Genomic DNA, 115,343 nt, shown 5'->3' on the forward strand with positions numbered 1-115,343 from the left:
TCCAGTTGGGCCGTCCAGCCATCGCCCATCTGGGTGCGGAAGGTCTCCAGGTCGGCCTGGTACAGCGCCTCGTAGTCAAGGTCTTCGAGCAACTGGGGCGCGGGCAATTTCGACAGGTCGACCTGGCTCATACGCTCACCTCCACCAGAGCCTCATCGCCCAGGTAGCGGCCGCTGAGGGCAAGGTTGACCTGGCCGTCGAGCACCGACAGCACCCTCACCCGCTCAAGCTGCAGGCGCGGTTCCCAACGCCCCAGGGCGCGGGCGACTTCGGCCTGTACGGCGCTCTTCCAGCCTTCGTTGACGGGCAGATCGACGTAGCGACGTAACTGGCTGCCGTACTCGGGGCGCATGCGCCGGCTGCCGAGCGGGGTGGAAAGGATGTCCTCGATGGACTGGCGAAGGTGGGCGATGCCGGCCAAGGGTTGGCCGGTGCGGCGGTCCATGCCGATCATGGTGCGCCTCCTGTCGAGGGGAGCGAGATCCGTGGGTGGGATCGCATAAGAGTCTCCTGGTAGCAAAGAGCCCAAGACGGCAACACCTGCGTGGGGCGCCTGTTTGCGGGTAAACCCGCGAAGCCGGCGCCAAGGAGCAGAAAAAATCCGCTTTCCAGCCCCAGCGTTACCGATGCGGTGGGCCTTGATCAGTGCTTGTGGTTGGCGGTGTTGCCAGCGGTGTCGATGATCCGGCCGCCGCCGTTGATGTCGCCGCTGACAGTCAGCGGCCCGTTGATGGCGACCTGGCCGGTCAAGGTGATGGCCGTGGCGTCGAGTTCGATGGCACCTTCACTGATGTGCAGGGTGCTGGCACCGACCTTGATGCTGGCGTTGCCGGCAGGCAGGTGAATGTCGTAGCGCTTGGCCTGCCAGTCGTAGGCCAGCGAGCCGCCATCCTCGAACCGCCACACCTCCACATGGTCGCGGTTGTCCGGCGCACTGCCGGCATTGCCGTACAGGCCTGGCACGAAAGTGCCCTGGGCCGGCTCGCCACTGGGGCTGACCAGCACGCCCTGCTCGCCCAGGCTCGGGGCCCGCCAGTGACGCGCCTGGCCCGCGGCCAGGGCATGCCAGCGCAGCCAGGCGCTGGTCCAGGTGCCATCGGATACCCGCACACGAGCGGCGGCCAGGTCTACCGCCACCACGCGGCAAGGGATGACCAGGCTCGCCAGCATTCGGTCATGCATCGCGCTGGCGTAGCTCATGCAAGGTCCTCCGGGGCGATGTAGTCCGCTTCGTTGCCAGGTCCGGTATCGGGATCGGTACCGAACAGCAGAGAGCCCGGCGGCTCGTCGGGCCAGTGCCACTGGGGCTCGCCCAGCAGCACCGGCTGCTCCCAGCGGACGATCCAGTGCCCGCCCTCGAACTGCGCCAGCACGTTGCGGCTCGCCTCGACGAAGTCCAGGCCCCACATTTGTTGGCGCAGCAGGTCCATCATTTGCGCGGCCAGCAGGCTCCCTTGCAGGCGCGCGTCGGGGTTGCCGAGGTCGGGGATGATGTCCGCCTCGAAGGTGGTGACCAGCACCGAGCGCCCATCCCGGGGCGCGGCGTCCGCGGTCATGCGCACGATGCCGTGGCGTAGCGACGGCAAGACGCTGCTGCTGCCGACATCCGAAGCGATGTCGACTGACGCAAGTTCAGGAATCGCCTCACGAATCATTGCCGTCAGTGCCGCATGTAAAGTGGCCAGCTCGCTCATTTCAACGCCTCCTATCGCTCGTCAGCCTGGGAAACATCACGCAACCCCAGGCGTTTGGCCGCCCAGCGCTCGTAGAGCCCGATGGCCACGTCGGCACCTGCCATGGCGGTCATGCAACCAAAGGCGCTGGCGCTCCAGATCGACATGCCGCTGGCGTACAGCAGCATCACTGTCGAGACCCCGCAGACCATGCAGGCCCCGGATCGCAACGCCAGCCGGCGCACCAGCGACCATCCACGCGCGCCTGCCTTGTCGGCACGCCACATCTCGCCGCTCAGACCGCCCAGCAATGCCAGGACGATCACCAGCCAGAGCGGTATCTCCAGCAACGTTTGCTGCTCGTTCGTCATTGTCCTGTCTCCTGTATGAATGCCCGCCAGTGCCACTGGCGGGTCGGTTGTGTATGAACTCGGCATTCCAAAAAGCCCGGGCTGCCAGGCTTTTCAGTAATGCGTTGTCGAACCGCCGGCCACGACTGGTGACGCCTGGCGGCTGCGCTTCAAATTGGTGTCTCCGACCGCGGCCACCTGCCCGCCGGAAAACTGATCGTGGTGCTTTACGCTGCACACCCGGGCCAGTTGCCAACCCTCTGAACAGTCGAGGCCTGTTCATCGCTGCCTGTGTAACAACCGGTGTCGACCGGCTTGAGACACAGATTATGCATTGATGCATATGCAGTCAATGCGTTTATTCATATTTCTAGCGAAGAAATTTTGCGCAAATGCATGAGAGCTATGCGCGACGTGGCTTGTAGGGATTTTCTGCAGACGAAAAAAAACCCGCCGAAGCGGGTTTTCTTGAAAAGGGAATGGCCTTAGCGCGCGTACATGCCCCACCAGAACACATGGCCCAGCAGGCTGATCTGCTCTTCCTGCATCTGCTGGAAGCTGTAGTCCTCGTCAGGGTGTTCATCGCGGTTGAAGCTGCGCAGACGAATGCCGGTGGGCAGGCGGTAGACCTGTTTCACGCGCAGCTGGCCGTTGTGGTTGATGGCGTAGAGGTCGCCATCGATGATGTCGCCGATCGCGCATTTACCGGTGTTGACCCCGACCGTCGCACCATCGCGCAGCACCGGCAGCATGCTGTTGCCGCGCACCGTCACGCACTTGGCCTGGTCGAACTGCACGCCGTTGTGGCGCAGGCTGCGCTTGCCGAAGCGCAGGCGGGCCTTTTCGCTTTCTTCGATGACGAATCTTCCTGATCCTGCTGCCAATTCGACCTCTCGAAGAAAAGGAACGGAAACCTCGTCATCCTCGACAGGGGTTTCGTCGTCCCATAGGCTGATATCGCTCAGGTCCGCATGGCCATGGGCCGGCTGCGCCGCCTCGCGGGACTCGCCCAGCTCGACGCGACCGCGCAGTTGGTCGGTGCTGACGCCGAAGTACTCGGCGATCTTCGACACGTGCTTGTCGGACGGGTCGATGATCTTCTCGCTGAGGATGCGCGACAACGTGGATTGAGGAACGCCCGTGCGCCGGTGCAGCTCCGTCGGGGACAGGCCATGGCGGTCGAGCAGTGCTTTGAGTACGGAAGCTACGTTGCGTTTTTGCATACCGTGCATGATGGATGTGCTGCAGCGCAAATGCAATCCATGCATGCGCTTTCTGTCACCCATCACCCTCCAACGGTAATTCCCTGTACTCTCATGGGCCCTACACCGTGGGAAGACTCCCCACGATAGCGAGGTCAAAACAACAATGATCGGCTTTACCTTCCGCCAGCTCGAGTACTTCGTGGCCACCGCCGAACAGGGCAGCGTCAGTGCCGCGGCGCGGGCCAAGCACATCTCCCAACCCTCGGTGTCGCTGGCGATCTCGCAGCTTGAGGCCATTCTGGGTGAGAAACTGTTCCTGCGTCAGGCCAGCCGTGGCCTGGAACTGAGCCCGGCGGGACGGCAGTTGCTGGAGCAGGCGCGCGAGATCCTGGCCATGGCGGCCGGCATTCGCAGCGCGGGGGATGAGCCGGAAGTGCTGCGGGGCAACCTGAGCCTGATCTGCTTTCAGGACCTGGGCCCGTGGTATGCACCGCGCCTGCTCAGTGGATTTCGTGAGCGTCACCCGGAAGTCGCCATCACCTTGTTCGAGACGGACCTTGCCGGAGTCAACCGAAGGTTGAACGAGGGCAAGGCAGAATTGGCGCTGACCTATGACGTGGGCCTGGACCCGCAGATCGAGCGGCGGGTACTGGCGCAGGTGGCGCCTTATGCCCTGCTGCCGGCGGACCATCCCTTGGCCCGTCAGGAGCAGGTGTCACTGGCCGACCTGGCCGAAGAGTGTTTGATTCTCGAAGACATCACCCGAACCCGCGAGTACTTCCTCTCGCTGTTCTGGGCCCACGACCTGCAACCACGTTCCCAGCAACTGACCCAGACCTTCGAGATGCAGCGCGGGCTGGTCGCCCATGGCTACGGCGTGGCGCTGTCCTGCACTCGCCCGGCGGGTGATCAGAGCTACGACGGCCGGCCCTTGGCGTGCCGGCCATTACGTGAGGCGGTCAGCCCGCAGTCGGTGGTGCTGGCACAGTCCAGCGCCATGCGTCCCTCCCCTGCGGCCCAGGCATTCCTGCGCTGGGCCAGCGAGCTGTTTTCCGTCTAGCTCAGGCGTTGACCGGCGCCTGGCGTGGCTGGCGCGCCACCCACAGCCAGTAGCCGACCGACAGTAGCGCCAACCAGCCAAGGCCGACGTACATCGCGGTGCGAGTATCGGGGAACCAGCCCAGCACTCCGAAGATGAACAGCATGAACACGATGGCCAGGGCCGGACCGACGGGCCACAGCGGCACCGGGAAGTCCAGCGCGGCGACTTCCTCGCGGCTCATGCCACGGCGCATGGCCACCTGGGACAGCAGGATCATCAGCCACACCCAGACAATCGAGAAGGTCACCACGGCGGCGAGAATCAGGAACAGGTTCTCCGGCGCCAGGTAGTTCAGGACCACACCCAGCAACAGCGCGACGCCCATCACCAGCACCGTCATCCATGGCACGCCGAAACGCGACAGCCGGGAGAAGCCGACCGGCGCCTGGCCGTTCTGGGCCATGCCATACATCATGCGCCCGGCGCTGAAGATGTCGCTGTTGATGGCCGATATTGCCGCCGAAATCACGACAATGTTGAGCAGGGTTGCCGCCGAACTGATGCCCAGGCCACTGAAGATCTGCACGAACGGACTGCCTTGGCTGCCGATGTTGGTCCAGGGGTAGATGGCCATCAGCACCACCAGGGTGAGCACGTAAAACAGCAGGATACGCAGCGGCACCGAGTTGATCGCCTTGGGCAGCACGCGCTTGGGATCCTTGGCTTCGCCGGCAGTGATACCGATCATTTCGACGCCACCGAAGGCGAACATCACCACGGTGAAGGAAGCGATCATCCCGCCGATGCCGTTGGGGAAGAACCCACCATGGCTCCACAGGTTGGACAACCCCGTCACCGTCTCGGCCCCATTACCCAGCTGGATGCCGAACAGCAGCACCGCGCCCCCGGCCGCGATCATCGCCACGATGGCGGTGACCTTGAGCAACGAGAGCCAGAACTCCATCTCGCCGAACACCTTCACGCTGCACAGGTTCAACGCACCGATGAAGCAGACGATGCCCAATACCCAGATCCAACGCGGTGTATCGGGGAACCACAAGCCCATGTACACCCCGAACGCCGTGACGTCCGCCAGGCATACCACCAACATGGAAAACGCATAGCTCCAGCCGGTCAGAAAGCCCAGGTAACGCCCCAGGTATTGACTGGTGTACTGCCCGAAGGAGCCGGACACCGGATTGCGTACCGCCATTTCACCGAGGGCGCGCATCATCATGTAGATCGCCGCGCCACCGATCAGGTAGGCCAGCAGCACCGACGGCCCGGCCAGCTTGATCGCCGACGCCGAGCCGTAGAACAGCCCGGTGCCGATCGCCGACCCCAATGCCATGAAGCGGATATGCCGGGTACTTAGGCCCCGTCGCAGGTTGTTGTGATCGTTCATCCCAGGGACTCCTCATTGTTCTTGTTCTTGGCCGGCAGTCACGCTGCCGTTGAAGGGTTCTCGCAAGGCCCGGAAACCGCAGGGCGCAGGGCTATTAACCGGCCAATCGCAGGGCAAGACAACAAGGTGGGGCATACAGAATAGCTATAGTGACGAATAGGAATTCTGTGATTTACCTCGCCCTCGCTGGCCCCCGATGCTGGTGCCACTACAACAACAACGAGAGGGCTGCTCCGATGAATCCCCATATCGAAGAATTCCAGCGAGACGGCGCGGTGATCCTGCGCGGCGTGTTCAAGGACTGGATCGAACGTCTGCGCGAAGGCTTCGAGCAGAACCTGGCCGAACCCAGTACCTTTGCCATCGAGAACGTTGGCTCCGGCGAGGGCGGACGGTTCTTCGAGGACTACTGCAACTGGCAGCGCATCCCCGCGTTCACCGACTTCGTGCTGAACTCGCCCGCCGCAGGGCTTGCCGGCGAGCTGATGGGCTCGCAGCAGGTGCAGGTGTTCCACGACCACATCCTGGTGAAGGAGCCCGGCACCGCCAAGCCCACCCCCTGGCACCAGGACCTGCCTTACTACTGCGTCCAGGGCCTGCAGACCGCCAGCTACTGGATCCCCCTGGACCCGGTCACTCGCCACAACACCTTGAGCGTGGTGCTCGGCTCGCACCTCTGGCCCAAGCCTGTGCGTCCCAAGCGCTGGGCCAGCAACCAGGACTTCTATGGCGCTACCGACGCCGACGGCCAGAACCTGTTCATGGACATGCCGGACGTGGAGAACGGCGAGTACCAGATCCTCTCCCCGGAAATGGAACCTGGCGATGCCATCGTCTTCGATTTCCGCACCGTGCATGGCGCCGCCGGCAACACCGGTACGAACCGACGCCGCGCCTTTTCCACGCGCTTCCTGGGAGACGACGTACGCTATGTGCAGCGCCCGGGGCGCACCTCGCCGCCCTTCCCGGGTATCAACCTGAGCGATGGCGAGCGCATGCGCGAGGACTGGTTCCCGGTGGTCTGGCAGCGCCGTTGATCCACTCCAGACATGGCCACGCCCCGCCCCTTGATGCGCGGGGCGTGGCCGTTTCCATCAAGGTCGAAGGGCCAAGGCGGCCTGTGCCCGGCTGGCAAGAACCTGTAGACTTGGGCGTTTCGCATTTTGTCTGAGACAGCTTCAAGGCCTTGAATGTCTGACCTTTCCGCACACACCCCAATGATGCAGCAGTACTGGAAGCTGAAAAACCAGCACCCAGACCAGCTGATGTTCTACCGCATGGGCGATTTCTACGAGATCTTCTACGAAGATGCGAAGAAAGCCGCCAAACTGCTGGATATCACCCTGACCGCTCGTGGCCAGTCCGCCGGCCAGTCGATCCCCATGTGCGGGATCCCCTTCCACTCGCTGGAGGGCTACCTGGCCAAGCTGGTCAAGCTGGGCGAGTCGGTGGTGATCTGCGAGCAGATCGGCGACCCGGCCACCAGCAAGGGCCCGGTGGAACGCCAAGTAGTGCGGATCATCACCCCCGGCACAGTCAGCGATGAAGCGCTGCTCGACGAGCGTCGCGACAACCTCATCGCCGCGCTGCTCGGTGACGAGCGTCTGTTTGGCCTGGCCGTGCTGGACATCACCAGCGGCAACTTCACCGTGCAGGAGATCAAAGGCTGGGAAAACCTCTTGGCCGAACTCGAACGCATCAACCCGGTCGAGCTGTTGATCCCCGACGACTGGCCCCAGGGCCTGCCGGCCGAGAAACGCCCAGGCTGCCGCCGCCGCGCGCCCTGGGACTTCGACCGTGACTCGGCGCGCAAGAGCCTGTGCCAGCAGTTCGCGACCCAGGACCTCAAGGGCTTTGGCTGCGACAAGCTGACCCTGGCCATCGGCGCCGCCGGCTGCCTGCTGACCTACGCCAAGGAAACCCAGCGCACCACCCTGCCTCACCTGCGCAGCCTGCGCCATGAGCGCATGGATGACACCGTGATCCTCGATGGCGCCAGCCGGCGCAACCTGGAGCTGGACATCAACCTGGCCGGTGGTCGCGACAACACCCTGCAATCGGTCATCGACCGTTGCCAGACCGCCATGGCCAGCCGCCTGCTGACCCGCTGGCTGAACCGCCCGCTGCGCGACCTCAAGGTACTCAAGGCCCGCCAGGACTCGATCCGCTGCCTGCTGGACAGCTACCGCTTCGAGAAGCTGCAACCGCAACTCAAGGAAATCGGCGACATCGAGCGGATCCTCGCGCGTATTGGCCTGCGCAACGCCCGCCCGCGAGACCTCGCGCGCCTGCGCGATGCCCTTGGCGCCCTGCCCGAGCTGCAGAACGCCATGGCCGAGCTCGAAGCGCCGCACTTGGCACGCCTGGCCGCCATCACCGGCACCTACCCGGAGCTGGCCAGCCTGCTGGAGCGTGCGATCCTCGACAACCCGCCAGCGGTCATCCGCGACGGCGGTGTGCTCAAGACCGGCTATGACGCTGAGCTGGACGAGCTGCTGGCCATGAGCGAGAACGCCGGCCAGTTCCTCATCGATCTGGAAGCCCGCGAAAAAGCCCGCACAGGCCTGGCCAACCTCAAGGTCGGCTACAACCGCGTGCACGGTTATTTCATCGAGTTGCCGACCAAGCAAGCCGAGCAAGCGCCAGCCGACTACATCCGGCGCCAGACCCTCAAGGGCGCCGAGCGCTTCATCACCCCCGAGCTCAAGGCTTTCGAGGACAAGGCGCTGTCGGCCAAGAGCCGCGCCCTGGCTCGGGAAAAGATGCTCTATGACGCCTTGCTCGAAACCCTGATCGGTCATCTGGCACCACTGCAGGACAGCGCCGCGGCCCTGGCCGAACTGGACGTGCTCAGCAACCTGGCTGAACGCGCCCTGAACCTGGACCTGAACTGCCCAAGCTTTGTCGACGAGCCTTGCCTGCGCATCGATCAAGGTCGCCACCCCGTCGTCGAGCAGGTACTGACCACGCCGTTCGTGGCCAACGACCTGGCGCTGGACAACAGCACGCGCATGCTGATCATCACCGGCCCGAACATGGGTGGTAAATCCACCTATATGCGCCAAACCGCCTTGATCGTACTGATGGCGCACATCGGCAGCTTCGTGCCGGCGGCGCGTTGTGAACTGTCGCTGGTGGACCGCATCTTCACCCGTATCGGCTCCAGCGACGATTTGGCCGGTGGCCGCTCGACCTTCATGGTCGAGATGAGCGAAACCGCGAACATCCTGCACAACGCCACCGACCGCAGCCTGGTGCTGATGGACGAGGTAGGCCGTGGCACCAGCACCTTCGACGGCCTGTCCCTGGCCTGGGCGGCGGCCGAACGCCTGGCCCAGTTGCGCGCCTACACCCTGTTCGCCACGCACTACTTCGAGCTGACCGTACTGCCGGAGAGCGAGCCGCTGGTGGCCAACGTGCACCTGAACGCCACCGAGCACAACGAGCGGATCGTCTTCCTGCACCACGTCCTGCCGGGCCCTGCCAGTCAGAGCTATGGCCTGGCCGTAGCGCAATTGGCCGGCGTGCCCTCGCCGGTGATCCAGCGAGCCCGCGAACACCTGGGCCGCCTGGAAACCACCAGCCTGCCCCATGAACAGCCAATCCAGGCTGCCAAGGGCGAGCCGCAGGTGCCGCACCAGAGCGATCTGTTCGCCAGCCTGCCACATCCGGCCATCGAGAAGCTGGGCAAGCTGGACCTGGACAACATGACGCCGCGCCAAGCTATCGAAACGCTATATCAACTGAAAAACCTGTTATAACGGCGTCCATTACAAACTGGTAGAATCCGCCGCGGTTTGCTGGTGCTGCAGGTTATTAGCCTGGCCTGCAGCCAACGCCTGTAAACCGCGCGGCCCTGATGAGGAAGGGCCGCCGCCGTCGCCTGAGGAGAAAATTAGAAATGACCTTCGTCGTCACCGACAACTGCATCAAATGCAAGTACACCGACTGCGTGGAAGTCTGTCCGGTGGACTGCTTCTACGAAGGCCCGAACTTCCTGGTCATCCACCCGGACGAGTGCATCGACTGCGCCCTGTGCGAACCGGAATGCCCAGCCCAAGCCATTTTCTCGGAAGACGAAGTGCCTGCCGGCATGGAGAACTTCATCGAGCTCAACGCCGAACTGGCGGAGATCTGGCCGAACATCACCGAGCGTAAGGATGCCCTGCCTGACGCTGAAGAGTGGGATGGCAAGCCTGGCAAGATTGCAGATCTGGAACGCTGATAGCGTCTGGATACGAAAAGGCCCCAATTCAGACTGTGTGAAAACCTAGCAATCTGTCCGGCCCTTTAAGAGAATGCTCCGTATCGAAAGATACGGAGCATTTTTCGTTATGGCCTACATACGAGGAGAGTCCCGCAGCCAGACCAGCCTGTTCCCGGTCTGCTGGAGGAATTGATCCCTGAAGATCACCTCGTACGGGTCATCGACCTGTATATCGCCAAACTCGATCTGGGTCAGCTGGGCTTTGAGAAAGCTCAGCCCTAGGCCACTGGGCGCCCTGCATACGACCCCGCCGATCAGCTCAAACTCTACCTTTATGGCTATTTCCAGCGCATTCGCTCGTCCCGGCGTCTGGAAGCCGAGTGCCAGCGCAACATCGAAGTGATGTGGTTGATCAACCGACTCAGATCCGACTTCATTTGAATTTGAATCAACTCAAGCGTCAGGAGGAGAAGCTGAATAAGCGGATCGTCCAATACTTGGCTGACCTGGATGCCGCTGATAAGACTCAGGGCGAGCAGGTGGTGAGCCCTTTTCAGCACAAAAACAAACGTCCCGAATAAGTCGGGGCGTTTGGTCTAGGGCCTGTCAGTGTGTTTTCACACAGTCTGAATTGAGGCCTTTTTCATTTGTGTGTATTCACTCGAAAGTACCCCCGCTTTTGTAGGGGCTGGCGAACTGGCGATGGGGCTGCAACGCAGCCTCAAGGGCCGAGATGACTTCATTCGAAGCCAAGCGGGGAATCGATCGGTTCGTGGGCGCTTCCACAAACCCGAGGGGCAGCCCCTGCCACTAAATTCAAGGCAAAAAAAGGGGCGGTTTGACCCGCCCACATTTTTTCCGTAGTCCCTGCTTGTCCTAAACATCATCCTGATGAATCGCATCTTGCGATGTCCTTGACCTTCATCCTTGAAGGCTGTGTCAGTCCGTAGACACAGTTCGAATACTAGCCATTCCTGCCTAGCGAGCAAGGGCTAAACCTCTCAAAATGCTACAGTTGACACATCTTTTAATATCAAAAAATTCTTTATATTTCAGTCGCTTACATAAATAGATAGCTTAGAAACGACAATGATTTACTGATCCTTGCGGGGAAGTCTTACACCATGAGTAAGCGATCTCTTACACGCGAAGCAACGTAGGTAGCAAAGTAAACAATCCTCTCAGATACAAAAACGCCCCGAGATCTTCGGGGCGTTGGGTGTTGCACTCGCGCTTACTGGAACAGCGACTCGCTTGAGAGGCCATTCTTTTCAAGGATCTCGCGCAGACGCTTGAGCCCCTCGACCTGGATCTGCCGCACTCGCTCCCGGGTCAAACCGATTTCCAGCCCTACATCCTCAAGGGTACTGCTCTCGTGCCCACGCAGGCCGAATCGACGCACCACAACCTCGCGCTGCTTGTCGGTCAGCTCGCCCAGCCATTGGTCGATGCTCTGGGAGAGGTCATCATCTTGCAGCAGCTCGCACGGATCGGTGGGACGATCATCCGTCAGGGTGTCGAGCAGGGTCTTATCGGAGTCCGGGCCGAGCGAAACGTCCACCGAAGAGACACGCTCGTTGAGCCCAAGCATGCGCTTGACCTCGGCTACTGGTTTTTCCAGCAGCCCGGCGATTTCCTCCGGGGACGGCTCGTGGTCGAGCTTCTGGGTCAGCTCCCGCGCGGCGCGCAGGTAGACGTTGAGTTCTTTGACCACGTGGATGGGCAGGCGGATAGTGCGGGTCTGGTTCATGATCGCCCGTTCGATGGTCTGGCGAATCCACCAGGTCGCATAGGTCGAGAATCGGAAACCACGCTCCGGGTCGAACTTCTCCACCGCGCGGATCAGGCCGAGGTTGCCCTCTTCGATCAGGTCGAGCAGCGACAGGCCACGATTGACGTAGCGGCGCGCAATCTTGACCACCAGGCGCAGGTTGCTTTCGATCATGCGCTTACGGCCAGCCGGGTCGCCTTTTTGCGACAGGCGTGCGTAGTGCACTTCCTCTTCGGGGGAAAGCAGTGGCGAGAAGCCGATTTCGTTGAGATACAGCTGGGTGGCGTCGAGCGCCCGGCTGTAATCGATGTACTTGTGCTGTTTGAGCGATGAGCCTTGTTTGGCCTTGGTCCGAACCGAAGGTACAGCAGGTTCGTCTGACACCACATCCGTTTCCAAAACGATGCCCGTCTCCATCAAAAGGAGGTCATCGTCGATGTCAAACTCCGGCACTTCTTTGCTGAGAGCCATTGTTATAGTCCTTTGCTGAGTTCGAACTCAGACTCGAGCGGCACCTGTTTCCCTGGCAGCGCTGGAGCCTGTCCCCTCTACGTCAGCAGGAACAGGCCGGGTGCAAAGATCAACGACGTGGCAAGAACTGGAGCGGATCGACGGGTTTACCCTGGCGGCGAATCTCGAAATGCAGCTTCACCCGATCAGTGCCCGTGGACCCCATTTCAGCGATCGTCTGCCCTGCCTTGACCTGCTGCCCCTCCCGAACCAAAAGCCTGCGGTTATGACCGTAGGCACTGACGTAGGTATCGTTGTGCTTGATGATGATCAGCTCGCCGTAGCCCCTCAAGCCACTTCCGGCGTACACCACTGAACCACCAGACGCAGCAAAAACAGGCTGTCCCAAATCACCGGCGATATCAATGCCTTTATTCAAACTACCGTTTGAAGCGAATTTTCCAATCAGCACGCCGTTGGCAGGCCAGGTCCAGCCCCCCACGGAACGCTCGGCGGCGGGCACCTGTGTGACCACTGGGGCGGTGGTCGTCGCAGGTGCTGTGACCGGTTTGCTGCTGTTGCTGGCAGGCGGCGTGGAAGTGCTTCCCACTGGGCGGCGGATGACCGTGGTCTTGCTCGAAGAGGATGGGCTGGACACCACCGTGGTGCTGCCACCGCTGCCGCTGCTGAAGCGGATCGGCTGGCCGGGGCGAATGGTGTAGGGGGCCGGGATGCCGTTGCGTGCGGCCAGCTCCTTGTAGTCCCAACCGTAGCGGAAGGCGATGGAGTACAGGGTGTCGCCAGGCTTGACCACATACTGGCCGGAGGTGACGGTCGGGCGCTTGGGTACCGTGTTGTTGCGATCCACCACGCGGGCGCCACTCGAACCGGTGCTGGAGCAGCCCGCCAGCGATGTCGCCATGGCCAGCGCAATCACCAGAAGCTTGAAAACCGACCGATCCTTGCGTTGCCGCATGATTGTGTGACCCACCCGCGCTCCCCTCATGGTGCCGAAAAACGATATGACGATACGAAATGCAATATTGTTGCAATTATAAACGAGACAGACCGGCTTGGGTGGCTGGCTCAGGCGCCGCGAAAAGCGCGACGAAACCCCGCACGATAGACAGGTTCGCGGCACAAGAATTCGTCGACGACGCAAATATTCAGCGCACCCTCACGCCACCGGGCCATTGAGCAGTGGCACGAAACGCACGGCGCCCAGTACGCGGCGGGAGAACCCATGCTCCTCGCGCACGATCAACATCAACTGCTGGGACTCCCCGGCAGCGCCCACCGGGATCACCATGCGCCCGCCAGGTGCCAGTTGGTCCAGCAAGGCCTGGGGAACTTCCGGTGCCACGGCGGTCACGATGATGCCGTTGTAGGGCGCCAGCGCCGGCCATCCCTCGCAGCCATCGCCCCAGCGAAACACCACGTTGCGCAGGTTGAGTTCGACCAGACGCTCCTTGGCCCGATCCTGCAGGACCTTGATCCGCTCCACCGAAAACACCCGTTCCACCAACTGCGCCAGGATGGCGGTCTGGTAGCCCGAACCCGTACCGATCTCCAGGACCTTGTCCAACGCCCCGGCCTCCAGCAACAGCTCGCTCATGTGCGCCACCATGAAAGGCTGCGAGATGGTCTGGTTGTGCCCGATCGGCAGCGCGGTGTCCTCATAGGCTCGATGCGCCAGTGCCTCATCGACGAACAGATGACGCGGGGTACGACGGATGACATCGAGCACCTGGGTGTTCGAGACGCCTTCCTCGTACAAACGCTGGATCAATCGCTCCCGGGTACGCTGGGAGGTCATGCCGATGCCTCGGCGCAGCAGATCGTCCTGTTCGCGCATCAGAGCAATCCCTCCAGCCAGCCGTCGAGACGCTCGAAGGCTTCATTGAAGGTGCGGTCCAGTTGCAGCGGGGTGATCGACACATACCCCTGCATCACCGCGTGGAAGTCGGTCCCCGGCCCACCGTCCTCGGCGTCACCGGCCACGGCGATCCAGTAGCCTTCCTTGCCGCGCGGGTTGACCACCTTGGTCGGCGCCGCCGCCCGTGCCCGATGGCCGAGACGGGTGAGCTGGATCCCACGAATGTGTTCCAGGGGCAGGTTGGGGATGTTCACATTGAGCACGGTGCGAGGAGGCAGCTCCAGGCGCGACTGCGCCTCCACCAGACGGCGAGCGATATAAGCCGCGGTCGGCAGGTTGTCCGGCAGGCGCGACAACAGCGAGAACGCCAGCGACGTACCGCCCAGGAAGCGCCCCTCCAGTGCCGCGGCGACCGTGCCGGAATAGAGCACGTCGTCCCCCAGGTTGGCCCCCAGGTTGATACCGGACACGACCATCTCGGGCGTCTCGGGCAGCAACCCATTGAGCCCCAGGTGCACGCAGTCGGTCGGCGTGCCGTTGAGGCTGATGAAACCGTTGGCCAGGGTCTGCGGATGCAGCGGCCGGTCCAGCGTCAGCGAACTGCTCGCACCGCTCTTGTCTTGATCCGGGGCAATCACCACGCACTCGGCATAGTCCACCAGCGCAGCATGCAGCGCGGCAAGGCCAGGTGCGGTTACACCGTCATCATTCGAAATCAGAATACGCATGGGCTGTCCGTCTGCCCTGCCGGCACCAGATCGACGAGCTCGCGCACCACCACGGTGGCGAAGCATCCGGCCGGAAGGACGAATTCCAGTTGCAGGATATCAGGCTCGGGATAATGCCACGTCAGCCCGCCAATAGGGAGCCGCAGGATGCGTCGTTCGTGACTCATGCCTGCCTGTGCCAACCACTGGCACAGCGCCAGATGCTGATCGCCGATGGCTGTTTCCAGCATAGAGGTCTCGCCGCTGGCCGGTGAGGCACCTTCGCCCCAGAGCGGCCCGGTGGGGTGCAGGTCGAGGATCGCCAATCGTGGATCGGCACATTCCTGCTCGCCCGCCGCAAAGAAACTGCGGCTGTCGGTGAAGGCCAGCAAGTCGCCGACCTGCGCGGTGTTCCAGCTGCCATCGGCGACGCGCGCGCCCAGCACCTGGTTGAATACGTAGCTGCGCGCGGCGGACAACAGCCGCGAGCGGACATTGCGCTGCTCCGGCAGTGCCTTGCGCTCGGCCCATTGACGGGCGTCATGCACGTTGCCGCCGTCATGGCCAAAACGCTGGCTGCCGAAATAGTTGGGCACCCCGTGCTGCTTGAGGTGCTCCAGCCGCGCGTCGAGCGCCTGGTGATCGGCCGCAAGGGCCGTGAGGCGCAAGGTGAAGCCATTGGCCGAATGGGCGCCACGCTGAAGCTTGCGCTGATGACGTACCTGCTTGAGCACACGCAGGCTGGCATCCTCGGCACGGGACAGGTCCGGGTCGGCCTTGCCCGGCAGGTGCAGGCTGAACCACTGGCGGGTCAAGGCCTGTCGGTCCTTGAGCCCGGCGTAGCTGATCGACCGCACCGGCACGCCGGCGGCGCGTGCCAGTCGGCGGGCGGCTTCTTCGGTGTTCAGGTCACGTTTTTCGACCCACAGCCAGAGGTGCTCGCCCTGACCGGAGAGGGGAATATCCAGTACTTCATCGACCTGGAAGTCTTCGGCCACCGCCTTGAGCACGGCGTGCCCCAGCGACTCACCCGAGGCACGCGGGCCCAGTAGATCCAGTTCCGTCATGCGGGCAGCAACAGGGCCACCGCATGCACGGCGATGCCCTCCTCACGGCCGGTGAAGCCCAGCTTCTCGGTGGTGGTGGCCTTGACGTTGACCTGATCGAGTTCGACCTGCAGGTCTTCGGCGATCAACTGGCGCATGGTCTGAATATGCGGTGCCATCTTGGGTGCCTGGGCAACGATGGTGGTGTCGACGTTGCCGACCTTCCAGCCCTTGGCCCGGACGATGCCGACCACGTGGCGCAGCAGCACGCGGCTGTCAGCCCCTTTGAACTGAGGGTCGGTATCGGGAAAATGCTTGCCGATGTCGCCCAACGCCGCAGCGCCAAGCAAGGCATCGCTCAGCGCGTGCAGCAGCACATCGCCGTCGGAGTGGGCCAGCAGGCCGTATTTGTGGGGGATACGCACCCCACCCAGGGTAATGAAATCACCGTCGCAGAAACGGTGCACATCGTAGCCGTGGCCAATACGCATAAGAAAAAGCCCTGAATGAGTCAGGGCTGGATTCTACCTGCTTTGCTGGATATTGGGGCTGCTTTGCAACCCCTTTCCCACAGTGCCCTAAGCCGCGAAAGGGCCGCAAAGCGGCCCCCTGGTTCAGACCCTGCCCAACGCCACCGCGTGATGACGCAGGTGTTCATCGATGAAGCTGGCGATGAAGTAGTAGCTGTGGTCATAGCCTGGCTGCAGACGCAGGGTCAGCTCATGCCCACCCTTGCGCGCAGCCTGCTCCAGCGCCTGCGGCTTGAGCTGCTTCTCGAGAAAGTCATCCCGGTCACCCTGGTCGACCAGCAGCGGCGGGCATTGCCCGGCGCCCGTCTCGGCCAGCAGCACGCTGGCATCCCATTCGCGCCAGCGCGCCCGGTCGTCCCCCAGGTAACGGGAGAAGGCTTTCTCGCCCCACGGGCAATCCATCGGATTGCTGATTGGCGAAAAGGCCGACACCGAGCGGTAGCGCCCGGGATTGCGCAAGGCGCAAACCAGGGCCCCGTGCCCGCCCATGGAGTGACCGCTGATGCTGCGCAGGTCGGAAGCCGGGAAATGCGCCTCGACCAAGGCGGGCAACTCCTGCACCACATAGTCGTGCATGCGGTAGTGCTGAGCCCAGGGCTGCTGGGTGGCGTTGAGGTAGAAGCCTGCGCCCAGGCCAAAGTCCCAGGCGCCATCCGGGTCACCCGGCACCTGCTCGCCCCGCGGGCTGGTGTCGGGCGCGACGATGATCAGGCCAAGCTCTGCGGCCAGGCGCTGGGCGCCGGCCTTCTGCATGAAGTTCTCGTCCGTGCAGGTCAGACCGCTGAGCCAGTACAGCACCGGCAGCTTCTCGCCCTGCTCGGCCTGCGGCGGCAGGTACACGGCGAACACCATGTCGCAGCCCAGCACCTTGGAGTGGTGCCGGTAGCGCTTGTGCCAGCCGCCGAAACTCTTCTGGCAGGAGATGTTTTCCAGGCTCATGGCAGACCTCAGAAGTGGATGACACTACGGATGCTCTTGCCTTCATGCATCAGGTCAAAGGCTTTGTTGATGTCCTCCAGGCCCATGGTGTGGGTGATGAAGGTATCCAGCGGGATCTCGCCTTTCTGCGACATTTCCACGTAGCTTGGCAGCTCGCTGCGACCACGCACGCCGCCGAATGCCGAACCACGCCAGACGCGGCCGGTCACCAACTGGAACGGACGGGTGGAAATTTCCTGGCCGGCACCGGCTACGCCGATGATCACCGACTCGCCCCAGCCCTTGTGGCAGCACTCCAGCGCGGCACGCATCAGTTGCACATTGCCGATACATTCGAAGGAGAAGTCCACACCACCGTCGGTGAGATCGACGATCACTTCCTGGATTGGGCGGTCGTAGTCTTTTGGGTTGACACAGTCGGTGGCGCCCAGTTGACGAGCGATCTCGAACTTGGCCGGGTTGATGTCGATGGCGATGATGCGCGAGGCCTTGGCCTTCACCGCACCGATCACTGCCGACAGGCCGATGCCGCCCAGGCCGAAGATGGCCACGGTGTCGCCAGCCTTGACCTTGGCGGTGTTGAGCACGGCGCCGATACCGGTGGTGACGCCGCAACCGAGCAGGCAGACCTTCTCCAGCGGCGCTTCCTTGGCGATCTTGGCCACGGAGATTTCCGGCAACACGGTGTACTCGGAGAAGGTCGAGGTGCCCATGTAGTGGAAGAGTTGCTGGCCTTTATAGGAGAAACGGGTGGTGCCGTCAGGCATCAGGCCCTTGCCTTGGGTGGCGCGAATAGCCTGGCACAGGTTGGTCTTGCCCGAGCGGCAGAACTTGCACTGCCCGCATTCGGGGGTGTACAGCGGGATCACATGGTCACCGACGGCGACCGACGTGACGCCCTCGCCCACGGCTTCGACGATCGCACCGCCCTCATGACCGAGAATCGACGGGAAGATGCCTTCCGGGTCAGCGCCCGACAGGGTGTAGGCATCGGTGTGGCAGACACCGCTGGCCACCACACGCAGGAGCACTTCACCGGCCTTGGGCATGGCCACGTCGACTTCGACGATTTCCAGGGGTTTCTTGGCCTCGAAGGCAACAGCGGCGCGGGACTTGATCATCAACGGGACTCCAGACAAGGGATGGTTGCTGGGTGCCAGTGTAATTCAGGCGCTTTTGATGAATAATCCGGCTGAAGTAAAAACATTATTGCCATACAGGGATAATCAATGAGCAGTCGCTGGGAAGGCATCGACGAATTCGTCGCGGTGGCCGAATCAGGTCAGTTCACCGCCGCCGCCGAACGTCTGGGTGTTTCCTCGTCCCACATCAGCCGGCAGATCGCCCGCCTGGAAGAGCGCCTGCAAACGCGGCTTCTGTACCGCAGTACCCGGCGGGTGACCCTGAGCGAGGCAGGCCAGACCTTCCTGCAACACTGTCAGCGCTTGCAGGACGGCCGCGAGGAAGCCCTGCGTGCCATGGGCGATCTGGCCAGCGAACCCAAAGGCCTGCTGCGCATGACCTGTGCGGTGGCGTATGGCGAACGCTTCATCGTGCCCCTGGTGACGCGCTTTATGGCCCTGTATCCGCAATTGCGTGTCGAGGTGGAACTGAGCAACCGAACGCTGGACCTGGTGCATGAAGGAATGGACCTGGCGATACGCCTCGGGCGCTTGCAGGACTCACGCCTGGTGGCCACCCGCCTCGCCCCACGGCGCATGTACCTGTGCGCCTCCCCTGCCTACCTTGAGCGCTATGGACGGCCCCACAGTCTGTCGGAACTGGCGCGGCACAACTGCCTGATTGGCAGCTCAGACCTTTGGGTGTTGCAACAGGATGGACGGGAGTTGAGCCAGCGGGTGCAAGGCAATTGGCGCTGCAACAGCGGGCAGGCGGTGCTGGACGCGGCGTTGCTGGGCATGGGGTTATGCCAGTTGCCGGATTACTACGTGCTCGAGCACCTCAACAGCGGTGCACTGGTATCATTGCTCGAAGCGCATCAGCCACCGAACACGGCGGTGTGGGCGCTGCACCCTCAGCAACGGCACTTGTCACCGAAAGTACGGCGACTGGTGGATTATTTGAAGGAAGGGCTGGCGGGGCTGCCCGAGTATCGGCAAGGCTGAGGAGTTCCGGCGACCTCTTCGCGGGCAAACCCGCGCAGGGATTGCGCAAGGCTTGAGCGCGGCGTTGTGAGAGCAGGTTTACCCGCGAAGAGACCGACGCAGGCGTCAGGCCTTCAGCGCCGCGTCGTCCAACGCTGGCGCAACCATTCCAAGTCTTCCGGGCGGGTGACCTTGATGTTGTCGCTGCGTCCTTCGATCAAGCGCGGTGCCTGGCCGGACCATTCGATGGCCGAGGCCTCGTCCGTGACCACCACATCGGAGACCAGGCATTCGGCCAGGGCTCGGTGCAAGGCGCCCAGACGGAACATCTGCGGTGTGTAGGCCTGCCAGATGGTGCTGCGATCCACCGTGGCACCGACCCGCCCGTTGGCATCGGCGCGCTTGAGCGTGTCACGCGCGGGCACTGCCAACAAACCACCAACGGGGTCATCGGCCAGCTCCGAGAGCAGTCGGTCCAGATCGCTGCGCGCCAGATTCGGTCGCGCCGCGTCGTGCACCAGCACCCAGTCGTTGTCAGCCGCACCTTGGGCATGCAGCAGCAGCAATGCATTGAGCACCGAGTCTGCCCGCTCGCGACCACCGGCCGCCCGCTGGATACGCGGGTCGGTGGCACAGCGCAGGCCAGGCCAATAGGGGTCATCGAGGGCAATGCTGACCACCACGCCCTTGAGCGCGGGGTGGTCGAGAAAACAGTCGAGGCTATGCTCGAGAAGGGTCTGCCCGCCCAGTTGCAAGTACTGCTTGGGACGATCGGCAGCCATGCGGGCACCAATGCCCGCGGCGGGAATCACGGCCCAGAAAGCCGGTAGCGTTTGCGTCATTTCTGCGGCAACTGGTAGAGGGTTTCGCCCTCCTTGACCATCCCCAGCTCGTGACGAGCCCGCTCTTCCACGGTCTCCATACCTTTTTTCAACTCCAGAACTTCAGCATACAGCACGCGATTACGCTCGAGCAGCCGCTCGTTTTCCGCATGCTGTTCGGCGATCTGCTGCTTGAGCTCGGCCACTTGCGCCAGGCTGCCGTTACCCACCCAAAGGCGGTACTGCAGGCCGCCGAGCAGCAGGAGCAGGACGAGAAACAACCAATAGGGACTGCGCATCAAGATATCCAGAGGTAAAAGGCCGCCGCAGCGAGCTTCCGATAGCACGAAGCCTGGCCGAGGCCAGGCTTCGTCGACAGAAACCCGTAAGAGGCGTCTGACGGTTCAGTGCGAACGTTCAGACGGCCTCGGCTGCTGCCTTTTTACCATCTCTTGCTCAGCCGCGAAACTCGGCACGACCGCGGTACACGGCTTTGGCACCCAGTTGCTCTTCGATACGCAGCAGTTGGTTGTACTTCGAGACGCGGTCGGAACGGCACAGCGAACCCGTCTTGATCTGACCAGCAGCGGTACCTACGGCCAGGTCGGCGATGGTGGAGTCCTCGGTTTCACCCGAACGGTGAGAGATCACCGCGGTGTAGCCGGCGGCCTTGGCCATCTGGATGGCTTCCAGGGTTTCGGTCAGCGAGCCGATCTGGTTGAACTTGATCAGGATCGAGTTACCGATGCCCTTCTCGATGCCTTCCTTGAGGATCTTGGTGTTGGTCACGAACAGGTCGTCGCCGACCAGCTGTACCTTGGCACCGATCTTGTCGGTGAGGATCTTCCAGCCAGCCCAGTCGGACTCGTCCAGGCCGTCTTCGATCGAGATGATCGGGAAGCGCTCGGTCAGCCCCTTGAGGTAGTCGGCAAAGCCTTCGGCGTCGAACGACTTGCCTTCGCCGGACAGGTTGTACTTGCCGTCTTCATAGAACTCGGAAGCCGCGCAGTCCAGGGCCAGGGTCACGTCGGTGCCCAGCTTGTAGCCGGCCTTCTCGACAGCCTCGGCGATGGCGCCCAGGGCGTCTTCGTTGGAGGCCAGGTTAGGCGCAAAGCCACCTTCGTCACCCACGGCGGTGTTCAGGCCACGGGCCTTGAGCACGGCTTTGAGGTGATGGAAGATTTCGGTACCCATGCGCAGGGCATCGGAGAAGGTCTTGGCGCCGACCGGCTGAACCATGAACTCCTGGATGTCGACGTTGTTGTCGGCGTGCTCGCCGCCGTTGATGATGTTCATCATCGGAACCGGCATGGAGTACTGGCCTGGGGTGCCATTGAGGTTGGCGATGTGCGCGTACAGCGGCAGGTCTTGGTCCTGGGCAGCGGCCTTGGCGGCAGCCAGGGAGACGGCCAGGATGGCGTTGGCGCCCAGCTTGGCCTTGTTCTCGGTACCGTCCAGTTCGATCATGGCGCGGTCCAGGGCCTTCTGGTCGGCCGGGTCCTTGCCCAGCAGCAGGTCGCGGATCGGGCCGTTGATGTTGGCGACAGCCTTCAGCACGCCCTTGCCCAGGTAACGGCTCTTGTCGCCATCACGCAGCTCCAGCGCTTCACGCGAGCCGGTGGAAGCACCGGACGGCGCGCAGGCGCTGCCGATGATGCCGTTGTCGAGCAGAACATCGGCTTCCACGGTGGGGTTGCCACGCGAATCGAGAACTTCACGACCTTTGATGTCGACGATTTTTGCCATTGTTGTAAGCACTCCAGAATTGACGAAAACAACGCAGCTAAGGAAATCCGGGCGTTCGCCAGGCAGTTCGAGAACGGGCAGGCCTGGCGAAGGCGGCCCCTGACCGTTCGGTCAGGGGTGAGGGCGGTACTTTACCGGAGAAATGAGCTTTACGCGGTCTCTACCGTCGGAAAACTTTTCACCAGATCGTCCAGTTGCTTGAGCTGGGCCAGGAACGGCTCCAGCTTGTCCAGACGCAGGGCGCAAGGACCATCGCACTTGGCGTTGTCCGGGTCCGGGTGGGCTTCCAGGAACAACCCGGCCAGGCCTTGGCTCATGCCGGCCTTGGCCAGGTCGGTGACCTGGGCACGGCGACCGCCGGCGGAGTCGGAACGACCGCCTGGCATCTGCAGGGCATGGGTCACATCGAAGAACACCGGGTACTCGAACTGCTTCATGATGCCGAAGCCAAGCATGTCCACGACGAGGTTGTTGTAGCCGAAGCTCGAACCACGCTCGCAGAGGATCAACTGGTCGTTACCGGCTTCCTCGCACTTGGTCAGGATGTGCTTCATTTCCTGGGGCGCGAGGAACTGGGCCTTCTTGATGTTGATCACAGCGCCGGTCTTGGCCATCGCCACGACCAGGTCGGTCTGACGCGACAGGAAGGCCGGCAGTTGGATGATGTCGCACACCTTGGCGACGGGCTCGGCCTGGTAGGGCTCGTGCACGTCGGTGATCACCGGCACCTTGAAGGTCTGCTTGATCTCTTCAAAGATCTTGAGCCCTTCTTCCATGCCTGGACCACGGTAGGAGTTGATCGACGAGCGGTTTGCCTTGTCGAAGCTGGCCTTGAACACGTACGGGATACCGAGCTTCTCGGTGACCCGCACGTACTCTTCGCAGACCTTCAGGGCCAGGTCACGGGACTCCAGGACGTTCATGCCGCCGAACAGGACGAACGGCTTGTCGTTGGCGATCTCGATGCTACCGACGCGAATGATCTTCTGGGTCATGGATCAGGCCTTGTTCTTCTGGGCCAGGGCCGCCTTGACGAAACCACTGAACAGCGGGTGGCCGTCACGCGGGGTCGAGGTGAACTCAGGGTGGAACTGGCAGGCGACGAACCATGGGTGGTCCTTGGACTCGACCACTTCGACCAGCGCACCGTCTTCGGAGCGACCGGAAACCACCAGGCCGGCCTCGACCAACTGTGGCAGCAGGTTGTTGTTCACTTCGTAGCGGTGACGGTGGCGCTCGGTGATCACGTCCTTGCCGTAGCAGTCGTGGACCTTGGAGCCGGCCGCCAGCTGGCAGTCCTGGGCGCCCAGACGCATGGTGCCGCCCAGGTCGGAAGCCTCGGAACGGGTCTCGACCGCACCAGTGGCGTCGGCCCACTCGGTGATCAGGCCCACGACCGGATGGCCGCTGCTGCGATCGAACTCGGTGGAGTTGGCGTCTTTCCAGCCCATCACGTTACGTGCGAACTCGATGACCGCGACCTGCATGCCCAGGCAGATGCCCAGGTAAGGCACCTTGTTTTCGCGAGCGTACTGGACAGCGGTGATCTTGCCTTCCACGCCGCGCAGGCCGAACCCACCCGGCACGAGGATGGCATCGGCGCCTTCGAGCAGGCTGGTGCCTTGGTTCTCGATGTCCTCGGAGTCGATGTAGCGCAGGTTGACCTTGGTGCGATTCTTGATGCCGGCGTGGCTCATTGCCTCGATCAGCGACTTGTACGCATCCAGCAGTTCCATGTACTTGCCGACCATGGCGATGGTGACTTCGTGCTCAGGGTGGAGCTTGGCGTCGACCACCTGGTCCCACTCGGACAGGTCAGCGCTGTTGCACTGCAGGCCGAAGCGCTCGACGACGAAGTCGTCCAGGCCCTGGGCGTGCAATACACCTGGGATCTTGTAGATGGTGTCGACGTCCTGCAGGGAAATCACCGCACGCTCTTCGACGTTGGTGAACAGGGCGATCTTACGGCGCGACGACGCATCTACCGGGTGGTCGGAACGGCAGATCAGCACATCTGGCTGCAGGCCGATGGAGCGCAGTTCCTTGACCGAGTGCTGGGTCGGCTTGGTCTTGGTCTCGCCGGCAGTGGCGATGTACGGGACCAGGGTCAGGTGCATCAGCATGGCGCGCTTGGAGCCCACTTCGACGCGCAGTTGGCGGATCGCCTCGAGGAACGGCTGCGACTCGATGTCACCGACGGTACCGCCGATCTCGACCAGGGCCACGTCGGCATCGCCAGCGCCCTTGATGATGCGACGCTTGATCTCGTCGGTGATGTGCGGGATGACCTGGATGGTTGCGCCCAGGTAGTCACCACGGCGCTCCTTGCGCAGCACGTGCTCGTAGATGCGGCCGGTGGTGAAGTTGTTGTTCTGGGTCATGGTCGTGCGGATGAACCGCTCGTAGTGCCCCAGATCGAGGTCGGTCTCGGCGCCATCGTGAGTGACGAACACTTCACCATGCTGGAACGGGCTCATGGTGCCGGGGTCGACGTTGATGTACGGATCCAGCTTGAGCATGGTGACCTTGAGCCCCCGCGCCTCCAGGATGGCCGCCAAGGAAGCCGAGGCAATGCCTTTCCCCAATGAAGAAACAACACCGCCCGTGACGAATATGTAGCGCGTCATGAAAAACCCTAGAAGTCTGCGTTAAAGCGGTCAGCGCCGCCGGAGAAAGCGAAGGAAGGCCGAAGCCCCCGATCACCTGCGTCAATCACAGTGCATCTCGAACAACTGCCGCGTCTGTACAAACCAGGGGTATCCCCGGCATGGAGCTCGCTCGTCATTTTAAGAATCAGCCCAGCAAAAAACTGCTTGGTAATCGGCAACTGCTGTGTTTTCGAGGAACCCACAGAAGCTGTATCAAGAAGGGAGGGTAGTCTACCCGAATGTACCCTTCAGCTCAAACCTTGCACGCTCGTCGGCGCCCGCCAGTGCAACTGGATACCGCCCTGCCCTGCCAGGGGCAGGTTGGCCACCGCCAGCAGGCGCTCGCCCTGGCACAGCAACGGCAGACGCGAGCGTACAAAATGCGGGACCTGCAGCTCGTTGAGCAGGCGCTTGAGGTCACGACGGCCTCGTCCTGGCACCTCGAGCACCTCGCCGCCCACGCGGTAGCGCACCTGCACCTCACCTGGCGGACAATCCCCCTGCAAGGACACGCAACCATTGCCCGGCAGCGTCAAAGGCTCCTCTGGGTCCGCCCAGTTCAGCCCCCCTTCGACCGGCGTCAGCCATGGACCAGTCAACCACCAGATGCGCCCATGGCTGCGCTGCAGCATGCCATCGCCCAGTTGCCACACAGGCTGGGCATCGATGGCTGCGTCACGCAGGCTGTCCCAGCCAGCCCAGTGACGGGCATCGGGTAACCGGGTCCGACTGCTCAACCAATACTGCAGGGCATTTCGCTGACGCGCTGGCGACAACGCCTCAAGCGCGGCCAGGTCGAGAGAGTCCAGCCCGAGCCAGGCAAACGGCGCCCCTTGGGCTGCACCCGCCAAGTCATCTGCCGCCAGCTCATCCAGCAGGCCCAGCGCCTCACTCAGATGCCCGGCACTGCGCGCCAGGTTGCCCACAGCCTGGGGCCAACGCTGATTCAGCACTGGAAACACCTCGCCACGCAGGTAGTTTCGGGCATAGGTGGTATCGGCGTTGGACGGATCCTCGATCCAGCGAAGCCCATGGGCACTGGCCTGCGCGAGCAACTGCGCCCGACCGACCGTCAGCAAAGGCCGAGCCAGCCACCCTTGCCCCAAGGGCCGCATCCTCGGCATGGCCGCCAACCCACGCAAGCCGGCGCCGCGCAACAGGCGAAAGAGCAATGTTTCGGCCTGGTCCTCCCGGTGTTGCCCCGTGAACAGCACCTCCCCGGCCCCGAGTATCTGCGTGAACGCCGCGTAGCGGGCATCGCGGGCCGACTGTTCCAAGCTTGCACCAGGCGCGACCTGAACATGGATGACCTGGAGTTCAAGACCCAGCCCATCGCAGATCGACTGGCAATGTTGCGGCCAATCATCCGCAGCCGCTTGCAGGCCATGGTGAATGTGCACGGCGCGCAATGGCGGGGTCTCATGACGACGAGCGTAATCGGCCAGCAGGTGCAGGAGGACGGTGGAGTCGAGGCCGCCGGAGAAAGCGACGTGCCAGGCGGGGGCATTGAGCCAGGGGGAAAGCTGGGGGGTGAGGTTGATCATCAGGACCTCACATGACGGAGGATCATCGGGGGCGCTTTGCACCCCATTCGCGGGCAAACCCGCTCCCACAACGACAGCATTGCTCTCGATGGCAGCGCTGTACCTGTGGGAGCGGCCCCGGATGAATCAGACGCCGTAGCTCATCAGGCGGTCGTAACGACGGGCCAGCAGCGCATCGCTGTCGAACTTGCCCAGCATCTCCAGCTGCTCGACCAAATCGGCGCGAATGCTTTCGGACATCTTTGCAGGGTCACGGTGGGCGCCGCCCAGAGGCTCGCCGATGACTTTATCGACGATGTTCAGGCTCTTCAGGCGCTCAGCGGTGATGCCCATGGCCTCGGCAGCATCGGCAGCCTTGTCGGCGGTTTTCCAGAGGATCGAGGCGCAGCCTTCCGGCGAGATCACCGAGTAGGTGGAATACTGCAGCATGTTCAGTTGGTCGCACACACCGATGGCCAGCGCACCACCGGAACCACCCTCACCGATGACCGTGGCGATGATCGGGGTTTTCAGGCGTGCCATCACACGCAGGTTCCAGGCGATGGCCTCGCTCTGGTTGCGCTCTTCGGCGTCGATCCCAGGGTAGGCACCCGGGGTGTCGATGAAGGTCAGGATCGGCATCTTGAAGCGCTCGGCCATTTCCATCAGGCGGCAGGCCTTGCGGTAGCCTTCCGGACGCGGCATGCCGAAGTTGCGACGGACTTTCTCGCGCACTTCACGGCCTTTCTGGTGACCGATGACCATCACAGGCTTGCCGTCCAGACGCGCGGTACCGCCGACGATCGCGGCGTCGTCAGCGAAGTGACGGTCACCGTGCAACTCTTCGAACTCGGTGAAGATGTGGTCGATGTAGTCCAGGGTATAGGGACGACGAGGATGACGGGCAAGGCGGGCGATCTGCCAGCTGGTCAGGTTGCCGAAGATGCTTTCGGTCAGGGTATTGCTCTTGTCTTGCAGACGGGCAATTTCATCGCTGATGTTCAGCGAATTGTCGTTGCCCACCAGGCGCAGCCCTTCGATCTTGGCTTGCAGGTCGGCAATCGGCTGTTCGAAATCGAGGAAATTCGGGTTCATAGGCATCCGTCTTGGGTCTACGGCCAGGCGGCCGGCCGGTTGATCCGTTTGGCGCCCTACCTTAAGGGATCAGGCGCATTCAGGTCGAGATTAAAATTCGTCGGTTCAGCGGTATTGCAGGAAGACGTTCTCACGTCCGAACTGGTCACGCAGCGCTTGAATCAGGCCATCGGCAGGGTCGATCGACCACTCGTCGCCAAATTGCAGCATCGCCCGCGCATCGCTGCCGGTGTACTCCAGGGTGATCGGGCAGCCGCCGCGGTGACGGGTGATCAGCTCGCCCAACCACGCCAGTCGGTCGCCCTTGAGGGCCTCATGGGCCACCTTCAGGCGCAGGCTTTCGGCCAGCTTGGTGCGGGCGTCCTCCATGGTCATCACCTGCTTGACCCGCAGGCGCAGGCCACCGGAGAAGTCGTCATTGCTGACCTCCCCTTCCACCACCACCATCGCGTCGGTCTGCAGCAGGGCCTGTGCTGCCATGAACGCATCGGCGAACAGTGAGGCCTCGATACGCCCAGAGCGGTCGTCGAGGGTGACGAAGCCCATCTTGTCCCCCTTCTTGTTCTTCATCACCCGCAGCGCAATGATCATACCGGCCACGGTCTGGGTGTCGCGGGACGGTTTGAGGTCGATGATGCGCTGGCGCGCGAAGCGGCGGATCTCGGTTTCGTATTCGTCGATCGGGTGACCGGTCAGGTACAAGCCCAGGGTGTCCTTCTCGCCCCGCAGACGCTCCTTGAGGGTCAACTCGCGTACTTTGCGGTGATTGGCGTAGACATCGGAATCCTCTTCCACGAACAGGCCCCCGAACAGGTCCACGTGGCCGCTGTCGGCGGTACGGGCGATCTGCTCGGCCGCCTTGATCGCCTCTTCCAGGGCCGAGAGCAGCACTGCCCGGTTGCGGTCGATGTTGGCCTGGTAAGCCTTGATCTCGTCGTGGAAGTACGGCCCTAGACGGTCCAGCGCGCCACTGCGAATCAGGGCATCGAGCGTTCGCTTGTTGATGCGCTTGAGGTCGACACGCTCGCAGAAGTCGAACAGGTCCTTGAACGGCCCGCCCTCGGCACGCGCCTCGACGATGGCCTCCACCGGCCCTTCGCCGACGCCCTTGATCGCCCCCAGGCCGTAGACGATACGACCGTCGTTGTTGACCGTGAACTTGAAGTCCGAGAAGTTCACATCCGGCGCATCGAGGCGCAGCTTCATGCTGCGCACTTCCTCGACCAGCACCACCACCTTGTCGGTGTTGTGCATATCCGCCGACAGCACCGCGGCCATGAACGGCGCCGGGTGGTGGGTCTTGAGCCAGGCCGTCTGGTAGCTCACCAGACCATAGGCGGCGGAGTGGGATTTGTTGAAACCGTAACCTGCGAACTTTTCCACCAGGTCGAAGATGTTACCGGCCAGGTCCGCATCGATGCCGTTGTTGGCGCAGCCTTCGATGAAACCGCCGCGCTGCTTGGCCATTTCTTCGGGTTTCTTCTTACCCATGGCGCGACGCAGCATGTCGGCGCCACCGAGGGTATAGCCGGCCATGACCTGAGCGATCTGCATCACCTGTTCCTGGTACAGGATGATGCCGTAGGTCGGTGCCAGCACCGGCTTCAAGCCGTCGTACTGGTAGTCCGGGTGCGGATAGGCCAGCTCGGCGCGGCCGTGCTTGCGGTTGATGAAGTCATCCACCATGCCCGATTGCAGCGGACCTGGACGGAACAGCGCCACCAGTGCGATGAGGTCTTCCAGGCAGTCGGGCTTGAGCTTCTTGATCAGCTCCTTCATGCCACGCGATTCGAGCTGGAACACCGCCGTGGTCTCGGCCTTCTGCAGCAGCTCGTAGGTCTTGCGGTCATCCAGCGGGATGAAGTCGATATTGACGTCAGGCAGGTTCTTCTTGGCCTGTTCGCGGTTGATGATTTCCATCGCCCACTTGATGATCGTCAATGTACGCAGACCGAGGAAGTCGAACTTCACCAGGCCCGCAGCCTCGACGTCGTCCTTGTCGAACTGGGTCACCAGGCCGCCGCCCTCTTCGTCACAGGCGATCGGCGAGAAGTCGGTGAGCTTGGTCGGCGCGATCACCACGCCACCGGCGTGCTTGCCAGTACCCCGGGTGACGCCTTCGAGCTTCAGGGCCATGTCCCAGATCTCGCGGGCATCCTCGTCGCCCTTGAGGAAGTCGCGCAGAATCTCCTCCTGCTCGTAGGCCTTCTCCAGCGTCATGCCCACTTCGAACGGGATCATCTTCGACAGACGGTCGGCCAGGCCATAGGACTTGCCCTGGACCCGTGCCACATCCCGCACCACCGCCTTGGCCGCCATGGTGCCGAATGTGATGATCTGACTCACCGCATTGCGCCCATAGGCCTCAGCCACGTAGTCGATCACCCGGTCGCGGCCATCCATGCAGAAGTCGACGTCGAAGTCGGGCATGGAAATACGTTCAGGGTTGAGGAAGCGCTCGAAGAGCAGATCATAGGCCAACGGATCGAGGTCGGTGATCTTCAACACATAGGCGACCAGCGAGCCCGCACCCGACCCCCGGCCTGGCCCCACTGGCACGCCGTTGTTCTTGGCCCACTTGATGAAGTCCATAACGATCAGGAAGTAACCGGGGAAGCCCATCTGGATGATGATATCCAGTTCGAACTTCAGGCGGTCCAGGTAGACCTGGCGCTTCTCTTCATAGTTGGGCGTGGTCTCTTTGGGCCAGAGCACCGCCAGGCGCTCTTCCAGGCCTTCGTGGGAGACATGGCGCAGGTAGTCGTCGATGCCCATGCCGTTGGGCGTCGGGAAATCGGGGAGGAAGTACTTGCCCAACTGCACGGTGATGTTGCAGCGCTTGGCGATTTCCACGGTGTTGGCGATGGCGTCCGGCAGGTCGCTGAACAGCTCGGCCATTTCCTCGGCGGACTTGAGGTACTGCTGATCGCTGTAGGACCGTGGCCGGCGGGGATCGTCGAGGGTCCAGCCTTCGCCGATGCAAACCCGGGTCTCGTGGGCATCGAAGTCGGACTGCTTGATGAAGCGCACATCGTTGGTCGCCACCAGTGGCGCGCCGAACTGGTCGGCCAGGGCCACGGCGGCGTGCACGTATTCTTCGTCTCCGGCGCGATTGGTACGTTGCACCTCGACATAGAAGCGGTCAGGGAACATGCCCATCCAATCGCTGAGCAACGCCTGGGCCTCATCCTGGCGCCCGGCCATCAGCGCCATGCCGATATCGCCCTCCTTGCCCGCCGACAGGGCGATCAAACCCTCACTCGCCGGGGCGATCCACTCACGCTGAATGATGACCAGGCCATTGCGCTGACCATCGGTCCAGCCGCGAGAGATCAATTCTGTAAGGTTGCGATAACCCTTGGGATTCATGGCCAGGAAGCAGATACGCGAGAGCGGCGCTTCGGGGTCGCTGCCAGCCAGCCACAGGTCGGCACCGCAGATCGGCTTGATGCCGGCCCCCATGGCGGTCTTGTAGAACTTCACCAGCGAGCACATGTTGCTCTGGTCGGTAATCGCCACCGCCGGCATGTTCATTCCAGCCAGCGCCTTGGCCAGCGGCTTGATCCGCACCAAGCCGTCGACCAGCGAGAATTCGGAGTGCAGGCGAAGGTGAATGAAGGAAACCGACATGGAAAATCCTATAGCAGTGCCAGACAACAAGAGCGGGATTGTAGCGTAAAAGCCATGAAAGTTTTGGGGCCGCTTTGCGCCCCTTCGCGGGTAAAAGCCCCTCTCACAACCGTCACAACCCGCGAACGCGATGCAACACCTGTGGGAGCGGGTTTACCCGCGAAAGGCCACGAAGCGGCCCCAATGGATCAGATCAAAGAGTCGGTAATGCCCTCGCGGGCCTCCCACGCTGCGCGCACCGGCGCAAAGGAACGCCGATGAATCGGTGTCGGCCCTAGACGCGCCAACGCCTCAAGGTGAACAGGCGTTGGATACCCCTTGTGTCCCCCGATCCCATAGCCGGGATAGATCAGCTCGAATGCGCTCATCTCCCGATCACGGGTGACCTTGGCCAGGATCGAGGCAGCCGCGATGGCCGGTACCTTGGCATCCCCTTGAACAACCGGCGCCGCTGGCACCGCCAGCTTGGGGCAGCGGTTGCCGTCGATCAGCGCGAGCTTGGGCGTGATGCTCAACCCTTCCACTGCACGCTGCATGGCCAGCATGGTGGCCTGAAGTATATTCAGCCGGTCGATTTCCTCGACCTCGGCCCGCGCAATGCAGAAGCTCAAGGCTTTTTCGCAGATCTCGTCGAACAGCGCTTCACGCTTGGCTTCGGTGAGCTTCTTCGAGTCATTGAGCCCCAGGATCGGCCGCTGTGGATCGAGGATCACCGCGGCAGTGACCACAGCCCCGCACAGCGGGCCACGGCCGACTTCATCGACGCCGGCGACCAGTTCCTCGACCAGGTTGAAATCCAGCCCCATTTGCATCCTATCGGTCTCTCAGCAAGGCCAGCACCGCCTCGGCCGCCTGGTTGGAGGCGTCACGGCGCAGGGTGCGGTGAATCTGATCGAAGCTTTCGGTCTGCTGTGTGCCATTGCCGATCAGCGGCGCCACGGTCTGGGCCAAGGCTTCGCTGGTGGCGGCATCCTGCAGCAACTCCGGCACCAGCAGGCGCTGGGCCAGCAGGTTGGGCAGCGACACGTAGGGGCTCTTCACCATGCGCTTGAGAATCCAGTAGGTCAGCGGCGCCAGGCGATAGGCGACCACCATGGGCCGCTTGTACAGCAGCGCCTCCAGGGTCGCGGTGCCCGAAGCGATGAGCACGGCGTCACAGGCCGCCAGGGCCTGGTGCGAGCGACCATCGAGCAGGGTTACCGGCAGATCGCGCCCTTGCAGCATCTGTTCGAGCTGAGCACGTCGCGCCGGGTTGGCGCAGGGCGAGACAAAACGCACGCCCGGCACGAGTTCACGCAGCCGCTGGGCTGTATCGAGAAACAACTCGCCCAGACGGCCGACTTCGCCACCGCGACTGCCCGGCATCAACGCCACCAACGGCCCATCGCCAGCACCTATCGCCTCACGGGCCGCCTGGCGGTCGGCCTCGAGGGGGATCGTGTCAGCCAGCGGATGACCGACGAAGCGCACCGGAACGCCCTGCTCTTCATAGAACTTCGCTTCGAAGGGGAACAGGGTGAGCATCAGGTCGCAGCCTTCGCGAATCTTGAGCACGCGCTTCTGCCGCCAGGCCCATACCGAAGGGCTCACGTAATGCACGGTCTTGATCCCGGCCTGACGCAGCTTCAGTTCGATATTGAGGGTGAAATCCGGCGCATCGATGCCGATGAATACGTCGGGCTTTTCGGCGATCAGGGTGCTGATCAGCTCCTTTCGGCGCTTGAGCAACTCGCGCAGGCGCCCGAGCACTTCGACCAAGCCCATGACCGCCAGGCGCTCCATGGGGAAGTAGGACACCAGGCCCTCGGCTTCCATCAAGGGACCGCCGACACCGATGAAACGCACATCAGGATGGCGCGCCTTGAGGGCACGCATCAGACCGGAGCCAAGAATATCGCCACTGGCCTCACCCGCGACCAGCGCCACGCAAAGCTGGGCCATGTCAGCGGGTGATGCCGCGGGCGGAACTGAGAATCGACTGACGGAACAGCTCGACCTCGGGGAACTGGGAAGAAAGCTCGCCCAGCTCGTTGATCGCATCCTCCACGGTCAGGCCGTGGCGATAGACGATCTTGTAGGCACGGCGCAGGGCATGGATGACCTCGTCGCTGAAGCCCCGACGACGCATGCCCTCGAAGTTCATGCTGCGGGCCTCGGCAGGGCTGCCGAACACCGTGACGAACGCTGGCACGTCCTTGCCAATGGCTGTTCCCATACCGGAGAAGGCGTGGGCGCCGATGTGGCAATACTGGTGCACCAGGGTATAACCGGACAGGATCGCCCAGTCTCCCACGTGCACATGGCCGGCCAGCGCGGTGTTGTTGACCAGGATGCAGTGGTTACCGATGACGCTGTCATGCCCGATATGGGCATAGGCCATGATCAGGTTGTGGTCGCCCAGCGTGGTTTCCGAGCGATCCTGGATGGTGCCACGGTGAATGGTCACGCCTTCGCGGATCACATTGTGATCTCCGATCACCAGACGCGTGGGCTCACCCTTGTACTTGAGGTCAGGGGTGTCCTCGCCGATGGAGGAGAACTGGAAGATACGATTGTGCTTGCCGATGCGAGTCGGCCCTTTGAGCACCACATGAGGGCCAATGACGGTGCCCTCACCAATCTCCACGCCTGGGCCTACGATCGACCAGGGGCCTACCTCGACACCGTCGGCAATCTTGGCCGACGGATCGATGATCGCCCGAGGATCAATCGAACTCATAGGGAGCGTTCCGCGCAAGTGATCTCTGCCGAGCAGACCGGCTTGCCGTCGACCAGGGCGCGGCACTCGAACTTCCAGATCATGCTCTTGCGGCTGAGGAACTTGGCTTCCAGCACCAGCTGGTCACCAGGCAGCACCGGCTGGCGGAAGCGCAGCTTGTCGGAGCCGACGAAATAGTAAAGGGTGCCGTCCGCCGGTTTGGCATCGAGCATCTTGAATCCGAGAATCCCGGCCGCCTGGGCCATCGCCTCGATGATCAGCACGCCCGGCATGATTGGATGCGCCGGGAAGTGGCCATTGAAGAACGGCTCGTTGATGCTGACATTCTTGTAGGCACGAATGCTCTGGGCCTCGAAATCCAGATCCGTCACCCGGTCCACCAGCAGGAACGGGTAACGGTGAGGCAGGTATTCGCGAATCTCGTTGATGTCCATCATTTCGGGGGGAAGCCTGTAATAAGAATAGGGAGCGCAGGTGCTGACCATACGCTCCTTTTGCAATCCAAAGAGGAGCCAGCTAGCGTCTGTTCACTCTTGCTCAGGGAATGGTATCAGCCTTCTGATGCCGGCTGGCCACCTGAGGTCACGGTATCGACACGTTTTTCCACCTGCTGGAGACGCTTGGACATTTCATCCAGCTGGCGGATACGCGCGGCGCTCTTGCGCCATTCGGCCAAAGGTTGCATGGCCGTGCCGGAAGAATAGCCGCCCGGTTCAGTGATCGAACGGGTGACCATGGTCATACCGGAAACGAATACGTTGTCGCAAACATCGATGTGACCCACCATGCCGACGCCACCGGCGATCATGCAATGCTTGCCGATGCGCGTGCTGCCGGAAATCCCGACACAGGCCGCCATCGCCGTGTGGTCACCAACCTGCACGTTGTGGGCGATCTGGATCTGGTTGTCGAGCTTGACGCCATTGCCGATTCGGGTGTCCGACAGGGCCCCACGGTCAACGGCGGTATTCACGCCGATCTCAACGTCGTCACCCAGGGTAACGCCGCCGATCTGGGCGATCTTCTGCCACACGCCCTTCTCGTTGGCAAAGCCAAAGCCTTCTCCACCGATCACGGCACCGGACTGGATCACCACGCGCTTACCGATGGTCACGTCGTGATACAGCGTGACACGCGGTGCGAGCCAGCCGCCCTCACCGATCACACAACGTGCGCCAATGAAACAGTGGGCACCGATCGTCACGTTCGCGCCGATCCGCGCGCCGCTTTCGATCACCGCAAACGGGCCGACACTGGCGCTGGCATCGACCTGCGCGTCCTCATGCACCACGGCGCTGGGATGGATTCCCGCCACAGCCTTGGGCTTTGGATCGAACAGGTGCGAAATCCGGGCGTACGCAAGGTAGGGGTCCGCCACGATCAGTGCGTTTCCGGCGAAGCCTTCGGCGTCCTCGGCCTTGAGCAGCACCGCGCCTGCCTGGGAATCGTCCAGGTATTTGCGATACTGCTTGTTGGCAAGGAAGCTCAACTGCCCGGCGGTGGCCTCCTGCAAGGTGGCCAACCCGGTGATCTGTAGGGTCTCGGGGCCTTTGAGTTGCGCCCCGAGGGCCTCGGCCAGCTGGCCGAGCGTCATGGTCACGGTCATATCAACGGGCTTGATTCATGCGCTCGATGACTTGGCGGGTGATGTCGTATTGCGGCTTGACATCGATTACCGCGCCGCGCTCGAGCACCAGGTCGTAGCCGCCTTTCTTGATCACTTCCTCAACAGCGCCGTCCAGTTTGGGCTTGAGCTGCTTGAGCATGTCACGGTCAGCTACGGCCTTGGCCTCGTTCAGCTCCTTGGACTGGAACTGGAAGTCGCGGGCCTTTTGCTTGAACTCGAGTTCCAGACGCTCGCGCTCCTGCTGTTGCATCTTGTCGCCGCCCTTGATCAGACGGTCCTGGATGCCTTTGGCGCTGCTTTCCAGGTTCTTGAGCTTGGTCAGCTGCGGACCGAACTTCTTCTCGGCATCGACGGCGTACTTCTTGGCTGCGTCGGATTCGAGCAGTGCCATCTGATAGTTCAGCACGGCGACCTTCATTTCGGCGAAAGCCGGGGTGGCGACCAGCGCCGCGGCCATCACGGCCAGTTGGGTCAACTTACGCACGATGCACTCCTGGATAAACCGTTGTCGTTAAGCAAGGGCCGACCTTAGAAGGTCTGGCCCAGAGAGAATTGGAACACTTGGGTATCGGCGTCGTTCGGCTTCTTCACCGGCATCGCCAAGCTGAAGCTCAGCGGCCCCAGCGCAGTGATCCAGGTGACACCCAAGCCGACAGAGCTTGCCATGCCCGAGAAGCCGACCTTTTCGCAATCAGGCTTGTTGCCGCAATTGGTGTCGAACACGTTACCCACATCCCAGAACACGGAAGTGCGCAGGGAGCGCTGGTCCTTGACGAACGGCAGCGGGAACAGCAACTCGGCACCGCCCTGGACGAGGACGTTACCACCGAACGGCAGCGGGTCCTGATCCGGGTCCTTGATGGTGCCCGGCTTGGTGCCCTGGCTCGGCGTACTGCGTGGCCCCAGGCTGCTGTCCTTGAAGCCACGTACCGAGTTGAAACCACCCGCGAAGTAGTTCTCGTAGAACGGCAGGCCGTCGGTGGAACCGAAACCATCACCATAGCCCAATTCGGTGTGCAGGCGCAGGGTGTAGTCGTTGGTGATTGGCTTGAACAGCTGGCCGCGGTAGTCGATCTTGAAGAACGAAAGGTCGCTGCCCGGGGTGGTCACTTCGGCGCTCAGGCTCTGAGAGTGGCCACGGGTCGCCAGAACACCTTTGTTGAGGGTCGATTCCGACCAACCGGCCGAGGCCTTGAAGTTCAGGAAGCTGTCGCCGCCTTCCTTGTCGAGGAAGTCGAAGATCTCATCGACGGTGTACTTGCCGGTCTTGATCTTGTCCTGCTGTACGTTCAGGCCGAAGGTCAGGCGCGAGGTTTCGCTGATCGGGTAACCCACGCTGACACCAGCGCCCAGGCTGTCCACCGCATAGCTGGCCACGTCGACGTCGAGATCGTTATAGTCGGTGCTGCGATAGAAGGCGTTGTAGCCCAGGCTGACGCCATCGGCGGTCCAGTAGGGATCCACGAAGCCAAAGTTGTAGCGCGTCTGGTATTCCGAACGGGTCAGACCGACGGACACCTTGTTACCGGTACCCAGGAAGTTGCTCTGGCTGATCGAACCCCCCAGGATCAGACCCGCGCTCTGGGCGAAACCGACGCTGGCGGTGATCGAACCGGAAGCCTGCTCCTCGACGCTGTAGTTGACGTCAACCTGGTCGTCGGTGCCCGGCACCGGTGGGGTTTCGACGTTGACTTCCTTGAAGAAGCCCAGGCGCTCCAGACGGGTCTTGGACTGGTCGATCAGGTAGGTCGAAGCCCAGCCGCCTTCCATCTGGCGCATTTCGCGGCGCAACACTTCGTCTTCGGTCTTGGTGTTGCCGCGGTAGTTGATACGGTTGACGTAGGCACGCTTGCCCGGATCGACCACGAACATGATATCGACGGTGTGGTCTTCGTCGTGGGGCTGCGGTACGCCGTTGACGTTGGCGAAGGTATAGCCTTCGTTGCCCAGGCGACGGGTGATCAGGTCGGAGGTGGTGGTCATCACCTTGCGCGAGAACACCTGGCCTGGCTGCACCAGCAACAGCGACTTGACCTGGTCTTCCGGCACTTTGAGATCACCGGAGAGCTTCACGTCGCGGACGGTGTACTTCTCGCCTTCATTGATGTTGACGGTGATATAGACGTGCTTCTTGTCCGGGGTGATGGACACCTGAGTGGAGGCGATGTCCATGTTGATGTAGCCGCGGTCCAGGTAGTAGGAGCGCAGGCGCTCCAGGTCACCGGAGAGCTTCTCGCGGGCGTACTTGTCGTCGTTCTTGAAGAAGGACAGCCAGTTGGTGGTCTTGAGCTCGAACAGCTGGCCCAGCTCCTCGTCATCGAAGACGTTGTTGCCAACGATGTTGATGTGCTGGATAGCAGCGACGGTGCCTTCGTTGATCTTGATCTTCAGGCCGACACGGTTGCGTGGCTGCGGCACCACTTCAGCATCGACTTCGGCCGAGTAGCGGCCCTGGGCAACGTACTGGCGTTGCAGTTCGTTACGCACGCCTTCGAGGGTCGCGCGCTGGAAGATTTCACCTTCGGCCAGGCCAGACTGTTTCAGGCCCTTCATCAGGTCTTCGGTGCTGATCGCCTTGTTGCCTTCGATCTCGATGCTCGAAACCGATGGGCGCTCGACCACATTGATGATCAGGACATTGCCGTCGCGGCTCAGCTGGATGTCCTGGAAGAAGCCGGTCTTGAACAGAGAGCGCGTGGACTCGACCAGGCGGCGATCATCGGCCTGATCACCCACGTTCAAGGGCAAGGCACCGAACACGCTGCCCGCGGAGACCCGCTGCAGACCGTTGACGCGAATATCGGAGATGGTGAAGGACTCGGCGTGAACTTCAGCGATCATCAGTGCGGAGAGGACCGCAGTTAGCAGCAGACGTTTCATGAAGTCCTTTTATTCCAACTGGCAATAAACAACCCGCCGCGATAAGACGGCAGGTTCGTTCGCAATTGAGCGAAGCTTTTTATAGTCGACCCAGATCGTTGATCAGGGCGAGCAACATCACCCCAATGACCAAACTGATACCGATCTGGACCCCCCAACCTTGCACCCGATCCGAGAGCGGACGACCGCGCGCCAGCTCGATCAGGTAAAACAGCAAATGCCCCCCATCCAGTACTGGAATGGGCAGCAGGTTAAGAACCCCCAGGCTTATGCTCAGGTAGGCCAGGAAATTCAGGAAATCCCCCATGCCCGACTGGGCTGAAGCGCCCGCCACTTTAGCAATGGTTATCGGTCCGCTCAAGTTTTTTACCGAGAGCTCCCCGAACAGCATTTTCTTCAGCGATTCAAGGGTCAGGACGCTCATGTTCCAGGTCCGGGAAAGGCTCTCGCCCACCGCATCCAGCGGCCCGTAGCTGATTTCGCGAAGCATGTCGGCAGGCCATTCGACCGCCTTGACGCCAGCCCCCAGATACCCCCCGGACGCCTGCCCTTCCCCGCGACGGGCGAGGGTTACCGGGACATCCAGCTGCGCACCATCACGCTCGACGTGCAGCCGCACCTTGGCCTCGGGGCGCGCGCGAACGCTGTCCACGACTTGCTGCCAGTCCTTGAGGGCGACACCGTCAAGAGCGAGCAGTGTGTCGCCGGTCTTGAGCCCTGCAGCAGCCGCCGGCCCCTTGGGATCGATCTCGGCAAGCACCGGGGTTATGGCTGGACGCCAGGGGCGCAACCCCAGCGACTGGATCGGATCCGGCTCGTCGACACCTTTGAGCCAATGATCAAGGTTGATTTCATGCTGACGCTCGACGGTAGCGCCCTCATCACGCACACCGACCCGCAAGGTGCCGCTCTCGCCGAGACGGCGTACCAATTGCAAATTGACTGCCGACCAGCCGTTGGTCGGTTTGCCATCGATCGATACCACTTCCTGCCCTGCGACCAGACCGGCGGAGGCCGCCAGGCTTCCCGACTCGACCGCACCGATGACCGGACGAACCTGCTGGGATCCGAGCAAAGCCACGACCCAGAAGAAGAGGATCGCCAAGAGGAAGTTGGCAACGGGGCCCGCAGCGACGATAGCGATGCGCTGGCCTACCGGCTTGCGGTTGAAGGACTGCCCGAGCAGCGCAGGCGGCACTTCGCCTTCGCGCTCGTCAAGCATCTTGACGTAACCCCCCAGGGGAATGGCCGCCACCACGAACTCGGTGCCATGACGATCGTGCCAGCGCACCAACGGCGTGCCAAAGCCCACCGAGAACCGCAGCACCTTGACGCCACAGCGTCGCGCAACCCAAAAGTGGCCGAACTCATGGAAAGTGACCAATACACCCAGAGCGACCAGGGTGCCGATTATCATGTAGAGCGCTGTCATAACCATCTCCGAATGACGTTCAGCCCATCCCTGGAACTCGCGGCTTGCAAGGCTTGAGCATGCAGGCCACCAGCATCAGTAACCGCGACGCCTCAACCATTCACGGGAAAGCTCCCGCGCCCGCTGATCGGCGGCGAACACCGCCTCCAGTGTCGGCAGCGCCACCACTGGCTCCTGGTCAAGCACCTGTTCGATCATACCCGCGATCTCGGGGAAGCGGATACGCCGCTGGAGAAATGCCTCCACAGCCACTTCGTTGGCGGCATTGAGCACGGCAGGCGCGCTGTTACCGGCCTCGGCAGCCTGCCGCGCCAGGCGCAGACAGGGGAAGCGCTGCTCGTCGGGCGCCTGGAAATCCAGACGGGCGATCGCGAACAGATCCAGCGGCGCGACACCGGAATCGATACGCTCTGGCCAGGCCAGGGCATTGGCGATCGGTGTGCGCATGTCCGGATTGCCCAGCTGAGCGAGCACCGAACCGTCGATATAATCCACCAGCGAATGGATGACGCTCTGTGGATGCACCACCACTTCCACTTTTGCCGGCGCCGCATCGAACAGCCAGCAGGCCTCGATGAGCTCCAGCCCCTTGTTCATCATGCTGGCCGAATCGACGGAAATCTTGCGCCCCATGGACCAGTTGGGATGGGCGCAGGCCTGTTCGGGCGTCACATCCGCCAGCGCGGCCACGGGCGTCTCACGGAACGGCCCGCCCGAAGCGGTCAGCAGGATACGGCGCACGCCTACCTGGGCCAAGCCCCGCGCGTGGTCGGTCGGCAGGCACTGGAAGATCGCGTTGTGCTCGCTGTCGATCGGCAACAGCACGGCACCACTGCGCCGCACCGCATCCATGAACAGGGCACCGGACATCACCAGCGCTTCCTTGTTGGCCAGCAACACCTTTTTGCCCGCCTCGACGGCAGCCAAGGTCGGACGCAGGCCCGCAGCACCGACGATGGCCGCCATCACGGCGTCCACTTCGGACGCTGAAGCGACCTGGCACAGGCCAGCCTCCCCTTCCAGCACCTCGGTGGCGCAACCGGCAGCCACCAGCCCGTCACGCAGGCGCGCAGCGGCATCGGCGCTCGGCACCACGGCATAGGCCGGACGGTGCCGCACGCACAGGGCATGCAGTTCATCGAGACGGGAATAACCGCTCAGGGCAAATACCTGGTAGCGCTCTGGATGGCGCGCGATGACATCCAGGGTGCTGAGGCCGATCGAACCGGTGGCGCCCAGCACAGTGATGCGTTGCAGGCGACTCACATGACACCCCATTCGGCCGCCCAGAGCAGCACGGCGAACATCGGGATCGCCGCGGTCAGGCTATCGATGCGATCAAGCACGCCACCATGCCCTGGCAACAGATTGCTGCTGTCCTTGATGCCTTCGCGACGCTTGAACATGCTCTCGGTCAGGTCACCGATCACTGAGGACATGACCACGACCACAGCGCCCAGCAGGCCAAGCAGCACCTGCCCGAAGCTCCAGTCACGGGCCAGGCCCACGCCCAGGGCGATCAGCAGGCTGACGGCCATGCCGCCATAGACACCTTCCCAGCTCTTGCCCGGACTGACCTGTGGTGCCAGCTTGCGCTTGCCAAATGCACGCCCGGCAAAATAGGCACCGATGTCGGCCGCCCAGACCAGCACCATCACCGCCAGGATCAGCCAGTTGCCCAACTGCCAGTGCTTGAGCAGCACCAGGCCTTGCCAGGCTGGCAGCAACACCAGCAGCCCGATCAGCAGACGGCAGGCGGCACTGGCCCACAGTTCACTGGTACGCGGATAGGTGAGTACCAACCAGGTGGCAAGCGCCCACCAGATCACCGACGCTCCCAAGACCCAGGGTGCCAGGTCCGGCATCAGGTAGAGCAGCATCAATGCCCCGGCCACCACGGCGGCATAGGCCAGGCGCAGCGGTTGGGCCACCAGCCCTGCCAGCCGCGCCCACTCCCAGGCACCGATGGTCACCACGAGGCCGATGAACAAGGCGAACTCCCCACCGTTGAGCAGGAAGAAACCACCCAGCGCGATCGGCAGCAGGATCAGCGCGGTAATGATGCGTTGTTTAAGCATTAAGCACGAGCTCCAGCCTCGACCTGCTCGCTGGTCTTACCGAAGCGGCGCTGGCGCGAAGCGAAATCGGCCAGGGCGTTGCGCATGGCCTCGTGTTTGAAGTCCGGCCAGTACAGGTCGGAGAAGTACAGCTCGGCATAGGCCAGCTGCCACAGCAGGAAGTTGCTGATGCGGTGCTCGCCCCCGGTGCGGATGCACAGGTCTGGCAGCGGCAGGTCACCGGTGGCCAGGCACGTTTGCAACAGGCCGGGCGTGATGTCCTCGGGGCGCAGGTGGCCCGCCTGAACTTCACGCGCCAGACGCTGTGCAGCCTGGGCGATATCCCACTGCCCACCGTAGTTGGCGGCAACCTGCAGGATGAAGCGGTCGTTGCCGGCAGTCAGGGCTTCGGCTTCGCGCATTGCAGCCTGCAACTCAGGATGGAAGCGCGAGCGATCGCCAATGATCCGCAGGCTGATCTTGTTCTCGTTGAGGCGTCTGGCTTCACGGCGCAGGGCCGTGAAGAAAAGCTCCATCAGCGCACCGACCTCATCGGCCGGACGCTGCCAGTTCTCACTGGAGAAAGCGAACAAGGTCAGCACCTCGACCCCGGCCTCGGCACAGACTTCGATCACCGCACGCACGGCATCGACGCCCGCTTTGTGCCCGGCAACGCCGGGCAGCAGGCGCCGCTTGGCCCAGCGATTGTTGCCATCCATGATGATCGCGACGTGACGCGGCACCGAAGGCGATGCCGCTGACTTGGTCTTTTCCATGAGAGAACCCCCGGCCTCAAACGGCCATCAGGTCCTTCTCCTTGGCTTCCAGAGCCTTGTCGACTTCAGCGATGAACTTGTCGGTCAGCTTCTGCAGCTCGTCGGCGGCGCGACGCTCTTCGTCTTCGCTGATTTCCTTGTCCTTGGCCAGCTTCTTGAGATCGGCCAGGGCATCGCGACGCACGTTGCGCACCGAAACCTTGGCGTCTTCGGCAACGCCACGAGCCTGCTTGGTGTAACCCTTGCGGGTTTCCTCGGTCAGGGCTGGCATCGGCACGCGGATGGTGGTGCCGGCGCTCGACGGGTTCAGACCCAGGTCGGAGGTCAGGATGGCCTTCTCGATGGCGGCGCTGAGGTTCTTGTCGTGCGCCACGATCTTCAGGGTACGGGCGTCTTCGACGGTGATAGCAGCTACCTGGTTCAGCGGCATCTCGCTACCCCAGGCCGGCACCTTGACGCTGTCCAGGATGCTCGGGTGAGCGCGACCGGTGCGGATCGCCGCCAGGTTGCGACCCAGGGCCTCGATGGACTTGCCCATGCGCTCCTGAGCGTCTTTCTTGATGTCGTTGATCATGCTTCGCCTTCCTCGATCAGAGTACCTTCAGCGCCACCCACCACGATGTTCAGCAGGGCGCCAGGCTTGTTCATGTTGAATACCCGCAATGGCATCTTGTGGTCGCGGCACAGGCAAATTGCGGTCAGGTCCATGACACCGAGCTTGCGATCCAGAACCTCGTCGTAGGTCAGGTGATCGAACTTCTCGGCGTGCGGATCCTTGAATGGATCGGCAGTGTAGACACCGTCGACCTTGGTCGCCTTCAGCACCACATCGGCATCGATTTCGATGGCGCGCAGGCAGGCTGCGGAGTCGGTGGTGAAGAACGGGTTGCCGGTACCGGCGGAGAAAATTACCACATCCCCGGAGTTGAGGTGACGAATAGCTTTGCGACGATCGTAATGATCGGTGACGCCGACCATGGAAATGGCGGACATGACCAAGGCCGGGATATTCGAGCGCTCCAGGGCGTCACGCATGGCCAGGGCGTTCATCACGGTCGCCAGCATCCCCATGTGGTCGCCAGTGACGCGGTCCATGCCGGCTGCGCTGAGCGCTGCGCCGCGGAACAGGTTGCCCCCACCGATCACCAGGCCGACCTGAACACCGATGCCGACGAGCTGGCCGACTTCCAGAGCCATGCGATCAAGTACTTTCGGGTCGATCCCGAACTCTTCCGAGCCCATCAGGGCCTCGCCGCTAAGTTTGAGCAAAATGCGTTTATAGCGAGGTTGGCGACCACTCACCTGCTGGGCCATTGCGAGTCTCTCCTGCGGCGTCTTAAGTAAATTCTGCGCGGGCTGGGTAACAGCCTGCTAACTGTAGCGTGGCGCTGCTTCAGCGCCAGCGGAGCCTGGCCGGATAAACCCGGCTCCGGTTTGACAAAGAGGCTGCGCGCGTGAGCGGGCAGCCTCTTTGGGGCGACAGACGAGTCCGTCTTACTGCTTGGCGGCAGCTACCTGGGCGGCAACTTCTTCAGCGAAGTTGTCGACAGGCTTCTCGATGCCTTCGCCGACCTTGAAGTAGGTGAAGGAAACGATTTCAGCACCGGCTTTCTTGGCCAGGTCGCCGACTTTGACTTCCGGGTTCATGACGAAAGCCTGCTCGACCAGGGAGGCTTCAGCCAGGAACTTCGAGATACGACCTTTGATCATGTTCTCGACGATGTTTTCTGGCTTGCCAGCGATCTTGTCAGCGTTCAGCTGCAGGAAGACGCCCTTCTCGCGCTCGATGGCTTCGGCCGAGACTTCCGAAGGCAGCAGGAACTCTGGGTTCGAAGCTGCAACGTGCATGGCGATGTTCTTGGCCAGCTCGACGTCGCCGCCTTTCAGGACGACAGCGGCACCGATCTTGTTGCCGTGCAGGTAGGCACCGACAACGTCACCTTCAACGCGCGCCAGACGGCGGATGTTGACGTTTTCGCCGCACTTGGCGACCAGGGCTTCACGAGCGGCTTCGCGCGAGGCGATCAGCGGGGTTGCGTCGGTCAGCTTCTGGGCGAAGGCTTCTTCGATGCTTTCAGCGACGAAGTTCTTGAAGTCGTCTTGCAGAGCCAGGAAGTCGGTCTGCGAGTTCACTTCCAGCAGGACGGCGGATTTACCGTCGGTCTTGACGGCGATAGCGCCTTCAGCGGCAACGTTGCCAGCTTTCTTGGCAGCCTTGATCGCGCCCGAAGCGCGCATGTCATCAATGGCTTTCTCGATGTCGCCGCCGGCCTTTTCCAGGGCCTTTTTGCAATCCATCATGCCTTCGCCAGTACGCTCACGCAGTTCTTTTACCAGCGCTGCAGTAATTGCTGCCATTTCAAAATCCTCTTGGAAAGTTTTTCAACCATTCCACCCGCTCAATCACGGGCGTTCAATTCTGGAAACCCACTGTCTTGGTGTCAGCACCCTACAGGATGCGACGTGATGCTGACAGGAGGATTTCAGGTGGCAAAAAGGGGGCCAAGCCCCCTTTTTGCGTGCCAAGTAGACGCAGGCGTCAATTACTCGGCAGCTGGTGCCGCCGCTTCTTCAGCGTAAACTTCGGTGCCGCCAGCAACGTTGTTGCGGCCGCGGATGACGGCGTCAGCCATCGAAGTCATGTACAGCTCGATGGCGCGGATGGCGTCGTCGTTGCCTGGGATGATGTAATCGACACCTTCCGGGCTGCTGTTGGTATCGACAACGCCGATGACCGGGATGCCCAGCTTGTTGGCTTCGGTGATCGCGATGCGCTCGTGATCAACGTCGATGACGAACAGTGCGTCAGGCAGACCGCCCATGTCCTTGATGCCGCCCAGGCTGCGATCCAGTTTTTCCAGGTCGCGGGAGCGCATCAGGGCTTCTTTCTTGGTCAGCTTGGCGAAAGTACCGTCTTCGGCCTGGGTTTCCAGGTCGCGCAGACGCTTGATCGAAGCACGGATGGTCTTGTAGTTGGTCAGCATGCCGCCCAACCAGCGGTGGTCAACGTATGGCGAACCGCAACGAGCAGCTTGCTCGGCGACGATCTTGCCAGCGGAACGCTTGGTGCCGACGAACAGGATCTTGTTCTTGCCCTGGGCCAGGCGCTCTACGAACGACAGAGCGTCGTTGAACATCGGCAGGGTTTTTTCCAGGTTGATGATGTGAATCTTGTTACGCGCGCCGAAAATGAACTTGCCCATTTTCGGGTTCCAGTAACGGGTCTGGTGGCCGAAGTGCACACCGGCCTTCAGCATATCGCGCATGTTGACTTGGGACATGATAGTTCCTTGATAAGTCGGGTTGGGCCTCCACGTATCCCAATGACCAACCCGCGAGCCCATCGGACTCGGAGCACCCAGGTCATCGTGTCGACACGTGTGTGGGTTTGAGCTTCCGGAGGACCTCCCCCGAAAGCGGCGCATTTTATACCACAGACCGCGAGCGAACGGAACCCGGTTGATGTCTCGTCCGTCAGCGGCTTTTGCAGCAGCCTGGCAATCGCGCCAGAATGCCTTCGATAGACAGCAGAACCTGCGCCTTTATCCCGACAGATTGGCGCCCTGCTCTGCTAGAATCCGGCCTTTCCCGTTTGTTCGCGCCCTCGTGGCGCCGTAGAGAGCCTGTAATGACCGTCACCATCAAGACCGCAGAAGACATCGAGAAGATGCGCATCGCCGGCCGCCTGGCCGCCGAAGTCCTCGAGATGATCGAGGAACACGTCAAGCCCGGTGTCACCACCGAAGAACTGGACCGCATCTGCCACGACTACATCGTCAACGTCCAGCAGGCCATTCCGGCGCCGCTCAACTATAAAGGCTTCCCCAAGTCGATCTGCACCTCGATCAACCATGTGGTCTGCCACGGCATCCCCAATGAGAAGCCGCTCAAGGATGGCGACACCATCAACATCGACATCACCGTGATCAAGGATGGCTACCACGGCGATACCAGCCGCATGTTCCATGTCGGCACCGTCGCCCCGTGGGCCGAGCGCCTGTCCAAGGTGACCCAGGAGTGCATGTACAAGGCCATCGAACTGGTCAAGCCGGGTTGCCGCCTGGGCGATATCGGCGAAGTCATCCAGAAGCACGCCGAGAAGAACGGTTTCTCCGTGGTTCGCGAGTTCTGCGGCCATGGCATCGGCAAGGTGTTCCATGAGGAGCCGCAGGTGCTGCACTACGGCCGCGCCGGCACCGGCATGGAACTCAAGGAAGGCATGACCTTCACCATCGAGCCGATGATCAACCAGGGCAAAGCCGACACCAAGGTGCTGGGCGACGGTTGGACCGCCATCACCAAGGACCGCAAGCTCTCGGCCCAGTGGGAACACACCATCCTGGTGACCGCCACCGGCTACGAGATCTTCACCCTGCGCAAGGACGACACCCTCCCGCGCACCTCGGCCTGACCCTGGGCCAACCACACAGGAACGCGACTCGATGACCCAGGTGGATCCCGAGCTGTTCGACCGGGGCCAGTTCCAGGCGGAACTGGCCCTCAAGGCAAGCCCCATCGCGGCCTTCAAGAAAGCCATCCGCCAGGCGGGTACGGTGCTCGACCGACGCTTTCGGGGGGGCTGCGAGATCCGCCCCCTCATCGAGGCCCGCGCCTGGTTCGTCGACAACATCCTGCAACAGGCCTGGAACCAGTTCGATTGGCGCGACCAGACCGGCATCGCCCTGGTGGCCGTCGGCGGCTATGGCCGTGGCGAGTTGCACCCCTGGTCGGATATAGACCTGCTGATCCTGCTCGACAGCGCCGAGCATGAGCAGTATCGCGATGCCATCGAGCGCTTCCTCACACTGCTCTGGGACATCGGCCTGGAAGTCGGCCAGAGCGTGCGCACGGTCGATGAATGCGCCGAACAGGCCCGCGCCGACCTGACCGTCATCACCAACCTGATGGAAAGCCGCACCATCGCCGGCCCCGAAGCCCTGCGCCAGCGCATGCTGGATGTGACCAGCACCGAGCACATGTGGCCGAGCAAGGAGTTCTTCCTGGCCAAGCGCGCCGAACTCAAGGCCCGCCACCACAAGTACAACGACACCGAATACAACCTCGAACCCAACGTCAAAGGCTCTCCAGGCGGCCTGCGCGACATCCAGACCGTCCTCTGGGTGGCGCGCCGGCAGTACGGCACACTGAACCTCCACGCCCTAGCCGGTGAAGACTTCCTGCTGGAAAGCGAGAACGAGCTGCTGGCCTCTTCCCAGGCCTTTCTGTGGCGCGTGCGCTACGCCTTGCACATGCTTGCCGGGCGCGCCGAGGACCGCCTGCTGTTCGACCACCAGCGCAGTATCGCCGCACTGCTCGGCTACAGCGATGAGAACCCCAAGCGGGCCATCGAGCAGTTCATGCAGCAGTACTACCGGGTGGTGATGAGCATCAGCCAGCTGTGCGACCTGATCATCCAGCACTTCGAGGAAGTCATCCTCGCTGACGAGGACAGCGGCACCACCCAGCCGCTCAATGCTCGCTTCCGCCTGCACGATGGCTACATCGAAGCGGTGAGCCCGAACGTGTTCAAGCGCACGCCATTCGCCATGCTGGAGATCTTCGTGCTGATGGCCCAGCACCCGGAGATCAAGGGCGTGCGCGCCGACACCGTGCGTCAGCTGCGTGAACACCGTCACCTGATCAACGACAAGTTCCGCAACGATATCCGCAACACCAGTCTGTTCATCGAGCTGTTCAAGTGCGAGATCGGCATCCATCGCAACCTGCGCCGAATGAACCGCTACGGCATCCTTGGCCGTTACCTGCCGGAATTCGGCCTGATCGTCGGGCAGATGCAACATGACCTGTTCCACATCTATACGGTCGATGCCCACACCCTCAACCTGATCAAGCACCTGCGCAAACTACAGTACACCCCGGTGTCGGAGAAATTCCCGCTGGCCAGCAAGCTCATGGGCCGCCTGCCCAAACCCGAGCTGATTTACCTGGCCGGCCTGTATCACGACATCGGCAAGGGTCGCCAGGGCGACCACTCCGAGCTGGGCGCGGTGGACGCACAGGCCTTCTGCGAGCGCCATCAGTTGCCCGCCTGGGACAGCAAACTGATCGTCTGGCTGGTGCAGCAGCACCTGGTGATGTCCACCACCGCCCAACGCAAGGACCTCTCCGACCCACAGGTGATCAACGATTTCGCCCTGCTGGTGGGCGACGAGACACGCCTGGACTACCTCTACGTGCTGACCGTGGCCGACATCAACGCCACCAACCCCAGCCTGTGGAACTCCTGGCGCGCCAGCCTGCTGCGCCAACTCTATACCGAGACCAAGCGCGCCCTGCGCCGGGGCCTGGAAAACCCGCTGGACCGCGAGGAGCAGATCCGTCAGACGCAGACCGCGGCACTGGACATCCTGGTACGCGAGGGCACCGACCCGGACGATGTGGAGCAGCTCTGGGCCCAGTTGGGAGACGATTACTTCCTGCGTCACACCGCCGCCGACGTGGCCTGGCACAGCGATGCGATCCTCCAGCAACCGGCCGATGGCGGCCCGCTGGTGCTGATCAAGGAAACCACCCAGCGCGAGTTCGAAGGCGGCACGCAGATTTTCATCTATGCACCGGACCAGCACGACTTCTTCGCCGTGACCGTGGCTGCGATGTCCCAGCTCAACCTGAACATCCATGATGCACGGATCATCACCTCCAGCAGCCAGTTCACCCTCGACACCTATATTGTCCTGGACAACGACGGCGGCTCGATCGGCGACAATCCACAGCGGGTCAAGCAGATCCGCGACGGCCTGACCGAAGCCCTGCGCAATCCCGAGAACTACCCGACCATCATCCAGCGCCGGGTGCCGCGCCAGCTCAAGCACTTCACCTTCGCCCCGCAGGTGACCATTCACAACGACGCCCAGCGGCCGGTGACCATCCTCGAGATCACCGCGCCCGACCGCCCTGGCCTGCTGGCCAGGATCGGCAGGATCTTCCTGGAGTTCGACCTGTCGCTGCAGAACGCCAAGATCGCCACCTTGGGCGAGCGCGTGGAAGACGTGTTCTTCATCACCGATGCCAACAACCAGCCGCTGTCCGACCCGCAACTGTGCCTTCGCCTGCAGGAAGCCATCATCAAGCAGTTGCAGGCCGGCCAGGCCAGCGACGCCAGCCCGACCCGCGTGACCTTTTAACGATTAGACGATTGACGAGACCTTGCGCCGATGAACCATGCCCTGACCCAGCTTCAGCCCTACCCGTTCGAGAAACTCCGCGCCCTGCTGGGCAGCGTGAAGCCTGCGGCGGACAAGCGCGCCATCGCCCTGTCGATCGGCGAGCCGAAGCACGAATCGCCGGCGTTCGTCGCCCAGGCCATCGCCGACAACCTCGACAAGCTGGCGGTGTACCCGAGCACCATCGGTCTGCCGGCCCTGCGCCAGGCCATCGGCCAATGGTGCGAACGACGCTTCGGCGTACCGGCCGGCTGGCTCGATGCCGACCGCCATATCCTGCCAGTCAACGGCACCCGCGAAGCGCTCTTCGCCTTCACCCAGGCCGTGGTCAACCGCGCCGATGACGGCCTGGTGGTCAGCCCCAACCCGTTCTACCAAATCTATGAAGGCGCGGCCCTGCTGGCAGGCGCCACGCCGCACTACCTGCCGTGCCTGGAAAGCAATGGCTTCAATCCTGACTTCGACGCCGTACCGGCCGAGGTTTGGAAGCGTTGCCAGATCCTCTTCCTGTGCTCGCCCGGCAACCCCACCGGCGCCCTGGTGCCGATGGATACCCTGAAGAAACTGATCGCCCTGGCCGATGAGCACGACTTCGTGATCGCCGCCGACGAGTGTTACAGCGAGCTGTACTTCGACGAAGACGCCCCGCCACCTGGCCTGCTCAGCGCCTGCGCCGAGCTGGGCCGCAGCGATTTCGCGCGCTGCGTGGTGTTCCACAGTCTGTCCAAGCGCTCCAACCTGCCAGGCCTGCGCTCCGGCTTCGTGGCCGGCGATGCCAAGATCATCAAGCCATTCCTGCTCTATCGCACCTACCACGGCTGCGCCATGCCGGTGCAGACCCAACTGGCAAGCGTCGCGGCCTGGCAGGACGAAGCCCATGTGCGCGAGAACCGCGACCAGTACCGGGCCAAGTACGACGCGGTGCTGGACATTCTCCAGCCCGTGATGGACGTGCAGCGTCCCGATGGCAGCTTCTACCTGTGGGCCAAGGTGCCCGGCAGCGATGCTGACTTCACCCGCGATCTGTTCGAAGCCGAGCATGTGACCGTGGTGCCGGGCTCGTATCTGTCTCGTGAAGCGGATGGGGTCAACCCAGGTGCTGGCCGCGTGCGCATGGCGCTGGTCGCACCGCTGGCCGAGTGCATCGAGGCGGCGGAGCGGATTCGCGCATTCCTGATGCGCTGAAATGGCGACACGCGCTTGAGCAATATGTACCGCACCTAGCCATTGGCGACAGGCAAAGCTCCGCAAACCTTTTCTCATTGCGGAGCTTTTCCCTTGAATTCACTGATCTTTCCTCGTCGACGCGCGCCCCTGGACATGCAACAAGCGCACGCCCTGGCGATCGCTGAAAACCCTCGCAACGCCGGCCCCGCGCCGCAGGCCAATCGCCGCAAACGCGCCCTTGCCGTACATGGCAAGCTATGGCGCCCAGGCCGTACGATTTGGGTCTCATTCCTGGGCTCGCCTAATCGGCGCCTGAAGACCGATATCTTCGACCTGGCCAGCCAATGGCTAGACCAATCCGACGCCAACCTGTCGCTCGAGCTTGCGCTGGATGACAACCCGCGGGCGCAGATCCGGGTACGTGCACACCCGTCGCTGGTGCACAACGAATCCCTGGTTGGCACCGACGCGCTGACGGCGAGGGGCGAAACCATGAACCTGAACGTTGTACCGGCACATCCCAGCTTCGAACATGTCGTGCTGCATGAATTCGGCCACGCCCTGGGCGCGGAGCACGAGCATCAGCACCCTGGGGCAAACATCCCCTGGAACCTGCCCGAGGTGCTGAAAAGCGTCACCGCGATACCGGGCTGGACCTACCAGCATGTGATGCAGGAAATGATCAGTACGCGGGATGACGTCGGCCTGATCAAGACCGACTACGATCCCGGCTCGGTCATGCACTATCCGGTTCCCCAGTCCTTCACCTTAGGCGACTGGGAAATAGGGCTGAACAGTGAGCTGAGCGAAAAAGACCTCGCGTTCATGCGCCTGGCCTATCCCCACGACTGATGGCCTCAGCGCACCTGGCCTAGGTTCGCCTCACTGAGGTCGAGTTCGCCCAGCACCTGGCGCACCACCTCATCGCCCACCAGATGCTGGCGATGCAGGTTGTACAGTTCAAGCCGCTGGGCGCGCAGCGCACGCAGGCGTAGGCGACGCTCCAGCAGGTCCATCTGCTCGGCCAGGGCTCGGGCCTCCGCCGAGTCGTTGTAGCTGTCCAGTTCATCGCGGTATTCGGCCATCAGACGCGCCTTCAACTCGGTGGCCAAGGTGGCCTGGGTTGCGTCCTGCGGGGCGCTGGTATCGATCACTTCCTCCGCCTCCAGCGCATGGATCGCCGCTTCTGCCGTCCGTCGCCAGGCCTCCTGGACCTCCTGGCGCAAGCGATCATCCGGGCTGCGGGTAACGCCGCGCAGCAGGACCGGCAAGGTGATCACCGCACAGATCAGCGACAGCAGGATCACCCCCGCGGCAATGAAGATGAGCAGGTCGCGCTCAGGGAAGGCTTTACCGGCCCCCATCAGCAAAGGTATCGACATCACACCGGCCAGGGTCACGGCACCGCGTACCCCACCCAAGGTCAGCAGCCAGCAGGAGCGCGCAGTCGGCAGCAGCACCAGCTCCGGCTTGCCGCGCCAGCGCCTCACCACACCGATCGCACGCCAGATGCTCTGCACCCAGATGAAACGCAACAGGATCAGTGCCGCGAAGATGGCCACCACGTCAAGGCAGCGCCAGGCCAACGTTGGCCATACCGCGGCTTCATCGGTGACCACGGCCTTGACGATGTCCGGCAACTGCAACCCCAGCAACAGGAAGATCAGGCCATTGAAGGCGAACTCCAGCAGCGACCAGACACTGCGATTGAGCAGGCGTGTGCTGGTCTGGCGCGGCAACAGGTCGAGCCAGCTCTGCATCATCCCCGCTGCCACCGCTGAGAGGATGCCCGACACTCCCAGGCGCTCGGCCAACACATAGGCGGCGAACGGCAGCAGCAGCATGAACACCACATGGGTCGCCGGATCGTCCCAGCCCCGGGTGATCATCCACATGCGCAGGCGCCCGACCAGCCAGCTCAGTACCACGCCCACACCCAGGCCACCCAGGGCGACAAGCACGAAAGTGAGGCTGGCATCGGCCAACGAAAACACACCGGTAATGGCCGCAGCCAGGGCGAACTTGAAGGTCACCAGACCCGAGGCATCGTTCATCAGCGCTTCGCCCTGGAGCATGTGCATCAGCGGCGTGGGCAGGCGGTCCTGGGTGATGGCCGATACCGCCACCGCATCGGTAGGCGACAGCACTGCCGCCAGGGCGAAGGCCACCGCCAGGGGAATGTTTGGCAGCAGCCAGTGAATGAAGTAACCGGCACCGACCACGGTGAACAGCACCAGCCCCACTGCCAGCGCCACCACCGGCCCGCGGATGCGCCATAGTTCACGCTTGGGCATGCGCCAGCCATCGGCGAACAGCAAGGGAGGCAGGAACAGAAACAGGAACAACTCCGGATCCAGCGCGACATGCAGCCCGAGGGTGGGCCAGGCCAGCAGCGCCCCGGCGCCAATCTGCACCAGCGGCAGTGGCAGCGGAATCACCCGCCCCACCAACTTCGACAAGCTCACCAGCATCAGCAGGATTAGAACGGTATAGGCTGACTGCATCGGCAAAGCTTCCTCTATGAACGGACAAACGACAGCGCAGGCGAGACATCGTCTTTGAAACAATATGTTAGCGGTGCTCCGCTAGCTTGAGCCGCTGCACGATAGTCGCAGCCGCCCGCCCAATATGTAACACAATGCTACCCACCTCGATGCGACAAGCCTGCGCGACCACAGCCGTGGCGCTCGATGGAACGATGCCGCATAATCCGGCGACTTACTTTCGGGAGAACATGGGGAGGATTGGGGAAGCCAATGATCCCCGATGAATTCAATGGCTTACACTCTCTACGGCATCAAAGCGTGCGACACCATGAAGAAGGCCCGTACCTGGCTTGACGAAAAAGCCGTCGGCTATGCCTTTCACGACTACAAGACCCAGGGCATCGACCGCGACAGCCTGAACCGCTGGTGCGACGAACATGGCTGGGAAGTGGTCCTCAACCGCGCCGGCACCACCTTCCGCAAGCTGGACGACGTCAGCAAGGCCGATCTCGACCAGGCCAAAGCCGTCGAACTGATGCTGGCCCAGCCTTCGATGATCAAGCGCCCCGTGCTCGATCTCGGTGACCGCACCCTGGTTGGCTTCAAGCCCGACCTGTACGCCGCGGCACTGGCCTGAACCGCCTTCGCTTCAACCCCTTATTCGCATGAGGTAATTGCATGTCCACTACCCTGTTCAGCCTGGCCTTCGGTGTCGGCACCCAGAACCGCCAGGGCACCTGGCTGGAAGTTTTCTACGCCCAGCCCGTCCTCGCCCCGAGCGCCGAGCTGGTCGCAGCCATCGCGCCGATCCTCGGCTACGAAGGTGGCAACCAGGCCATTGCCTTCAGCAACGCCCAGGCCGCCCAGCTCGCTGAAGCCGTCAAGGGCGTAGACGCCGCCCAGGCCGCGTTGCTGACACGCCTGGCCGAAAGCCACAAGCCACTGGTCGCCACCGTGCTGGCCGAGGACGGCGCCCTGACCTCCACCCCGGAGGCATACCTGAAGCTGCACCTGCTGTCGCACCGCCTGGTCAAGCCGCACGGTGTGAGCCTGGCCGGCATTTTCCCGCTGCTGCCGAACGTCGCCTGGACCAACCAGGGCGCGGTGGACCTGAGCGAGCTGGCCGAGCTGCAACTGGAAGCGCGCCTGAAGGGCGAGCTGCTGGAAGTGTTCTCGGTGGACAAGTTCCCGAAGATGACCGACTACGTGGTTCCGGCCGGCGTGCGTATCGCCGACACCGCGCGCGTGCGCCTGGGCGCCTACATCGGCGAAGGCACCACCATCATGCACGAAGGTTTCGTCAACTTTAACGCCGGCACCGAAGGCCCAGGCATGATCGAAGGCCGCGTCTCCGCAGGCGTCTTCGTCGGCAAGGGCTCGGACCTGGGCGGCGGTTGCTCGACCATGGGTACCCTGTCCGGTGGCGGCAACATCGTGATCAAGGTCGGTGAAGGCTGCCTGATCGGCGCCAACGCCGGTATCGGTATCCCGTTGGGCGATCGCAACACCGTGGAAGCTGGCCTGTACATCACCGCCGGTACCAAGGTGAACCTGCTGGACGAAAACAACCAGCTGGTCAAAGTGGTCAAGGCACGTGACCTGGCCGGCCAGACCGACCTGCTGTTCCGTCGCAATTCGCTCAATGGCGCGGTGGAGTGCAAGACCCACAAGTCGGCCATCGAGCTGAATGAGGCGCTGCACGCCCACAACTGAGAACCTGCCCAGGTTTGAAGTGATAAGATCGGGGCTGACGTCGTGTCAGTCCCGATTTTTCATTCCAGGCCCCGCGATCATGTTCCAGCCCTCCCCCTGGCGTGCCGACTTCCCCGCCATCGCCGCCCTGCAACGCCAGCACCAGACCTACCTGGACAGCGCCGCCACCACCCAGAAGCCCCAGGCCCTGCTCGATGCCCTGAGCCACTACTACGGCCATGGCGCGGCCAATGTGCATCGTGCCCAGCACCTACCCGGTGCATTGGCGACCCAGGCCTTCGAGGCCAGCCGCGACAAGGTCGCCGCCTGGCTCAACGCCTCCGACTCCCGGCAGATCGTGTTCACCCATGGCGCCACCTCGGCCCTCAACCTGCTGGCTTATGGACTGGAATACCGCTTCGAAGCGGGCGACGAGATCGCCATCAGCGCCCTTGAACACCACGCCAACCTGCTGCCCTGGCAGCAGTTGGCGCGTCGCCGCAACCTGCGCCTGGTGGTGCTGCCACTGGATGAACACGGCCGCATCGACCTGGACCAGGCCCTGCAACTGATCGGCCCACGCACCCGCCTGCTGGCAGTCAGCCAGCTGTCCAACGTGCTTGGCACCTGGCAGCCATTGCCGGCCCTGCTCGCCCATGCGCGTGCCCAAGGCGCGTTGACCGTGGTCGACGGTGCCCAGGGCGTGGTGCATGGCCGCCATGATGTGCAGCAACTGGACTGCGACTTCTACGTGTTCTCCAGCCACAAACTCTATGGCCCTGAAGGTGTCGGCGTACTCTATGGCCGCCAGCAGGCACTGGAGCAAACGCATCATTGGCAGTTTGGCGGTGAGATGGTGCAACTGGCCGACTACCACAGCGCCAGCTTCCGTCCCGCGCCACTGGGCTTTGAGGCTGGTACGCCGCCGATCGCTGGCGTCATCGGGCTAGGGGCGACACTCGATTACCTGGCCAGCCTCGATGCCACGGCCGTGACCCACCACGAAACCAGCCTGCATCACTACCTGCTGCGTGGCCTGGGCGATCGCGAAGGCATTCGCATCCTGGGCACGCCACAAGCGGCCTTGGTGAGCTTTGTGGTGGAAGGTGTGCACAATGCCGATATCGCCCACCTGCTCACGGAGCAAGGCATCGCCGTACGAGCTGGCCATCACTGCGCCATGCCGCTGCTCCAAGGGCTGGGCCTGGAGGGGGCAATCCGCGTCTCCCTGGCTTTGTACAACGACAGCGACGACCTGCAGCGGTTCTTCGACGCCTTGGATCAAGGCCTGGAGCTGCTGCGATGAGCCTGCCCACTGCTGCCAGCCAAGCGCTGGAGCACTTCGAGCAAGCCCGGGGCTGGGAGCAACGAGCACGGTTGCTGATGCAGTGGGGCGATCGCCTGGAGCCGCTGACAGAGGCACAGAAGACCGAAGAGCATCGTGTGCACGGCTGCGAAAGCGTGGTGTGGCTGGTGGCCGAGCACAACGATGGCCAATGGCACTTCAAGGCCAGCAGCGACGCACGTCTGCTGCGCGGACTGTTGGCGCTGTTGCTGGTGCGGGTGCAGGGCTTGCCCAATGAGCAGCTGGCGCAGGTCGATCTGCGCGGCTGGTTTACCCAGTTGGGGCTGGAGCGCCAGCTCTCGCCGTCACGCAGCAATGGCTTGCATGCGGTGTTGCAGCGGATGGCCGAATTGGCGGCTTGCCCGTGATTCGGCGCTGCGCTCTTCGCGGGTGAACCCGCTCCCACAGGTTCTGTATTGCACTCAGACTTACCGCTGTGCCTGTAAACCCACAAAGGGTGCCTGGGGCCACCACAATCCGTCGCCCTTAGTTCCCACCAGGCGTCGGGGAGCGATCACCGGCTCACTCGGCCTTGACCCGCTCCGACGGCCGCCGAGCTCCGCCCACCAGTTTTTCCACCGCTTTGCTCGCCGCGACCATGCCGAAGGTCGCGGTGACCATCATCACTGCTCCAAAACCGCCCGAACAGTCCAGCCGTACGCCCTCGCCCACGAAGCTCTTCTGCAGGCACACGCTGCCATCGCCTTTGGGGTAACGCAGCTGCTCGCTGGAAAACACACAAGGCACGCCATAGTTGCGCGAGACGTTGCGCGAGAAGTTGTAGTCGCGCCGCAGGGTCGAGCGTACCCGCGAGGCCAGCGGGTCATTGAAGGTCTTGTTCAGATCGCCGATCTGGATCTGGGTCGGGTCGATCTGCCCACCCGCGCCACCGGTGGTGACGATGGAGATCTTGCGACGCCGGCACCAGGCGATCAACGCGGCCTTGGCCATCACACTGTCGATGCAGTCGATGACGCAATCGAGTTGCTCAGTGATGTACTCGATCATGGTGTCGCGGGTGACGAAGTCGGCCACCGCATGCACGGTGCACGCCGGGTTGATCGCCCGCAGGCGCTCGGCCATGACCTCGACCTTGGGCCGCCCGACCTGCCCTTCCAGGGCATGGGCCTGGCGATTGGTGTTGCTCACGCAGACATCGTCCAAGTCGAACAGGGTGATTTCGCCTACACCACTGCGGGCCATGGCCTCTGCGGCCCAGGACCCGACCCCGCCGATACCGACGATCGCCACATGGGCCTGGCGCAGGCGCTCCAAGCCTTGCTCGCCATACAGCCGGGCAACGCCGGCGAAGCGTGGATCTTCTGTGCTCATGCTCACCCCCTGAAAAAACGGCGCGCATTATATGCCAATGGGCCCGTCCCGGGGCTGTCGTGGCGCCCGATCGTGGTACCAGATTGCCCCCAGCCTGGGGCTGGTTAGTAAAGCCCCTACAAATCCTGCTTTAATATCCCACTAATCGCAGTGGTCCTGAGCAATAGCCGAGCGGCTTCAGAACTTCATCTCCAGCGGGAAATCCAAGCCGTTGCCCGCCCCGCTCACCTTCGGAATCTGAAACACCTATGTCATCACGCAAATTTGGTCTCAACCTGGTGGTGGTCCTGGCTATTGCCGCACTGTTCACCGGTTTCTGGGCACTGATCAACCGCCCAGTGTCCGCCCCCGCCTGGCCAGAGCAGATCTCAGGCTTCTCCTATTCGCCGTTCCGCCTGGGGCAAAGCCCGCAAAAGGGGCAGTACCCCAGTGACGAGGAGATCCGCCAGGACCTGGAGCAGATGAGCAAGCTGACCGACAGCATCCGCATCTACACCGTCGAGGGCACCCAGGCCGACATCCCGCGTCTGGCTGAAGAACTCGGCCTACGCGTCACCCTGGGCATTTGGATCAGCCCTGATCTGGAGCGCAACGAACGCGAAATCGCCAAGGCGATCGAACTGGCCAATACCTCCCGCAGCGTAGTCCGGGTCGTGGTAGGCAACGAGGCGCTGTTCCGCAAGGAGGTTACGCCCGAGGCGCTGATTGGCTACCTGGACCGGGTGCGCGCGGCGGTCAAAGTGCCGGTCACCACGAGCGAGCAATGGCACATCTGGAAGGAAAACCCGGAACTGGCCAAACATGTCGACCTGATCGCCGCGCACATCCTGCCCTATTGGGAGTTCGTGCCGATGAAGGACTCCCTGCAGTTCGTTCTCGACCGGGCCCGCGAGCTTAAGCATCAGTTCCCCCGCAAGCCATTGCTGCTTTCTGAAGTCGGCTGGCCAAGCAATGGCCGCATGCGCGGCGGTGCCGACGCGACCCAGGCCGATCAGGCCATCTACCTGCGCACGCTGGTCAATACGCTCAACCGTCGCGGCTACAACTACTTCGTCATCGAGGCCTACGACCAACCCTGGAAGGCCAGCGACGAAGGTTCGGTGGGCGCCTACTGGGGCGTGTACAACGCTGCGCGCCAGCAGAAGTTCAACTTCGAGGGGCCGGTCGTGGCCATCCCGCAATGGCGCGCCCTGGCGGTGGCGTCGGTGGTGCTGGCGATGATCGCTCTGACCGTGCTGTTGATCGATGGCTCGGCGCTGCGCCAGCGCGGTCGTACCTTCCTCACCTTCATCACCTTCCTGTGTGGGTCGGTGCTGGTGTGGATCGCCTATGACTACAGCCAACAATACAGCACCTGGTTCAGCCTGACCGTGGGCGTGCTTCTGGCTCTGGGCGCACTGGGCGTGTTCATCGTGCTGCTGACCGAAGCGCACGAATTGGCCGAAGCGGTCTGGATCCACAAGCGTCGGCGCGAGTTCCTACCGGTGCAAGGCGATTCGGCCTACCGGCCCAAGGTGTCGATTCATGTGCCGTGCTACAACGAGCCGCCGGAGATGGTGAAGCAGACCCTGGACGCCCTCGCGGCACTGGACTACCCGGACTACGAAGTCCTGGTGATCGACAACAACACCAAGGACCCGGCCGTCTGGGAGCCGCTCAAGGCGCACTGCGAGCGTCTGGGCGAGCGCTTCCGCTTCTTCCACGTCGCACCGCTTGCCGGCTTCAAGGGCGGCGCGCTGAACTACCTGATTCCTCATACGGCCAAGGACGCCGAGGTTATCGCGGTGATCGACTCGGACTACTGCGTCGACCGCAACTGGCTCAAGCACATGGTGCCGCACTTCGCCGACCCGAAGATCGCCGTGGTGCAGTCGCCACAGGACTACCGCGACCAGCACGAAAGCGCCTTCAAGAAGCTGTGCTACAGCGAATACAAAGGGTTCTTCCACATCGGCATGGTCACTCGCAACGACCGTGACGCGATCATCCAGCACGGCACCATGACCATGACCCGACGCTCGGTTCTGGAGGAGTTGGGCTGGGCCGAATGGTGCATCTGCGAGGACGCCGAGTTAGGGCTGCGGGTGTTCGAGAAGGGGTTGTCGGCCGCCTATGCCCACAACAGCTACGGCAAGGGCCTGATGCCCGACACCTTCATCGACTTCAAGAAGCAGCGTTTCCGCTGGGCCTACGGCGCGATTCAGATCATCAAGCACCACGCCGCCGCCCTGCTGCGCGGCAAGGGCAGCGAACTGACCCGCGGCCAGCGCTACCACTTCCTGGCCGGCTGGCTGCCGTGGATCGCCGACGGCATGAACATCTTCTTCACGGTCGGCGCCCTGCTCTGGTCGGCGGCGATGATCATCGTTCCGCAGCGGGTCGACCCGCCGCTGATGATCTTCGCCATCCCGCCGCTGGCGCTGTTCTTCTTCAAAGTCGGCAAGATCATCTTCCTCTATCGCCGTGCGGTGGGCGTGAACCTCAAGGACGCCTTCGCCGCGGCGCTGGCGGGCCTTGCGCTGTCGCACACCATCGCCAAGGCAGTGTTGTATGGGTTCTTCACCAGCAGCATGCCGTTCTTCCGCACCCCGAAGAACGCCGACAGCCATGGCTTGCTGGTGGCGATTTCGGAGGCGCGCGAGGAGCTGTTCATCATGCTGCTTCTCTGGGGCGCGGCGCTGGGCATCTATCTGGTCCAAGGCTTGCCGGGGGCAGACATGCGCTTCTGGGTGGCCATGCTGCTGGTGCAGTCGCTGCCTTACCTGGCGGCGCTGGTGATGGCGATGCTGTCGTCCTTGCCAAAACCTGGCGATGAGGCCGTCGAGGCCAAGGCGACCTGACTCCAATGCCTGGCCCAGGCTGCGCCCTGGTTCGCGGATAACTCCGCACCCGCAGGGTTGGCGGCGATCTCTGCCGGAGCGGCCCTTGTGTCGCGAAAGGGCCGCTCAGCGGCCCCATTCCCAGTGCCCGTCGTACTCGTTTGATATAAGATAACGCCCCTGTTTTCCCGCCCGCCTTGCCCCCGGAGTCCTTCATGACGGCCCCAGCCGAGCTTTCGCCCACCCTTCAACTGGCCTGCGACCTGATCCGTCGCCCCTCGGTCACTCCCGTCGATGCCGACTGCCAGGCCCGGATGATGCAGCGCCTGGGCGCCGTCGGCTTCGAGCTCGAACCGATGCGTATCGAGGACGTGGACAACTTCTGGGCCACCCACGGCAACCAGGAAGGCCCGGTGCTGTGCTTTGCCGGCCACACCGATGTGGTCCCAACCGGCCCCGTGCAAGCCTGGCAACATGAGCCCTTCGAAGCCCTGATCGATGCCGATGGCATGCTCTGCGGCCGTGGCGCAGCAGACATGAAAGGCAGCCTGGCCTCGATGGTGGTGGCCAGCGAACGCTTCGTGCGGGACTACCCGAACCACCGCGGCAAGGTCGCCTTCCTGATCACCAGCGACGAGGAAGGCCCGGCGCACCATGGCACCAAGGCCGTGGTCGAACGCCTGAAGGCGCGCAACGAGCGCCTGGACTGGTGCATCGTGGGCGAACCTTCCAGCACCAGCCTGCTGGGCGATGTCGTGAAGAACGGCCGTCGCGGCTCGCTCGGCGCCAAGCTGACCGTGCGCGGCAAGCAGGGCCACGTGGCCTACCCACACCTGGCGCGCAACCCGATCCACCTGGCCGCGCCGGCCCTGGCAGAACTGGCCGCCGAGCACTGGGACGAAGGCAATGCGTTCTTCCCGCCGACCAGTTTCCAGATCTCCAACCTCAACTCCGGTACCGGCGCCACCAACGTGGTGCCAGGCGAGCTGACCGCGCTGTTCAACTTCCGCTTCTCCACCGAATCCACGGTCGAAGGCCTCCAGGCGCGTGTGGCGGCGATCCTCGACAAGCATCAGCTGGATTGGAGCATCGACTGGGCATTGTCGGGCCTGCCCTTCCTGACCGAACCGGGTGAGCTGCTCGACGCGGTGTCTTCGAGCATCAAGGCCGTCACCGGCCGCGAGACCCAGCCGTCGACCAGCGGCGGCACCTCCGACGGCCGCTTCATCGCCACCATGGGCACTCAAGTGGTCGAGCTGGGCCCGGTCAATGCGACCATCCACCAGGTAGACGAACGCATCCTGGCCAGTGACCTCGACCTGCTGACCGAAATCTACTACCAGACCCTGGTACGGTTGCTCGCCTGATGCTCGCCTGCCCCCTCTGCCAGGCTGCCTTGACACGGCTCGACAACGGCGTCGCGTGCCCCGCCGGGCACCGCTTCGACCGCGCCCGTCAAGGCTACCTGAACCTGCTGCCGGTGCAGCACAAGAACAGCCGCGACCCAGGCGACAACCAGGCGATGGTCCAAGCCCGACGCGACTTCCTCGACGCCGGCCACTACGCGCCGGTCGCGCGACGCCTGGCTGAACTGGCCGCCGAACGCCATCCTGGCGCCTGGCTCGACATCGGTTGCGGCGAAGGCTATTACACCGCGCAGATCGCCCAGGCGTTGCCGCAGGCCCAAGGCTATGCGCTGGATATCTCCCGCGAGGCCGTCAAGCGCGCCTGCCGTCGCGCCCCCCAGGTGACCTGGATGGTCGCGAGCATGGCCCGCGTGCCTCTGCTCGATGCCAGCTGCCAGTTCATCGCCAGCGTGTTCAGTCCACTGGACTGGCAGGAGGCCAAGCGCCTGCTCAGCCCCGGTGGCGGTCTGATGCGGGTGGGACCGACCAGCGGCCACCTGATGGAGCTGCGCCAGGTGCTCTACGATGAAGTACGCCCTTACACCGATGATAAACACTTGGCCTTGGTCCCGGACGGCATGCATCACGCCCATGGCGAAGTGCTGGAGTTTCGCCTGAGCCTGGTCGAGCCCAAGGCCCGCGCCGACCTGCTGGCCATGACCCCCCATGGCTGGCGCGCCAGCGCCGAAAGACGCGCGCGGGTGATTGAGCAGCCCGAGCCGTTCGACGTGACGGTTTCCATGCGTTATGACTATTTCGTGCGCCAAGACTGAGCACACCCGGAGCCTTTTTATGCGCCAACCCGATATCGAGATCTACCTCAAGGACACCGACGTCGACCACAAGCAAGTGGCCGAATGGCTCAGCCAGGCACTGGGCGCTTGCAGCGAATGGCAGCAACGTGGCCAGACCTGGAAATGCATGGCCGGTAACATTCCGGTCACCTGGGTACCCAAGGCTGTGGGGAAATGGAACAGCCTGTTCCTCGAAAGCGACCAGACACCATGGGACGACGACATCGCCTGTGCTCGCGCCGCCTATGCGGCACTGGGCGTTGAAGTGCGCTGCGCGCCGGGCAGTTGGGCCGAGGAAGATGGTGAAGAAGATGCCGATCGCTGGATCCGCATCAGCGCCGACGGTGAACAGGAAATCACCTGGCGCACCCACTGACGTTTCTGGCGACAAGCTGCAAGCTCCACGGACAGCTTGCAGCTTGAAGCTTATCGCTTCAGACGGCGGTCACAGACCGACGACGTCCTCAGCCTGCAGGCCTTTCTGGCCCTGCACGAGTGCATATTCCACTTGCTGTCCCTCGACCAGGGTGCGATGCCCCTCACCGCGGATAGCACGATAGTGGACGAAGACATCCGCACCACCTTCGCGCTGAATGAAGCCATAACCCTTGGCATCGTTGAACCACTTCACATTCCCAGTCTCACGAGACGACATCTGAACTACTCCGGATTTTTATTTTGAAGATCGCCTTGCAAGCACGAGGTCACCACCTCGTGCCGACGCAGCTCGCAGAAATATCTTGCAAGCAGCGGACCGAGTATATGACACCGAACAAAAAAATTTCATGACTGGGCGTCGAATTGGCGAATTTTGCCGAACTTGCACAGATACGGCAGACTTACTGCCTCGAATGTCACTTAAAAATCTCACCCAGGGCACACACCCATGACCCGTTCCCCCCTGCGCCGAATGATCTTCGGCGCCTTGCGTCGCCTGTTGTACCTGTGGGTGCGCTCCGAGACCATCAACCAGTCGTCCCTGTCCCTCAAGCTCGACCGCAGTCGCCCGGTGTTCTATGCACTGCCTTCGCCCTCGCTGACGGACCTTGCCGTCGTCGATCGCGAATGCACCAAGGCGGGACTGCCACGTCCCGTGCTGCCTGTCACCGTCGGCTCGCTGCAAGAGCCTGCGGCCTTCTTCTACCTGACGCCTGACCCGGACTGGCTCGGCCGCCACGACAAACGCGGCGCGCCTCCGACCCTGGAGCGTCTGGTCGGCGCCGTAAGCCAGCACCCCGAGGAAGATGCGCAGATCATTCCGGTCAGCGTGTTCTGGGGCCAGTCGCCGGCCAGCGAGTCCAGCCCCTGGAAACTGCTGTTCGCCGACAGCTGGGCGGTCACCGGGCGCCTGCGCCGTTTGCTCACCGTGCTGATCCTGGGGCGCAAGACCCGTGTGCAGTTTTCCGCGCCGATCCACCTGCGCGAGCTGGTCCAGCACAACAAAGGCCACGAGCGCACCGTGCGCATGGCCCAGCGCATCATGCGCGTGCATTTTCGCAACCTCAAAACCGCCGTCATCGGCCCGGACATTTCCCACCGGCGCAACCTGGTCAAAGGCTTGGTCCATGACCCGTTGGTGCGCCAGGCGATCAGCGACGAAGCCGAGCGAGAGAAGATTCCCTACGCCAAGGCAGAAGCCCAGGCTCTGCGGTACGGCAACGAAATCGCCTCGGACTACACCTACACGGCGATCCGCTTCCTCGAGGTGGTGCTCAGCTGGTTCTGGAACAAAATCTACGACGGCATCAAGGTCAACCACATCGAGCAGGTTCAAGGCATCGCTCCGGGGCACGAGGTGATCTACGTCCCGTGCCACCGCAGCCATATCGACTACCTGCTGCTGTCGTACCTATTGTTCCGCAACGGCCTCACGCCCCCGCACATCGCCGCCGGCATCAATCTCAACATGCCGGTGATCGGCGGCTTGCTGCGCCGTGGCGGCGCCTTCTTCATGCGCCGGACCTTCAAAGGCAACCCGCTGTACACAGCGGTGTTCAACGAGTACCTGCACACCTTGTTCACCAAGGGCTTCCCGGTGGAGTACTTCGTCGAGGGCGGGCGCTCGCGCACCGGGCGCATGTTGCAGCCGCGCACCGGGATGCTGGCCATCACCTTGCGCAGCTTCCTGCGCTCATCGCGCACGCCGATCGTCTTCGTGCCGGTGTACATCGGCTACGAGCGCGTGCTCGAAGGCCGTACCTACCTGGGCGAGCTGCGCGGGGCGAGCAAGAAGAAGGAGTCGATCTTCGACATCTTCAAGGTCATCGGCGCCCTCAAGCAGCGTTTCGGCCAGGTCTATGTCAACTTCGGTGAACCGATCCGCCTCAACGCCTTCCTCGACCAGCAGCAGCCCGGCTGGCGCGAGCAGGCCCTGGGCCCGCAGTTCCGCCCGGCCTGGCTGAACGAAACCACCACCCGCCTAGGCGAGACCGTGGCCCGCCACCTGAATGAGGCGGCGGCGATCAACCCGGTCAACCTGGTGGCCCTGGCGCTGCTGTCCACCAGCCGACTGGCCCTGGACGAACGCGCCCTGACCCGGGTGCTGGACCTTTACCTGGCCCTGCTCCGCCAGGTGCCCTACTCGCCTCACACCACCCTGCCGGAGGGTGACGGCTCGGCCTTGATCGAGCATGTCAGGGGCATGGACCTGCTCTCGGAGCAAAACGACGCCCTGGGCCGCATCCTTTACCTGGATGAAGCCAATGCGGTGTTGATGACCTACTACCGCAACAATGTCCTGCACATCTTCGCCCTGCCGGCCTTGCTGGCAAGCTTCTTCCTGAGCAGCTCGCGCATGAGCCGCGAACTGGTCGGCCAGTACGTCAGGGCGCTGTATCCCTACCTGCAGGCCGAATTGTTCCTGCGCTGGACACCCGAGCAACTGGACGACGTCATCGACCCGTGGCTCGATGCGCTGGTGGGGCAAGGGCTGCTGCGCCTGGAGAACGGCGTCTACCTGCGCCCGGCCCCCAGTTCGCGGCAGTTCGTGCTGTTGACGCTGCTGGCACGGACCATCACCCAGACGTTGCAGCGCTTCTATATGGCCACGTCCTTGCTGCTCAACAGTGGCCAGAACACCCTGAGCGCCGAGGAGCTGGAAGACCTGTGTGTGATGATGGCCCAGCGCCTCTCGATCTTGCATGGCCTGAACGCCCCGGAGTTCTTCGACAAGACGCTGTTCCGCCATTTCATCCAGACCTTGATCAGCCAGGATGTGCTGCGCCCCGACAGTCAGGGCAAGCTGGGCTATCACGACAAGCTCGCCGAACTGGCCGAGGGCGTGGCCAAGCGTGTGCTGTCGGCCGAGTTGCGCCTTTCGATCCGCCAGGTGGCGCTGCATCGCGATGAATCGGTGGAATTGGCATCGGCCTGAGGCCGAATCAAGTCATGGGGTCGCTGCGCGGCCCTTTCGCGACATAAGGCCGCTCCTACAGCTGCATGGCGGCGCCAACGCTGAATCCTGCGGAAAAATCCGCTAAAGTCCTTGAGGTTGGCCAAAAGCCAACGCCAAGGACTCCGGAGATTCCATGAAAAAACGCTTCATGCTGTGTGGCGTATCCCTGCTCGCAGCCTGCACCAGCAACACCCCCTCCCACCAGGCCAGCCTGGATGGCGAAGTCTTCTATCTGCAGCGCATGGCCCTGCCGCCAGCGGCCACCCTCAGCGTGAGCCTGCAGGATGTCTCGCTGATGGACGCCCCCGCGGTGACCCTGGCCAACCAGGCCGGCCCAGTGAAGGGCAATGTCCCGCTGCCGTTCCACCTCACCTACGACCCTACCCAGATCAAAACCGGCCACCGCTATGCGGTCAGCGCGCGCATCGAACTGGATGGCAAGCTGCTGTTCATCAATACCGAGCACCACGGCGTGAACCTCGACGGCAGTGATCCGCAGCCTGTGCGCATCAAGGTCGACCCGGTGCGCTGAGCCCGCCCTCTCCCAGCTATAAGGAAATACCCAACATGATTCGCACCTCCCTGCGCTTCACCACCCTGTGCGCCGGCCTGCTGCTGTCGGCCAGCGCACTGGCCCTGTCGCTCGGCGACCTGAGTCAGAAAGACGCCACCGGCGGCCTGAAGGACGCCCTGACCCAAGGCGCCCAGATCGCCGTCAAGCAACTGAGCACCCCTGGCGGCTTCAGCAACAACCCGGATGTGCGCATCGAGTTGCCAGGTAACCTCGGCAAGGCCGCCAAGGCCATGAAGATGTTCGGCAAGGGCGAGCAGGTCGAAGCCCTGGAAAACAGCATGAACAAAGCAGCCGAAGCGGCAGTGCCGCAGGCCCAGGCGATCCTGGTCGACGCGGTCAAGAAGATGACCGTGACCGACGCCAAGGATATCTTGAGCGGCGGCCAGGACTCGGCCACCCAGTACCTGAACAAGAGCAGCCGTGAAGAGATCCGCGCCAAGTTCCTGCCGATCGTCAAGCAAGCCACCGACAAGGTTGGCCTGGCGCAGCAGTACAACAACTTCGCTGGCCAGGCCGTGGCCCTGGGCGTGGTGGACGCCAAGAGCGCGAGCATCGAGAACTACGTGACCGAGAAAGCGCTCGATGGCCTGTTCGAGATGATCGGCAAACAGGAGCAGAGCATTCGCCAGAACCCGGCACAGGCCGCGACCAGCCTGGCCAAGAAGGTCTTCGGCGCCCTCTGACCGCGCACTGCAATGTGAGGGCTTAGGGCTGCTCATAGGGATTGCGCCGCGCTAAAGACTTACGCAATCCCTGTGGGCGGGTTACCCGCGAATGGAGGGCAAAGCCCTCCCCCTCGATCTTCAGCCCTTCCTGACCCTGAACCACGCCGCATAGAGCGCCGGCAGGAACAACAGCGTCAGCGCGGTCGCCACGATCAACCCGCCCATGATCGCCACCGCCATCGGCCCGTAGAACACGCTGCGCGACAGCGGGATCATCGCCAGCACCGCCGCCAGGGCCGTGAGCACGATCGGTCGGAAGCGCCGCACTGTGGCTTCGATGATCGCCTGCCAGCGATCCAGCCCCGCCGCGATGTCCTGTTCGATCTGGTCCACGAGGATCACCGAGTTGCGCATGATCATTCCCGCCAGGGCGATGGTGCCGAGCATGGCAACGAAGCCAAAGGGCTGGCGGAACACCAACAGGAACAGGGTCACGCCGATCAGCCCCAAGGGCGCGGTGAGGAACACCATCACCGTGCGCGAGAAACTGCGCAACTGCACCATCAGCAACGTCAGCACCACCACGATGAACAGCGGCATACCCGCGTTCACCGAACGCTGGCCGCGCTCGGAATCCTCCACCGCGCCACCGACTTCCAGCAGGTAACCCTCTGGCAGGGCATCGCGCACCGGTTGCAAGGTCGGCAGGATCTGCTTCACCAGCGTCGCGGGCTGCTCCTTGTCGTAGATGTCGGCGCGCACGGTCACTGTGGGCAGACGGTTGCGGTGCCAGATCACCCCTTCTTCAAAGCCGTATTCCAAGGTCGCCACCTGGGACAGCGCCACGCTCTGGCCATTGTCGGTGGGCAACGCCAGACTGCCGAGGTTGCCCAGCTCGCGGCGTTCCTGGTCGGTGCCGCGCAGCAGGATCTCGATCAGTTCGTTGTCTTCTCGGTACTGGCTGACCGTCGTGCCGGTCAGTGAGCTGCGCAAGAAGTTCGACAGGTGCGCGGTGCTCACCCCCAGGGCGCGGGCACGGTCCTGGTCGATCTCGAGGAACACCGCCTTGCTCGGCTCCTCCCAATCGAGGTGCACGTTCACCACATGGGGATTCTCGCGCACCTTGACCGCCACTTGCCGCGCCAAGGCTCGGACCTTCTCGATATGCTCGCCCGTCACCCGAAACTGCACCGGGTAGCCCACCGGCGGGCCGTTCTCCAGGCGGGTGACCCGCCCCCGCAGCTCAGGGAACTGTGCATCCAGTGTTGCGATCAGCCAGCTGCGCAGGGCTTCCCGCGCTTGCAGGTTCTCGGCCAGGACCACGAACTGGGCAAAGCTCGCCGCAGGCAGTTGCTGGTCCAACGGCAGATAGAATCGCGGCGAACCCGTGCCGATATAGGCCACATAGTTGGCGACGCCTTCCTGTTGCTTGAGCAGCGCCTCCAGGCGCTTGACCTGCTCGGTCGTGTTGGCCAGTGAGGCGCCTTCGGTGAGCTTGAGGTCGACCATCAGCTCAGGCCGCCCCGAAGCCGGGAAGAACTGCTGGGGCACGAAGCGGAACAGCAGGATGCTGCCGACGAAGGCCACCCCCGTCAGCACGATCACCGTCTTGCGCCGACGTACACACCACTCCACCACACGGCGCACGCGCTGGTAGAACGGTGTGCCATACGGGTCCGGGCCATGCCCGCCGTCGGCGTGACGCTTGGCCAGATCTGGCAGCAGACGATCGCCCAGGTAGGGCACGAAGACCACTGCGGCCACCCACGACGTCAGCAAGGCGATGGTCACCACCTGGAAGATCGAACGGGTGTATTCGCCGGTACTGGAGGCCGCCGTGGCGATCGGCAAAAAGCCCGCCGCCGTGATCAAGGTGCCGGTGAGCATCGGAAACGCCGTGCTCGACCAGGCATAGCTCGCGGCCTTGAGCCGGTCGAAGCCCTGCTCCATTTTTATGGCCATCATCTCCACGGCAATGATCGCGTCATCCACCAATAGCCCCAATGCCAGCACCAGTGCCCCGAGAGAGATCTTGTGCAGGCCGATGCCGAAGTAGTGCATCGTGGCGAAGGTCATGGCCAGCACCAGCGGAATGGCCAGGGCCACCACCAGCCCGGTGCGCAGGCCCAGGGAGAAGAAACTCACCAGCAGCACGATGGCCAGGGCCTCGACCAGCACCTGGACGAACTCTCCCACCCCGGCCTTCACCGCGGCAGGCTGATCCGACACCTTGCGCAGTTCCATGCCCGCCGGCAGGTTGCGTGCCAGGCGGGCGAACTCACCCTCCAGGGCCTTGCCCAGCACCAGGATGTCGCCACCGTCCTTCATCGAGACCGCCAGGCCGATGGCATCCTCGCCCATGAAGCGCATGCGAGGCGCAGGTGGGTCGTTGAAGCCGCGATGCACCTCGGCCACATCCCCGATGCGGAACGTACGATCACCCACACGGATCGGGAACTGACGAATCTGCTCGACGCTGTCGAAACGCCCGCTGACGCGCAGTTGCAGCCGCTCGCTCGGGGTCTCGAAGAAGCCTGCGGTGCTCACTGCGTTCTGCTCGCTCAGCGCCTGCTGCACCGCCTGCAACGGCACGCCTAAGGTGGCCAGCTTGAGGTTCGAAAGCTCGATCCAGATCTTTTCGTCCTGCAGGCCGATCAGCTCGACCTTGCCCACGTCCTTGACCCGCTGCAGTTGGATCTGGATTCGGTCGGCGTAGTCCTTGAGCACGGCATAGTCGAAACCTGGGCCTGTCAGTGCATAGATGTTGCCGAAGGTAGTACCGAATTCATCGTTGAAGAACGGCCCCTGAACCTCGGGTGGCAAGGTATGGCGAATGTCCGCGACCTTCTTGCGGATCTGGTACCACAGCTCGGGAATGGCATCGGAGCGCATGGAGTCCCGGGCCATGAACGTCACTTGGGACTCACCTGGGCGCGAGAACGACACGATCCGCTCGTACTCGCCGGTTTCCATCAGTTTCTTCTCGATGCGCTCGGTGACCTGCCGGGACACCTCCTCGGCGGTGGCTCCCGGCCAGATCGTACGGATGACCATGGCCTTGAACGTGAAGGGTGGATCCTCGCTTTGTCCCAGTTTTGTGTAAGACATCACGCCAATAGCGGCCAGGAGGATCATCAGGAACAGCACGATCTGCCGGTTGCGCAAGGCCCAGGCGGAAAGGTTGAAACCCATCGGGACTTACTCCTTGGTCACCAGGTTCACATCACGGTTGGAACGGTCCACGGGCCGGACTTGCTGGCCCTCACGCAACACATGCCCCCCTGCGGCCACCACCCAGTCATCCGCCTCCAGGCCTTCGAGCACCGGCACGCTGTCATCGCCATAGGGGCCCAGGCGCACCACCGCACGCTCGAGGCGGTTGTCCTTGCCGATGCGCCAGACGTAGGCCTGGCCCTGTTCGGCCGTGACCGCCGAAAGCGGTACCGACAGCGGCGCGCGTTCGGCGTGGGCAATGAACACGCGGGCGCTCTGCCCCAGCTCGGCTGGCGTGCTGGAGGTGGTGAAGGCAATCCGTGCGGCGTAGGTGCGCGAGCGCGGGTCGGCCGCCGGAGACAGCTCACGGATGCGCCCCGGATAGCGCGCGTTCGGATGCGACCACAGTTCCACGCTCACCGCTTGCCCCACGCCGAAGCGGGCGAACTGCTGCTCCGGCAGACCGATGAGCACTTCCCGCTCGCCATCGGCGGCCAAAGTGAACACCGTCTGACCAGGCGAGACCACCTGGCCCACTTCAACCTGGCGCTTGGCGATCACCCCCGCCTGGGGTGCACGCAGCACGGCGTACTCGGCCTGGTTGCCGGCGACGTCGAATTCCGCCTTGGCCTGCTTGAGGCGCGCCTGACCTGCCCGGTAGAGGTTCTCGGCGTTGTCATACTGAGAGCGGCTGACCATCTGGCGCTCCAGCAACTTCTGGTAGCGATCGCGCTCGGCCCGTACCAGGGCCAGGTTGGCTTCGGCGGCTGCGAGCTGGGCGCGGTTGGCCTCCAGTTGCAGGCGGACGTCCTGTGGATCGAGCTCGGCCAGCGGCTGGTCGGCCTTGACCCGCTGCCCCTCTTCCACCAGACGCTTGCTCACCTTGCCGCCAATGCGAAAGGCCAGCTCCGGTTCGAAGCGAGCCCGCACCTCGCCGGGATAACTGTCGGCCGAAGCGACTGCTGGCTGAGGCTGGATCACCAGAGCCGGACGCGGCGCCGCAGGGGCTGCGGCCTCCTGACCACAGGCGACCAGCAGTAGCGCCAGGGTAGCGGGTAAAACGATGGGCAAGGCATGACGCAACATGATGGATATCCTTTCGCGAGGCGCGTCTCGAATATTTATACTGGCGAGTATATTAAGTTAGGACCTCGGGGTCGGGAAGCGGGCAGTGCAGAGAAAACGTATCGACGACATGACGCCCGTAGCAGCCGGATGGGCCGCGACCCGTTAAGATGGGGCTCTTTTCATCACGATGCGGATTCCCATGTCCAACGACGCACCCACTGGCCCTGGCCGACCCAAGGACCTGGCCAAGCGCGAGGCCATCCTCGAAGCCGCCAAGACCCTGTTTCTGAGCCTTGGCTATGCCAACACCAGCATGGATGCGGTCGCTGCGGCGGCAGGTGTTTCAAAACTCACGGTCTACAGCCATTTCAACGACAAGCAGACGCTGTTCGGTTCGGCCGTCATGGCGACGTGTCAGACCCAACTGCCTGACCTGATCTTCGAGCTGCCCGAGGACGTGCCGCTGGAACAGGTGCTGCTGAACATCGCGCGGGGGTTCCAGGCGTTGATCAGCAGTGACGAGTCGGTGAAGTTGAGTCGGTTGATCATTGCCCTGGGGAACCAGGACCCTGGGTTCGGCGAATACTTCTGGGAGGCGGGGCCCAAGCGAGTGCTGGCGGGGATGGAAGCACTGCTGCGTGGTGTCGCGCAGCGGGGGTTGTTGGCGATCGACAATCCGTTGCGGGCGGCTGAGCATTTCTTCTGTCTGGTGAAGGGCGCGCCGGATTATCGGTTGCTGCTGGGGTGCGCGCCAGCGTTGAGGGGGGATGAGGCGGAGGCGCATGTGCGGGAGGTGGTTGGGTTGTTCATGCGGGGGTATCGGGTTTAAGGGGTTGGGCTTGGGCTTGGGCTTTCAGGTTGCGTGAATATCCGGTGTTGGTGGTGGCGCCACCGGGAAGTGTCAGATTTTTTGTGTGCGGGCCGGTAACGGCCTGCCGTTAGGCAGGCCCTGATTCTCACCAGGTTGGCCTGATGAATCGATCTCCGTACAGAATCGCAAATTGATTCATCGCGCTTTTCCAATCATGCGCCGCTGAGCCCCAGTTCGCCGTGATGTTTCGCAGCCCCAGCCAGATCAGCTTGGTGGCTGCGTCGTCGTTCGGGAAATGGCCTCGGGTCTTGATGATCTTGCGCAGCTGGGCATTGATACTCTCGATGGCGTTGGTGGTGTAGATCACTTTCCGGATGGCTGGCGGGAAGACAAAGAAGGGAATCACTCGATCCCAGGCGCGTCTCCAGGCCGCAACGACCGTTGGATACTGCTTGCCCCAGGGCCCGTTTTCAAACTCATCCAATGCCTGCTCAGCCGCTTCTGCATTGATAGCCTGGTAAATCGGCTTCAGCGCCTTGGCCAGTGCCCGGCGCTTGTCCCAGGCCGCGAAGTCGAGACTGTTGCGGATCAGGTGCACGATGCACGTCTGCAGCGTCGTCTCTGGAAATACTGCGCTGAGGGCTTCTGGCATGCCTTTGAGGCCATCGGTCACAGCAATCAGTACGTCCTCGACACCACGCGTCTTGAGATCGTTAAAGACCTTCATCCAGAACTTCGCACCTTCGGTGTTTTCGATCCAGATACCCAGAATATCGCGCGTCCCGTCGGGTAGAACGCCCAGTGCCAGGTAAATGGCCTTGTTGCGCACCAGGCCTTCTTCGCGGATCTTTACCCGCAGCGCATCGAAGAAAATGACCGGGTACATCGGCTCCAGCGGCCGCTGCTGCCACGCGCCAATCTCTTCCATGACCTCGTCTGTTACAGAGCTGATGAAATCGGGTGAAACGTCGGTTCCATACTGCTCTGACAGGAAGGCCCGGATCTCTCTGACCGTCATTCCACGGGCGTACATGGCGATGATTTTGTCATCGAATCCGGTGTAACGGCGCTCATGCTTGGGGATCAGAATGGGCGCAAAACTTCCGTCTCGATCGCGAGGGATCTCCAGCCGCAACGGGCCATCCCCGGTCAAAACCGTCTTGCCACTCTTGCCGTTACGCTGGTTGGTTTCATCCTCTGGGCGCTGCGCGCCCGGCGGATAACCTAGGTGGTGGCCAAGCTCGGCATGCAGAGCACGTTCGATCAGGGCCTTCTTGAACGCCGCAGAGGCATCCTCGATAGCTTCTGCGGTCATCAAGCCCTCGCCGAATTGCTCCAGCAGCTCTTTGGGGATTTTGGGCAGGTCACGCAGGGGTTTCTTTTTGGTTGGCATACATGCACCTCTTACTCATGTTATGCCCGAACACAAAATTTCTGACACCCGGCGTTTTTCAAGGTAGTTGTCGCGTCAACCATCCAGCTATGCAGCTTGCTTCTCGTGCTGTTGATCCCGATCAGGGTTCAACAGCACCGTCCCAATTGGCTCCCAGTTACGGGTGCGTCCTGACCATCGCTCTGGATTCCTGCATCGAGCCTGCTCATACAGCTCATGGCGCAGGGCAAGGATTTGCCTATCCTGACCACGATGACGCTCTGCCGGTGTGACGAAGCGGATCCGGCTGTGCCGGTGTTCGTGGTTGTACCAACGGATAAAATCACGCACCCAACATCTTGCAGCATCCAGGGTCTCGAAACCCTTGGCCGGCCATTGCGGACAGTACTTCAGCGTTCTAAAAAGAGCCTCCGAATACGGATTGTCATTGCTGACACGCGGCCTGCCCCTCGATGGCGTAATGCCTAACTCATACATCTTGCTCAGCAAAGTGGTCGACTTCATTGGCGCGCCGTTGTCCGAGTGCAGTACCAAGGGCTCTCTCAGGCATTGTTCGCTGATCACGCTCCTTTGCAGCAACACTGCGGCCTTGGCGCCGTCCTCATCCTCATGCACCTCCCAGCCGACGCTCTTGCGGCTGTAAATATCCTCGATCAGGTACAGGTAGTAGTACTTTCCACGCACCGAAGACGGCAGGTACGTGATATCCCACGACCACACACGATTCGGCGCATGAGCCGCATGCGTTGTTGGCTCGGCATTACGTCCAGGGCGCTGAGCGCGTCCTCGGTGCTGCCTCTGCCCGGCAGCTCGAAGCACACGATAGAACGTTGACTCCGAGCCTACGTAGATCTGCCTATCGGCCAGCCTCGGCACGATCTGGCTGGGTGGCAAGTGAGCATATTCGGCGCTGTTGCACAGGTTGAGAATTACTTTCCGTTCATGCTCGTCCAGCGCATTGGCCGGGGCTGCACGAGCGGTGGTAGTGCGAGCATCCGCCAGTATTTCCTGGGTTTCAGTCCAGCGCTGCAACGTTCTGAGCGTCAATCCAACTTCTTGGCACGCCACCGATTTTCGAGCGCCGGCATTGATCGCTTCTGTCAGCCACGCCACTAGCAGTTGCCGTTCCGGCAGAGCGGTCAATTGTCCTCGTCGTCTACTCCCCAGTAGTCGTTGAGCTTTTTTCGCAGCACCAGTAACGCGGCTGTTTCAGCCAGCGCCTTATCCTTGCGGCGCAGTTCGCGCTCAAGCTGCTTGATGCGTTTCTGATCTTGGCGGGCCTGCTCCCGATCGACCTTGGGCTGCGCTTTTTGAGAGGCCATCCCACTCAGGAAGGCTTGCCGCCAGGCAGCAATCTGCTCGGGATATAAGCCTTTGCGGCGGCAGTATTCACCCAGTTCAATCTCGGACAAGCTGGCACATTCGGCGACAGCCGCGAATTTCATTTCTGCCGACCAACTCTCGGTCGGGTGTTTGGGATCGGTCACCACCACACATCCTTCGGCACTGGCTCGTTTGCGCCAGGTATACAGCGACATTTCAGTAACGCCCTCGCGCCTGGCGACTTCGGCCATCGTCAGGTTGAGTGGAGGGCCCAGCATCTTGAGCAGTTCGGTTTTGCGCTCAGAGGAATAGTACGGCACAACGGCTCTCTTGCCGCCCCCGGGGTATGGTTTCAGGTAAGTCTGGTGAGGCGACAACTATCCTGACACCGGGGGCACCCTCCGCCACCGGGCTTTTCGCCTTTACGGCGACCTACTTTTGCTCTTCTTCCCTCCATGTCAGGATAGTTGTCGCCCGTCTCATTCGATGGAGGGCGTAGGACTGTCTCATGAAACAACGCCGTTATACCGCTGAGGAGAAAGCCTGGGCGTTGCAGCAAATGTCGGCGCCTTTCAGCCGTCCGGTCACAGAGTTGGCTAAGCAAACAGGCATTACTACTGTCACACTTCGGGCTTGGCGTAATGAAGCCAAGACCCAGGGAGTGCAAATGGCAGGAACAGGTAAACGCAATGGGCGCTGGAGCAGCGCTGACAAGTTCAGAGCTGTGCTTCAGACGGCTGCAATGAGCGAAGCAGAGATTTCAGAATACTGCCGAAGTGCAGGAATTCTGCCGTCGGATCTGGTGCTGTGGCGTACAGCTTGTGAGCAGGCGAATACTCCAACCCAGCAAGAACCCGTCAAAGATATCGCGTCGGTCAAGCGTATCGAGCAACTGGAGCGTGAGTTACGGCGTAAAGAAGCGGCTTTGGCAGAAACGGCGGCGTTGTTGGTACTGCGAAAAAAGGCCGATGCGATCTGGGGCAAGGACGAGGACGAATGACCAGTGCTGCAGATCGCACAACTGCCCTTCAGTTGATTGACGCCGCTGTAAGAGCAGGCGCTCGTCAAAGTGCTGCCTGTGAAGAGTTGGGACTCACTGAGCGCACGGTGCAACGATGGCGCCATCAACCTGAAGATGGGCGGCCTGGCGCAGCCCGCCCTGAGCCAGCCAACAAGCTCAGCGAACGTGAGCGCTTGGCCCTTTTGGATGCAGCCAATCGCCCTGATTGCGCCGACCTCACACCGCATGAAATCGTGCCGAAGTTGGCAGATGAAGGCCTCTACCTAGCCTCGGAATCGACATTTTATCGAGTGCTCAAGTCAGCGGGCCAAGCACACAGGCGTGGGCGTAGTCGAAGACCAAAGGCCAGACCACTCACGACCCATAGGGCGAGTGGGCCCAATCAGGTTTGGTGTTGGGACATCACTTGGTTACCGAGTACTATCAAAGGACGTTTTTTCTATTGGTATATGGTCAAAGATATCTACAGCCGCAAGCTGGTCATGAATGAAGTACACGAGGCAGAAAGTGCTGAACATGCCAGTATCCTGCTGGAGCGCGCCTGCCTACGTGAAGGGATTCGCCCGGATACATTAGTGCTTCATTCAGACAATGGCAGTGCGATGAAGGGCGCGACAATGCTCGCTGCGCTACGTGACCTTGGTGTTCTGCCATCTTTCAGCCGCCCGCGGGTCAGCAACGACAACGCCTATGCCGAGGCTCTATTTCGAACAGCTAAGTACTGCTCACGGTGGCCCAGCGTGCCTTTTGGATCGCTCGATGAAGCTCGTATGTGGGTAATGCGGTTTGCTGCCTGGTACAACAATGAACATCGCCATAGCGCGCTCAAATATGTCACCCCCTCGCAGCGACATCATGGTCAAGATGGCGCTTCGCTGAGGCAGCGTGAACAGTTATACGAAGCAGCGCGGCGTCAGAATCCAGGACGATGGGCCCGAGATGTCCGTAACTGGAAATTGCCTAACCATGTGTACTTGAATCGCGAGCGAGATCCAGAGCAAAAGCGCACCGGTTAAACCAGGCACGACAACTACCTTGACGCGCACCGTCTTGGGCAAAAGTAGGCAAAAACCGCTGGCTCCCACATCCGGCCCGGCGCTTCGCTCCGGGTTCCCTCGCTGCGGTGCCTTACGGGGCCTCGCGGCCTCCGGCTGGCTGGGCCAGCCTCCATCTCGCGACTTCGGCTACCGCCGAAGGGCGCTGCGCGCCTGCCCCTCCAGACACCTCCACTCGGCCTCCTGAGGTCGCGATTGGTGGTGTCTGAACCATCTCGTATCAACGGCAACGGCAAACAAGCTAATTGTTTGTCGGCAGTTCCGGCCTATTCGCGGGTAAACCCGCAGGTACAGCGCCGTTTTCAAGGACAGCGGTGAGCCTGTGGGAGCGGCGGTTCGGCGCTCCGATTTACCCGCGAATGGGCCAAAAAGGTCACCAAAAAAACTACTGAATAAAACAATGCAAGCCCAGGCGCCGCCCGTAACTTGCGCCCCATCAGCAGGCCGAGCGGAGGTGTCTGGAGGGGCAGGCGCGTAGCGCCCTTCGGCGGTAGCCGAAGTCGCGAGATGGAGGCTGGCGCAGCCAGCCGGAAGCCGCGAGGCCCCGTAAGGCACCGCAGCGAGGGAACCCGGTGCGAAGCGCCGGGCCGTATGCGGGGGGCGCAGCGGCTTTGGTTACTTTGGCCAAGACCAAAGTGACCCGCCGTAAGGGCGGAAAGGTGAATCAGCGTCGACAAATCAAACGGATAAGCCCACAAACCTCAAAACCACAACCCAGCCCCAAACCTAATCAAACCTTGAGCGCCTTCTTGGGATAAATGTCATACCGACTCGATTTCCCCTCCAGACTGTGGCTCGGCTTGGGCCCATCGATAATGGGCGCTTTGCGCGGTCGCTTGACCACCACGCGGTGTGAAGCCAACGCCAACGCTGCCTCCAGCAACGCCGGCGCATCCAGGTCATCGCCGACCAAGGGCCGGAACACCCGCATTTCCTTCTTCACCAGCGCGCTCTTGTCACGATGCGGGAACATCGGATCCAGGTAGATCACCTGCGGTGGCTCTCCTTCCCACCCCCGCATGCGCTCGATGGCATTGCCGGTCAGCAGACGCATGCGTTCGACGATCGCGCCTACTTCTTCATCCCCGCGCGCCCGCGCCAGTCCATCTTCGAGCAAGGCAGCAATCAACGGCTGGCGCTCGATCAGGGTCATCTGGCAACCCAGGCTGGCCAGCACGAACGCATCCTTGCCCAACCCTGCAGTGGCATCGAGCACCTGGGGGCGTACGCCTTGGGCGATGCCGACAGCCTTGGCGATCATCTGCCCGTTACCCCCACCATAGAGTCGTCGATGCGCCGCCTGTCCTTCGACGAAGTCGACCCGTACGGGGCCCGGCGCCTGCGGCCCCAACTGCTGGATCTGCAACCCATCTGGCCCGACCTGCACGGCGAACCCCGCCTCATCATCCACAAGCGGCATACCCAGGCGCTCGGCCCACGCCTCTGCCTGGGCCTGGAACTCAGCCGACAACGCCTCGACTCTGATACCCATGCCCTGCTCTAACTCCACCATCGGTTCCCGCACTCGAAAAAATTAATGAAATCCCGGCCACCGCCGATACACGCAGTATCCGCTATTCTGCCAGAGCACAACGCGCGCGACTGCCATGTCAGAAACCCTTCCCATCGGCTTGACCTACCTGTCGCCTGTCGGCAACTACGGTCGACAGAACACCCAGGCACTCGGGGGCGTCAGCCACCTGTGGCAGGATTTCTTCGCCCGCGCGTTGGCCGAACAGCAAGGGACAGAGTCGGACCCGGTCAGCCAGGCCATTGCCCAGCAGATCGACAAGGACAGCGGTGAGCCGCTTGGGGGCGTGCGCACCTTGGCGCAGATCCACGTCCAGCGTAGCTGCGATGTCCATGACAGCGAGATCAAACCGCCCGAGCCGCTGTTCCTGCCCAAGGCGGAGTTCGAGACAGAGCTGCTGGAAAACGCACCCGAGCCCTTCAGCACCGCCGAACTGATCGAACAACAGCGCCAGCTCGACTTGAGCAACAGCTGGTTGCGTCCAGTGGTCATGAACCAGGGCCATCCGCAGCCCGAACCTGGCCCGGCTCCCTCGCCACGGGCGTTGTTCCTGCCCATCGCAGAGTTCGAAACGGACCTCCTGGACAAGGCCCCCGAACCCTACGACGAACCCACCCTGGCCAAGCAGCAGAACGACCTGGAGTTCGACCTGCACTGGGCGCGCCCGGTGGTGCTGAACAACGTGCGCACGTACGCCTGAGTTCAGCGACAGACCTGCCAGAACCCCATATCCAGATGAAAGTGGTTGTGGTGCGCCGCGTTGTAGTCCGGCCCCAGCACCGTACTGAAGCTATCGCAGGCCGCTTCATGGACCTCCCGTAGAAACGCCGCTTTCTGCCCACTGCCCTGCCAATCCTGCGCCAACACGATGTGTCGCCCATCCTTGAGACGAAAACCCGTGATGTCCAATGCGTTGGCGCTGGCATGCTGGCTGAGCCGCCCCTGCTTGCGGTGATAGACATTGCGGCAGGCAAAGCTGCCCAAATGCTCGACCTGGGCCACGGGCTGGCCGAAAAAACGCTGCGCCGCAGGCTGCAGGCCATGGTTTTCGAATAGCGCATAGGCCACCGCCAATGGGCAGGACGCCAGGAAGCTGCTGCTCAGACGCGCCTCGCCCGCTTCGATACGCCATACGTTGCGCAGCGGGCAGTTAGCGGTGGGGGCGCTGTCTGCCTGTGGGCGATAGCGCAAGGCCGACGTCTGCAAGGCCTCCTGACACAAACCAGGGTTTTTTCTTAGACGCGCGAGCTTGTATGGCGTCAACAGGTTGGGTGGCTGGCGCACGTCCAGCACCGCCCAAGGGTTCCACGCGGCAGGTGAGCGCCAGCCCAGGTACCAGGCCAAACCCGCCATCAGCAGCAGGCAGGCACTGGAAAGGACGGCAACACGCATGGCGGCTCAGCGACGGAACAAGTCGTTGAGCGCGGCGAACGGCATGGCCTGCGCGCTGTAGTCGAACGTACCTTGATCGCGGATCTCCAGTGCCGCCCGCTGAAACGCGCCCAAGGCGGCACGCGCGAGCGAGGACCCTACGCTGATGCGTTTCACGCCCAGATCCTGCAACTGATTAACACTCAGCGGGACACCCGCCAGGCCCATCAGTACATTGACAGGCTTGGGCGCGACCGCCTGCACCACCGCGCGGATTTCATCGACATTGCGAAGGCCGGGGGCATACAGCACATCCGCCCCGGCCTCGGCATAGGCCTGAAGGCGGCGGATGGTGTCATCCAGATCCAGACGGCCATGCAACAGGTTTTCCGCGCGGGCACAGAGGGTGAAGGGAAAGGGCAATGCACGGGCTGCCTGCACCGCAGCGCGCACGCGCTCCACGGACAGGCCGAAGTCATAGATGGGGGCATCGGGGCGGCCGCTGGCGTCTTCGATCGAACCACCCACCAGCCCTGCCTCGGCCGCCCGCCGGATCGTCTCGGCGCACGCCTGCGGCAGATCTCCGAAGCCGTTCTCAAGGTCCGCGGCCACGGGCAATGGCGTGGCGTCGACGATCGACTGGGCATTGCCCAGGGTTTCCTCCAGGCTCAAGGCTCCTTCGGCATCCGGCCGCCCCAAGCTGAACGCGAAACCTGCGCTGGTGGTGGCCAGGGCCTCGAATCCCAGGCTTGCCAGCAGTCGGGCGGAACCTGCGTCCCAGGGATTGGGAATGACGAAAGCGCCCTCACGCTCATGCAAGGCCTTGAAGGCTTCGGCTCGCAGGGTTTGCACATCCATGATCACAACCTCCGGCAGCTGGTCAGGAGTCGTCAGAGTAGACCCAGTTGTTCGACCTCGGGCGCACGCGGCAATTCCCGCAAGGGAGCAAGACCCGGCAAACGCGCCATCAGACGCTCATGAAAACGCTGGGCCAGGGCTGCGGCCTGAAGGTTGTCAGCGGTATGCAAAAAGACATAAGGGCTGCGCCCTTCTTCGATCCAGTCGCCGACCTTTTCCACCCAGGGCGTAAGAAAGGTCTCGTTGGCCTCCAGCAGCGGATGCCCGATGAACCGTACCTGAGGGTGCTGGCTGAAAGCAGCCGGGCGTGGCGGAACCCGCGGTTTCTTGGACTGGGCATGCAATACGCCCGGCTCGCGCGAGGTGCAACTGAACAGCGCCCGGGGGTCCAGGCAGATGCGTTCGACCCCCCGCTCCCGCAACAGTCGATTGAGCAGGCGCTCCTCTTCTCCACGGGCGAAAAACGCCTCGTTGCGCACCTCGACCGCCACCGGCACGCCGATCTGATCGAGAAACTGACACAACTCACCGACCCGCGAAGGGCCGAACTGGGCCGATAGCTGCAACCAGTAAGGCGAAACACGCTCGCCTAACGGCGCCATCAGGCGAGTGAACGCAAGCGCGGACTCCAGGTGCTCACGCAGGTCACCCTCATGGCTCACATCACCCGGAAATTTGGCAGTGAAGCGAAAATGCACGGGCATGACCTGCGCCCAGCGCTCCACTGTGGCAGGCGCGGGACGGGCATAGAAGGTGGTGTTGCCTTCGACGGCATTGAATACCTGACTGTAAAGGCCAAGGAATTCAGCAGGACGGGCGTCAGCGGGATAAAGGTAGTCGCGCCAGGCGTTTTCGCTCCAGGACGGACAACCGAGAAAATAAGGCAGGGGCGATGGATTCATCCATCAAATGTACAGGTCCAGCCCTAGCACTTCCATCTCCCAGTCGGTGAAGCCAGCGGTGGCCAGGTAGCTGGCCAGGGCGGTTGCGGTGCGCCGATCACGGGCACGGGGGAAGATCAGATCCTGCTGGCGGGCCGGCAGACCACCGGAACGGCGGTTGGTGCGAACCTCCTGGGGGACTTCGACGTCTTCGACCAGTTCGGCATCGTCGATGTTCTCGTCGCGCACCGGTGCCTTGCGCGTGGTGCGCTTGATCGGATAGGACTGCGAAGAGAAACCGTCGATACGCATGGACAAAGTACTCAGGATCAATGATGGCAATTTAGCAGCATCAGAGATCCCTTGCTAATGCCCAATTGATAACTGGACCACAGTTCGCACAAAAGGTTGCAGCGTCGCCACCTCGGCCGACGAGAGGTTTCAGCGCGCCTTGGGTGTCGCTACATTATCGCGCAGATACACAGGTTGCGCCTGCTCAGCGGGAATCGCCCCCCCGCGTGCCCAGGCGAAACGGGCCAATTCGAGGATATCCAGGGCATTGGGCAGCAGGCTGGCGTCGCTTGCGTTCACCGGCACCGCCAGACGCTCGCCATAACCCCATCCGGTGCCGGCGCCGAACCACTCCTCGGTACTGGCATCTGGCAGTTGTACGCGCTCCGGCGGCAGCACTGCCTCACGTCCGACCAGACGCATCTCACCTTCGTGCGCCTCGTAGCAGCCCCAGTACACCTCGTCCATGCGGGCATCGATGGCGGCGGCGACATGCTGCACGCCGCGTTCGCGCAACGCGCCCTGGGCCAGTGCGGCCAGGTTGGAGACCGGCAGCACCGGGCGCTCGAGGGCAAAGGCCAGGCCCTGGACCACACCGATAGCGATCCGTACCCCGGTGAACGCCCCTGGGCCACGACCGAACGCAATGGCCTCCACGTCGCTGAGCGCAACGCCCGACTCGGCCAGCAACTGCTTGATCATCGGCAGCAGCTTTTGCGCGTGCATGCGCGGGATCACCTCGTAATGGCTGGTCACCTTGCCGTCATGCAGCAGAGCGACGGAACAGGCTTCGGTAGCGGTATCCAGGGCCAGCAGGGTGGTCATCGAACAGGGTATCCAGGCAGCGGGGAAAAGAGCGGCAGTATAAACGACAACGGCCCGCAAGCGGGCCGTCGTGACGCACGGAGGTGGATCAGCTCAGGGCTGCCAGCACCTTGGCGGTGATCGCCTCGACCGAGCCGACACCTTCGATGTGGCTGTACTTCGGCTTGCCGTTGTTGGTGGCCGAGAGCTTCTGGTAGAAGTCCACCAGCGGCTTGGTCTGGCTGTGGTACACCGACAGACGATGACGCACGGTTTCTTCCTTGTCGTCATCACGCTGGATCAGGTCTTCACCGGTGACGTCGTCCTTGCCTTCCACTTTCGGCGGGTTGTGCTGAATGTGGTAGGTGCGGCCCGAGGCCAGGTGCACACGGCGACCGGCCATGCGGCCGACGATCTCTTCGTCATCAACGGCGATCTCGATCACAGCGTCGATGTCGACACCTGCGGCGACCATGGCTTCGGCCTGGGGAATGGTGCGCGGGAAGCCGTCGAACAGGCAGCCCTTGGCGCAGTCCGGCTGGGCGATGCGCTCCTTGACCAGGCTGATGATCAGCTCGTCGGAAACCAGCTGGCCGGCGTCCATGACTTTCTTGAGTTCCAGGCCCAGCGGGGTGCCGGCCTTGACGGCGGCACGCAGCATGTCACCGGTGGAGATCTGTGGAATACCGAACTTCTCGGTGATGAACTTTGCCTGAGTACCTTTACCGGCCCCGGGAGCTCCCAGCAGAATTACGCGCATCTTGTGCTCCTCATATTTTTCTATGTAAATCAACGGATTCGGCGCAGAAGGCCAACTCCGAAAAATCGGGTGAGACCGAAAATCGGTCAAAAGGCTGCTCAAGATACACAGCGCCCGGCAACCAGACAAGCGTCCCAAAGTTGCAGGAAATCGCCACTTGGACCCGTTTCAAGGCGCGGTTGCGCTCGGCGCAACCTGCCTGCGCAACCTCGGCCAAGGGGCCTGCGCCGCCCGGCCAAGGTCAGCCACCGGACGCCTCAACCGGTGTTGCGAAGGCCCGCAGCGATACCCGCCACCGTGACCAGCAGGGCCTGCTCCAATGGGCTGTCCAGAGCGGCTTCACGACTGCGCGAGCGCGCCAGCAACTCGGCCTGCAGGCGGTGCAACGGGTCCAGGTAGGTGTTACGCAGGCTGATGAACTCCAGGGTCTCAGGGCTGTGTGCGAGTAGCACCGATTGACCGGTCAGCCCCAGCACCACCTGGCACGACTGCGACAATAGGTCGCGCAGATGCGCCCCCAGGGAAAGCAAGTGCGGTTGCACCAGACGTTCGTCGTAGGCCTTGGCGATCTCGGCATCGGCCTTGGCCAGCACCATTTCCAGCATGTCGATGCGGGTGCGGAAGAATGGCCACTGTTCACGCATCTGCCCCAACAACTCGCCCTGGCCGCGCGCCAGGGCGTTGCTCAGGGCTGTCTCCCAACCCAACCAGGCTGGCAGCATCAGGCGGGTCTGGGTCCAACCGAAAATCCACGGAATGGCGCGTAGACTCTCGATGCCGCCAGCGCGGCGCTTGGCCGGGCGGCTGCCCAGCGGCAGACGTCCGAGTTCCTGCTCCGGCGTGGACTGGCGGAAATACTCGACGAAGTCGGGGTTCTCCCGCACCACAGCGCGGTACGCCTTGACGCCGTCGGCGGCAAGCTGGTCCATCAACGCGCGCCAGGCGGGCTGCGGGGGTGGTGGCGGCAGCAAGGTCGCTTCGAGCACCGCAGCCAGGTACAGGTTGAGGTTCTGCTCGGCGATACCCGGCAGACCGAACTTGAAGCGGATCATCTCGCCCTGTTCGGTGGTACGGAACCGCCCGCCCACCGACCCGGGCGGCTGCGACAGAATCGCCGCATGGGCCGGGCCACCGCCACGGCCGACCGTGCCGCCACGGCCATGGAACAGCAGCAATTCGACCTGGTGCTCGCGGCAGATGCGCACGAGGTTTTCCTGGGCCCGGTACTGGGCCCAGGCCGCAGCGGTGGTGCCCGCATCCTTGGCCGAGTCGGAATAACCGATCATCACCTCCTGGGGCCCATGCAAACTGGCACGATAGCCGGGCAGTCCAAGCAGGCGCTCCATTACCGGCCCTGCGTTGTCCAGATCGGCGAGGGTCTCGAACAACGGCACCACGCGCATGGGCCGAGTCAGGCCGGCTTCCTTGAGCAGCAACTGCACCGCCAGCACGTCGGATGCGGCCCCGGCCATGGAGATGACATAGGACCCCAGCGAGGCCGCTGGAGCGGCGGCGATCTCGCGGCAAGTGGCGAGCACCTCGGCGGTCTGCGCATCAGGCTTGAAGTGCGCGGGCAACAATGGCCTGCGGTTTTTCAGCTCCGCCTGGAGGAACGCGATGCGCTGCTCCTCGTCCCAGTCGGCATAGCGTCCCAGGCCCAGGTAATCGGTGATTTCGGTCAGCGCATCGCGATGCCGAGCGGCATCCTGGCGCACGTCCAGGCGCACCAGGAACAAGCCGAAGGTCACGGCCCGGCGCAGGGTGTCGAGCAGCGGGCCATCGGCAATGACGCCCATGCCGCATTCATGCAGGGACTGGTAGCACAGCTCAAGCGGCTCGATCAGCTCGCGGTTGCTGACCAACACGTCGGGCCCGGGTGTCTGGGCGCTGGTGAGCGCAGCGTGGGCCCAAGCGCGGGTGGCGCGCAGGCGTTCCCGCAATTGCTTGAGCACAGCGCGATAGGGTTCGGCACTGTCGCCTATGTGCTCGCGCAGCGCACTGCTGGCCTGCTGCATCGACAGCTCGGCCGCCAGGTAGTCGATGTCGCGCAGGAACAGGTCTGCCGCCATCCAACGGGCCAGCAACAAGACCTCGCGGGTCACCGTCGCAGTGACATTGGGGTTGCCATCACGGTCACCGCCCATCCAGGAGGCGAAACGGACCGGCGCGGACTCCAGCGGCAGGCGCAGGCCGGTCGCGTCGAACAACGCGTGATCGACCTTGCGCAAGTGGTTGGGAATCGCCTGCCACAGGGAATGCTCGATCACCGCGAAGCCCCACTTGGCCTCATCCACCGGGGTTGGCCGGGTGCGACGGATTTCCTCGGTATGCCAGGCCTCGGCGATCAGGCGACGTAGGCGCTCACGCACCTGTTGGCGCTCGGCGGGTGTCAGGTCGCGGTGATCCTGCGCCGCCAGTTGTGCGGCAATGGCATCGTATTTCTGGATCAGCGTGCGGCGGGCCACCTCGGTGGGGTGGGCGGTCAGCACCAGCTGGATATCCAGCTTGGCCAACTGCCTGGCCAGGGCGTCGTTTGAATGGCCGGCCTGCTTCAGGCGGGCCAGCAACTCCGGCAACACCTGCGCTTCGAACGGTTCGGGTTGGCCAGCATCGCGGCGGCGGATCAACTGGTATTGCTCGGCGATGTTGGCCAGGTTGAGAAATTGGTTGAAGGCCCGGGCCACCGGCAGCAGGTCGTCATCGGCAAGGTCGCCCAGGGTCGAGCTCAGTTGCTCGGCAGCGCCGCGGCGGTCGGCCTTGGCACTGTGACGGATGTCCTCGATCTTCTGCAAGAACGCCTCGCCATGCTGCTGGCGAATGGTCTCGCCCAGCAGTTCCCCCAACAGATGGACATCCTCACGCAAGCGTACATCGATATCGGTCATCGGCCTTCTCTCCGGCGCGGCTCACCGCGCATCCGCTCAGGAACATTGCCCAAGAGTGCCCATGGCAAGGCCGTACTGGCAAGCCGGTTCGGCACCGAGCAACTAAAGTGAATGCAAGGCATCCGAAGTCATGCCGACTTCGGATTTCGAGCGAGGAGTTTTCCATGGACACTTTCAGGCACATGTTGGACAACTGGGAATCCAAGGCCCGCGAGCGCTGCGAACGCGTCGAGTACACCCTTACCTTGCACAAACAGGACCTGGTCAAGATCAAGGCATTCGCGCAGGCCTACGGGCTGGATGAAGCCTTCGTCACGGAGAGTTTGCTGCAATCGGCCATAAAGGAAGCGGAAAAGGCCATCCCCTATGTCAAAGGCTCGCAAGTGATCCGCGTCGAGGAAGGCGAGGAGATCTACGCCGATATCGGCAAGACACCGGCCTATGTCCAGGCCGAGCAGGCCTTGTCGAAGAACCTGACGGGTTGTTCATGACAGCCCGCAGTTGCAGGGGCGCTGAGTCTGTACGCTCATCGCCCCGCCCGCCCCGTCTTGCTGCCTGACGGTCAAAGCCCGAAACGGGCAGTTATGAAGGTCTTGAGCTTGTCTTCACGCGCACGGATGAAGTCCTTGATCGCTTCGAGATCATCCCAGTCGCACGCCAACTCATTCAATTCGTTCTGGGACATCAAAGGCGCCTGCTGGTAGTCGATTGCCTTCTCGCTTCCGTCTTTTCTCCCCTTGCTGGAGTTGGATGCAGCATGGTCGATGACCAGATTGCCGACACTGTTCAGGTAGCGCTCCCTGAAGTCGTCATCGAAACTGACGTTCTGGACCTCTCGGGCCGTGACATGCTCGATGCTGAGTTTCTCGCGGGTGTCCTTGGAGGCATAGACACGACTGGACAGCACCGGGAAGCCCTTGGCCTGGCGTAGATGATTTTCATAGGAGAACAACAGGTAGCGGACGATATTCTTGTCCAGCCAGTCGTAATAATTTTCGTAGTTCAGGGCCTCCTGGGCGCGTCCATTCACATTCCACCAGTTCTCTGAAACGAAGGTTTCGATCTTCGCGATCACATCCTCGCCGTTACGCAGGCAGGTGTATTGGTAACTCTCGCCATTGCTGCGCAGGCGCGCCAGTGCGGAACGGAAAGCAAAGGCATTGATGGCCCGGACCACACGGGGAAAGGCCTCCCGTCGCTCGCTCAGCACCCTCATCAACGTCGGATAGAACGGTGCCACCCGGCCAATCATGTAGGTCTGGGCCAAATCCTGGTCGACATGTCGACGGTCCCGGATCTGGACAAACAACTCGAAACTCTGCCTCAGGCGGGCGGGGAAGTCTCGAATCTGCGCTCGGGCGACCTCGCGCTCGGCGGGATCACTTACCAAGCGCAGGATCTTGTCCTTGATGTAGGCCTTGGGTTTTTCCGCGAACTCGCTCGGATATGGCTCGAAGGCCAGTACGTGATATCGCAGCACGTCCCGGTCATTGATGCGGTGGGATTCGATCAAGCGGTAGATCTGCGCAAAATCCTCCTGGATCGCGCCGATCACTTGTTCGGGATGGTCGTAAACGATACCGGCGTTGTACATCAGAAAGCTCTTGATCGACTCAAGGTCCGTCAGGCGTCGTCCCCGGTCGTTCAACAGCTCGAATATCTGCGTCGCCGTGCTGATTTTGTCCACCACATAGAGCAGGACGTCTGCATTCACGACGGTGCTATAGATTCGCTCAAGTTGAGCGAGTCCGCAGTCGGCCAACTGCTCTTCGAAGTAGCAGCGAGCATCGAGCAACAAGCGCTGCGAATGGGTGACCAGCGTGATGTCCTGTACCGAGCAGAGCCGCTCGCCCAGGACGGTACCGTGCAGGAATGTATTGCCTTCGTTGGCCGACTCCAGTTTGAAGATGTCGCCATCACGCACGTAGATCCGTCGTGTGCGTTCCGAGACCTGTATCGATCCAAGCTCTGCAAGCCGACGTAGCAGCACATGCATGAAGATCACAAGTGTCGTTAGTCTCTGCTGGCCATCTACGATGTCTACCCGTGCGAATTCGCGCTTACTTTCTTGCAAATGGAAAAGAAAAGACCCCAGGAAATAGGGCCTGTCGGGATGCTGGCTACGTAGATCACCCAGAAAGTCCTCCAGGTTGTCCTCACGCGTCCACGAGTACGCCCGTTGGTAGGTGGGCACATTGAAGATCCGCAGACCATCGAAGATATCCCTTACCGTCGATTTACCTGTTTGCATACCCGCTTCCCATATCCGCAACATCATTTAGCCACCAGTGATCACCTAGGCTATCCAGTCCCTACGGGCCTGTACAGCAAGCCTGCCTCGACATTTTTTCTGAACTATCGGAAAAACGCCCAAGTCACAGCCTGTAGCCATCACGCTAAAACCCTGCACACAGGCTGTTGTGCACAGTTCGGCTGAAATGCGCGCAGATGACAGGGAAAAAGCGATGGACTGCTATGGATACCGTCGTAAACAGGAGTGATCCCATGGAGCTGACCATCATGAAGACCCGCACATCCCACCCCTCCGCCACGCCGCGGCGCGGGCTCAAGCTCGTCGCGCTGGCGCTGGGCGGTAGCCTGGTGCTGGCCGGTTGTGCAGGAAAACCGCCCTCCGAGCAATATGCCGTCACCCAGTCCGCGGTCAATTCCGCGGTCAGCGCAGGTGGCACCGAGTTCGCGGCCGTGGAAATGAAGGCTGCCCAGGACAAGTTCAAGCAGGCCGAGATTGCCATGCATGACAAGCAGTACGACGAAGCCAAGCGCTTGGCCGAACAGGCCGAGTGGGACGCCCGTGTGGCCGAGCGCAAGGCTCAGGCCGCCAAGGCGCAGAAGGCCCTGCAGGACAGCCACGAGGGTGTCCAGGACCTGCGCGAGGAAGGCCTGCGCAGCGCCGAATGAGCGCTGCCATGCCCCCTTGAGCCTTCGTCAATGATCAAAGGATGAACACTATGCGCAATTACCTCCTCATTCCCACCCTGCTGGCCCTGAGCGTAGGCCTGACCGCCTGCTCCCACGACCCGAACCCCAACCTCGAGTCGGCCCGCACCAACTTCTCCAGCCTGCAGAGCGATCCGCAGGCCAGCAAACTGGCCGCCCTCGAGACCAAGGACGCCCAGGACTGGCTGAACAAAGCCGACAAGGCGTTCATGGAGCGCGAGGACGACAAGACGGTCGACCAGTTGGCCTACCTGACCAACCAACGCGTGGAACTGGCCAAGCAGACCATCGCTCTGCGCTCGGCCGAGAACGAGTTGAAGAACGCCTCCGCGCAGCGTGCCCAGGCCCGACTGGACGCCCGTGACGCACAGATCCGCAAGCTGCAGGAGAGCCTCAACGCCAAGCAGACCGACCGAGGCACCCTGGTGACCTTCGGCGACGTGCTGTTCGACTTCAACAAGGCCGAGCTCAAGAGCAGCGCGTACCCCAACATCACCAAACTGGCCCAGTTCCTCCAGGAGAACCCTGAACGCAAGGTGATCGTCGAGGGCTACACCGACAGCGTCGGTTCGGCGAGTTACAACCAGGGCCTGTCGGAGCGCCGCGCCAACAGTGTGCGCATGGCGCTGGTACGCGCAGGCGTCGATCCGGCACGCATCGTCGCCCAGGGCTACGGCAAGGAGTACCCGGTCGCCGACAACAGCACCAACACAGGCCGCGCCCAGAACCGCCGGGTGGAGGTGACCATCTCCAATGACAACCAGCCGGTGCAGCCACGTTCGGTAAGCCAGATCCAGCAGTAAGGCTGGCGCAATGAAATAAGAAAGCCCCGCGATCGTCGCGGGGCTTTTCTTTTTCCTGCCAATGCAGGCGGTACCGCACACAGGTCACTGCACCTGTTGCGGAGTCTCCTGCCCCATACAACGGATGGCGCGCTTGCGGTTGTCCACCAGCACACCGGTCAAGCCCTTCTGCTGGGTATCGAACAGCACCAGCACGCCATCGACGCACTGCGCCACTTGGGGCGCGGGGTCGAGGGAAACCTTGTAGTCCTCGCCCGGGATGGTCTTGAGCATGGTGTAGTCCTGCAGCAACAGGGCGTCCTCGGGCTTGGCGAAATGCACGTAGCCGTAGTACCACAGGGTCCCGACCGTCACGATGATGGTGCCGACGGCGGTCAGGATCATCGGGATGGCGTTGCGTTCTTCACTCATTGCTCGTTCTTCTCATCAGGGTAGTTGGGCACTTCGGCCAGGCGCCGAAGGCCATTGAAATGGCTGGGGTCGTCGAGAAAGCGCAGCATCACCTGGCGCCAGGTCGGGTCGGCGAAGGTCTGCACATGCGCCCCCCGGGTCAATTGCAGCACCCGCGGTGGCGGGGCGTGTTGGTATAAGCGAATGCCGCTGTCCATGGGCACCAGATCGTCGTCGATGCTGTGGAAAAACAGCTTGGGCGGGGTGTCCAGGCGCTCGATCGAGCGGATCGCGCTGTCGCCGTCTGGCACCAGCCAGGACAACGGAACCTGCAATGGCCAGGTCAGCCATGAGGTGCTCAGGGCAAAGCGCCCCACCTCCCTATAGCTGGCGGGCACCCCATCGAAGACCAGGGCACTGAAGCGCTGGCGCTGTTCAGGATGGGCGGCCAGGTAGTGAATGGCCATGGCTCCGCCGAGGCTCTGGCCCAGCAGCACCAAGGGCTTGCCCTTGACCTGCGGGGCCTTGTCCAGCCAATCCATGGCCGCCTGGATGTCCTGGTAGACCGCCGGCAGGCTCGCCTTGCCCTGGGACAGGCCGTAGCCGCGATAGTCGATCATCAGCACCTGATAGCCCTGCTCCGGCAGCCAGTAGCTGCCGCCCAGGTGCCAGGCCAGGTTGCCGCCATTGCCATGCAGGTGCAGTACCGTGCCCTTGACCTGAACGCCAGGCTTGGCAGGCATCCACCAGCCATGAAGCCGTGTCCCGTCGGCGGCAGTGAGGGTCACGTCACTAAACGCCAGCTTTGCCTTCTCCGGGGTGAACGGCTGGCCAGGCTCGGGGAAAAACAAGAGGCTGCTGCACCCGGACACGCCCAGCACGAGCAAGCCCAGGATCAGCTGGCGACAGGCGTCAAAGAATGTTCGCGTAGTCGGCTTCAATACGATCCAGGCTCAGGTGGTTGAGGAAGTTGGAGAAACACATCCAGGCGGACAAGGCGTTGAGGTCGCGAAACTGTTCCGGCAGGTACTTGGGCGGCTCCACCAAGCCCTCCTCGACCAACTGGCGCAAGGTGCGCATGTCTTCCAAGGTGGTCTTGCCGCAGAACAACAGCGGGATCTGCTCAAGCTTGCCTTTCTTCACGGCCAACTGAATGTAGTTGTAAACCATGATGAAACCCTTGAGATAGGACAAGTCCTTGGTAAATGGCAGGCCGTTGGGCACCGATCCCCGGAACACCCGGCTGGCATTGCTGTAGCTCTGGGCCATTTCGAAGCCCTGCCCGCGGAAGAACTCGTACACCTGCAAAAAGTCCGCGCCCTCCTCCACCATGTGGATGGCCCGGGTGCGGTTGGTGAGCTTGCGCAGGCGGCTGGGGTAGGAGGCGAACGCGATCACCTCCATGAGGATGGCCAGCCCCTCCTGGGTCACAGTCGACGAGGGCGGCCCCTTGGCCAGGAACGTGCAGATCGGCTGGTTGAGGCCATTGAGCGTGGTGCCCACATGCACCAGCCCTTCATGGACCTCCAGCGCGCGCACGTCACGGCTGTTGAACATCGCATCGGCCCGCACCTTGATGTAGTCGGCACCGGCCGCGGCGTCAGCGACGATACCGTCGGACTCGAACACGCGGATGGTCTCCTCAGCCTCGCCGAACACCTTGTTCAAGCGCCGCTGGAGGATCGCCACGGCTTCCTTGGCGGTGAGGTTCTTCGGCTCGTCCTTCAGGTCGCCCCGACCGTCGATGTTGTTCAGGTAATCGGACAGCATCAGGCCAAGGTCGGCCAGGGTCGGGTCGCCGGCATGGAAGGCGTCGGACGCCGCGCCATACAGCTCCTGGGAGATCAGGCCGAAGTCCTCGGTGCCACGGGCTTCGAGCATGCGCACCACCATGCGGTACTCCTTGCACATGCGCCGCATGATCTGCCCGACCGGGTTGAACTGGCCCAGCTGACGGGTGATGTCACGCTCGATGCTCTGGAACTCGGCCTTCACCGAGTTGGAATCGAACGACAGCGGCCGCCCCTGGTAATAGGCACGGTCCACAGCCGGAGGCTCCTTGCCCTTGGCCTTGAGAAAGCCATTGCGGATGTTGTCGTCCCACTTCACCGCATCGAGCACGCGGATAGGCGTCTGCGCCGCGACGATGCGGTCGGAGAGCGCGCGTATGGTCTGCTGGTACTCGTCCACCCCGGACTCCTTACTGAATCAAGATCGTGGTCAGCCCCTTCGCGGGTAAACTCGTACTCACAGGTGCAGCGCTATCTCAGGGACGACGCCTCACCTGCGAAGAGGCCAGCCAGGCCAGCGATAGTGCGCTATTTGCCACTACGCTGGAAGCGCGCCACTTCGACGAACAGATCGGAGTTGGCCGGATCATCCAGGTACGCCAGCACCCGCGCGGACGGGCTGTCGATCAACACACCTTCGCCATTGTCCTCTGGTACTTCGATGTTGCGACCGGTCAGCTCCTTCTTCTTGACCGCCTGCTGCACCTGCTCGACATCAAGGTTGTAGACCACCAACTCCTTGCCATCGACGACCTCGAAGCCACCGATCAGGAAATTGCCGCCCAGGCGCTTGGGCACACCCGCCGACAGATACCACCGGTTGCCATGCCGGGAAACCGTGAAGACATATTCTTCAGGGGCCTCGCCTTTGGCTGTGGCCACCGCCTTGTAAGCGTCCCCGCCCACGCGGCTGATGCTGAGCTTGAGCGGCTCGCCCCAGGCGTCCTTGCTGCTCCATTTACCAAGCAGCGCCTTGGGCGCGGCCTGATTGCTGGGCAGAGGCTCATGGAAGGTCACCAGACAACCACCAAGCAGCAGGAATGACAGAGTCAACAACACCAGACGCCAGGCTTTCATCAGGTTCTCCTTGAAAAGGTCGGTCGCCCCTTGGGCCGGTCGTGGCCTAGGCCGATGCCAGCACCAGGTGCAGGTATCGGGTAAGGATAGCGAGCATCTGCCCATCGGCTTGCGCATTCGCATCCTTGAGCAGGCCCTGATATTCCATCTGCTCGATTATGGCCGTCAACATCTGGCCGTCCTGCTCAGGCTGGCGCGACCCCACCACCTGCAGCATCTGCCGTGCGCCGTGCAAGAGAATCTGCTCGTGGGCGCTCACCAGCTCGGCCAGGCGCGGGCACAGCAACGCCTCCTGGCGGAAGGCTTGCTCGGCCATGATGAAATCACGCCGGGTGTGCAACTGGCGGCTGACATAGTCGGCCATCATCCGTGCCACGTCGTCCGCCAGCCGCGCCCGAGCTTCGGCGCTGCCATCGCCTTGGGCGAGCAACTGGCGCAGCACCACTTCGGAACTTGCCCAGAGCTTGGCCATGTAGGCGGCGCTGCGCTCGACGTACTGGGCGAAGGTGTCGGTCAGCAGGTCTTCGATGTCCTTGAAGTAATAGGTGGTCGCCGACAGCGGAACGCCGGCCTCGGCAGCCACCGCTCGATGGCGTACGCCACGCACACCGTCGCGCACGATGATGCGCATGGCCGCGTCGAGGATCTGCTGGCGGCGCTGTTCACTGCCCTGGCGGGCTGTCTTGCGCCCTTGGTATTGCACGCTTTCAGCGACGGCGCTTGCCACGCCGGCTGCACCTTGTTGGGCCATTGCGGGAGTCACGATGAGTACCTCATTGAATCTCGGTGAGGGAAAACCCTCTTTTCCAGTAAAGGCTCGTAAATTATGACCGACCAGTCACGAATGAATGACAGGCAAGAAAAAACCGCCTGAGAGGCGGATGACATGATGCGGTGCTGCTCTTGGATTTGCAGGGGACCGCTATGCGGTCCTCTCGCAGCACAAGGCCGCGCCTACAGGGACATTGCATGACCTGCAGGAGCGGCCTCGTACCGCGAAAGGGCTGCGCAGCAGCCCTGACAGGCGTTTTTTCAGGCCTGTGGACGCATGTGCGGGAACAGGATCACATCACGGATCGACGGCGAATTGGTCAGCAGCATCACCAGGCGATCGATGCCGATGCCTTCACCGGCGGTGGGCGGCATGCCGTATTCCAGGGCCCGGACGAAGTCGGCGTCGTAGTGCATGGCCTCGTCGTCACCGGCGTCCTTCTCGGCCACCTGGGCCAGGAAGCGCTCGGCCTGGTCTTCGGCATCATTGAGCTCGGAGTAGGCGTTGGCGATCTCGCGGCCACCGATGAACAGCTCGAAGCGGTCGGTAACGGCCGGGTTGTCGTCGTTGCGACGGGCCAGCGGCGACACTTCGAACGGGTATTCGGTGATGAAGTGCGGCTGCTCCAGCTTGTGCTCCACCAGCTCTTCGAAAATCATCACCTGCAGCTTGCCCAGGCCTTCATGGCCGAGGACCTTGGCGCCGGCCTTCTTGGCGATCTCGCGGGCGCGATCGACGTCCTGCAGGTCGGCAGCGGTGAGCTCGGGGTTGTACTTGAGGATCGACTCGAACACCGACAGGCGGGCGAACGGCTCGCCGAAGTGGAACACCTTGTCGCCGTACGGCACATCGGTGGTGCCCAGCACCAGCTGCGCCAGCTCGCGGAACAGCTCCTCGGTGAGGTCCATGTTGTCGCGATAATCGGCGTAGGCCTGGTAGAACTCGAGCATGGTGAACTCGGGGTTGTGCCGGGTCGAGACGCCTTCGTTACGGAAGTTGCGGTTGATCTCGAACACTTTCTCGAAGCCACCCACAACCAGACGCTTGAGGTACAGCTCCGGCGCGATACGCAGGAACATGGCCATGTCCAGCGCGTTGTGGTGGGTTTCGAACGGCTTGGCTGCGGCGCCACCTGGGATGGTCTGCAGCATCGGCGTCTCGACTTCGAGGAAGTCGCGCTCGATCAGGAACTTGCGGATGTGCGAGATGACCTGGGAGCGAACGCGGAAGGTGTGACGGGTTTCCTCGTTGACCATCAGGTCGACGTAGCGCTGGCGGTAACGCTGCTCGGTGTCGGTCAGGCCGTGATGCTTGTCCGGCAGCGGGCGCAGCGACTTGGTCAGCAGGCGCACGTTGGTCATCTCGACGTACAGGTCGCCCTTGCCCGAGCGGGCCAGGGTGCCTTCGGCGCTGATGATGTCGCCCAGGTCCCAGGTCTTGACTGCGGCCAGGGTCTCTTCGGGCAGGGTCTTGCGGTTGACGTAGACCTGGATGCGACCGGTCATGTCCTGAATGACCATGAACGAGCCACGGTTGAGCATGATGCGACCGGCTACCTTGACCGGGATCGCGGCTGCTTCCAGCTCTTCCTTGGTCTTGTCCGCGTACTGTTTCTGCAGGTCGTTGCAGTAGCTGTCGCGACGGAAGTCGTTGGGGAAGGCGTTGCCCTTGGCACGCTCGGCGGCAAGTTTTTCCTTGCGCAGCGCGATCAGGGCGTTTTCTTCCTGTTGCAGGTCTTGCGATTCGGTCTTGAGGTCGCTCATGTCGTCATTGTTTCCATCAGGTGTTCGGTGCCCCTGTCGGGCAGGGCACGCGATACGGGCCAATGGCCTCGTATCGCGGCGGTGGTGTGCGGTTTACAGCCCCTGCTTGAGGCTCGCTTCCAGGTACTGGTCGAGGTCGCCGTCCAGGACCTTCTGGCAGTCGCTGCGCTCGACGCCGGTACGCAGGTCCTTGATGCGCGAGTCATCGAGCACGTAGGAGCGGATCTGGTGACCCCAGCCGATGTCGGACTTGCTGTCTTCCAGGGCTTGGGAGGCGGCGTTGCGCTTCTGCATCTCCAGCTCGTACAACTTGGCCCGCAGCATTTTCATGGCGGTGTCCTTGTTGGCGTGCTGGGAGCGTTCGTTCTGGCAGGCCACCACGGTGTTGGTCGGCACGTGGGTGATACGGACCGCCGAGTCGGTGGTGTTCACGTGCTGGCCACCGGCACCGGAGGAGCGGTAGGTGTCGATGCGAAGATCGGCCGGGTTGATCTCGATTTCGACCTTGTCGTCGATCTCGGGCGAGACGAACACCGCCGAGAACGAGGTGTGGCGACGGGCGCCGGAGTCGAACGGGCTCTTGCGCACCAGGCGGTGCACGCCGATCTCGGTACGCAGCCAGCCGAACGCGTACTCGCCTTTGATGTGCACGGTGGCGCCCTTGATGCCGGCGACTTCACCTTCGGAGAGCTCGATGATGGTGGCATCGAAGCCGCGCTTGTCGGCCCAGCGCAGGTACATACGCAGCAGGATGTTGGCCCAGTCCTGCGCCTCGGTGCCACCGGAGCCGGCCTGGATGTCCAGGTAGGCGTTGTTCATGTCCATCTCGCCGCTGAACATGCGACGGAACTCAAGCTGGGCCAGGTTTTCTTCCAGGCCTTCCAGCTCGGTCACAACGTCGTTGACGGCGCTTTCATCGTTCTCCTCGACGGCCATGTCGAGCAGGTCCTTGCAGTCGGAGAGACCGTTGGACAGCTTGTCCAGGGTTTCGACGACCTGCGCCAGCATGGCGCGCTCGCGGCCCAGGCCCTGAGCGTACTCGGGCTTGTTCCAGACGGCAGGGTCTTCCAGTTCGCGGTTGACTTCGATCAGGCGGTCAGCTTTTTGATCGTAGTCAAAGATACCCCCGAATGGACTGGGAGCGTTCGGAGAGGTCCTTGATGGTGTTCAGGATCGGTTGGATTTCCATGGGCGGGCTACTCGTGCGAATTCGGTGAAAAGCCCGCGAGTATAACGCAGTCCTCGCCCTGACGGCAGACCCGCCGGGCGGTAACCACAAGGTCCGCCGCTGAACGTGTGGGAGCCGGCGACAGCCTGCGATGGGCTGCGCGGCAGCCCCGCAGAGCGTCAGGCAACGCCTACCTGGTTGCGGCCATTGTTCTTGGCCAGGTACAGCCCTTTGTCCGCCGCCGAGATCAGCTGTCGGCTGTGGCTGCCGACGCTCGGCGTGAGGGTCGCCAGACCGATGCTCACCGTCAGGCGCGCATCCGCCTCGGGCGCGGTGTGGGGGATGTTCAGGGCCAGAACGGTCTGGCGCAGCTTCTCGGCGATCAGCCGCGCACCGCCGGGCGAGGTGTTGGGCAGCACCAGGGAGAACTCCTCGCCGCCATAGCGAGCCGGCAGGTCGGTCGGGCGCGAGCACGAACCGCGGATGGCCTCGGCGACCTGGCGCAAGGCCTCATCGCCCGCCAGATGGCCGAAGCTGTCGTTGTAGGCTTTGAAGTAGTCGACATCGATCATCAGCAGCGACAACTGCTGCTGCTCACGCATCGCACGTCGCCATTCAAGCTCCAGGTACTCGTCGAAATGGCGGCGGTTGGACAGGCCGGTGAGCCCGTCGGAGTTCATCAACCGCTGCAGCATCAGGTTGGTGTCCAGCAACTGCTGCTGACTGACCCGCAGCGCGCGATACGCTTCGTCGCGTTGCAGCAGGGTCAGGTAGGAGCGAGAGTGATAGCGGATCCGCGCCACCAGCTCGATGGTGTCCGGCAACTTGACCAGGTAGTCGTTGGCCCCGGCAGCGAACGCCGCACTCTTGACCAGCGGGTCCTCCTTGGTCGACAGGACGATGATCGGAATATCCTGCGTGGCCGGGTTGTTGCGGTATTCGCGCACCAACGTCAGTCCGTCCAGCCCCGGCATGATCAGGTCCTGGAGGATTACCGTAGGCTTGATCCGCATGGCCTGGGCCACCGCCTGGTGGGGATCGGCGCAGAAATGGAAATCGATGTTCTCCTCGTGGGCAAGCCCACGGCGCACCGCCTCGCCGATCATTGCCTGATCGTCGACCAGCAGGACCATCGCCGCACTTTCATTGATGGTCGTGAAACCTTCGATCGGTAGATCATTCATGCCTATTCACCAGGTCACTGCCGGTCACGCGGCGTGACTCAATACATATCGTCATTTCGAAAAGATTTCCATCAGTCGGCCCGCGATGCGTTCCAGCGGCCGTATCTCCACGGCAGCCTCGATCGCCGCGGCAGCCTTGGGCATGCCGTAGACCGCCGAACTCTGCTGGTCCTGGGCAATGGTCAGAAAGCCACGCTGGCGCATCTGTTTCAGGCCCTGGGCGCCGTCGCGGCCCATGCCGGTGAGCAAGATCCCCACGGCATCGCCGGTCCAGAAGCGCGCCACGCTCTCGAAGAACACATTGATCGAAGGGCGGTAGATTTCGCCGACAGGTTCGGCCGTATAGCTGAGTTGGCCGCCCTGCAGCAGGCGGATGTGATGATTGGTGCCGGCCAGCAGCACTTGCCCTGGCTGGGGTGGCTCGCCCCCTCGCGCCAGGCGCACCGGCAAGCCTGAAACCCCGCTGAGCCACTCGGCCATGCCACCGGCGAAGACTTGGTCGACATGCTGCACCAGCACGATCGACGCCGGAAACTCCCGCGGCAGCCCTTTGAGCAGTACTTCCAACGCCGCTGGCCCACCTGCCGAAGAGCCGATGGCGACCAGGCCACGACGCTGTGATGCCTCCACCAGCGGAGCGGCGACAGCCCGGGGCGCCGCGGGGCGTTGCTGGCCGATGAGCCAGCCGATGTTGAGGATCTTGCGCAACAGAGGGGCTGCCGCTTCACGTGCATCCCCCGCGCCCAGCGAGGGTGTGTCCACCACGTCCAGGGCGCCGTGACCCATGGCTTCGAACACCCGATGTACATTCTGCTTGCGATCGACCGTGACAATCACGATGGCGCAGGGCGTTTCGGCCATGATCCGCCGGGTAGCCTCGACGCCATCCATCACCGGCATGATCAGGTCCATGAGAATCAGGTCGGGCGTGAACTCGGCGCAGCGCGTCACCGCCTCGGCGCCATTGCTCGCGACCCAAACGACCTGGTGCTCGGGCTCGAAGGTCAAAGCCCGGCGCAGGGCTTCCACAGCCATGGGCATATCGTTGACGATGGCGATCTTCATCCCTGGGCACCCCCGATCAACTCCACCACGGCGTCCAGCAACGCGTCGTCATGGAAACTGGCCTTAGCCAAATAGTAGTCGGCACCGGCGTCCAGTCCACGTCGCCGGTCTTCTTCACGATCCTTGTAGGACACCACCATGACCGGTAGCGATTGCAGGCGCTGGTCACGGCGCACCAGGGTGACCAGCTCGATGCCGTCCATCCGCGGCATGTCGATATCGGTGATCAGCAGGTCGAAATCCTCGGCGCGCAGGGCATTCCAGCCATCCATGCCATCCACCGCTACGGCCACGTCGTAACCCTGGTTGCCCAACAGCTTGCGCTGCAGTTCACGTACGGTGAGCGAATCGTCGACCACCAGAACGCGTTTGCGCACCATGGCGCGACCGCCCCTGGCACCGCGCTCGATGCGCTCCAGCCGGCCAGTGCTGAGCAGTTTTTCGACCGAGCGCAGCAAATCCTCGACGTCGATGATCAACACCACCGAACCATCGTCGAGCAAGGCCCCCGCGGAAATGTCCTGAACCTTGCCCAGCCGGGCGTCCAGCGGCATCACCACCAGCACCCGCTCGCCAATCAAGCGCTCCACGGCCACGCCATACAGCTGGTCACGCTCACGGATCACCACCACCGGCAGGCTGCGCTCGTCGTCCTGTCCGGCCGGGCGGTTAAGCAACTGGCTGGCCGACACCAGCCCGATATGCCGTCCTTCATGCCAGAAGTGCTGGCGCCCTTCGATCTGCACGATGTCTTCGGCTGCCACCGCCAGGGTGCGCTCGATGTGCGCCAGCGGGAAGGCATACGCCTCGCCCCCCACCTCCACCACCAGGCTGCGCACCACCGACAGCGTCAGCGGCACCTCAAGATGGAAGCAGCACCCCTGGCCCGAGACCTGGGTCAGCTCGATCGAGCCGCGCAGTTCACGGACCATGTGCTGCACCGCATCCAGGCCGACGCCACGGCCCGACACCTCGGTGACCTTGTCGCGCAGGCTGAAGCCTGGAAGGAACAGGAATGTGAGCAGTTCCGCCTCGCTCATCTGCGCCACGGTCTCGACCGGCGACAATGCCCGTTCGACGATGCTGCGCCGCAGCCGCTCAAGGTCGATGCCGGCGCCATCGTCGCTCAGCTCGAGGATCAGCAGGCCCGCCTGGTGGGAGGCGCGCAGGCGGAGGGTACCGTCGACGGGCTTGCCCGCCAGCAGGCGCCGCTCGGGTAGCTCGACACCGTGGTCGACGGCGTTGCGCAGCAGGTGGGTCAGCGGCGCTTCGAGCTTTTCCAGCACGTCACGGTCGACCTGGGTCTTCTCGCCCTCGATCTGCAACTGCACCTGCTTGCCCAGCGAACGCCCAAGGTCTCGGACCATGCGGCTCTGCCCGGTCAGGACATCGGCGAAAGGCCGCATGCGACAGGCCAGCGCGGTGTCATAGAGGTTCTGGGCACGTTGGCTGGCCTGCCAGCCGAACTCGTCGATATCGGCAGCCTGCTGTTGCAGGATCTGCTGGGTTTCACCCAGCAGGCGTTGAGTCTGGGCCAGGGCCTCGAGCACCTCGTGGCTCTGGCCGCTGCCTTCGAGCTGTTGCTTCAGGCCGTCGAGGGCCCGCATGCCCTGGCCGTGCATGCGCTTGAGTCGCTGCAGGCTGGCGAGGTAGGGCTTGAGCCGCTGGGTTTCCACCAGCGACTTGCTGGAGAGGTCGAGCAGGCTGTTCAGACGATCGGCGGTGACCCTGAGCACCCGTTCGGCACCCTCGCCACCGCGCTTGCCAACCTTGCGTGGCAGGCTGGGCTCGGGATCAGGCTCGGTTTCGGCCTCTGGTTCGGGTTCGACCACCGGTTCGGCCTGCGCCGGTGCCGGCTCGACCGGTATGGCGGGTGCAGGGGCAGGCGCTGCAGTGGGGTCGAGCAAATTGGCCATCTGAACCAGAAACGCCGGTACCGCCGCCTCGCTGTCACGATCCTGGGGGGTTGCGATCCGCATCAGCAGATCGGTGCCGTGCAGCAAGGCATCGATGTGCTCGGGGCGCAGTCGCAGGCGACCCTCCTGGGCCGCCACCAGGCAGTCTTCCATGACGTGGGCGACGCTGACACCGGCATCGATGCCGACGATCCGCGCCGCGCCTTTCAGGGAATGGGCCGCGCGCATGCAGGCTTCGAGCTGGTCGGCCTGGGTCGGGTTGCGCTCCAGTGCCATCAGGCCAGCGCTGAGCACCTGGGTCTGGGCCTCGGCCTCCAGGCTGAACAACTCGAGCAGCGACGCGTCGCGCATTTGCTCAGGGGTCATGACAGGCTCCGCTTCACGGCCGACAGTACATGTTGTTCATCCAGCACCCGCACGCTGCGGCCTCGCCATTGCAGCACCGCTGCGGTGAAGTGCGCGGCATCCTGGCCATCGACCAGGCGTGCAGGGTCCAGCCGGTGGATACCGTCGATCTCGTCCACCGCCATCACCACCGGGCCGCCCTCGGCAGCGAGAATCAGCATGCGCGGCATCACGTGCCCCGTGCGCGCCTGGGCCGGCAGCACCTCGACACCCAGCAGGCCCGCCAGCGACAGGCTCGGCACCAGAGCGCCACGCACATTGGCCACCCCCTGCAACACCCCGGAACGCTGGTGCGGCAGCGAGTGCACCGACTGCAGCGGCGCAATCTCGGCCAGGCAGGCACAGGCCAGCGCCAACCACTCCTCGCCCAGGCGGAACAGCAGCATCGAGCGCCCGACACAGTCTTCGTCCGGCGGCGGCGCCTCGACGTGCTCGTCCTGCAACAGTGCATAGCGATCGAGCAGCTGAGTGGCCGCGCTGGCGTAGACTTGGCAGTTGCGGCAATGAATATGACGCTCGAGCAACGGGCACTGCTTGTCGCCGTGCACGCCAATGCGGTTCCAGCAATCGTCGATGAGCTCATCGTCCCGTGCGATCAAGTGCATGATTTCACTCATCGTTCAGACTCCCGTCCCACACGTGCCGCCCGCGCCTGCATGCGCCGCGCGCCCGCCTCATCGCCCTGGGAAGCCAGCAATGCCGCCAGATGTATCAAGGTCTCGGTATGTTGCGGCTCCAGGTAAAGTGCCTTGCGATAGAGGCTGATGGCCTCCTGGGTGTCGCCTTCGGTGTCGGCGAGCAGACCGAGCCAGTAGAACACTTGCGCTTTGGGCGCGAACTGCTGCAGGTAGCGCTGGCAACTGGCGCGGGCCTGTGCGCTGTCACCGGCATTGGCCTGTCGGGCGATGGTGGCCAGCAACTCGCTCTCCCCTTGAGCGTGCGAAGGCGCGCTCACTGGCGGCGATATCGGACGCGGCATGCGCGCCGGACGGCTGACAGGCCGTGGGGCCACGGGAGGCATGGTCTGGGAGCGATTGATCGGCGCGGGTTGAGCGACGGGCGCCGGTGCAGGTGCAGGTGCAGGGGCCTCCTGGCGCACATAGGCGAACGACTGGGCGATACCCAACGGGCGCATGCCCAGCCGCGCCAGCAAACTGCCCTCGGCCGGGCCAATGAATAGCACACCTTGGGCATGGGTCAGGGATTTGAGCACTTCGAACACCCGGCGCTGGGTCGGCACGTCGAAGTAGATCAGCAAGTTGCGGCAGAACACGAAGTCGTACAGCCCTTGCTGACTCTTGAGCGCGGGATCGAGCACGTTGCCGACCCGCAGGTCGACCTGACGTCGTACCCGCTCATCCAGCCGGTGGCCTTCATCGGTTTCGCAAAAATGCCGGTCACGGAAGGCCAGCTCGCTACCCCGGAACGAGTTGCGCCCATAGACGGCCTGTTCTGCGCGGGCGATGGAACTGGGGCTGATGTCCATGGCGTCGATTCGAAACGCCGCCGGGTCCAGGCCACCATCGAGCAGCGCCATGGCGATCGAATAAGGTTCTTCGCCCGTTGAGCAGGGCAAGCTGAGGATTCGCAGCGGCCGCACGCCGGCGAGCTCCACCTGGCGCTTCTGGGCCAGCCCCACCAGCGCGGTGAAGGATTCGGGATAGCGGAAGAACCATGTCTCCGGGACGATCACGGCCTCGATCAAGGCCTGCTGCTCACTGACCGATTGCTGCAGGCGCGACCAGTACTCGTCCAGATCGAAGGCCTGCACGGCAGCGCAGCGCTGGCGCAAGGCACGCTCGACCATGGGAGCGCCGACCGACTCGACATCCAGGCCGATGCGCTCCTGCAGGAAACGGAAGAAGTGCTGTTCGATCATGCCGGCACCTGCCCTGGCTGCTCGGGGAACAGCAGATCACGGACATCGTCCGGCAGCAGGTCCTCCACTTGGATACGCTGCAGCAGGCCCCGAGCATCCTGGCGCACCGGCCCCAGGTAAGGGGCGTCGGTGTTGTCCAGACCATAGGGTTGAAACTCATCGGGCCGGCAGCGCAAAGTGTCGGTGGCCTGCTCCAGGATCAACCCCAATTGCCGGTCGCCACCATAGTGCACCAGCACCAGACGCGTGCTGGTACGCAGCGGCGCCGGAGTGGAGAAGCTCAGCGCGGACAGGTCGATCACCGGCACCAGGGCGCCGCGATGGGCCAGAATACCGGCGACCCACGCGGGCGCCTGGGCGATGGGCTTGAGCGAGCGTCGCGGCAATACCTCGATCACCTCACGCACGTCCAGGGCAAAGCGCTGCTCACCGATGCAGAACTGCAGGTACAGCACCGCCTTGGCGCCGTCGGCCTGCTCCTGATGGGGTTGCACGTCGCTCATCGTCGTCAGACTTTGAAGCGCGATACACCGCCGCGCAATCCGGCGGCTACCTGGCTCAACTCATCGATGGCGAAGCTGGCCTGGCGCAACGACTCCACGGTCTGGGTGCTGGCGTCGCTGAGTTGGGCCAGGGCCTGGTTGATCTGCTCGGCACCCGTGGCCTGGGCCTGCATGCCTTCGTTGACCATCAGCACCCGCGGTGCCAGTGCCTGGACCTGGTGAATGATCTGGGTAAGCTGCTCGCCCACCTGCTGGACCTCGAACATGCCCCGTCGCACTTCCTCGGAGAACTTGTCCATGCCCATGACGCCGGCCGAGACGGCAGACTGGATCTCCCGCACCATCTGCTCGATGTCGTAGGTGGCCACGGCGGTCTGATCGGCCAGGCGACGCACCTCGGTGGCCACTACGGCGAAACCACGGCCGTACTCCCCGGCCTTCTCCGCCTCGATGGCGGCATTGAGCGACAGCAGGTTGGTCTGGTCGGCCACCTTGACGATGGTCACGACCACTTGGTTGATGTTGCTGGCCTTCTCGTTGAGGATCGCCAGCTTGGCGTTGACCAGATCGGCGGCGCCCATGACCTGGTGCATGGTCTCTTCCATACGCGCCAGCCCCTGCTGGCCGGAGCCTGCGAGCACCGAAGCCTGGTCGGCGGCGGAGGTCACCTCGGTCATGGTACGAACCAGGTCACGGGAGGTGGCGGCGATCTCCCGCGAGGTGGCGCCGATCTCGGTGGTGGTGGCGGCGGTTTCAGTGGCGGTGGCTTGTTGTTGCTTGGAGGTGGCGGCGATTTCGGTGACCGAAGTGGTCACCTGCACCGACGAACGCTGGGCCTGGGCGACTAGGTCGGCCAGCGCCACGGCCATTTCGTTGAAGCCAGTTTCGATGCTGCCGAACTCATCCTTGCGGGCCAGGCTCAGGCGCATGCTCAGGTCGCCCGAGCGCAGTTTGTCCAGTGCGTGCACGACGTGCTGCACGGGCGCGGTGATGGCGCGCAGCAGCAACAAGCCGCAAATACCGGCAGCCAGGATCGCCAGCAGCAACGATACGATCATGCTGCCCTTGGCCGTGGCAACCGCACCGACGATGTCATTGGTCGCCGCTTCGGCGGATTCGCGATTGCTTTCGATGACACGGTTCAGGTGCTGGCGGCCATTGATCCAGGCCGGAGTGAGGGACTCGTTGATCAGGCGCTCGGCTTCGGCATAGTGCTTCTGCCGGTACGCCTCCAGTATCTGGTCGACGATTTTCATGTAGTCGGCTTCGAGCACCCTGAACGCCTCGAGTGCGGCCAGATCGTCCGGTTTACGGATAGTCGCCTGGTAACTGGCCATTTCCTGCTTAAGGCGCTCATCGAAGCCCTTGAAGTCCGCAAGGTCAGCCGGGGTGAGGTCACGCCGTCCAGACAGCCCCACCAACTGCTGGCTGGTTATGTAGCTGTCGACCCAGGCACTGCGAAGCATCGAGCTGTAGTAGAAGCCGGGAATGCTGTCCGAGCCCACTGCCTCTTCACTGGCCTCGATCGCCACGAGCCGCGAGTAGGCGGCGACGATCATCAGCAGCATGATGGCGATGATCACGGCGAAACTTGCCAGGATCCGTTGGCGCAAGGTCCAGTTCTTCACATTCAGCCCTCAGGAATTCATTACGAGCGGGGAAAAATCGCCAGAGTATAGCCTAGGCGCCCCGCCCGTTCGCGGCTGATTTTGCAGACTGTCGAGGCCTCCCTGGCCCCAGGTGGAACAACGCCGCGTGACCTACCCGGCAGCGAGGCGGACCTGGTCTTCCAGTTCTTGTCGCAGGCCGGGTTCCAGACGCAGTTGGCGGGCCAGTTCGTCCAGGTAGGCACGCTCCATGAAGTTCTCCTGATCGACCATCATCACGCTGGCCAGGTACATTTCAGCCGCCATCTCGGGCGTCTGCGCGGCGGCGGCCACTTCGGCAGGGTCGAGCGGTTTGTTCAGTTCGGCGTGCAGCCAATGCTGAAGCTCGCGGTCGTTGTCCAGGCGCACGAACTCCCCCTCGATCAAGGCGCGCTCGCGCTCATCGATGTGCCCGTCCGACTTGGCTGCCGCCACCAGGGCGCGCAGTACCGCCTGGCTGTGCTGCTCGGCTTGGGCCGCAGGCACGCGGTCGAGGGTACGAGGCTCGTGGGCCTGCGCCTCGCCCTGGCGCGCCTGCCAGTTGCCATAGGCCTTGTACGCCAGCACACCGAGCGCAGCCAGGCCCCCGTAGGTGAGCACCTTGCCGCCATACTTGCGGGCCTTCTTGCTGCCCAGCAGCAGGCCCATGGCGCCTGCTGCCAAGGCGCCGCCGCCGGCACCGGAGAGCAAACTGCCCAGCCCACCCTTGCCTGACTGGCCACCCAACAAGTCACCAAGGCCCGCCCCCTTGGCAGCGCCGCCCTTGCCTTGCTGGTTTTGCAGCAGCTGCTGGCCGGATTTGAGCAGTTGATCGAGCAAGCCGCGGGTGTTCATCTGGCATTACCTCTTGCTGAAAAAAGAAAGCCCCAGATTAGGCCTGTGAACTGAACTCACGCTTAATGCATTTGCATCTGGATGTTGCGTAACCACTGGCCAAAAAGGAACTAGACTCGACATCGCATGCGCCTGCCTGACCGGGCCCCAGGTCCGCGACAAGCGCACTACGCTTACCCCATCGCTTCGCTGCTTTCTTGATGACTGCCCCGATCATAAAGTCCAAAAGAGGGAACACCATGTCAGTGCACAAGACCGCATTGTCCAGCGCCGTGATCGGCGCCTTGCTGGCCAGCGCCAACCTGCAGGCCGCAGGGCTGCCCCAGAGCCTCGGTGATGGCGAAGGGCGCCTGGATATCGTCGCCTGGCCCGGCTACATCGAGCGCGGCGAAAGCGACAAGGCCTATGACTGGGTCACTGGCTTCGAGAAACAGACCGGCTGCAAGGTCAGCGTCAAGACCGCCGCGACCTCCGACGAGATGGTCAGCCTGATGACCAAGGGCGGCTACGACCTGGTGACCGCCTCGGGCGACGCCTCGCTGCGGCTGATCGCCGGCAAGCGGGTGCAGCCGATCAACACGGCATTGATCCCCAACTGGAAGAACATCGACCCACGCCTGCAGAACGGCGGCTGGTACGTGGTCGACAAGCAGGTCTATGGCACGCCTTACCAATGGGGCCCGAACGTGCTGCTCTACAACACCATGGTATTCAAGCAACCACCCACCAGCTGGAGTGTGGTCTTCGAGCCCCAGAACCTGCCGGACGGCAAGCCGAACAAAGGGCGCGTCCAAGCCTACGATGGCCCGATCTACATCGCCGACGCTGCGCTCTACCTGAAATCGACCAAGCCTGAGCTGGGTATCCAGGATCCGTACGAGCTGAACGAAACCCAGTACAAGGCCGTCCTTGACCTGCTGCGCCAGCAACAACCGCTGATTCACCGTTACTGGCACGATGCGACGGTGCAGATGAGCGATGTAAAGAACGAAGGCGTAGCGGCCTCCAGCTCCTGGGGCTACATGGTCAACGGCCTGAAGGCCGACAACCAGCCAGTCGCTTCGACCATACCGAAGGAAGGTGCCACTGGCTGGGCCGACACCACCATGCTGCACAGCGAAGCCAAGCACCCCAACTGCGCCTACAGGTGGATGGACTGGTCGCTGCAGCCTAAGGTCCAGGGCGACGTCGCGGCCTGGTTCGGCTCGGTGCCTGCGGTGCCTGCCGCGTGCACCGGCAGCGAGCTGCTGGGCGCCGAGGGCTGCAAGGTCAACGGGATCGACAACTTCGACAAGATCGCCTTCTGGAAAACCCCACAGTCCAGTGGCGGCAAGTTCGTGCCCTACAGCCGCTGGACCCAGGACTACATTGCGATCATGGGTGGGCGCTGACCGAGGTTGACCGGTTGTTGTTCCGGCTTCTTCGCGGGTGAACCCGCTGCCACGGCGCCATAACCGTGGCAGCGGGCTTGCCCGCGAAAGGGGCCAGGCGGTAGACAAAATGCACGGAGTCAGCGCAATGCCCCTAGCAGTCCAGCTCACCGAGGTTTCCCGCACGTTCGGCGACGTCAGGGCCGTCGATCGGGTCAGTATCGATATCCAGGAGGGTGAGTTCTTTTCCATGCTCGGCCCTTCGGGCTCGGGCAAGACCACTTGCCTGCGCCTGATCGCAGGCTTCGAACACCCCAGCAGCGGCTCGATCCGCCTGCATGATGTGGAGGCTGCCGGCCTGCCGCCTTACCAGCGTGACGTGAACACGGTATTCCAGGACTACGCCCTGTTTCCGCACATGAACGTGCGCGACAACATCGCCTATGGCCTGAAGGTCAAAGGTGTCGCCAAGGCCGAACGCTATACCCGTGCCGACGAGGCTTTGGCGATGGTCGCCTTGGCCGGTTACGCGCAGCGCAAGCCGGCGCAGCTCTCCGGCGGGCAGCGCCAGCGCGTGGCCCTGGCCCGCGCCCTGGTCAATCGGCCACGGGTGCTGTTGCTCGACGAGCCGCTCGGCGCTCTGGACCTCAAACTGCGCGAACAAATGCAAGGCGAACTGAAGAAACTCCAGCGCCAACTGGGCATCACCTTCATCTTCGTCACCCACGACCAGACCGAGGCCTTGTCGATGTCCGACCGCGTCGCGGTATTCAACCGGGGTCGTATCGAACAGGTCGACACCCCACGCAACCTGTACATGAAACCGGCGACCACCTTCGTCGCCGAATTCGTCGGGACCTCCAACGTGATCCGGGGCGAATTGGCCCAGCAACTCACCGGAGACGTCTCGCCTTTTTCCATCCGCCCTGAACACATCCGCCTGGCCGAGCACGCGGTAATCGCCGAGGACATCCAGGTCAGCGGCCTGCTGCACGATATCCAGTACCAGGGCAGTGCCACACGCTACGAAGTGCGGCTGGACAACGGTCTGCTGCTGACCGTCAGCCAGGCCAATGACCGCTGGCAAGAACAGCCCCAGCCCTGGCAACCGGGCCAGCGTGTCCAAGCCCACTGGCCCCGCGCGGCGATGAGGGGATTGCGCGAAACCGTCCTGGATGAGGGCCAGGCCTGATGACCTTGGCCATGGAAAAACCGTCGCTGATCAGACGGCTTGGCACCGTGCTCTACCGGCGGCCGAACCTGTATCTGTCGCTGCTGTTGGTCCCGCCATTGACCTGGTTCGGCGCGATCTACCTGGGTTCGCTGCTGAACCTGCTTTGGCAGGGCTTCTACACCTTCGACGACTTCACCATGGCGGTGACGCCGGAGCTGACACTGGCCAATTTCACGGCCCTGTTCGCCCCGGCGAACTTCGACATCATCCTGCGCACCTTGGCCATGGCACTCGCCGTGTCAGTGGCCAGCGCGGTGCTAGCGTTTCCGATCGCCTACTACATGGCCCGTTACACCTCGGGGCGAACCAAGGCCTTTTTCTACATCGCCGTCATGATGCCGATGTGGGCCAGCTACATCGTCAAGACCTATGCCTGGACCCTGTTGCTGGCCAAGGGCGGGGTGGCCCAGTGGTTCATCCAGCAACTGCACCTGCAGCCCCTGCTGCAAGCCGTTCTCGCGGTGCCCGGCATCGGCGGCAGTACCCTGTCCACCTCGCACCTAGGGCGGTTCATGGTGTTTGTCTACATCTGGCTGCCGTTCATGATCCTGCCGGTCCAGGCCTCGCTGGAGCGCTTGCCGCCATCGCTGCTGCAGGCCTCGGCCGACCTGGGTGCCCGGCCGAGCCAGACCTTCCTGCTGGTGGTGCTGCCATTGGCAATACCCGGTATCGCGGCGGGATCGATCTTCACCTTCTCCCTGACCCTGGGCGACTTCATCGTGCCGCAATTGATCGGGCCACCTGGCTACTTCATCGGCAGCATGGTGTATGCCCAGCAAGGGGCGATCGGCAACATGCCGATGGCGGCGGCGTTCACCCTGGTGCCCATCGTGCTGATCGCTGTCTACCTGTCGATCGTCAAACGCTTGGGGGCCTTCGATGCACTCTGAAAAAGCCTCGCTGGGCCTGCGCCTGGCAGCCTGGGGCGGGTTGGTGTTCTTGCACTTTCCGATCCTGATCATCCTGCTCTACGCCTTCAATACCGAAGACGCGGCATTCAGCTTTCCCCCACGCGGGTTCACCCTCAAGTGGTTCGCCGTGACCTTCGCCCGCCAGGATGTACTGGAGGCGATCAAGCTGTCGCTGCAAGTCGCCTGCCTGGCCACGGTGATCGCCCTGGTGCTCGGCACCCTGGCCGCCGGGGCGCTGTACCGACGCAGCTTCTTTGGCAAGGAGAGCATCTCGCTGATGTTGATCCTGCCCATCGCCCTGCCCGGCATCATCACCGGCATCGCCCTGCTCTCGGCCTTCAAGAGCCTGGGCATCGAGCCCGGGCTGTTCACCATCGTGGTGGGCCATGCCACGTTCTGCGTGGTGATCGTCTACAACAACGTCATCGCCCGTCTGCGCCGTACCTCCCAGAGCCTGATCGAAGCCTCGATGGACCTGGGCGCCGATGGCTGGCAGACCTTCCGTTACATCATCCTGCCCAATCTCGGCTCGGCGCTGCTCGCTGGCGGTATGCTGGCCTTTGCCTTGTCGTTCGACGAGATCATCGTCACCACCTTCACCGCCGGCCACGAGCGCACGCTGCCGATCTGGTTGCTCAACCAGCTCAGCCGCCCGCGCGATGTACCGGTCACCAACGTGGTCGCCATGTTGGTGATGCTGGTGACCATGCTGCCGATACTCGGCGCCTATTACCTGACCCGTGGCGGCGAAAGCGTCGCGGGCAGCGGCAAATGACCTAGGAGGAGTTCCATGCAAACCCGAATGCTGATAAACGGTCGCCTGGTCGCAGGCGAAGGTCCTGCCTGGACTGTGTTGAACCCGGCCCTTGGCAGCGCCCTGGCGCAGATCAACGAGGCGACCGCCGCCCAGGTCGATGCTGCCGTGCGCGCTGCCGACCAGGCCTTCGATACCTGGTCGCAGACCAGCCCGAAAGAGCGCTCGCAGGTGTTGCTGGCCTTGGCCGATACCGTCGAACAACATGGCGAGGAGTTGGCCAGGCTGGAGTCGCAAAACTGCGGCAAACCCTTTGCCGCCGCGCTGGGTGACGAGATTCCGGCCATCGCCGATGTATTCCGCTACTTCGCTGGCGCCGCGCGCTGCCTGGGCGGTTCCGCGGCGGGCGAGTACCTGCCGGGGCACACCTCGATGATCCGCCGTGACCCCCTGGGCGTGATCGCGTCCATCGCGCCGTGGAACTACCCACTGATGATGCTGGCCTGGAAGATCGCCCCGGCACTGGCGGCTGGCAATACCGTGGTGCTCAAGCCCTCGGAGATGACACCGCTCACAGCCTTGCGCCTGGCCGAGCTGGCCAAGGACCTGCTGCCGGAAGGCGTGCTCAATATCGTTTTCGGCCGCGGCCAGACGGTCGGCACCCCCCTGGTCACCCATCCCAAGGTGCGCATGGTCTCGCTGACCGGCTCCATCCCCACCGGCGCCCACATCATCGGCGCCACCGCCGACAGCGTGAAGCGCATGCACATGGAGCTAGGCGGTAAGGCACCGGTCCTGGTGTTCGACGACGCCGACCTGGACGCGGCCATCGAAGGGATCCGCACTTTCGGCTTCTACAACGCCGGCCAGGACTGCACCGCCGCCTGCCGCCTCTACGTGCAGGACGGCATCTATGAACGCTTCGTCGAACGCCTGGGCGAGGCAGTGGCAAGCATCAAACCTGGCTTGCAGGATGCGTCCGACACCGAGCTGGGCCCCCTGATCAGTGCCCAGCACCGCGACAAAGTCGCAGGCATGGTCGAGCGTGCCATCGCCCAGCCGCACATCCGCTTGGTCACTGGCGGCAAGGTCATCCCGGGAGAAGGGTTCTTCTTCGAACCGACGGTGCTGGCCGATGCCCTGCAGGACGATGAAATCGTGCGCCATGAAGTGTTCGGGCCGGTGGTGTCGGTGACGCGCTTCAGTGACGAGGCCCAAGCCCTGGAATGGGCCAACGACTCGGACTACGGGCTCGCCTCATCGGTCTGGACCCGCGACACTGGCCGCGCCCACCGCTTGGCCGCACGCCTGCAGTACGGCTGCACCTGGGTCAATACCCACTTCATGCTGGTCAGCGAAATGCCCCATGGCGGTCAGAAGCACTCGGGTTATGGCAAGGACATGTCGATGTATGGGCTCGAGGACTACACCTGCGTGCGGCATGTGATGATCAAGCACTGAGTCCAAAACGGTCTGATCGAGGGGATTTTCAGTCTCGATCCTGGTTTTGCATGACGTTCTAACTTGGCGTCCTCTTCGCGGGTAAACCCGCTTCTACAGGGCCTACGTGGGCTAGGTGGGTGCGGGTTTATCCGCGAATACGTCAGCATGCTGGCCGTCGCATTCGCGGATAACGCCCCTACGCGTTGCTGTTACACACATCCGGTGTGTGCTGCATCTGGAAACAAGCGGCGCTCAATCCCTCAAGTCCGACTCATGGATCGGGTTGGCTCGGCTGGTCGCGCGTTGGTATTGGGCCGGCCAAGTGGCCTTGTTGCCGCCCAGGTCATCGTCGGCATGCAGGGGCCAGTAGGGGTCGCGCAGCAGTTCGCGGGCGAGGAAGATGATGTCCGCCTGACCGGTTCGCAAAATGTGCTCGGCCTGGGCCGGCTCGGTGATCATTCCGACCGTGCCGGTGGCGATTTCCGACTCCTTGCGCACCCGCTCGGCGAAACGAGTCTGGTAACCAGGACCAGTTGGGATTTCGGCGTTGACCGAGGTACCGCCTGAGGATACGTCGATCAGGTCCACGCCAATCGCCCTCAGCCGCCGGGCGAGTTCGACGGTCTCATCCGGGTTCCAGCCGTCCTCGACCCAATCGGTGGCCGACACCCGCACGAACAGTGGCAACTCCTGTGGCCAGACGCTGCGCACCGCCTCGGTCACCTCCAGGGTGAGGCGGATGCGGTTTTCGAAACAACTGCCATAACGGTCCCGACGCTGGTTGCTCAGCGGCGAAAGGAACTGATGCAACAGATAGCCGTGGGCCGCATGCACCTCGACCACCTTGAAGCCCGCGGCCAACGCCCGACGAGCGGCATCGGCAAAAGATTGGACGATACCGGCGATCTCATCCTCGGAAAGTTCGCGGGGCACGGTGTGTTCTGGGTCGAAGGCAATTCGTGAGGGGCCGACCGGCTGCCAGCCGCCCTCCTCGACCGTGACGCTGCCATGTTTGCCCAGCCAGGGTCGATGGGTGCTGGCCTTGCGGCCGGCGTGGGCAAGCTGGATGCCCGGCACGGCGCCTTGGGCGGTGATGAAGCGGGTTATGCGCTGCAAGGGGGGGATCTGTGCGTCGTTCCACAGACCCAGGTCCTCAGCGCTGATGCGGCCGTCGGGGGTCACCGCTGTCGCTTCGGTGATCACCAGGCCAGCGCCGCCAACGGCGCGGCTGCCCAGGTGCACCAAGTGCCAGTCATTGGCCAGACCATCGATAGCGGAGTACTGGCACATGGGGGAAACGGCGATGCGGTTGGGCAGGGTCAACTGACGCAGGGTGTAAGGCTCGAGCAGCAGGCTCATGAGGGCACCTCCCAGGGACTCCAATGGTTTGGCCGGTCCGGGCACTTGTGTGGGACCTTGGTCCGGTATTGGTCTTTTTCAGACTAGACCAGATAGGGGGTGGTGGTTTTTTTGTGTTGGTTTGGGGCTTGGGCTTGGGCTTTCAGGTTGTATGTATATCCGGGGTTGGTGGTGGCGCCACCGGCGCTTTTCGCCTTTACGGCGACCTACTTTTGCTCTTCCCTCCATGTCAGGATAGTTGTCGCCCGTCTCATTCGATGGAGGGCGTAGGACTGTCTCATGAAACAACGCCGTTATACCGCTGAGGAGAAAGCCTGGGCGTTGCAGCAAATGTCGGCGCCTTTCAGCCGTCCGGTCACAGAGTTGGCTAAGCAAACAGGCATTACTACTGTCACACTTCGGGCTTGGCGTAATGAAGCCAAGACCCAGGGAGTGCAAATGGCAGGAACAGGTAAACGCAATGGGCGCTGGAGCAGCGCTGACAAGTTCAGAGCTGTGCTTCAGACGGCTGCAATGAGCGAAGCAGAGATTTCAGAATACTGCCGAAGTGCAGGAATTCTGCCGTCGGATCTGGTGCTGTGGCGTACAGCTTGTGAGCAGGCGAATACTCCAACCCAGCAAGAACCCGTCAAAGATATCGCGTCGGTCAAGCGTATCGAGCAACTGGAGCGTGAGTTACGGCGTAAAGAAGCGGCTTTGGCAGAAACGGCGGCGTTGTTGGTACTGCGAAAAAAGGCCGATGCGATCTGGGGCAAGGACGAGGACGAATGACCAGTGCTGCAGATCGCACAACTGCCCTTCAGTTGATTGACGCCGCTGTAAGAGCAGGCGCTCGTCAAAGTGCTGCCTGTGAAGAGTTGGGACTCACTGAGCGCACGGTGCAACGATGGCGCCATCAACCTGAAGATGGGCGGCCTGGCGCAGCCCGCCCTGAGCCAGCCAACAAGCTCAGCGAACGTGAGCGCTTGGCCCTTTTGGATGCAGCCAATCGCCCTGATTGCGCCGACCTCACACCGCATGAAATCGTGCCGAAGTTGGCAGATGAAGGCCTCTACCTAGCCTCGGAATCGACATTTTATCGAGTGCTCAAGTCAGCGGGCCAAGCACACAGGCGTGGGCGTAGTCGAAGACCAAAGGCCAGACCACTCACGACCCATAGGGCGAGTGGGCCCAATCAGGTTTGGTGTTGGGACATCACTTGGTTACCGAGTACTATCAAAGGACGTTTTTTCTATTGGTATATGGTCAAAGATATCTACAGCCGCAAGCTGGTCATGAATGAAGTACACGAGGCAGAAAGTGCTGAACATGCCAGTATCCTGCTGGAGCGCGCCTGCCTACGTGAAGGGATTCGCCCGGATACATTAGTGCTTCATTCAGACAATGGCAGTGCGATGAAGGGCGCGACAATGCTCGCTGCGCTACGTGACCTTGGTGTTCTGCCATCTTTCAGCCGCCCGCGGGTCAGCAACGACAACGCCTATGCCGAGGCTCTATTTCGAACAGCTAAGTACTGCTCACGGTGGCCCAGCGTGCCTTTTGGATCGCTCGATGAAGCTCGTATGTGGGTAATGCGGTTTGCTGCCTGGTACAACAATGAACATCGCCATAGCGCGCTCAAATATGTCACCCCCTCGCAGCGACATCATGGTCAAGATGGCGCTTCGCTGAGGCAGCGTGAACAGTTATACGAAGCAGCGCGGCGTCAGAATCCAGGACGATGGGCCCGAGATGTC

General features: G+C 62.7%; 102 protein-coding genes and 1 pseudogene (2 of these 103 cut by a window edge). 33 read left to right on the top strand and 70 right to left on the bottom strand.

The window, feature by feature from the left end:
* The 6 genes from IEC33019_RS17905 to IEC33019_RS17930 all read right to left on the bottom strand — a co-directional run.
* Positions 1-131: the 5' portion of a baseplate J/gp47 family protein gene (locus IEC33019_RS17905; RefSeq protein ID WP_070094587.1), read on the bottom strand. It extends 751 nt beyond the left edge of the window; 131 of the gene's 882 nt are visible here — the first part of the coding sequence; its start codon is at positions 129-131; its stop codon lies off the left edge, out of view.
* Positions 128-454, bottom strand: coding sequence for a GPW/gp25 family protein (locus IEC33019_RS17910; RefSeq protein WP_070094588.1), 327 nt, complete (start codon positions 452-454; stop codon positions 128-130). Before IEC33019_RS17910 ends, IEC33019_RS17905 begins: the two co-directional genes overlap by 4 nt.
* 188 nt (positions 455-642) lie before the next feature.
* Positions 643-1,200, bottom strand: coding sequence for a phage baseplate assembly protein V (locus tag IEC33019_RS17915; RefSeq protein WP_070094589.1), 558 nt, complete (start codon positions 1,198-1,200; stop codon positions 643-645).
* Positions 1,197-1,694 carry a hypothetical protein gene (locus tag IEC33019_RS17920; protein WP_070094590.1) on the bottom strand — a complete coding sequence of 166 codons (498 nt, stop codon included), beginning with the start codon at positions 1,692-1,694 and terminating at the stop codon, positions 1,197-1,199. The genes IEC33019_RS17915 and IEC33019_RS17920 overlap by 4 nt, the downstream gene beginning before the upstream one ends.
* A gap of 11 nt (positions 1,695-1,705) precedes the next feature.
* Complete coding sequence (locus IEC33019_RS17925; RefSeq protein WP_070094591.1) at positions 1,706-2,044, bottom strand: phage holin family protein; 339 nt, start codon at positions 2,042-2,044, stop codon at positions 1,706-1,708.
* Between the two features lie 464 nt (positions 2,045-2,508).
* On the bottom strand, positions 2,509-3,255 hold the full coding sequence (locus IEC33019_RS17930; RefSeq protein ID WP_070094592.1) for a LexA family transcriptional regulator: 747 nt from the start codon (positions 3,253-3,255) through the stop codon (positions 2,509-2,511).
* Between the two features lie 136 nt (positions 3,256-3,391).
* Between IEC33019_RS17930 and IEC33019_RS17935 the strand changes: the two genes are divergently transcribed.
* Positions 3,392-4,288: a LysR substrate-binding domain-containing protein gene (locus tag IEC33019_RS17935; protein ID WP_070094593.1), complete on the top strand. Its 897-nt coding sequence runs from the start codon at positions 3,392-3,394 to the stop codon at positions 4,286-4,288.
* Position 4,289: 1 nt separating this feature from the next.
* Here IEC33019_RS17935 and IEC33019_RS17940 read toward each other — a convergent pair whose 3' ends face one another.
* A complete protein-coding gene (locus IEC33019_RS17940; RefSeq protein WP_070094594.1) occupies positions 4,290-5,675 on the bottom strand; it encodes an amino acid permease in 1,386 nt (461 codons plus the stop codon).
* Positions 5,676-5,911: 236 nt separating this feature from the next.
* On the opposite strand from IEC33019_RS17940, the gene IEC33019_RS17945 reads away from it, so the two are divergent.
* From IEC33019_RS17945 to IEC33019_RS17960, 4 genes and pseudogenes are all read left to right on the top strand, one after another.
* Positions 5,912-6,712, top strand: a complete 801-nt coding sequence (locus IEC33019_RS17945) for a phytanoyl-CoA dioxygenase family protein (protein WP_070094595.1) — start codon at positions 5,912-5,914, stop codon at positions 6,710-6,712.
* 153 nt (positions 6,713-6,865) lie between these two features.
* Positions 6,866-9,436: a DNA mismatch repair protein MutS gene (gene mutS, locus IEC33019_RS17950; RefSeq protein ID WP_070094596.1), complete on the top strand. Its 2,571-nt coding sequence runs from the start codon at positions 6,866-6,868 to the stop codon at positions 9,434-9,436.
* Positions 9,437-9,576: 140 nt separating this feature from the next.
* Positions 9,577-9,900 (top strand): ferredoxin FdxA, encoded by a 324-nt coding sequence (gene fdxA, locus IEC33019_RS17955; protein WP_016392282.1) that lies wholly within the window; start codon positions 9,577-9,579, stop codon positions 9,898-9,900.
* A gap of 109 nt (positions 9,901-10,009) precedes the next feature.
* Positions 10,010-10,427 (top strand): annotated as a pseudogene (locus IEC33019_RS17960) (transposase); the annotation flags it as partial.
* A gap of 689 nt (positions 10,428-11,116) precedes the next feature.
* On the opposite strand, the gene rpoS reads toward IEC33019_RS17960, so the two are convergent.
* The 8 genes from rpoS to IEC33019_RS18000 form a co-directional block, all read right to left on the bottom strand.
* Entirely contained in the window at positions 11,117-12,124 is a 1,008-nt protein-coding gene (gene rpoS, locus IEC33019_RS17965; protein WP_043208809.1) for an RNA polymerase sigma factor RpoS, read from the bottom strand.
* A 109-nt stretch (positions 12,125-12,233) separates the two neighbouring features.
* Positions 12,234-13,094: a peptidoglycan DD-metalloendopeptidase family protein gene (locus IEC33019_RS17970; RefSeq protein ID WP_070094103.1), complete on the bottom strand. Its 861-nt coding sequence runs from the start codon at positions 13,092-13,094 to the stop codon at positions 12,234-12,236.
* A gap of 186 nt (positions 13,095-13,280) precedes the next feature.
* Positions 13,281-13,919, bottom strand: coding sequence for a protein-L-isoaspartate(D-aspartate) O-methyltransferase (locus IEC33019_RS17975; protein ID WP_170831805.1), 639 nt, complete (start codon positions 13,917-13,919; stop codon positions 13,281-13,283).
* 38 nt (positions 13,920-13,957) lie between these two features.
* Positions 13,958-14,707, bottom strand: coding sequence for a 5'/3'-nucleotidase SurE (gene surE / locus IEC33019_RS17980; protein WP_070094105.1), 750 nt, complete (start codon positions 14,705-14,707; stop codon positions 13,958-13,960).
* Entirely contained in the window at positions 14,695-15,753 is a 1,059-nt protein-coding gene (truD, locus tag IEC33019_RS17985) for a tRNA pseudouridine(13) synthase TruD (protein WP_070094106.1), read from the bottom strand. The genes surE and truD overlap by 13 nt, the downstream gene beginning before the upstream one ends.
* Positions 15,750-16,223, bottom strand: a complete 474-nt coding sequence (gene ispF / locus IEC33019_RS17990) for a 2-C-methyl-D-erythritol 2,4-cyclodiphosphate synthase (RefSeq protein ID WP_070094107.1) — start codon at positions 16,221-16,223, stop codon at positions 15,750-15,752. Before ispF ends, truD begins: the two co-directional genes overlap by 4 nt.
* 123 nt (positions 16,224-16,346) lie before the next feature.
* Entirely contained in the window at positions 16,347-17,201 is an 855-nt protein-coding gene (fghA, locus tag IEC33019_RS17995) for an S-formylglutathione hydrolase (protein ID WP_070094108.1), read from the bottom strand.
* An 8-nt stretch (positions 17,202-17,209) separates the two neighbouring features.
* Complete coding sequence (locus IEC33019_RS18000) at positions 17,210-18,322, bottom strand: S-(hydroxymethyl)glutathione dehydrogenase/class III alcohol dehydrogenase (RefSeq protein WP_070094109.1); 1,113 nt, start codon at positions 18,320-18,322, stop codon at positions 17,210-17,212.
* Positions 18,323-18,430: 108 nt separating this feature from the next.
* Between IEC33019_RS18000 and IEC33019_RS18005 the strand changes: the two genes are divergently transcribed.
* Positions 18,431-19,327 (top strand): LysR substrate-binding domain-containing protein, encoded by an 897-nt coding sequence (locus IEC33019_RS18005; RefSeq protein WP_070094110.1) that lies wholly within the window; start codon positions 18,431-18,433, stop codon positions 19,325-19,327.
* Positions 19,328-19,440: 113 nt separating this feature from the next.
* On the opposite strand, the gene ispD is transcribed toward IEC33019_RS18005, so the two are convergent.
* From ispD to rpsB, 23 genes are all read right to left on the bottom strand, one after another.
* Positions 19,441-20,148 carry a 2-C-methyl-D-erythritol 4-phosphate cytidylyltransferase gene (ispD, locus tag IEC33019_RS18010; RefSeq protein ID WP_070094111.1) on the bottom strand — a complete coding sequence of 236 codons (708 nt, stop codon included), beginning with the start codon at positions 20,146-20,148 and terminating at the stop codon, positions 19,441-19,443.
* Positions 20,145-20,426: a cell division protein FtsB gene (gene ftsB / locus IEC33019_RS18015; protein ID WP_070094112.1), complete on the bottom strand. Its 282-nt coding sequence runs from the start codon at positions 20,424-20,426 to the stop codon at positions 20,145-20,147. Before ftsB ends, ispD begins: the two co-directional genes overlap by 4 nt.
* A 157-nt stretch (positions 20,427-20,583) precedes the next feature.
* On the bottom strand, positions 20,584-21,873 hold the full coding sequence (eno, locus tag IEC33019_RS18020; protein ID WP_070094113.1) for a phosphopyruvate hydratase: 1,290 nt from the start codon (positions 21,871-21,873) through the stop codon (positions 20,584-20,586).
* A gap of 149 nt (positions 21,874-22,022) precedes the next feature.
* On the bottom strand, positions 22,023-22,868 hold the full coding sequence (gene kdsA / locus IEC33019_RS18025; protein ID WP_070094114.1) for a 3-deoxy-8-phosphooctulonate synthase: 846 nt from the start codon (positions 22,866-22,868) through the stop codon (positions 22,023-22,025).
* 3 nt (positions 22,869-22,871) lie between these two features.
* Complete coding sequence (locus tag IEC33019_RS18030; RefSeq protein WP_070094115.1) at positions 22,872-24,500, bottom strand: CTP synthase; 1,629 nt, start codon at positions 24,498-24,500, stop codon at positions 22,872-22,874.
* A 269-nt stretch (positions 24,501-24,769) separates the two neighbouring features.
* Positions 24,770-26,065, bottom strand: coding sequence for a tRNA lysidine(34) synthetase TilS (gene tilS / locus IEC33019_RS18035; protein ID WP_070094116.1), 1,296 nt, complete (start codon positions 26,063-26,065; stop codon positions 24,770-24,772).
* Between the two features lie 126 nt (positions 26,066-26,191).
* Positions 26,192-27,139, bottom strand: a complete 948-nt coding sequence (locus IEC33019_RS18040) for an acetyl-CoA carboxylase carboxyltransferase subunit alpha (RefSeq protein ID WP_070094117.1) — start codon at positions 27,137-27,139, stop codon at positions 26,192-26,194.
* A gap of 105 nt (positions 27,140-27,244) precedes the next feature.
* On the bottom strand, positions 27,245-30,769 hold the full coding sequence (dnaE, locus tag IEC33019_RS18045) for a DNA polymerase III subunit alpha (RefSeq protein ID WP_070094118.1): 3,525 nt from the start codon (positions 30,767-30,769) through the stop codon (positions 27,245-27,247).
* 188 nt (positions 30,770-30,957) lie between these two features.
* Positions 30,958-31,581, bottom strand: a complete 624-nt coding sequence (gene rnhB / locus IEC33019_RS18050) for a ribonuclease HII (RefSeq protein WP_070094119.1) — start codon at positions 31,579-31,581, stop codon at positions 30,958-30,960.
* A gap of 1 nt (position 31,582) precedes the next feature.
* Positions 31,583-32,710, bottom strand: coding sequence for a lipid-A-disaccharide synthase (gene lpxB / locus IEC33019_RS18055; protein WP_099593821.1), 1,128 nt, complete (start codon positions 32,708-32,710; stop codon positions 31,583-31,585).
* 1 nt (position 32,711) lies between these two features.
* Positions 32,712-33,488 carry an acyl-ACP--UDP-N-acetylglucosamine O-acyltransferase gene (gene lpxA, locus IEC33019_RS18060; RefSeq protein ID WP_070094121.1) on the bottom strand — a complete coding sequence of 259 codons (777 nt, stop codon included), beginning with the start codon at positions 33,486-33,488 and terminating at the stop codon, positions 32,712-32,714.
* Positions 33,485-33,925: a 3-hydroxyacyl-ACP dehydratase FabZ gene (gene fabZ, locus IEC33019_RS18065; protein WP_003252314.1), complete on the bottom strand. Its 441-nt coding sequence runs from the start codon at positions 33,923-33,925 to the stop codon at positions 33,485-33,487. The genes lpxA and fabZ overlap by 4 nt, the downstream gene beginning before the upstream one ends.
* Positions 33,926-34,038: 113 nt before the next feature.
* A complete protein-coding gene (gene lpxD, locus IEC33019_RS18070) occupies positions 34,039-35,094 on the bottom strand; it encodes a UDP-3-O-(3-hydroxymyristoyl)glucosamine N-acyltransferase (RefSeq protein WP_070094122.1) in 1,056 nt (351 codons plus the stop codon).
* 1 nt (position 35,095) lies between these two features.
* A complete protein-coding gene (locus tag IEC33019_RS18075) occupies positions 35,096-35,599 on the bottom strand; it encodes an OmpH family outer membrane protein (RefSeq protein ID WP_043208855.1) in 504 nt (167 codons plus the stop codon).
* Positions 35,600-35,643: 44 nt separating this feature from the next.
* Positions 35,644-37,995: an outer membrane protein assembly factor BamA gene (bamA, locus tag IEC33019_RS18080; RefSeq protein ID WP_070094123.1), complete on the bottom strand. Its 2,352-nt coding sequence runs from the start codon at positions 37,993-37,995 to the stop codon at positions 35,644-35,646.
* A gap of 79 nt (positions 37,996-38,074) precedes the next feature.
* Positions 38,075-39,427, bottom strand: coding sequence for an RIP metalloprotease RseP (gene rseP / locus IEC33019_RS18085; RefSeq protein WP_070094124.1), 1,353 nt, complete (start codon positions 39,425-39,427; stop codon positions 38,075-38,077).
* Between the two features lie 75 nt (positions 39,428-39,502).
* The gene (gene ispC / locus IEC33019_RS18090; RefSeq protein WP_070094125.1) at positions 39,503-40,693 is read right to left on the bottom strand and encodes a 1-deoxy-D-xylulose-5-phosphate reductoisomerase; all 1,191 of its coding nucleotides are present in this window, start codon (positions 40,691-40,693) and stop codon (positions 39,503-39,505) included.
* Positions 40,690-41,505, bottom strand: a complete 816-nt coding sequence (locus tag IEC33019_RS18095; RefSeq protein ID WP_070094126.1) for a phosphatidate cytidylyltransferase — start codon at positions 41,503-41,505, stop codon at positions 40,690-40,692. Before IEC33019_RS18095 ends, ispC begins: the two co-directional genes overlap by 4 nt.
* Positions 41,505-42,260 carry a polyprenyl diphosphate synthase gene (gene uppS / locus IEC33019_RS18100; protein ID WP_070094127.1) on the bottom strand — a complete coding sequence of 252 codons (756 nt, stop codon included), beginning with the start codon at positions 42,258-42,260 and terminating at the stop codon, positions 41,505-41,507. The genes IEC33019_RS18095 and uppS overlap by 1 nt, the downstream gene beginning before the upstream one ends.
* Positions 42,261-42,276: 16 nt before the next feature.
* The gene (gene frr, locus IEC33019_RS18105; protein WP_070094128.1) at positions 42,277-42,834 is read right to left on the bottom strand and encodes a ribosome recycling factor; all 558 of its coding nucleotides are present in this window, start codon (positions 42,832-42,834) and stop codon (positions 42,277-42,279) included.
* Positions 42,831-43,574, bottom strand: coding sequence for a UMP kinase (gene pyrH / locus IEC33019_RS18110; protein ID WP_043208871.1), 744 nt, complete (start codon positions 43,572-43,574; stop codon positions 42,831-42,833). The genes frr and pyrH overlap by 4 nt, the downstream gene beginning before the upstream one ends.
* 180 nt (positions 43,575-43,754) lie before the next feature.
* Entirely contained in the window at positions 43,755-44,618 is an 864-nt protein-coding gene (gene tsf, locus IEC33019_RS18115) for a translation elongation factor Ts (RefSeq protein ID WP_070094129.1), read from the bottom strand.
* Positions 44,619-44,803: 185 nt separating this feature from the next.
* Positions 44,804-45,541, bottom strand: coding sequence for a 30S ribosomal protein S2 (gene rpsB / locus IEC33019_RS18120; RefSeq protein ID WP_043208878.1), 738 nt, complete (start codon positions 45,539-45,541; stop codon positions 44,804-44,806).
* Positions 45,542-45,888: 347 nt separating this feature from the next.
* Between rpsB and map the strand changes: the two genes are divergently transcribed.
* From map to IEC33019_RS18140, 4 genes are all read left to right on the top strand, one after another.
* Positions 45,889-46,671: a type I methionyl aminopeptidase gene (gene map / locus IEC33019_RS18125; protein ID WP_070094130.1), complete on the top strand. Its 783-nt coding sequence runs from the start codon at positions 45,889-45,891 to the stop codon at positions 46,669-46,671.
* A gap of 31 nt (positions 46,672-46,702) precedes the next feature.
* Positions 46,703-49,405, top strand: coding sequence for a [protein-PII] uridylyltransferase (locus tag IEC33019_RS18130; RefSeq protein ID WP_070094131.1), 2,703 nt, complete (start codon positions 46,703-46,705; stop codon positions 49,403-49,405).
* Between the two features lie 30 nt (positions 49,406-49,435).
* Positions 49,436-50,629, top strand: a complete 1,194-nt coding sequence (dapC, locus tag IEC33019_RS18135; protein ID WP_070094132.1) for a succinyldiaminopimelate transaminase — start codon at positions 49,436-49,438, stop codon at positions 50,627-50,629.
* A 93-nt stretch (positions 50,630-50,722) separates the two neighbouring features.
* Entirely contained in the window at positions 50,723-51,463 is a 741-nt protein-coding gene (locus IEC33019_RS18140) for a peptidase M12 (protein ID WP_139139906.1), read from the top strand.
* Between the two features lie 5 nt (positions 51,464-51,468).
* Here the strand turns inward: IEC33019_RS18140 and IEC33019_RS18145 are convergent, their stop codons facing one another.
* Positions 51,469-53,115: a Na+/H+ antiporter gene (locus IEC33019_RS18145; protein WP_070094134.1), complete on the bottom strand. Its 1,647-nt coding sequence runs from the start codon at positions 53,113-53,115 to the stop codon at positions 51,469-51,471.
* A 271-nt stretch (positions 53,116-53,386) separates the two neighbouring features.
* On the opposite strand from IEC33019_RS18145, the gene IEC33019_RS18150 reads away from it, so the two are divergent.
* The 4 genes from IEC33019_RS18150 (at position 53,387) to IEC33019_RS18165 (ending at position 56,502) form a co-directional block, all read left to right on the top strand.
* Positions 53,387-53,734 (top strand): ArsC family reductase, encoded by a 348-nt coding sequence (locus IEC33019_RS18150; protein WP_099593823.1) that lies wholly within the window; start codon positions 53,387-53,389, stop codon positions 53,732-53,734.
* A 41-nt stretch (positions 53,735-53,775) separates the two neighbouring features.
* Positions 53,776-54,810 carry a 2,3,4,5-tetrahydropyridine-2,6-dicarboxylate N-succinyltransferase gene (gene dapD / locus IEC33019_RS18155; RefSeq protein WP_043208895.1) on the top strand — a complete coding sequence of 345 codons (1,035 nt, stop codon included), beginning with the start codon at positions 53,776-53,778 and terminating at the stop codon, positions 54,808-54,810.
* Between the two features lie 79 nt (positions 54,811-54,889).
* Positions 54,890-56,095, top strand: coding sequence for a cysteine desulfurase (locus tag IEC33019_RS18160; RefSeq protein WP_070094136.1), 1,206 nt, complete (start codon positions 54,890-54,892; stop codon positions 56,093-56,095).
* Positions 56,092-56,502 carry a SufE family protein gene (locus tag IEC33019_RS18165; RefSeq protein ID WP_070094137.1) on the top strand — a complete coding sequence of 137 codons (411 nt, stop codon included), beginning with the start codon at positions 56,092-56,094 and terminating at the stop codon, positions 56,500-56,502. Before IEC33019_RS18160 ends, IEC33019_RS18165 begins: the two co-directional genes overlap by 4 nt.
* 154 nt (positions 56,503-56,656) lie before the next feature.
* Here IEC33019_RS18165 and tcdA read toward each other — a convergent pair whose 3' ends face one another.
* Positions 56,657-57,466: a tRNA cyclic N6-threonylcarbamoyladenosine(37) synthase TcdA gene (gene tcdA, locus IEC33019_RS18170; protein ID WP_070094138.1), complete on the bottom strand. Its 810-nt coding sequence runs from the start codon at positions 57,464-57,466 to the stop codon at positions 56,657-56,659.
* A gap of 248 nt (positions 57,467-57,714) precedes the next feature.
* Here tcdA and IEC33019_RS18175 point away from each other — a divergent pair, with 248 nt between their 5' ends.
* The 4 genes from IEC33019_RS18175 (at position 57,715) to IEC33019_RS18190 (ending at position 62,861) form a co-directional block, all read left to right on the top strand.
* Positions 57,715-60,306, top strand: a complete 2,592-nt coding sequence (locus IEC33019_RS18175) for a glycosyltransferase (protein WP_070094139.1) — start codon at positions 57,715-57,717, stop codon at positions 60,304-60,306.
* Positions 60,307-60,500: 194 nt separating this feature from the next.
* A complete protein-coding gene (gene dapE / locus IEC33019_RS18180; protein WP_070094140.1) occupies positions 60,501-61,652 on the top strand; it encodes a succinyl-diaminopimelate desuccinylase in 1,152 nt (383 codons plus the stop codon).
* Positions 61,652-62,464: a putative RNA methyltransferase gene (locus IEC33019_RS18185; RefSeq protein ID WP_070094141.1), complete on the top strand. Its 813-nt coding sequence runs from the start codon at positions 61,652-61,654 to the stop codon at positions 62,462-62,464. The genes dapE and IEC33019_RS18185 overlap by 1 nt, the downstream gene beginning before the upstream one ends.
* Positions 62,465-62,483: 19 nt before the next feature.
* Entirely contained in the window at positions 62,484-62,861 is a 378-nt protein-coding gene (locus IEC33019_RS18190; RefSeq protein ID WP_070094142.1) for a hypothetical protein, read from the top strand.
* Positions 62,862-62,930: 69 nt separating this feature from the next.
* Here the strand turns inward: IEC33019_RS18190 and IEC33019_RS18195 are convergent, their stop codons facing one another.
* Entirely contained in the window at positions 62,931-63,140 is a 210-nt protein-coding gene (locus IEC33019_RS18195) for a cold-shock protein (RefSeq protein WP_011535295.1), read from the bottom strand.
* A 231-nt stretch (positions 63,141-63,371) separates the two neighbouring features.
* On the opposite strand from IEC33019_RS18195, the gene plsB reads away from it, so the two are divergent.
* From plsB to IEC33019_RS18210, 3 genes are all read left to right on the top strand, one after another.
* A complete protein-coding gene (plsB, locus tag IEC33019_RS18200; RefSeq protein ID WP_070094143.1) occupies positions 63,372-65,858 on the top strand; it encodes a glycerol-3-phosphate 1-O-acyltransferase PlsB in 2,487 nt (828 codons plus the stop codon).
* Between the two features lie 154 nt (positions 65,859-66,012).
* Positions 66,013-66,411 (top strand): YbaY family lipoprotein, encoded by a 399-nt coding sequence (locus IEC33019_RS18205; protein WP_070094144.1) that lies wholly within the window; start codon positions 66,013-66,015, stop codon positions 66,409-66,411.
* Positions 66,412-66,446: 35 nt separating this feature from the next.
* Complete coding sequence (locus tag IEC33019_RS18210; protein ID WP_070094145.1) at positions 66,447-67,136, top strand: DUF4197 domain-containing protein; 690 nt, start codon at positions 66,447-66,449, stop codon at positions 67,134-67,136.
* Positions 67,137-67,256: 120 nt separating this feature from the next.
* Here IEC33019_RS18210 and IEC33019_RS18215 read toward each other — a convergent pair whose 3' ends face one another.
* Positions 67,257-70,310: an efflux RND transporter permease subunit gene (locus IEC33019_RS18215; RefSeq protein ID WP_070094146.1), complete on the bottom strand. Its 3,054-nt coding sequence runs from the start codon at positions 70,308-70,310 to the stop codon at positions 67,257-67,259.
* A 6-nt stretch (positions 70,311-70,316) separates the two neighbouring features.
* Positions 70,317-71,417 (bottom strand): efflux RND transporter periplasmic adaptor subunit, encoded by a 1,101-nt coding sequence (locus IEC33019_RS18220; RefSeq protein WP_070094147.1) that lies wholly within the window; start codon positions 71,415-71,417, stop codon positions 70,317-70,319.
* Between the two features lie 169 nt (positions 71,418-71,586).
* On the opposite strand from IEC33019_RS18220, the gene IEC33019_RS18225 reads away from it, so the two are divergent.
* Positions 71,587-72,228 carry a TetR/AcrR family transcriptional regulator gene (locus IEC33019_RS18225; protein ID WP_070094148.1) on the top strand — a complete coding sequence of 214 codons (642 nt, stop codon included), beginning with the start codon at positions 71,587-71,589 and terminating at the stop codon, positions 72,226-72,228.
* A 127-nt stretch (positions 72,229-72,355) separates the two neighbouring features.
* Here IEC33019_RS18225 and IEC33019_RS18230 read toward each other — a convergent pair whose 3' ends face one another.
* Entirely contained in the window at positions 72,356-73,603 is a 1,248-nt protein-coding gene (locus IEC33019_RS18230; protein WP_099593825.1) for an IS256 family transposase, read from the bottom strand.
* 87 nt (positions 73,604-73,690) lie between these two features.
* Positions 73,691-75,246, bottom strand: a protein-coding gene (locus tag IEC33019_RS18235; protein ID WP_099593264.1) for an IS3 family transposase whose coding sequence is annotated in 2 segments (ribosomal slippage) — positions 73,691-74,781 and positions 74,781-75,246 — 1,557 coding nt in all. Because the reading frame shifts where the segments join, the coding sequence is not laid out codon by codon here.
* Positions 75,247-75,434: 188 nt separating this feature from the next.
* Here IEC33019_RS18235 and IEC33019_RS18240 point away from each other — a divergent pair.
* Positions 75,435-76,963, top strand: a protein-coding gene (locus tag IEC33019_RS18240) for an IS3 family transposase (protein WP_372340685.1) whose coding sequence is annotated in 2 segments (ribosomal slippage) — positions 75,435-75,891 and positions 75,891-76,963 — 1,530 coding nt in all. Because the reading frame shifts where the segments join, the coding sequence is not laid out codon by codon here.
* Positions 76,964-77,732: 769 nt separating this feature from the next.
* On the opposite strand, the gene IEC33019_RS18245 is transcribed toward IEC33019_RS18240, so the two are convergent.
* Positions 77,733-78,494, bottom strand: a complete 762-nt coding sequence (locus IEC33019_RS18245) for a class I SAM-dependent methyltransferase (RefSeq protein WP_372340681.1) — start codon at positions 78,492-78,494, stop codon at positions 77,733-77,735.
* A gap of 115 nt (positions 78,495-78,609) precedes the next feature.
* Between IEC33019_RS18245 and IEC33019_RS18250 the strand changes: the two genes are divergently transcribed.
* A complete protein-coding gene (locus IEC33019_RS18250) occupies positions 78,610-79,233 on the top strand; it encodes an energy transducer TonB (protein ID WP_070094390.1) in 624 nt (207 codons plus the stop codon).
* 2 nt (positions 79,234-79,235) lie between these two features.
* Here the strand turns inward: IEC33019_RS18250 and IEC33019_RS18255 are convergent, their stop codons facing one another.
* From IEC33019_RS18255 to ppc, 7 genes are all read right to left on the bottom strand, one after another.
* Positions 79,236-79,925, bottom strand: a complete 690-nt coding sequence (locus IEC33019_RS18255) for an extensin-like domain-containing protein (protein WP_070094391.1) — start codon at positions 79,923-79,925, stop codon at positions 79,236-79,238.
* Positions 79,926-79,931: 6 nt separating this feature from the next.
* A complete protein-coding gene (locus tag IEC33019_RS18260; protein WP_070094392.1) occupies positions 79,932-80,762 on the bottom strand; it encodes an isocitrate lyase/PEP mutase family protein in 831 nt (276 codons plus the stop codon).
* Positions 80,763-80,794: 32 nt separating this feature from the next.
* A complete protein-coding gene (locus IEC33019_RS18265) occupies positions 80,795-81,664 on the bottom strand; it encodes a DUF72 domain-containing protein (protein ID WP_070094393.1) in 870 nt (289 codons plus the stop codon).
* 3 nt (positions 81,665-81,667) lie between these two features.
* Positions 81,668-81,955 carry a hypothetical protein gene (locus IEC33019_RS18270; protein WP_070094394.1) on the bottom strand — a complete coding sequence of 96 codons (288 nt, stop codon included), beginning with the start codon at positions 81,953-81,955 and terminating at the stop codon, positions 81,668-81,670.
* Between the two features lie 129 nt (positions 81,956-82,084).
* Positions 82,085-82,759, bottom strand: coding sequence for a tRNA (adenosine(37)-N6)-threonylcarbamoyltransferase complex dimerization subunit type 1 TsaB (gene tsaB / locus IEC33019_RS18275; RefSeq protein WP_070094395.1), 675 nt, complete (start codon positions 82,757-82,759; stop codon positions 82,085-82,087).
* Between the two features lie 88 nt (positions 82,760-82,847).
* A complete protein-coding gene (gene adk, locus IEC33019_RS18280; RefSeq protein WP_070094396.1) occupies positions 82,848-83,498 on the bottom strand; it encodes an adenylate kinase in 651 nt (216 codons plus the stop codon).
* 257 nt (positions 83,499-83,755) lie between these two features.
* The gene (gene ppc / locus IEC33019_RS18285; protein ID WP_070094397.1) at positions 83,756-86,383 is read right to left on the bottom strand and encodes a phosphoenolpyruvate carboxylase; all 2,628 of its coding nucleotides are present in this window, start codon (positions 86,381-86,383) and stop codon (positions 83,756-83,758) included.
* 164 nt (positions 86,384-86,547) lie between these two features.
* Between ppc and IEC33019_RS18290 the strand changes: the two genes are divergently transcribed.
* The gene (locus IEC33019_RS18290; RefSeq protein WP_070094398.1) at positions 86,548-86,874 is read left to right on the top strand and encodes a hypothetical protein; all 327 of its coding nucleotides are present in this window, start codon (positions 86,548-86,550) and stop codon (positions 86,872-86,874) included.
* 71 nt (positions 86,875-86,945) lie between these two features.
* Here the strand turns inward: IEC33019_RS18290 and IEC33019_RS18295 are convergent, their stop codons facing one another.
* Positions 86,946-88,634: a DUF262 domain-containing protein gene (locus tag IEC33019_RS18295; protein WP_170831816.1), complete on the bottom strand. Its 1,689-nt coding sequence runs from the start codon at positions 88,632-88,634 to the stop codon at positions 86,946-86,948.
* Between the two features lie 254 nt (positions 88,635-88,888).
* Here IEC33019_RS18295 and IEC33019_RS18300 point away from each other — a divergent pair, with 254 nt between their 5' ends.
* Positions 88,889-89,302, top strand: coding sequence for a DUF4398 domain-containing protein (locus IEC33019_RS18300; RefSeq protein WP_070094400.1), 414 nt, complete (start codon positions 88,889-88,891; stop codon positions 89,300-89,302).
* A gap of 50 nt (positions 89,303-89,352) precedes the next feature.
* Positions 89,353-90,144 (top strand): OmpA family protein, encoded by a 792-nt coding sequence (locus tag IEC33019_RS18305; RefSeq protein ID WP_070094401.1) that lies wholly within the window; start codon positions 89,353-89,355, stop codon positions 90,142-90,144.
* Positions 90,145-90,228: 84 nt separating this feature from the next.
* Here the strand turns inward: IEC33019_RS18305 and IEC33019_RS18310 are convergent, their stop codons facing one another.
* The 15 genes from IEC33019_RS18310 to IEC33019_RS18380 form a co-directional block, all read right to left on the bottom strand.
* Entirely contained in the window at positions 90,229-90,555 is a 327-nt protein-coding gene (locus IEC33019_RS18310) for a hypothetical protein (protein WP_070094402.1), read from the bottom strand.
* Positions 90,552-91,475: an alpha/beta hydrolase gene (locus IEC33019_RS18315; RefSeq protein WP_070094403.1), complete on the bottom strand. Its 924-nt coding sequence runs from the start codon at positions 91,473-91,475 to the stop codon at positions 90,552-90,554. Before IEC33019_RS18315 ends, IEC33019_RS18310 begins: the two co-directional genes overlap by 4 nt.
* Complete coding sequence (locus IEC33019_RS18320) at positions 91,447-92,724, bottom strand: flavohemoglobin expression-modulating QEGLA motif protein (protein ID WP_043213767.1); 1,278 nt, start codon at positions 92,722-92,724, stop codon at positions 91,447-91,449. Before IEC33019_RS18320 ends, IEC33019_RS18315 begins: the two co-directional genes overlap by 29 nt.
* A gap of 128 nt (positions 92,725-92,852) precedes the next feature.
* The gene (locus IEC33019_RS18325) at positions 92,853-93,401 is read right to left on the bottom strand and encodes a hypothetical protein (protein ID WP_070094404.1); all 549 of its coding nucleotides are present in this window, start codon (positions 93,399-93,401) and stop codon (positions 92,853-92,855) included.
* 46 nt (positions 93,402-93,447) lie between these two features.
* A complete protein-coding gene (locus IEC33019_RS18330; RefSeq protein WP_070094405.1) occupies positions 93,448-94,152 on the bottom strand; it encodes a TetR/AcrR family transcriptional regulator in 705 nt (234 codons plus the stop codon).
* A 281-nt stretch (positions 94,153-94,433) separates the two neighbouring features.
* Positions 94,434-95,936, bottom strand: a complete 1,503-nt coding sequence (gene lysS / locus IEC33019_RS18335; protein ID WP_070094406.1) for a lysine--tRNA ligase — start codon at positions 95,934-95,936, stop codon at positions 94,434-94,436.
* Positions 95,937-96,029: 93 nt separating this feature from the next.
* A protein-coding gene (gene prfB, locus IEC33019_RS18340) for a peptide chain release factor 2 (RefSeq protein WP_099593827.1) occupies positions 96,030-97,125 on the bottom strand; the annotation gives its coding sequence in 2 pieces (ribosomal slippage) (positions 96,030-97,052 and positions 97,054-97,125; 1,095 coding nt in all).
* 158 nt (positions 97,126-97,283) lie between these two features.
* Positions 97,284-98,288 (bottom strand): response regulator, encoded by a 1,005-nt coding sequence (locus IEC33019_RS18345; RefSeq protein WP_070094408.1) that lies wholly within the window; start codon positions 98,286-98,288, stop codon positions 97,284-97,286.
* Positions 98,289-98,339: 51 nt separating this feature from the next.
* Positions 98,340-99,353, bottom strand: coding sequence for a chemotaxis response regulator protein-glutamate methylesterase (locus IEC33019_RS18350; RefSeq protein WP_070094409.1), 1,014 nt, complete (start codon positions 99,351-99,353; stop codon positions 98,340-98,342).
* Positions 99,350-101,635 carry a hybrid sensor histidine kinase/response regulator gene (locus tag IEC33019_RS18355; protein ID WP_099593829.1) on the bottom strand — a complete coding sequence of 762 codons (2,286 nt, stop codon included), beginning with the start codon at positions 101,633-101,635 and terminating at the stop codon, positions 99,350-99,352. The genes IEC33019_RS18350 and IEC33019_RS18355 overlap by 4 nt, the downstream gene beginning before the upstream one ends.
* A complete protein-coding gene (locus tag IEC33019_RS18360) occupies positions 101,632-102,279 on the bottom strand; it encodes a chemotaxis protein CheW (protein WP_099594203.1) in 648 nt (215 codons plus the stop codon). The genes IEC33019_RS18355 and IEC33019_RS18360 overlap by 4 nt, the downstream gene beginning before the upstream one ends.
* A gap of 8 nt (positions 102,280-102,287) precedes the next feature.
* Positions 102,288-103,553, bottom strand: coding sequence for a CheR family methyltransferase (locus IEC33019_RS18365; RefSeq protein ID WP_099593831.1), 1,266 nt, complete (start codon positions 103,551-103,553; stop codon positions 102,288-102,290).
* Positions 103,550-104,056 (bottom strand): chemotaxis protein CheW, encoded by a 507-nt coding sequence (locus IEC33019_RS18370; RefSeq protein ID WP_070094413.1) that lies wholly within the window; start codon positions 104,054-104,056, stop codon positions 103,550-103,552. The genes IEC33019_RS18365 and IEC33019_RS18370 overlap by 4 nt, the downstream gene beginning before the upstream one ends.
* A gap of 5 nt (positions 104,057-104,061) precedes the next feature.
* Complete coding sequence (locus IEC33019_RS18375; protein ID WP_070094414.1) at positions 104,062-105,684, bottom strand: methyl-accepting chemotaxis protein; 1,623 nt, start codon at positions 105,682-105,684, stop codon at positions 104,062-104,064.
* 132 nt (positions 105,685-105,816) lie between these two features.
* Positions 105,817-106,536 (bottom strand): tellurite resistance TerB family protein, encoded by a 720-nt coding sequence (locus IEC33019_RS18380; protein WP_070094415.1) that lies wholly within the window; start codon positions 106,534-106,536, stop codon positions 105,817-105,819.
* A gap of 239 nt (positions 106,537-106,775) precedes the next feature.
* Between IEC33019_RS18380 and ydcS the strand changes: the two genes are divergently transcribed.
* From ydcS to IEC33019_RS18405, 5 genes are all read left to right on the top strand, one after another.
* Positions 106,776-107,927 carry a putative ABC transporter substrate-binding protein YdcS gene (ydcS, locus tag IEC33019_RS18385; protein WP_070094416.1) on the top strand — a complete coding sequence of 384 codons (1,152 nt, stop codon included), beginning with the start codon at positions 106,776-106,778 and terminating at the stop codon, positions 107,925-107,927.
* Positions 107,928-108,054: 127 nt separating this feature from the next.
* Complete coding sequence (locus tag IEC33019_RS18390; protein WP_070094417.1) at positions 108,055-109,098, top strand: ABC transporter ATP-binding protein; 1,044 nt, start codon at positions 108,055-108,057, stop codon at positions 109,096-109,098.
* An 11-nt stretch (positions 109,099-109,109) separates the two neighbouring features.
* Positions 109,110-110,030, top strand: a complete 921-nt coding sequence (locus tag IEC33019_RS18395; protein WP_099594205.1) for an ABC transporter permease — start codon at positions 109,110-109,112, stop codon at positions 110,028-110,030.
* Positions 110,020-110,826, top strand: a complete 807-nt coding sequence (locus IEC33019_RS18400) for an ABC transporter permease (protein ID WP_070094419.1) — start codon at positions 110,020-110,022, stop codon at positions 110,824-110,826. Before IEC33019_RS18395 ends, IEC33019_RS18400 begins: the two co-directional genes overlap by 11 nt.
* A 15-nt stretch (positions 110,827-110,841) precedes the next feature.
* Complete coding sequence (locus IEC33019_RS18405; protein ID WP_070094420.1) at positions 110,842-112,266, top strand: gamma-aminobutyraldehyde dehydrogenase; 1,425 nt, start codon at positions 110,842-110,844, stop codon at positions 112,264-112,266.
* A gap of 234 nt (positions 112,267-112,500) precedes the next feature.
* On the opposite strand, the gene IEC33019_RS18410 is transcribed toward IEC33019_RS18405, so the two are convergent.
* Positions 112,501-113,607, bottom strand: coding sequence for an NADH:flavin oxidoreductase/NADH oxidase (locus IEC33019_RS18410; RefSeq protein ID WP_070094421.1), 1,107 nt, complete (start codon positions 113,605-113,607; stop codon positions 112,501-112,503).
* Between the two features lie 279 nt (positions 113,608-113,886).
* Here IEC33019_RS18410 and IEC33019_RS18415 point away from each other — a divergent pair.
* Positions 113,887-115,343 (top strand): IS3 family transposase gene (locus IEC33019_RS18415; protein ID WP_372340685.1). Its coding sequence is split into 2 segments (ribosomal slippage): positions 113,887-114,343 and positions 114,343-115,343, totalling 1,530 coding nucleotides (it continues 72 nt past the right edge of the window); the frame shifts between segments, so codons are not numbered across the junction.

The sequence above is a fragment of the Pseudomonas putida genome (assembly GCF_002741075.1).
GTDB lineage: Bacteria > Pseudomonadota > Gammaproteobacteria > Pseudomonadales > Pseudomonadaceae > Aquipseudomonas > Aquipseudomonas putida_T.

Excerpts from the sequence above, each read along its gene's own strand:
- IEC33019_RS17910 (WP_070094588.1), bottom strand. The coding sequence starts at position 454 with ATGATCGGCATGGACCGCCGCACCGGCCAACCCTTGGCCGGCATCGCC.
- IEC33019_RS17915 (WP_070094589.1), bottom strand. The coding sequence starts at position 1,200 with ATGAGCTACGCCAGCGCGATGCATGACCGAATGCTGGCGAGCCTGGTC.
- IEC33019_RS17920 (WP_070094590.1), bottom strand. The coding sequence starts at position 1,694 with ATGAGCGAGCTGGCCACTTTACATGCGGCACTGACGGCAATGATTCGT.
- IEC33019_RS17925 (WP_070094591.1), bottom strand. The coding sequence starts at position 2,044 with ATGACGAACGAGCAGCAAACGTTGCTGGAGATACCGCTCTGGCTGGTG.
- IEC33019_RS17930 (WP_070094592.1), bottom strand. The coding sequence starts at position 3,255 with ATGCACGGTATGCAAAAACGCAACGTAGCTTCCGTACTCAAAGCACTG.
- IEC33019_RS17935 (WP_070094593.1), top strand. The coding sequence starts at position 3,392 with ATGATCGGCTTTACCTTCCGCCAGCTCGAGTACTTCGTGGCCACCGCC.
- IEC33019_RS17940 (WP_070094594.1), bottom strand. The coding sequence starts at position 5,675 with ATGAACGATCACAACAACCTGCGACGGGGCCTAAGTACCCGGCATATC.
- IEC33019_RS17945 (WP_070094595.1), top strand. The coding sequence starts at position 5,912 with ATGAATCCCCATATCGAAGAATTCCAGCGAGACGGCGCGGTGATCCTG.
- mutS (WP_070094596.1), top strand. The coding sequence starts at position 6,866 with ATGTCTGACCTTTCCGCACACACCCCAATGATGCAGCAGTACTGGAAG.
- fdxA (WP_016392282.1), top strand. The coding sequence starts at position 9,577 with ATGACCTTCGTCGTCACCGACAACTGCATCAAATGCAAGTACACCGAC.
- rpoS (WP_043208809.1), bottom strand. The coding sequence starts at position 12,124 with ATGGCTCTCAGCAAAGAAGTGCCGGAGTTTGACATCGACGATGACCTC.
- IEC33019_RS17975 (WP_170831805.1), bottom strand. The coding sequence starts at position 13,919 with ATGACCTCCCAGCGTACCCGGGAGCGATTGATCCAGCGTTTGTACGAG.
- surE (WP_070094105.1), bottom strand. The coding sequence starts at position 14,707 with ATGCGTATTCTGATTTCGAATGATGACGGTGTAACCGCACCTGGCCTT.
- truD (WP_070094106.1), bottom strand. The coding sequence starts at position 15,753 with ATGACGGAACTGGATCTACTGGGCCCGCGTGCCTCGGGTGAGTCGCTG.
- ispF (WP_070094107.1), bottom strand. The coding sequence starts at position 16,223 with ATGCGTATTGGCCACGGCTACGATGTGCACCGTTTCTGCGACGGTGAT.
- fghA (WP_070094108.1), bottom strand. The coding sequence starts at position 17,201 with ATGAGCCTGGAAAACATCTCCTGCCAGAAGAGTTTCGGCGGCTGGCAC.
- IEC33019_RS18000 (WP_070094109.1), bottom strand. The coding sequence starts at position 18,322 with ATGATCAAGTCCCGCGCCGCTGTTGCCTTCGAGGCCAAGAAACCCCTG.
- IEC33019_RS18005 (WP_070094110.1), top strand. The coding sequence starts at position 18,431 with ATGAGCAGTCGCTGGGAAGGCATCGACGAATTCGTCGCGGTGGCCGAA.
- ispD (WP_070094111.1), bottom strand. The coding sequence starts at position 20,148 with ATGACGCAAACGCTACCGGCTTTCTGGGCCGTGATTCCCGCCGCGGGC.
- ftsB (WP_070094112.1), bottom strand. The coding sequence starts at position 20,426 with ATGCGCAGTCCCTATTGGTTGTTTCTCGTCCTGCTCCTGCTGCTCGGC.
- eno (WP_070094113.1), bottom strand. The coding sequence starts at position 21,873 with ATGGCAAAAATCGTCGACATCAAAGGTCGTGAAGTTCTCGATTCGCGT.
- kdsA (WP_070094114.1), bottom strand. The coding sequence starts at position 22,868 with ATGACCCAGAAGATCATTCGCGTCGGTAGCATCGAGATCGCCAACGAC.
- IEC33019_RS18030 (WP_070094115.1), bottom strand. The coding sequence starts at position 24,500 with ATGACGCGCTACATATTCGTCACGGGCGGTGTTGTTTCTTCATTGGGG.
- tilS (WP_070094116.1), bottom strand. The coding sequence starts at position 26,065 with ATGATCAACCTCACCCCCCAGCTTTCCCCCTGGCTCAATGCCCCCGCC.
- IEC33019_RS18040 (WP_070094117.1), bottom strand. The coding sequence starts at position 27,139 with ATGAACCCGAATTTCCTCGATTTCGAACAGCCGATTGCCGACCTGCAA.
- dnaE (WP_070094118.1), bottom strand. The coding sequence starts at position 30,769 with ATGTCGGTTTCCTTCATTCACCTTCGCCTGCACTCCGAATTCTCGCTG.
- rnhB (WP_070094119.1), bottom strand. The coding sequence starts at position 31,581 with ATGCAAATGGGGCTGGATTTCAACCTGGTCGAGGAACTGGTCGCCGGC.
- lpxB (WP_099593821.1), bottom strand. The coding sequence starts at position 32,710 with ATGGCCCAGCTTTGCGTGGCGCTGGTCGCGGGTGAGGCCAGTGGCGAT.
- lpxA (WP_070094121.1), bottom strand. The coding sequence starts at position 33,488 with ATGAGTTCGATTGATCCTCGGGCGATCATCGATCCGTCGGCCAAGATT.
- fabZ (WP_003252314.1), bottom strand. The coding sequence starts at position 33,925 with ATGATGGACATCAACGAGATTCGCGAATACCTGCCTCACCGTTACCCG.
- lpxD (WP_070094122.1), bottom strand. The coding sequence starts at position 35,094 with ATGACCGTGACCATGACGCTCGGCCAGCTGGCCGAGGCCCTCGGGGCG.
- bamA (WP_070094123.1), bottom strand. The coding sequence starts at position 37,995 with ATGAAACGTCTGCTGCTAACTGCGGTCCTCTCCGCACTGATGATCGCT.
- rseP (WP_070094124.1), bottom strand. The coding sequence starts at position 39,427 with ATGACAGCGCTCTACATGATAATCGGCACCCTGGTCGCTCTGGGTGTA.
- IEC33019_RS18095 (WP_070094126.1), bottom strand. The coding sequence starts at position 41,505 with ATGCTTAAACAACGCATCATTACCGCGCTGATCCTGCTGCCGATCGCG.
- uppS (WP_070094127.1), bottom strand. The coding sequence starts at position 42,260 with ATGGAAAAGACCAAGTCAGCGGCATCGCCTTCGGTGCCGCGTCACGTC.
- frr (WP_070094128.1), bottom strand. The coding sequence starts at position 42,834 with ATGATCAACGACATCAAGAAAGACGCTCAGGAGCGCATGGGCAAGTCC.
- pyrH (WP_043208871.1), bottom strand. The coding sequence starts at position 43,574 with ATGGCCCAGCAGGTGAGTGGTCGCCAACCTCGCTATAAACGCATTTTG.
- tsf (WP_070094129.1), bottom strand. The coding sequence starts at position 44,618 with ATGGCAGCAATTACTGCAGCGCTGGTAAAAGAACTGCGTGAGCGTACT.
- rpsB (WP_043208878.1), bottom strand. The coding sequence starts at position 45,541 with ATGTCCCAAGTCAACATGCGCGATATGCTGAAGGCCGGTGTGCACTTC.
- map (WP_070094130.1), top strand. The coding sequence starts at position 45,889 with ATGACCGTCACCATCAAGACCGCAGAAGACATCGAGAAGATGCGCATC.
- IEC33019_RS18130 (WP_070094131.1), top strand. The coding sequence starts at position 46,703 with ATGACCCAGGTGGATCCCGAGCTGTTCGACCGGGGCCAGTTCCAGGCG.
- dapC (WP_070094132.1), top strand. The coding sequence starts at position 49,436 with ATGAACCATGCCCTGACCCAGCTTCAGCCCTACCCGTTCGAGAAACTC.
- IEC33019_RS18145 (WP_070094134.1), bottom strand. The coding sequence starts at position 53,115 with ATGCAGTCAGCCTATACCGTTCTAATCCTGCTGATGCTGGTGAGCTTG.
- IEC33019_RS18150 (WP_099593823.1), top strand. The coding sequence starts at position 53,387 with ATGGCTTACACTCTCTACGGCATCAAAGCGTGCGACACCATGAAGAAG.
- dapD (WP_043208895.1), top strand. The coding sequence starts at position 53,776 with ATGTCCACTACCCTGTTCAGCCTGGCCTTCGGTGTCGGCACCCAGAAC.
- IEC33019_RS18160 (WP_070094136.1), top strand. The coding sequence starts at position 54,890 with ATGTTCCAGCCCTCCCCCTGGCGTGCCGACTTCCCCGCCATCGCCGCC.
- IEC33019_RS18165 (WP_070094137.1), top strand. The coding sequence starts at position 56,092 with ATGAGCCTGCCCACTGCTGCCAGCCAAGCGCTGGAGCACTTCGAGCAA.
- tcdA (WP_070094138.1), bottom strand. The coding sequence starts at position 57,466 with ATGAGCACAGAAGATCCACGCTTCGCCGGCGTTGCCCGGCTGTATGGC.
- IEC33019_RS18175 (WP_070094139.1), top strand. The coding sequence starts at position 57,715 with ATGTCATCACGCAAATTTGGTCTCAACCTGGTGGTGGTCCTGGCTATT.
- dapE (WP_070094140.1), top strand. The coding sequence starts at position 60,501 with ATGACGGCCCCAGCCGAGCTTTCGCCCACCCTTCAACTGGCCTGCGAC.
- IEC33019_RS18185 (WP_070094141.1), top strand. The coding sequence starts at position 61,652 with ATGCTCGCCTGCCCCCTCTGCCAGGCTGCCTTGACACGGCTCGACAAC.
- IEC33019_RS18190 (WP_070094142.1), top strand. The coding sequence starts at position 62,484 with ATGCGCCAACCCGATATCGAGATCTACCTCAAGGACACCGACGTCGAC.
- IEC33019_RS18195 (WP_011535295.1), bottom strand. The coding sequence starts at position 63,140 with ATGTCGTCTCGTGAGACTGGGAATGTGAAGTGGTTCAACGATGCCAAG.
- plsB (WP_070094143.1), top strand. The coding sequence starts at position 63,372 with ATGACCCGTTCCCCCCTGCGCCGAATGATCTTCGGCGCCTTGCGTCGC.
- IEC33019_RS18205 (WP_070094144.1), top strand. The coding sequence starts at position 66,013 with ATGAAAAAACGCTTCATGCTGTGTGGCGTATCCCTGCTCGCAGCCTGC.
- IEC33019_RS18210 (WP_070094145.1), top strand. The coding sequence starts at position 66,447 with ATGATTCGCACCTCCCTGCGCTTCACCACCCTGTGCGCCGGCCTGCTG.
- IEC33019_RS18215 (WP_070094146.1), bottom strand. The coding sequence starts at position 70,310 with ATGGGTTTCAACCTTTCCGCCTGGGCCTTGCGCAACCGGCAGATCGTG.
- IEC33019_RS18220 (WP_070094147.1), bottom strand. The coding sequence starts at position 71,417 with ATGTTGCGTCATGCCTTGCCCATCGTTTTACCCGCTACCCTGGCGCTA.
- IEC33019_RS18225 (WP_070094148.1), top strand. The coding sequence starts at position 71,587 with ATGCGGATTCCCATGTCCAACGACGCACCCACTGGCCCTGGCCGACCC.
- IEC33019_RS18230 (WP_099593825.1), bottom strand. The coding sequence starts at position 73,603 with ATGCCAACCAAAAAGAAACCCCTGCGTGACCTGCCCAAAATCCCCAAA.
- IEC33019_RS18245 (WP_372340681.1), bottom strand. The coding sequence starts at position 78,494 with ATGGGTATCAGAGTCGAGGCGTTGTCGGCTGAGTTCCAGGCCCAGGCA.
- IEC33019_RS18250 (WP_070094390.1), top strand. The coding sequence starts at position 78,610 with ATGTCAGAAACCCTTCCCATCGGCTTGACCTACCTGTCGCCTGTCGGC.
- IEC33019_RS18255 (WP_070094391.1), bottom strand. The coding sequence starts at position 79,925 with ATGCGTGTTGCCGTCCTTTCCAGTGCCTGCCTGCTGCTGATGGCGGGT.
- IEC33019_RS18260 (WP_070094392.1), bottom strand. The coding sequence starts at position 80,762 with ATGGATGTGCAAACCCTGCGAGCCGAAGCCTTCAAGGCCTTGCATGAG.
- IEC33019_RS18265 (WP_070094393.1), bottom strand. The coding sequence starts at position 81,664 with ATGAATCCATCGCCCCTGCCTTATTTTCTCGGTTGTCCGTCCTGGAGC.
- IEC33019_RS18270 (WP_070094394.1), bottom strand. The coding sequence starts at position 81,955 with ATGCGTATCGACGGTTTCTCTTCGCAGTCCTATCCGATCAAGCGCACC.
- tsaB (WP_070094395.1), bottom strand. The coding sequence starts at position 82,759 with ATGACCACCCTGCTGGCCCTGGATACCGCTACCGAAGCCTGTTCCGTC.
- adk (WP_070094396.1), bottom strand. The coding sequence starts at position 83,498 with ATGCGCGTAATTCTGCTGGGAGCTCCCGGGGCCGGTAAAGGTACTCAG.
- ppc (WP_070094397.1), bottom strand. The coding sequence starts at position 86,383 with ATGACCGATATCGATGTACGCTTGCGTGAGGATGTCCATCTGTTGGGG.
- IEC33019_RS18290 (WP_070094398.1), top strand. The coding sequence starts at position 86,548 with ATGGACACTTTCAGGCACATGTTGGACAACTGGGAATCCAAGGCCCGC.
- IEC33019_RS18295 (WP_170831816.1), bottom strand. The coding sequence starts at position 88,634 with ATGCAAACAGGTAAATCGACGGTAAGGGATATCTTCGATGGTCTGCGG.
- IEC33019_RS18300 (WP_070094400.1), top strand. The coding sequence starts at position 88,889 with ATGGAGCTGACCATCATGAAGACCCGCACATCCCACCCCTCCGCCACG.
- IEC33019_RS18305 (WP_070094401.1), top strand. The coding sequence starts at position 89,353 with ATGCGCAATTACCTCCTCATTCCCACCCTGCTGGCCCTGAGCGTAGGC.
- IEC33019_RS18310 (WP_070094402.1), bottom strand. The coding sequence starts at position 90,555 with ATGAGTGAAGAACGCAACGCCATCCCGATGATCCTGACCGCCGTCGGC.
- IEC33019_RS18325 (WP_070094404.1), bottom strand. The coding sequence starts at position 93,401 with ATGAAAGCCTGGCGTCTGGTGTTGTTGACTCTGTCATTCCTGCTGCTT.
- IEC33019_RS18330 (WP_070094405.1), bottom strand. The coding sequence starts at position 94,152 with ATGGCCCAACAAGGTGCAGCCGGCGTGGCAAGCGCCGTCGCTGAAAGC.
- lysS (WP_070094406.1), bottom strand. The coding sequence starts at position 95,936 with ATGAGCGACCTCAAGACCGAATCGCAAGACCTGCAACAGGAAGAAAAC.
- IEC33019_RS18345 (WP_070094408.1), bottom strand. The coding sequence starts at position 98,288 with ATGAATGATCTACCGATCGAAGGTTTCACGACCATCAATGAAAGTGCG.
- IEC33019_RS18350 (WP_070094409.1), bottom strand. The coding sequence starts at position 99,353 with ATGAAGATCGCCATCGTCAACGATATGCCCATGGCTGTGGAAGCCCTG.
- IEC33019_RS18355 (WP_099593829.1), bottom strand. The coding sequence starts at position 101,635 with ATGACCCCTGAGCAAATGCGCGACGCGTCGCTGCTCGAGTTGTTCAGC.
- IEC33019_RS18360 (WP_099594203.1), bottom strand. The coding sequence starts at position 102,279 with ATGCACTTGATCGCACGGGACGATGAGCTCATCGACGATTGCTGGAAC.
- IEC33019_RS18365 (WP_099593831.1), bottom strand. The coding sequence starts at position 103,553 with ATGATCGAACAGCACTTCTTCCGTTTCCTGCAGGAGCGCATCGGCCTG.
- IEC33019_RS18370 (WP_070094413.1), bottom strand. The coding sequence starts at position 104,056 with ATGAGCGACGTGCAACCCCATCAGGAGCAGGCCGACGGCGCCAAGGCG.
- IEC33019_RS18380 (WP_070094415.1), bottom strand. The coding sequence starts at position 106,536 with ATGAACACCCGCGGCTTGCTCGATCAACTGCTCAAATCCGGCCAGCAG.
- ydcS (WP_070094416.1), top strand. The coding sequence starts at position 106,776 with ATGTCAGTGCACAAGACCGCATTGTCCAGCGCCGTGATCGGCGCCTTG.
- IEC33019_RS18390 (WP_070094417.1), top strand. The coding sequence starts at position 108,055 with ATGCCCCTAGCAGTCCAGCTCACCGAGGTTTCCCGCACGTTCGGCGAC.
- IEC33019_RS18395 (WP_099594205.1), top strand. The coding sequence starts at position 109,110 with ATGGAAAAACCGTCGCTGATCAGACGGCTTGGCACCGTGCTCTACCGG.
- IEC33019_RS18400 (WP_070094419.1), top strand. The coding sequence starts at position 110,020 with ATGCACTCTGAAAAAGCCTCGCTGGGCCTGCGCCTGGCAGCCTGGGGC.
- IEC33019_RS18405 (WP_070094420.1), top strand. The coding sequence starts at position 110,842 with ATGCAAACCCGAATGCTGATAAACGGTCGCCTGGTCGCAGGCGAAGGT.
- IEC33019_RS18410 (WP_070094421.1), bottom strand. The coding sequence starts at position 113,607 with ATGAGCCTGCTGCTCGAGCCTTACACCCTGCGTCAGTTGACCCTGCCC.